The organism is Thioalbus denitrificans (genome assembly GCF_003337735.1).
Classification (GTDB): domain Bacteria; phylum Pseudomonadota; class Gammaproteobacteria; order DSM-26407; family DSM-26407; genus Thioalbus; species Thioalbus denitrificans.
On the sequence record NZ_QPJY01000011.1, the window covers coordinates 1 to 102,349 of the forward strand.

A 102,349-nucleotide genomic window follows, 5' to 3' on the forward strand; every position below is an offset into this window, starting at 1 on the left:
GGGGTGGGGGGGGGCGCGGGTCGCGCGGGGGCGGGGGGCCGGGGGGGGGGGGGGGGGGGGGCGGGGGGGGGGGGGGGGGGGGGGGGGGGGGGGGGGGGGGGGGGGGGCAGGTCACTGTTGCACGAACCCCACCAATGAGTGAGCCTAAATACAGACCGCCGGAGAGCTCGATGCGCAGCGGCCACGTCATCCCTCATTCACACCCCTGGCAGCTTGATTGCAAGACTTGACCCCGTCAGCTCGTTGTGACCCCGTCAGCTCGTTGACCCCGTCAGCTCGTGGCTTAAATATTCAACATCGAGAATTCTTACATATCCTCTTGTGTGTAGTGATCGTATTTACCTGACAGTTGGGCCCCCATAGAGGTGGTGGTCATTCCGTCTCCGGCTGGGCTATAGGTGGAGTTGTCGAAGCTTCACCTGGCACAGAGGAGAGCGGAAATGACCACCAAGCAGAAAGTAGCACGCCGCAAGCTCAGCCTTCTAGAACTGGCCCAGGAGCTGTCCAACGTCAGCAGGGCCTGCCGCATCATGGGTTACTCCCGGCAGCAGTTCTACGAGATCCGCCGCAACTACCAGACCTACGGCGCCGAGGGGCTCATCGACAAGTTGCCCGGGGCCAGGGGACCACACCCCAACCGGGTGGAGCCGGAGGTGGAGACGGCCATTCTGGAGCACAGCCTGGCCTTCCCCACCCACGGCCCGCTGCGCGTGGCCCAGGAACTCTCGCTCAAGGGCATCCAGGTCAGTTCCGGCGGGGTCCGCGGTGTTTGGGGCCGTCACAGCCTGGTGACCAAACAGGAACGGCTCCTGCGCCTGGAGCGCAGCGTTGCCGAGCAGCGCATCGAGTTATCCGATGAGCAGATCCGGCTGCTGGAGCGCTTCAGCCCCGAGTTCCGTGAGCGCCACATCGAGACGCACCACACCGGGGAGTTAGTCGCGGTGGATACTTTCTTCGTCGGTACCCTCAAGGGTGTAGGCAAGGTCTATCTGCAGTCAGCCATCGACTGTCACTCCCGCTACGCCTGGGGTCGGCTGTATCCCAACAAGCTCCCAGTCACGGCAGTTCATCTGCTCAATACCGATGTGCTGCCTACTTTCGAGGCCCACGGCGCCCGGGTGGCCACGGTACTGAGCGACAACGGTCGGGAGTTCTGTGGGCGTCCCGACACACACCCCTACGAGTTGTTCCTACAGCTGGAGGAGATCGAGCACCGTACCACGGCGGTCCGACGGCCCCAGAGCAATGGATTCGTCGAACGCCTGCACAAGACGTTGCTCGATGAGCACTTCCGCATCAAGGGCCGGACGAAGTGGTACGAGGGAATCGACGAGATGCAGAAGGACCTGGATGGGTTCATGAAGGACTACAACCAGACCCGGCCCCACCAGGGTCGCAACATGAACGGGAGGACACCTTACCAGGCATTCGTTGAGGGCCTGCCTGAGCCCGAAAAGCAGTCCGCGGCCAAGCGCAGGAACGCCGCCTAAACTTACTACCGGCCGGAGACGGCACTGTCAGGCGATTACCATCACTGTACACATAGAGATTAATTCCGAGCCATATCTACATCACTTCCGGCTCAAATAAAAGCCCCAACATATATGCTCCAGAATAACCTGCCAAGACTCCTAGCCGCCCATTGTCCGCAATTTCAGGCAGATACTTCTTGCAATGACCAACCAATCTATCAAGAAACCCTCCGATAACCTCCGATACTTCAGCTACTTTCAAACAAACATCATGCCGTCCACCATTAGACAGATCTGTTATACAAATAGAGAATGATTCACCTGTTATTGTTGCCGATAAATTTATTGAACCTATATTAACCACTTGAACCTTTCTTCTACCAAACAACAGAGAACCCAGTAAATAAACAAACGAATCCGCCACCTCCAATAAGCGAACATCTTCTGCCATGCACCGCACAGAGTCTATTTGCAACTCGAAACTACCTATCAGAATAGACTCTTGAATCACAAACCAGTCATGCTGCGAAACCATCCATTTAAAGTCTACGTATGGCTCCTTGAGCTTTCTCACATGGAAGCTGATCTCCACTCATACCTCCTACATTTTTTCAGCCGGAATTGGATATGCGTCCCACAACTTCCATACTCCCGGCGTTTCAGTCCTGCGAAGCATAAACATCACGCTCGATGTTGGTCTGTAACCTGGTGGAAAACCCAGCCCCATACCGGCGGGAACACCTTCGAAATCCGAATAATCGTCAATGCGTAAGGTGAACGGGGTCAGGTCTTGCAATCAAGCATCCCTGACGGGCTCAGTTCTTAACCGTCGCGCGCCTCTCTCCTGAGCGACTCCAGCGCCTTCACCGCACGGCTCACCGTCGAATAGTGGACGCCGAAGTGCTCGGCAATTTCCCGCATCGTGTAATGCCCAGAGAGGTAGGCTTCCGCCATTGCCATACGGCGGTCGCTCCGGCGCGCATAGTCGGCCAATGGCCTGGCCAGCGGACGCCTTTGCGCCCGCGGCACCTCGCGGAGGTCTCCCTCCGGCAGGGCTGCCTTCATCCTCTCGATGAAACCTTCCCCTCCCAGAAAGACCTGCCCGCGCAACGCCTCCCAGGGACTCGTCTCGCCGGCCCCGCTGCGCACAAAATCAACATAGCCCGGCACCGCCTCCGAACGGGTGGAACCGAACTGCCCAAGCAGCCAGTCTGTCTCCAGCCAATCAGGCGCGCTCCCCGGCTTGAGCATCGCCCGATAACTGCTCCACCCCCAGTCACCAGCGTCTTTCACCATGCCTGCCCGCACCGGGTTGAGCACCACGTAGCGCGCGAGTTCGAGCAAATAGGCATCCTTCTCCACCAGAATCGCCCTGTACCGCCCCTGGAACAGGTGACCCACACGCCGGTACGCCCGATTCACATACTGGGTATACACCCCGTTGAGCTGTCGCATGCCGCCCGAAAGGTTCGCCTCCGGCGTCTCCACCACCACGTGATAGTGATTGCTCATCTGGCACCACGCATGGCAGACCCAGTTGAACCGGCGACAGACCGCCCCGAACACCGACAGCCACGCCGCCCGGTCGGTATCCCGGAAATAGATCGCCTCCCGCCGATCACCCCGGGAGGTCACATGGTACAGACCACCGGAGAGCTCAATGCGCAGCGGCCGCGTCATTCCTCACCCGCACTCCTTGTTGCTTGATTGCAAGACTTGACCCCGTCAGCGCGCACCGTGTGCTTGCTGCTTGATTGCAAGACCTGACCGCGTCACCGCGTGTGACCCCGTCACTGCGTGGAGGGAGAGCTCGGGCTGCATGCCGGCCGTGCCCGGCGGGACCTGGAGCGGAATGGAGTAGGTGGCGGTTCCCTGCTCGTCCACCGCGAAGGCGCCCTGCGTCGCGCCGACGGCATCGGCATGGGCCGCCCCCGCGAGGGCCTGCAGCAGCGGAAGAACGAACCATAGGGCCAAGGCCCGCGGCGTTGGCGCTGGGCGGTGCGGGGAAGCAGAGGCAAAAAAGCGGCGGGCGGCGGCGGACGCGGATCCGAAACAGAGGTGAAGCATGTTCTCGTCCCTGAGATGAACCCCAAACCGATGGTGTGGGGTCGCAGGGAACACTCCCGTTCCCGCCATGCGCGCCGGCGCACGCCCCGATGACCCGTTGCATTTAACCTATCCGGGGGCGAAGGTCAACCTGCTTGCCGAACGCCGGCTCACAGCTGCCAGATCCCGGCAACCGACCACTGATCCGGCCATGCCCCTCAGCCCTGCCCCGCCTCCCCCTTCGCGTCCCGCTGGCGCAGGGCCTCGAACAGGCAGATGCCGGTGGCCACGGAGACGTTGAGGCTGCTGACGCTGCCGCGCAGGGGGATGGAGACCAGGAAGTCGCAGTGCACGCGGGTGAGGCGGCGCAGCCCCTTGCCCTCCGCCCCCAGGATCAGGACCAGGGGGCCGGTGAGATCGGCATGGTGGATGTCGCGCTCCGCCTCGCCGGCCGTACCCACCACCCACAGCCCCGCCTCCCGCAGGCCGCGCAGGGTGCGGGCCAGGTTGGTGACGGTGACGAAGGGCACCGTCTCGGCGGCCCCGCAGGCCACCTTGCGCACCACGGGCGTCAGCCCCGCGGCCTTGTCGCGGGGAGCCACCACGGCGGTCACGCCGGCGGCGTCGGCGGTGCGCAGGCAGGCGCCCAGGTTGTGGGGATCCTGGACGCCGTCGAGCACCAGCAGCAGGGGTTGCTCCACCCGCTGCAGAAGCTCCGCCAGGTCCTGTTCGCCCAGGGGGGCGGACTCCCGGCAGCGCGCCAGCGCCCCCTGGTGGTTCCACTCCGGCCAGGCCTCGTCCAACTCCTGGCGGGGTCGCCGGGTCACGGCCACCCCGGCCGCCGTGGCCCGTTCCACCAGCGCCTGGATGCGGGCATCCCCCCGACCCTCCTGGAGGATCACTTCGTGCACCCGGTCCCGGGCGCGCTCCAGCAGCGCCGCGACCGCGTGCAGGCCGTAGACCAGCGCCTCGCCGGCCGGTACGGCGCGTCCCTCCGGGCGCGCCTGGTCGCGGCCCCGCCCGCGGGCGGGGCGCCGGTGCTCGTTGGCCCTCGCCATGGCGGATCAGCGCTGCTTCGAGGAGGAGGAGGACCGGCGCCGGCTGCGACCGGATCTCGATTTCTTCTTCGGCGTGGCGGGCTCCGCCGCCGGTGGGGCGGATTCGGCCTTCGGTGCGACGGGCTCCGACTTCGCCTCGCCCCCGCCGCGCCGGCGCCGGCTGCGGCCGGATCGGGATTTCTTCTTCGGCTCGGCCGGCGCGGCGCCCGCCTCGACGGCCTCCGTCCCCGGCCCGGCGGACTCCGTCTGCACCGCCTCACCGGTACGCTTGCCCCGCCGGCCGCGCCCGGAACGCCGTCCCTTCTCCTCGCCGGGGCCGCCCTCCTCCCCTCCGGCGGCGGCCTTGCCCGGGCCCCGGCGGGCCCCGGTGGGCGGGGTGGAGAGGGGCTCGAAGTCGATTTTGCGATCGTCGAGGTTCACCCGCGCCACCTGCACCCGGATGGGATCGCCGAGGCGGTAGACACGCCCGAGGCGCTCGCCCTTGAGCCGGTGGTGGGCCGGGTCGAAATGGTAGTAGTCGTCGGCGAGGGAGGTGATGTGCACCAGCCCCTGGACGTAGATCTGCTCCAGCTCCACGAACACCCCGAAGCTGGTCACGCCGCTGATGATGCCGTTGAACTCGTCCCCCACGCGGTCCAGCATGAACTCGCACTTGAGCCAGTCCACCGCGTCGCGGGTCGCCTCGTCGGCGCGCCGCTCGGTGGTGGAGCAGTGCTCGCCGAAGCGGGTCATCCGGTCGTCGCTGTAGGGGTAGTCCTCGCGCGGCAGCTCCCGCAGCAGGTGGCGGATGGCCCGGTGCACCAGCAGGTCGGGGTAGCGGCGGATGGGCGAGGTGAAGTGGGTATAGGCCTTGAAGGCGAGGCCGAAGTGGCCGGTGTTCTGGGGCTGGTAGACCGCCTGGCTCAGGGAGCGCAGCAGCACCGTCTGGATCAGGTGGACATCGGGCCGCCCCTGCACCTGCTCCAGCAGGAGCGCGTAGTCGGCCGGCTGGGGCTTGTCCCCGCCGCGCAGCTGCAGGCCCAGTTCGCTCAGGAAGGTGCGCAGTTCCTCCAGCTTCTGGGCGCCGGGGCCGTCGTGGACCCGGTACAGGGTCGGGATCTTGCGCTTGCCGAGGAACTCCGCCGCGCTGACATTGGCCGCCAGCATGCACTCCTCGATGAGCATGTGGGCGTCGTTGCGCACCACCGGCACGATGCGCTCGATCTTCCGCTCCGGCCCGAACACGATGCGGGTCTCGGTGGTGTCGAAGTCGATGGCGCCGCGCTTCTCGCGCTGGGAGCGCAGGGCCTGGTAGAGGGCGTACAGGTTCTCCAGGTGCGGCAGCAGCCCGGTGTGGCGCTCCCGCAGCGCCTCGTCGCCCGCCACCAGCATGGCGGCCACGTCGTCGTAGATGAGCCGCGCATGGGAGCGCATCACGCCCTCGAAGAAGCGTGCCCCGGTCACCCGCCCGAGCCGGCTGACGGTCATCTCGCAGACCATGCACAACCGGTCCACCTCCGGGTTCAGGGAACAGAGGCCGTTGGAGAGCACCTCCGGCAGCATGGGAATCACCCGCTCGGGGAAGTAGACCGAGTTGCCGCGGTTCAGCGCCTCGTCATCCAGCGCCGTCTCCGGCGCCACGTAGTGGCTCACGTCGGCGATGGCCACCAGCAGGCGCCAGCCGCCGCCGCGGCGCTTCTCGCAGTAGACCGCGTCGTCGAAGTCGCGGGCGTCGGCCCCGTCGATGGTCACCAGCGGCAGGTGGCGGATGTCCTCGCGCCCGGCCTTGGCCGCTTCGGGCACCTCGGGGGTGAGCGCGGCGATCTCGCCCTCCACCGCCTCCGGCCAGGCATGGGGCAGGCCGTTGGCGCGCACCGCCACGTCGATCTCCATGCCCGGCGCCATGTGGTCGCCGAGCACCTCCACCACCTTGCCCACGGGCGGAGTCCGGGGGGTGGGCTGGGCCACCAGGGCCACCTGCACGATCTGCCCCTCCTGGGCCCCGCCGCGCAGCTCGTCGGGTACGATGATCTCCTGGCTGATGCGGGCGTTGTCCGGGCTCACGAAGCCCACCCCGGCCTCGTGCCGGTAGCGCCCCACCACTTCGCTGGTGCTGCGCTCCAGCACCTCCACCACCGAACCCTCGCGGCGGCCGCGGTGATCGATGCTGTCGATGCGCACCACCGCCCGGTCGCCATGGATGAGCCGGCGCATGGCGCGGGCGGAGAGAAAGACGTCCTCGCCGCCCTCGTCGGGGATGAGGAAACCGAAGCCGTCCCGGTGTCCCACCACCCGGCCGCGCACCAGGTCCATCTTCTGCACCGGACCGTAGCCGCCGCGGCGGTTGCGCAGCAGCTGCCCGTCACGCTCCATGGCGTTGAGCCGGCGGCGCAGCGCCTCGAAGGGCTCCTCCCCTTCCAGCCCCAGCTCCCGGGCCAGCTGTTCATGGTTCAGCGGCTTGCCGCAGCCGGCCAGGGTCTCGAGAATGAATTCACGGCTGGGGATGGGATTGTCGTACTTGCGCGCCTCGCGGGCGGCATGGGGATCGGACTGCGGTTTACGTTGGCGTCTGGCCATAAGCGCGGAGGAACTCCTTGAGCGGGATAGCGAACTCGACGCGCTGGAAACCCGGCGTCTGTTCCGTATCTGGGGTCTGGTTGTCATTCTGGTGGGCGTAGCTTAACCGATTAGACCCGTTGACAAACAGGGGCCGTGTGTATAAAGTGCGCGTCTCGCCGGCCAAGGCCGGCCGCCCGCAAGGGCAAGACCACCTGCCGAGGTGGCGAAATTGGTAGACGCGCTAGCTTCAGGTGCTAGTTGGGGAAACCCAGTGGAGGTTCGAGTCCTCTCCTCGGCACCAACTCCAAAAGCCCGCTCATCCGAGCGGGCTTTTGTTTTTCCGGTCCCGGCACCGGTGCCGCTGGTGGACCAGGACCAGCGCCCTGGCTCATATCCACCAGCCGCTCCCCGACCGCCGCCCCCGCCCCACGGCAGCCGTGCCCCGCGGACACGGCATACCCCTTGCAATGGCTTTCCCCGAGTTCGGTTCCAGCGCAACCCGAGGAGAGACACCATGCCCCAGAATCCCCTGCTCCAACTGCGAAGCCTGGGTCAGCGCATCTGGCTGGACCCGGGCTGGAGCCCGTCCATCACCGACGGCACCCTGCGCCGGCTGATCGAGGCGGACGACCTGGCCGGGTTGAATGCCGGTCCCGCCCTCCCGGCCCGGGCGTTCCCCGCTGAACCCGGCCAGGCCGGGGCCGCCGCCGGACAGGCGGGTCCGGCGGAGATCCACGAACAGCTGGCGGTGGCCGGGATCCGCGCCGCGGCGGAGCTGTTCCGCCCCGCGTTCGAGAGCAGCGGCGGGAGCGACGGGCTGGTGAACCTCGGGGTATCACCCCGCCTGGCCGGGGATGCCGATGCCACCGTGAACGAGGCCCTGCGCCTGTGGCGGCTGGTGGACCGGCCCAACGTCCTGATCAAGGTGCCGGCCACCGCGGCGGGCCTGCCCGCCATCGAGCGGCTGGTCGCCGCCGGCGTCAACGTCAACGTCACACTGCTGTTCGGACTGCGCCGGCAGCGGCAGGTGCTGGCGCGCATCCTGGCGGGTCTGCAGCAGCGCTGCCGCGCCGGCCGCCCCGTTGCCGGCGGCCTGTCCGTCACCAGCCTTCATCCCGGCCGTATCGACTCGCGGGTCGATGCCCTGCTCGACCGGCTGCTGGAGACCGGCAACACCACCGGTGGCCTGGCCCGGAGGTTGTGCGGCCACGCCGCCATCGCCATCGCCCGCCTGGCCTACCGCGACTGGCGGGCGCAGCTCTCCGACCCCCGCTGGACCGAGGTGACCGGGCGCGGCGCCCTGGCGCCGCGCCTGCACTGGGATACCACCTTCAGCGGGGATCCGGCCCGCTTCCAGGTGAGGTACGTGGAGGCACTCATCGGCCCCGACACCCTCTGCACCCTGCCATTGCCCACCCTCGAGGCATTCCGCGACCACGGCCGGGCCGCCGCCCGGCTCGCCGAGGGACTCGACGCGGCCGAGGAGGTCGTGGATGCGCTCGGTGTTCTCGGCATCGACCTCGACGAGGTGGCGCTGGAGCTGGAGCAGGAGGGTCTCGCGCGTTCCGCGGCCGACTACGAGCACGCCCTCGGCAGCCTGGCTCCCGAACGCCTGGTGGCCTATGGATGAGGAGATGATCGTGGACCACCCGCCCATCGGCCGCGACCCGCGCCCGCGCCATCCCGGGGAGCACCCCGTGGCGCCCGCGCGCCGGCAGGATCGGGAGTGGCCGCTGTGAACGGCGCGGCCAATCCGGCTGCACCGGTGCTGTTCGTGCTGTTCGGCGCTGCCGGCGACCTGAGCCGGCGGCTCATCGTGCCGGCCCTGTTCAACCTGCACCTGGACGGCCGGCTCCCGGCCGGCTTCCGGCTGCTCGGCATCGACCGCCGGGAACTGGGCGACGGGGCGCTCGCCGAGGACTATCGCGACGCCGTGACCCGCCACTCCCGCCGGGGAGCCCCGGAACCGGGCGCGTGGGAGGCGTTCGCCGCCGGCATCTCCTATCGGCGGGCGGACGTCAACAGCGGCGAGACCTACGCCAACCTTGCCGCAATGGTGCGGGCCCGCCCCCCGGGCGGGGGGCCCGAACCCGTGGTCGTCTTCTATCTCGCCGTCCCGCCCACGCTCATCGAGCCCATCGTCAACGGGCTGGGAGAGGCGGGGCTGACCCGCGACGCCGATCACGCCCGGGTGGTGGCGGAAAAGCCCCTCGGCCGCGACCTGGACTCCTTCCGCGCCATCAACAGCGCCCTCGGCCGCCATTTCATCGAGCAGCAGACCTATCGCATCGATCACTTCCTCGGCAAGGAGACGGTCCAGAACATCCTGGCCCTGCGCTTCGCCAACCCCATCTTCGAGCCCATCTGGGACCGGCGCTACGTGGATCACGTCGCCATCACCGTGGCCGAATCCCTGGGCGTGGAGCACCGCGGCGCCTACTACGAGCGCGCCGGGGCCCTGCGCGACATGGTCCAGAACCACCTTCTCCAGCTGCTCTGCCTGGTGGCCATGGAGCCCCCGGTGGCCTATGACGCCGAGGACATCCGCAACAAGAAGATGGACGTGCTGCGGGCCCTGCGCCCGATTACCCGCGCCGGGGTGCACGAGGTGGCCGCGCGCGGGCAGTACGGCCCCGGCTGGCTGCGCGGCGTGCGCCTGCCCGGCTACCGCGGGGAACCGGCGGTGGATCTCCGCTCCAACACCGAGACCTTCGCCGCGCTGAAGCTGCAGGTGGACAACTGGCGCTGGCAGGAGGTCCCCTTCTACCTGCGTACCGGCAAGCGGCTCATGGACCAGGTTTCGGAAATCTCCATCCGCTTCCGCGACGTCCCCCACCGGGCGTTCCCCGACGCGGTGGGGCTGAATGCCCAGCCCGCCCGGCTGGTCATCCGGATTCAGCCCGATGAGGGCATCGACCTGAAGTTCATGGCCAAGGAGCCGGGGTCGCCGCTGCGTCTGCGGCCGGTGGATATGCGTTTCAGCTACCGCGAGGCGTTCGCCCAGGCCAGCCCGAACGCCTACGAAACCCTGCTCCGGGACGTGCTGCTCGGCGACGCCACCCTGTTCATGCGCGCCGACCAGGTGGAGGCGGCCTGGCGGCTGCTGATGCCGGTGCTGGAGGTGTGGGAGGAGACGCCCGCGGCCGACTTTCCCAACTACGCCGCCGGTAGCTGGGGGCCGGAATCGGCCCAGGTCCTGATGGCCCGCGACGGGCGCAGCTGGCTCTCCCCCACCCTGTCCGCCGGCTCCCGGCGGCAACCGGATCAAACCCGGGAGATGACCCGTGACGAACCTGACCCCGCCCCCACCCCCCCGGCCGGGGACGGAGACACCGTCTAGCCCCCGGGCTGCCTCCCACCGCCCCGCCGCCGGGGCGCGCGGCTTCAGGCTTCGCGCGCTCCCGCGCCGGGCCCTGCCGGCCCTGTTCCCCGTTGCGCTGAGCATACGGGCGGTGGCGCTGTTGACCTTCTGCGCCGGCGCGGTGCTGCTGATCTCGGCCGCATTCCCGGGCGTCGCCGGCCGGCTTGCGCTCCTGCGAGAGTACCTGCCCCTGCCCGCGGTGGAAGGAGCGCACCTGCTGTCGGTCAGTGCCGGCGTCGCGCTCCTCGCCCTCGCCCGCGGCATCGCCGGGCGGGTGCGCGGCGCCTATCGGCTGGCTCTGCCGCTGCTGCTGGCCGGGGCACTGTTTACCTTCCTGAAGGGTCTCGACTACGAGGAAGCGCTGTTTCTGCTCGGTGTGGCGGCGCTGCTCCATCTCCAGCGCGGACGCTTCGATCGCCACAGCTACCCCCTGTTCAGCCGCCGCAGCCTGCTCTGGGGCGCAGCGGCCATCGCCGGGCTCACCGTCTATGCCGCATTGACGTTCCGGCTCAACGGCACCCACTTCCTGCGTCCGCTCGCCGCCGCCGTGATCGGCTTTCTCGGCCTGCTGGGCTGGGCCTGGTTCCGTCTGCCGCGCCCCCCGCTGTCGCCCCCCGCCGCGGATGAACTGGACGCTGCCCGGCGCCTCATCCGCGCCCACGGCGGCAACCGTTTCGCCCACATCCTGTTCAGCGGCGACAAGTACCTGTTCCACGGCGGTGACGGAGAGGCGCTGATCCAGTACGCCCCCGTCCGCGGCAGCCTGGTGGCCCTGGGCGACCCGCTCGGCGATGCGGAGGAGTTCCCCGGGCTCGTGCTGGAATTCCGCGACTTCGCCGACCGCTACGGCCTCAACAGCGTGTTCTACGAGGTTTCCGAACGACACCTGCACCTCTACCACGACGCCGGTCTCGCCCTGTTCAAGCTCGGCGAGGCGGCCCGGGTCCCGGTGGCCGGCTTCACCCTCGCCGGCCGGCGCCACGGCTCCCTGCGCAGCTCGGTCAACCGCGCCCGCGGCGAGGGCGCCCGGTTCGAGCTGTGGCAGCCCCCCTTCGCCGAATCCGCCTGGGCGGAGCTGGAGCGGGTTTCCCGCGCCTGGCTGGCGGGTCGGCATGGCCACGAGCAGGGCTTTTCGCTCGGCCGGTTCGAGCGCGGCTACCTGGAGCTCGGTCCGGTGGCGGTGGTCTCGGTGGCGGGCCGGATTGCGGCCTTCGCCTCCCTCGGCTGCGACTACGGCGGACGCGAGGCCCTGGCCTTCGACCTGATGCGCCTCTCACCGGACGCACCGCCCGGGGTCATGGAGCTACTGCTGGTGGAGCTCCTCGGCGTGGCCGGACAACGGGGCTACCGTTACCTGGATCTCGGCGTCGCCCCCCTGAGCGGGGTGGGACGCAACCGCTTCGCGCGCCGGGGCGAGCGCATGGCCCGGCTGCTCTACGAGTACGGCAACCAGTTCTACGCCTACCAGGGCCTGCGCCGCTTCAAGCAGAAGTTCGATCCGATCTGGGAGGGCGTCTACCTCGCCTACCCGCCACTGGCACCGCTGCCGGGCCTGCTGCTGGACGTCTCGGCGCTGATCGCCGGCGGCTACCGGCGGGTGTTGCTGCGCAGGTCGTGAGACGCGCCCCCCGGCCGCCGGGCGGGGACCGACACCCGCCGATTGCAGGCCACCGGAGGGGCGCGACAGGTGTGCTTTGGCAACGCTTCTTAGTAGGATGGGGGCAGAAAACCCGGAACCCGCGGAAACCGGCAATCAGAACCGGAACGAGCCCCCACCCGGCCTGTCGCACCACCGCGCCACGCTACCGTGGGCCGTCGGTGGACGGGCCCCCGCACCATGGCGCCGAAGCCAGATAGAGGAGAAGCAACCCATGGAGAAGACCTTCGTCTACGCCTTCGAGGAAGGCGACGGCAGGAACAAGATGCTGCTCGGGGGCAAGGGCGCCAACCTGTGCGAGATGACCCAGATCGGGCTCAACGTCCCGCCCGGATTCGTCATCTCCACCGAGGCCTGCCTCGCCTACCTGGCCGACCCCAACCGCGAGCTGCCGGCCGGCGTCATGGACCAGGTGCGGATGCATGTCACCGGTCTCGAGCGCAAGACCGGCAAGACCCTCGGCGGCGCCGACAATCCCCTGCTGGTCTCGGTGCGCTCCGGCTCCGCCATGTCCATGCCCGGGATGATGGACACCATCCTCAATCTCGGCCTCAACCGCGCCACCCTCGAGGGGCTCATCCGCCAGACCGGCAACGAGCGCTTCGCCTACGACGCCTACCGGCGCTTCATACAGCTGTTCGGCAAGGTGGCGCTGGGAGTGGCGGACGAACCCTTCGACGAGGTCTTCGAGGCGGCCAAGCAGAGCGCCGGGGTGAAGCTGGACGTGGGGCTCTCGGCGCGCGACCTGGAGGGAATCTGCGGCCAGTTCCTGGAGGTGGTGGAGCGGGCCACCGGCGCGCCCTTCCCCGACGACCCCCACGCACAGCTGGAAATCGCCATCAAGGCGGTGTTCAACTCCTGGATGGGCAAGCGGGCGGTGGACTACCGCCGCGAGTTCCACATCACGCCGGCCATGGCCAACGGCACGGCGGTGAACGTGGTGACCATGGTGTTCGGCAACATGGGGGAGGACTCCGCCACCGGCGTGGGATTCACCCGCTATCCGGACACCGGCGAGAACCGGATGTTCGGCGAGTACCTGGTCAACGCCCAGGGCGAGGACGTGGTGGCGGGCATCCGCACGCCCAGGCCCATCGACGCCCTGGCCGAGGAGATGCCCGAGCTCCACCGCCAGCTGGTGGAGCTGCGCGACAAGCTGGAGTCCCACTACCGGGAGGTGCAGGACTTCGAGTTCACCATCGAGAAGGGCGTCCTCTACTGCCTGCAGACCCGCAACGGCAAGATGAACGCCCAGGCGCTGGTGCGCACCTCGGTGGAGATGGCCAACGAGGGGCTCATCGACCGCCGCCAGGCGCTGCTGCGCATCCAGCCGCAGGCGCTCGAGCAGATGCTCTTTCCCCGCCTGGCGCCGATGGCCAGCCACCGCCCCATCGCCCGCGGCCTGCCGGCCTCGCCCGGTGCCGCGGCGGGCCGGGCGGTATTCGACGCCGACCGCGCCGAACAGCTCGGGCGCGGCGGCCAGCCGGTCATCCTGGTGCGCGAGGAGACCAAGCCGGAGGACATCCACGGCTTCTTCGCCTCCCGGGGCATCCTCACCTCCCGCGGCGGCAAGACCTCCCACGCCGCCGTGGTGGCCCGGGGCATGGGCAAGCCGTGCGTGGCCGGTGCCGAGGGCATCCACGTGGATGTGCGCATGCGCCAGGCCTTCGTCGGCGAGCACACCATCCGCGAGGGGGATCTCATCACCCTCGACGGCACCACCGGCGAGGTCTACCTGGGCGAGGTGCCCATGATCGAGGCGGAGTTCTCCCCCGAGCTGGATACGCTGCTGGGCTGGGCCGACGCGGCGGCCGGGCTGCGGGTGATGGCCAACGCCGACACCCCGGAGGACGCCGAGCGGGCGCTGCGCTACGGCGCCATGGGCATCGGACTGTGTCGCACCGAGCGCATGTTCAACGCCACCGAACGCCTGCCGACGGTGATCGAGATGATCGTCGCCGAAAGCCCCGCCGATCGCCAGCACGCCCTGGACAAGCTGCTGCCCATGCAGCGGGAGGATTTCCGCGGCCTGTTCCGGGCCATGGCCCCGCGCCCGGTCACCATCCGCCTGCTCGACCCGCCCATCCACGAGTTCCTGCCCTCGGAGCAGCAGCTGGTGGAGGAGATCGACCGCCTCCGGCACCTGCGCGATACGGTGCAGGGCATGAACATCCTCTCCGATGCCGTGGAGTTCATCTACCGCGGCGGTACGGACCACCCCAGTGTCGCCCGCCTGGCCGACCCGCGCCTGGTGGAGGAGGCCATCGACAAGAAGGAGACCATGCTGCGCAAGGTCCGCGCCCTGCACGAGGTGAACCCCATGCTGGGCCACCGCGGCGTGCGCCTGGGACTCACCTTCCCGGAGATCTACACCATGCAGATCCGCGCCATCCTCGAGGCCGCCGCCGAGTGCCTGCAGGAGGGGCTGGAGGTGCACCCCGAGATCATGGTGCCGCAGGTGTGCACTGTGCAGGAGCTCAAGCGGGTCAAGGATCTGGTGAGCTTCATCCGCACGGACGTGGAGGAGCGCTACGGGGTACGGCTGGCGTTCAGGTTCGGCTCCATGCTGGAGGTGGTGCGGGCCTGCATGCGCGCCGGCAGCCTGGCGGAGGAGGCGGAGTTCTTCTCCTTCGGCACCAACGACCTGACCCAGGCCGCCTTCTCCTTCTCCCGCGAGGATGCCGAGAACAAGTTCCTGCCCATGTACAACGAACACGGCATCCTGCAGGACAACCCCTTCGAGGTGCTGGACGTGAAGGGGGTGGGTCGGCTGATGGAGCTGGCCGTGGAGTGGGGCCGCGCCACCCGTCCCGACATGAAGGTGGGGATCTGCGGCGAGCACGGCGGCCACCCCGCATCCATCGCCTTCTGCCACCGGGTGGGGCTGACCTACGTCTCCTGCTCCGCCCCGCGGGTCCCCATCGCCCGCCTGGCGGCGGCCCAGGCGGCCCTCGATGCCGCCGGGGGAACCGGAACCCAGTCGCTGTAGTCACACACGATGGAATCCGGTTACCTCATCATCGAAACCAGCGAGCGCCATCCCGGACTGGTGCGGATCTACACCGCCACCGACCGGCCCCCGCGCCTGCCCGAGAGCGACAGCGAGGACCCCCGGATACGCTACCTGGCCAGCTTCAACGACGTGGATGCGGCCCTGATGCACGCCCACAACGCCCTGCGCCACCGGCTGGTGAACACCGACACCCGGCTCTACCGGGTCGAGTTGCCCCGGGCGATTGCCGCGGTGGAGTCCATCACCCTGTCCCACCGGCGCAATTATCTGGACCCCTGGCTCGATCCCGGCGTCAGGGAGACCATCGACACCATGGCCGCTGCGCGTGCGGCGCACCAGCAGCAGCAGGTCAGGATCTGGAATTGGGTGGGCTGGATCGCGCTCGCCCTGCTGGCGGCGCACGCCCTGACGGCGTTCCTGTAGACAGGAGGCCCGGCGGCCGCGATGGCCACCGGGCCGTTCCGGCAACCGCCTCAGGCGAAGGGGTTGCGCAGGACGATGGTCTCGTTGCGATCCGGACCGGTGGAGATGATGTCCACGGGCACACCCACCACCTCCTCCATGCGCTTGAGATAGGCGCGGGCATTGGCGGGCAGCTGGTCGTAGTCGCGGACGCCGACGGTGGACTCCGTCCAGCCGGGCATCTCCTCGTAGACCGGCGCGCAGCCCTCGTAGGCCTCGGCGCCCACGGGGGGGGCGTCGAGCAGGGTCTCGCCATGGCGGTAACCCACGCACAGCCGGATGGTGTCGAGGCCGTCGAGCACATCGAGCTTGGTGACGCACAGGCCGCTGACGCTGTTCACCCGCACGGAGCGGCGCAGGGCCACGGCGTCGAACCAGCCGCAGCGACGCGGCCGGCCGGTGGTGGAGCCGAACTCGTGACCGCGCTCGGCCATGTAGGCACCCACCGTGTCGAGCAGCTCCTTGCCGTCGTAGAGCTCGGTGGGGAACGGACCGGAGCCCACGCGGGTGGTGTAGGCCTTGACGATGCCGACCACGTAGTCGAGGTAACGGGGTCCGAAGCCGCTGCCGGTGGACGCGCCGCCGGCGGTGGTGTTGGAGGAGGTCACGAAGGGGTAGGTGCCCTGGTCGATATCCAGCAGCGTCCCCTGCGCGCCCTCGAACAGGATGTTGCCGCCCCGGTCGGCGATGTCGTAGAGGATGGCGGGAATGTCCGCCACCAGCGGGACGATGCGCTCGGCCATGGCCAGGGTCTCGTCCAGCACCTGCTGGAAGTCCACCGCATCGGCCTTGTAGTAGTGCTGCAGGGCGAAGTTGTGGTAGTCCAGCACCTCGCCCAGCTTGGCGGCGAAACGCTCCCGGTGCAGCAGGTCGCCCACCCGCAGTCCGCGGCGGGAGACCTTGTCCTCGTAGGCCGGGCCGATGCCGCGTCCGGTGGTGCCGATGGCGGCCTTCCCGCGGGCCCGCTCGCGGGCATGATCCAGCGCCACGTGGTAGGGCAGGATGAGGGGGCAGGCCTCGCTGATGCGCAGCCGCTCCTCGGCCGGGACGCCCCGGGCCTTGAGCATGTCCAGCTCCTCGATCAGCGCCGCGGGCGAGAGCACCACGCCGTTGCCGATCAGGCACTGCACGCCCTCGCGGAGTATGCCCGACGGAATCAGGTGCAGAACGGTCTTCTCACCGTTGATCACCAGCGTATGGCCGGCGTTGTGCCCGCCCTGGAAGCGCACCACGGCGGCGACGCCCTCGGTGAGCAGGTCCACTACCTTGCCCTTGCCCTCGTCACCCCACTGGGTGCCGATCACGACTACGTTCTTGCCCATTTGTCCGACTCGTTTGACGGTTTCACAGCCTGCTGTTCAGGACGCCACCGGCGTCACCGTCCAGCTCCCCCCCTGCAGTACCAGGACGCGGTCGCAACCGTGCGCCCCGGGTGTTCCCTCCGCGCCGGGCAGGGCGCAGATGACCCGCTCCCCCGCCGCGCGCAGTTCCGCTACCCGGCTTGCCTGCGCCGGGTCCTCCGTCCATGGCGCGTAAATACCCCCCGCCGGCTCCCGGGCTTCCGGCAGCAGGCTCACCAGCGCCCGCAGGTCGGCGCTGAACCCCGTGGCGGGGCGGGCACGTCCGAACACGCGCCCGATGTCGTCGTAGCGTCCGCCCTGCGCCACCGCCTGGCCACGGCCGGGCAGGTAGGCGGCGAACACCGGACCGGTATGGTAGTGGTATCCGCGCAGCTCGGCCAGATCGAAATAGAGCGGGACTCCCGGCATGCGCTGACCGAGCAGCCCGGCAATGCGCTCCAGGTCCGCCAGCGCGGCCTCCACTTCGGCGCCGGCATCCGCCAGGGCGGCACGCGCCTCGGCGAGCACCCCGGGGCCCCCGTTGAGCGCCGCCAGCCGGCCCAGCATGGCCCGGTCGCCCGGGTCCAGCGCCCAGCCGGCGAGGCTCGCCTCGATCTCGGCGCCGGCCTTGCGCTGCAGGGCCTCGAACAGGATACCCTCCTGCTCGGCCGACAGCCCGGCCCGGCGCGAGAGGCCGCGGAAAATCCCCACGTGCCCCAGGTCCACGTGGGCCTCGTCATGGCCGGTGACGCGCAGGGTCTCCAGCATCAGGCACAGCACCTCCACGTCGCTCTCCACCCCGGCGTGGCCATAGAGCTCGGCGCCCACCTGGAGCGGGCTGCGGGTCTCGCCGGCGGCGCCGGGGCGGGTGTGCAGCACCGTGCCCAGGTAGCAGAGCCGGGTCGGCAGGTCGCTGTGCAGGCGGCGGGCATCGATCCGCGCCACCTGCGGCGTCATGTCCGCGCGCACGCCCAGCAGCCGCCCGGAGAGCTGATCGGTCAGCTTGAAGGTCTTGAGCTCGAGGTCGTGCCCCACCCCGGTCAGCAGTGACTCGAGGTACTCGACGAAGGGGGGAATGACCAGATCGTAGCCCCAGCCGTCATAGAGGTCGATCAGCCGCCGCCGCAGCTGCTCGACGCGCCGCGCCTCCGGCGGCAGCAGCTCCTCGATCCCTTCCGGGAGCAGCCAGCGCCCGGAGTCGGTCAGTGTCTCTTCGTTCATTCCGGTATCCAAGGGACCCTCAGACGAACATCCGCACCAGCGTGAGCAGCGCCAGTCCCACGATGATGCTGCTCAGGCCGACGAAGCGCAGGGTGCGATCGTCCATCCGGGCCACCATCAGGACCATCCGGCGCCAGCCACCGGGATTGGCGAAGGGCAGCAGGCCCTCGATCACCAGCACCAGGGCGAGAGCGGCGAGCAGATCAGTCCATAGCATGGCTTGGGTTCACAAAAAAATGCCGGGCCCAGTGTACGGCGACACCTGCCCGGTCACGTGGTTTCCACCTGCCGGTGGGAGCGGGGCGTCAGCGCGCCACCCCCTGCTCGGGATTCTTGAAGTAGCGGAAAAACTCGCTGTCGGGCTGCATCAGAATCACATCGGAGCGATCGCGGAAGGTGTCCCGGTAGGCACGCAGCGAGCGATAGAAGGCATAGAACTCCGGATCCCGGGTGTAGGCCTTGGCGTAGATGTCGGTGGCGCGGGCATCGCCCTCACCGCGAATCACCTCCGCGTCGCGATAGGCCTCCGCCAGGATCACCGTGCGCTGCCGGTCGGCATCGGCACGGATGCGTTCGGCCGCCTCGGCACCGCGGGAGCGGAAGTCGCGGGCCACGCGGGCGCGCTCGGCTTCCATGCGCCGGTAGACCGAGCCGCTCACCTCGGCGGGGAGCTCGATCTGCTGGATGCGCACGTCCACCACGCTGATGCCCAGCTCGCTGACCTGCCGGTTGGCGTTCTCGGTGAGGATGTCCATGATCTGGGCCCGATCGCCCGAAACCACCTCCTGCACGGTACGCTTGGCGAACTCGCTGCGCAGGCCGTCCTTGAGGATCTGGGACAGGCGCATCGCGGCGGTCCGCTCGTCACCGCCGGTACGCTGGTAGAAGCGCCCCACGTCATCGATACGCCACTTCACGAACGAGTCCACCATCACGTTCTTCTTCTCGCTGGTGAGGAAACGCTCCGGCGCCTCGTCCAGGGTGAGAATGCGGCCGTCGAACTTGCCCACGTTGTAGATCAACGGGAACTTGAAGTGGATACCCGGCTCCAGGTCCGTGCGCACGATCTCGCCCAGGCGGAACAGGATCGCCTTCTGGCGCTCGTCCACGGTGTAGATGGAGAAGGCGCCCAGCACCAGCAGTGCCAGCAGCCCGATGACTCCCAGTTTCACGCTGTTCTGTCCCATTAGCGAACCCCCCGGCGGCTGCGCAGTTCTTCACGTCCGCGCGACTCCGCCTCCCGGCTGCCGATGGCCGCGCCGCCCGTGGGCGAGAGGGCGTCGCCCTCCTGGCGGGCCTGGGCCTCGGCGCCACGCTGCATCAGCTGGTCGAGGGGAAGGTACATGAGGTTGTTGCCCCCTTCCACGTCCACCATCACCTTGCTGCTGTTGGCCAGCACCGACTCCATGGTCTCCAGGTAGAGACGCTGGCGGGTCACCGCGGGTGACTTCCGGTATTCGGTCAGCAGCTGCTCGAAACGGCTCGCCTCACCCTCGGCCTGGGCGATGACCTGGGCCTTGTAGGCGTTGGCCTCCTCCAGCTGGCGCGCGGCATTGCCGCGGGCGACGGGAACGATCTCGTTGGCATAGGCCTCGGCCTCGTTCTTGAGCCGCTGCTCGTCCTCACGGGCCTTGATGGCGTCCTCGAAGGCGCCCTGCACCTGCTCCGGCGGCTGGGCGTCCTGGAGGTTGACGCTGGTGATCTGCAGGCCGGTGCCGTAGCGGTCGAGGATCTCCTGGATCAGCGTCTCGGTCCGGGTCATGATCTCGCTGCGCCCCTCGGTGAGGGCGAAGTCCAGCTTGCTCTTGCCGATCACCTCGCGCACGGCGCTCTCGGTGGCCTCGCGCAGGGTCAGGTCTGGGTCCCGCACCAGGAACACGTAGTCCTTGATGTCCTTGACCCGGTACTGCACCGCCAGGGCCACGGAGATGATGTTCTCGTCCTGGGTCAGCATGGAGGCCTGGCGCTGGATATTGCGGATCTGCTCCACGTTGACCTTCTCCACCGTCTGGATGAAGCGCGGCACCCAGTGCGGTCCGGGGCCGGTGGTCTTCACGTAGCGGCCGAACTGGAGCACCACGGCGCGCTCGGCCGGGGCAACGATATAGATGCCGCTGAAGACCCACACGGCCACCAGCGCGCCCAGCACCAGCCCGAGACCGATGCGGCTGGCGCCGCCACCGCCCCTGCCACCGCCAGAGCCGCTCTCGCCGCCGCCCTTGCCGCCGAACAGGCCACCCAGCTTCTGCTGGAACTTGCGTGCCAGTTCATCCAGATCGGGCGGCCCCTGGTCTCCCCCCTGGCTGCCCCAAGGGTCCTTGCCACTGCCTCCCGGTTCGTTCCAGGCCATGCGCTTCACTCCATTGCGGTCCATTCGCCGGCAGCAGCCGGCTCGGAATGTGGAATTCTATGGGTCAAGAGCGGGTGCCGCAAGGCACGGCTTCAGCGGGCGAGGCCGGCCAGCCGCTCCTGGTGCCCCTCGCGGGAGGCCAGCTGGTCGAGCTGGCGGCGCGGCAGCTGCACCTCGATGCGCCAGCCGCCGTCCTCGGCGTCGCTTTCCGCCAGCACCGCCCCCAGCTCGAACAACCGCGCGCGGAGACGTCCCGCGGTAGGCGGCAATTCGACCCAGCCGCGCACGACTTCGCCCGCCAGCAGCTCAGACAGCGCCTGGCGCAGGAGTTCCAGACCGGCGCCCGTGGCCGCCGAGATCCAGACCCGGCACGGACGCCCCTCCCCGTCCCGCTCCAGCCGCGGCTGCACGTCCGCAAGTGCGTCGATCTTGTTGTAAACCTCCAGCTGCGGGAGGGTATCGGCGCCGATCTCCGCCAGCACCTGGTTGACCTGGCGGATCGCCGCGTCGCGCTGGGGGTCGTGGGCATCCACCACCTGCAGCAGCAGCGTCGCCTCCAGGGTCTCCTCCAGGGTGGCGCGGAAGGCCGCCACGAGCTCGTGGGGCAGGTGGCGGATGAATCCCACCGTGTCGGCCAGCACCACGTCACCCACCTCGGCCAGCCGGATGCGGCGCAGGGTCGGGTCGAGGGTGGCGAAGAGCTGATCGGCGGCATAGACTTCCGCCCCCGTCAGGGTGTTGAACAGGGTGGATTTGCCGGCGTTGGTGTAACCCACCAGGGACACGGTGGGCACCGTGGCGCGGCGGCGGGCCCGGCGTCCCTGGTCACGCTGGCGGCGCACCTTTTCCAGCCGCCGGTGAATGGTGCGGATGCGCTCGCGCAGCAGCCGGCGGTCGGTCTCCAGCTGGGTCTCGCCGGGACCGCGCAGGCCGATACCGCCCTTCTGCCGCTCCAGGTGGGTCCAGCCCCGCACCAGCCGGGTGGCGAGGTGCTCCAGCTGGGCCAGCTCCACCTGCAGCTTGCCCTCGTGGGTACGGGCCCGCTGGGCGAAGATATCGAGGATCAGGCCGGTCCGGTCGAGCACGCGGCACTGGAAGGCCCGTTCCAGGTTGCGCTCCTGGGCCGGTGACAGCGCGTGGTTGAACAGCACCACCTCCGCCTCCCCGGCCTCCACCTGGAGCGCCACCTCTTCCACCTTGCCGGTGCCGATGTAGTACTTGGGATCGGGCTGGGTGCGCGAGCCGGTCACGATGGCGACCGGCTCGGCACCAGCGGATACTACGAGACGCTCGAACTCCTCCAGATCCTCGCTGACGGAATCGTTCGGAAGCTCGAGGTGGACGAGAACCGCCCGTTCGCCGCCGCGTGGACGCTCAAACAAGCGAACGACCCCGCTGCGACATGCGGGCCTCAGGCATTACCCGGTTCAGGGCTGTCGCCGCCGCCATTCGCCGGCGGGGCGATGCGGATGTTGCGCGCCGGGACGATGGTGGAGATGGCATGCTTGTAGACCATCTGGCTCACGGTATTCTTGAGCAGCACCACGAACTGATCGAAGGACTCGATCTGACCCTGGAGCTTGATGCCGTTGACGAGATAGATGGATACCGGCACCCGTTCCTTGCGGAGGGTGTTCAGGAAAGGGTCTTGTAGGGACTGCCCTTTTGACATTGCGTATTCTCCTTATTATGCACGGGTACGGCTGCATGGAGCCGGGCCGGTGCTGAAAACTGCGGCCTATTAAAAAAGCCTGTGCAGACCACAGGCGCTCACAAAAAAACGGCAAGGGAATAGAAGTATAACTTAATTCTATACCTCTCCCCTATATGGTGGAGCCGTTGAGGATTTTCAAGACCTGTTCGATTGGATTCGACCCCAGGCTGTCGACCCAGTTCACTCCGGGCCAGCCGCGCAGCCAGGTAATCTGGCGCTTGGCCAGCTGGCGGGTGGCCGCGATGCCCCGCTCCACCATCTCCCCATGGCCGATCCGCCCCTCCAGGTATGACCACACCTGGCGGTAACCCACCGAGCGCATGGAGGGCAGGCCGGGATGCAGATCCCCGCGCCGGCGCAGACGCTCCACCTCAGCCTCGAAACCGGCGGCGAGCATGGCGTGGAAGCGCTGCTCGATGCGCTCATGGAGCACGGCGCGCCGGGCCGGTGCCAGGGCGAGGGGCACGGCCTCCACCCCCGGCTGCGCGGTGGCGTGCTCGGCCCACAGGGCGGACAGGGGACGGCCGGTCAGCTCCCACACCTCCAGCGCCCGCTGGATGCGCTGGGGGTCGTTGGGGTGGATGCGGCGGGCCGCCTCCGGATCCACCCGCGCCAGCCGGGCATGGAGGGCGGCCAGCCCCTCGGCCGCCAGCTCCGCTTCCAGGCGGGCGCGCACCGCCGGGTCGGCCGCCGGCAGGTCGGAAAGACCGGCCGCCAGGGCGCGGAAATAGAGCATCGTCCCCCCGACCAGCAGTGGGATGCCGCCCCCGGCGCGGATGGCCTCCATCTCGCGCAGCGCATCGCTGCGGAACCGGGCCGCGGAGTAGGACTCGGCCGGATCGAGGATGTCGATGAGCCGGTGGGGCGCCTCCGCCAGCAGTTCCGGGCCCGGCTTGGCGGTTCCGATGTCCATCTCCCGGTAGACCAGGGCCGAGTCGACGCTGATGATGCTGCAGGGCAGACGGCGCACCAGCTCCACCGCCAGGTCGGTCTTGCCCGAGGCGGTGGGGCCCATCAGGAAGATGGCCGGCGGGGGACGGCGGGGGACGGTCACCGCTCAGCGGCCGCGCAGGAACAGGGCGTCGAGCTCGGCCAGCCCCAGCTCCACCCAGGTGGGACGGCCGTGGTTGCACTGGCCGCTGCGCTCGGTCCGCTCCATGTCCCGCAGCAGGGCGTTCATCTCCGGCAGGGTGAGCTGGCGATTGGCCCGCACCGAGCCATGGCAGGCCAGGGTGGCGAGACCCTCGTTGATGCGCTCCTCAACCCGGCGGCTGGTGCCGTGCTCGAGCAGGTCGGCCACCAGGTCGCGCACCAGCTGCCCGGCGTCGGCGTCCCGCAGCAGCGCCGGCACCTGGCGCACCACCACGCTCCCCGGCCCGCTGCGCTCCAGCCCGATCCCCACCCCCCGGAAGAAGTCGGCCTGGTCCTCGGCGCAGCCCGCCTCCCGCTCGCTGAGGCGCACCGTCACCGGCACCAGCAGCGGCTGGCTGCGGATTCCCTCCCCGCTCTCCAGCGCCGCCTTCATGCGCTCGTAGGTGATGCGCTCATGGGCGGCGTGCATGTCCACCAGCACCAGCCCGCGGGCGCTCTGGGCGAGGATGTAGATGCCGTGGATCTGGGCCACCGCGTAGCCGAGCGGCGGCATCTGCGGCTCCGCCTCCACGTCCGGCGGGGCGGCCGGCGCAACGGCGCTTCCCGCTAGCGGTGGTGGCGCCACGCTCGCCGCCCCGGCCCGGGCGAGTTCCCCATAGGGATCGCCCGCCGGCTCGCGGAGGTTCAGCGCCATGGTCCGCCGGGATACCGGCCAGGCCGCCGCCGGGGTCGGGCTCGCGGCGGGCTGGTGCTCCGGGCGGCCGGCGCGGGCGCCGGCCAGCGCCTCGTGCAGGGCGCGGAACAGGAAGTCGTGCACGCTGCGCCCGTCCCGGAACCGCACCTCGTGCTTGGTGGGGTGGACATTCACATCCACCCGCTCCGGGTCCAGGGTCAGGAACAGCACGAAGGCGGGGTGGCGGCCGCCGTAGAGGACGTCCTTGTAGGCCTGGCGCACGGCGTGCCCCACCAGCTTGTCGCGCACCATGCGGCCGTTGACGAAGAAGTACTGCAGATCCGCCTGGCTGCGGGAGAAGGCCGGCTCGGCCACCCAGCCGTCCAGATGCAGCCCGGCGGCCTCCACCGCCACCGGCAGGGCGTGCTCCAGGAACGCCTGGCCGCAGGCGGCCGCCACCCGCCGGTCCCGCTCCACGGAGCCGGACGCGGCGCCCAGCTCCAGCACCCGGCGCTGGTTGTGGCTGAGGTTGAAGGTGACATCGGGGCGCGCCAGGGCCAGGCGCCGGACCAGCTCCTCGATATGGCCGAACTCGGTCTTTTCGGTGCGCAGGAACTTGCGCCGCGCCGGGGTGTTGAAGAACAGGTCGCGCACCTCCACCGTGGTGCCGCGGGGGTGGGCCGCGGGGGCGGGCGGACGCTCGGCGCTGCCCTCCACCTCGATGCGCCAGCCCTGCGGCAGCGCCTCGGTCCGCGAGGTCAGGGTCAGCCGCGACACCGAGGCGATGCTGGCCAGCGCCTCGCCGCGGAACCCGAGGCTGGCCACATGGGCGAGATCGTCCACTTCGCTGATCTTGCTGGTGGCATGCCGGCTCAGGGCCAGGCCCAGGTCGTCGGGATGGATGCCCTGGCCGTCGTCGCGGACCCGGATGAGGCGTACCCCGCCCCCCTCCACCTCCACCTCCACGCGCCGGGCGCCGGCATCGAGGCTGTTCTCCAGCAACTCCTTGACCACGGAGGCCGGCCGCTCCACCACCTCGCCGGCGGCGATCTGGTTGGCGACCCGGGTGCTGAGCGGATGGATGCGCATGGCGGCGGAACGGACTTCGGCGGCGATTCAGGCGCTACAGGATAGCACGGGGCCGACCCGCGGGAGCAGGCAGCGGCTGCCCCCCGGCCCCGCGCCCGGCCACGGAGGATGCAACCCATCATCACGACATGAAGGCCACGGGGAAAAGCGAAAGGAAATCAACCGCAGATTACGTTGATTGACGCTGATTGCTTGGTGCCCGGAGCCTGGTCGCACTGCTGAATCACAGGTTGGTAAGGCCGGCGGCATCGGGGGGGCGCCCTTGAACACCCGCGTCGGAATGGTCGGGGGGCAATCCACCACATCGACGGCATAATCTGCGTAAATCAGCGTAATCTGCGGTAAAAAGTCCTTTCCTTTCGTGACCTTCGTGCCCTCGTGGTGAGAAACGGGCGCACTCCCGGCGGGTGAAGAGACAAGCAGGGCCGGATCAGCCGTCGCTGGCGGCGGGGATGGCGAGTTCCTGGCCGACCCGCAGCATGTCGCCGGTCAGGCCGTTGCGGCGGCGCAGGCTGTCCACGCTGACCCGGTACTGGGCGGCGATGCCCGAGAGGGTCTCGCCGCGGGCCACCGCGTGGCGGGTGGGCTGGGTCCGGGCGAGGAGGGTTCCGGGAGGCGGCTTGCGCTGGAAGTACTGGCGCACCCCGGTCAGGATGGCCTCGGCGAGCCGCCGCTGGTGGCCGCGTTCGCGCAGCTTGCGCTCCTCCTCGGGGTTGGAGATGAAGGCCGTCTCCACCAGGATGGAGGGCACGTCCGGGGACTTCAGCACCGCGAAACCGGCCTGCTCCACCCGGCGCTTGTGCAGCGGATGCAGCCGGCCGAGATTGCCCAGCACCGCGTCCCCCACCTCCAGGCTGCTCTCGATGGTGGCCGCCTGGGAGAGATCGAGCAGCACCGAGGCGAGCAGCTGATCCTTGTCGTCGAGGCTCACGCCCCCCACCAGGTCGGCTGAGTTCTCCCGCTCCGCCAGCCAGCGCGCCGCTTCGCTGCTCGCGCCCCGCTGGGAAAGGGCGAAGACCGAGGAGCCGCGGGCGCGGCGGTCGGTGAAGGCGTCGGCATGGATGGAGATGAAGATGTCGGCACGATGCTCGCGGGCCTTCTGCATGCGCTGGCGCAGTCCCACGTAGTAGTCGCCGTCGCGGATCAGCACCGGGCGCATGCCCGGCTCCTTCGCCACCAGCTGGGCCAGCTCCCGGGCCACCGCCAGGGTGACATCCTTCTCCCGGGTGCCGCGGCTGCCGATGGCGCCGGGATCCTCGCCGCCGTGACCGGCGTCGATGGCCACCACCAGCTCGCGGGGCTGCGCGGGGGACGGCTCGTCCGCCACCGTGACGGGGGGCCGGGTGGCGGCCGCGGCGGTCTCGTCGGCGTCGAAAAGATCCACCACCAGCCGGTGTCCGTACTGCTGATTGGGCTTGAGCAGGAACGACTTGGGCCGCACCGCCCCGTTCAGGTCCAGCACCACCCGCAGGTCGGAGCCGTTGCGCACGCCACTGCGGATGGCGCTGAAGAAGCGGCTTTTCGTACCGGACCCGATGGGCTCGGCGAGGCCGGCGCCGGCCAGATCGATGACCAGCCGGGCGGGATCCTCGAGACGGAAAATCCGGTGTTCCAGGGGACCGCTCAGGTCGAACACCAGGCGCACGTTGTCCGGGGCTTCCCATACCCGCAGCCCCTGGACCTGCACGGAACCGGCCTCGGCGAGCGCCGGAACGCACAGCAGCAGTAGTGCGACAGCTCTGAGAAATTTCATGAACTTCGGCCCGCGAACGGTTGCTTCCTTTGATTATTTAAACCCATGCCGCGGGATTTTCAAGTTTTCTCAGCGATTACCGGAAGATACATCACAAATTTCGAAGAATTGATGAGGTCCGGCGGCAGCCTGGCCCGCGGCGGCCTCAGGCCCCCAGGAGCCTGTCGGACTTGAGACTGATCTACTGCGCCGGCGGGACAGCGGTCCATATGAGGCCGATTTTTCGTTACATAGACCCACTATGCGCCTCAAAATCGGCCCCATCTGTCCTCGCTCTCCCACTCGACTCGCTACGATCGCTCAAGTCCGACAGGCTCCCAGGCGGGCGAGAAGCCGCTCGCCGCGGGGCGTGCCGGCCCGCAGCATAGCCCGGCGGGAGCGGTCGGCATAGGCCAGGTTGATCTCCAGGTCGGGAGCCGGGAGCGCCCCTTCGCCCCGTTCCGGCCACTCCACCAGGCACACCGCCTCCGCCCCCAGGTAGTCGCGCAGGCCGAGATAATCGAGCTCCTCGGGGTCCTGCAGGCGATAGAGATCGAAGTGGTAGACCCGCCGCCCCTCCACCTCGTAGGGCTCAACCAGGGTGTAGGTGGGGCTCTTCACCCGGCCGCCATGGCCGAGGCCCTGGAGGAAGCCGCGGGCCAGGGTGGTCTTGCCGGCGCCGAGGTTGCCGTGCAGGAAGATGATCGCCCCTTCCCGGCAGACCCGGGCCAGCGCCGCCCCCAGCGCCAGGGTGGCGGCCTCGTCGGGCAGGTGGCGGGTGAGCCCGGTCACGGGTTCACCCGCCGGCGCAGGTGGGGCAACAGGTCGGTGGCGAGCAGGCCGCGCTCGCCGCCGGCCGCGGCCGCGGCGTCCGCGGCCCGGGCGTGGAGACAGACCCCCAGCTCGGCGGCGACCCGGGCCGGGATTCCCTGGGCCAGCAGGGCGCCGATGATGCCGCCGAGCACGTCGCCCATGCCGCCGCTGGCCATCCCCGGATTGCCCGCGGGGCAGACGCCGGGGGTTTCCGCCGGCCCCTGCACCAGGGTGCCGGCTCCCTTCAGGACCAGTACGCCGCCGTAGCGGGCCTGCAGCGCGGCGGCGGCGGCGAAGCGGTCCGCCTGCACCGCGGCCGCCTCGCGGCCCAGCAGTCGGGCCGCCTCGCCCGGGTGGGGGGTGAGCACCCAGTCCGACCGCTCGCGGGGTGCCTCCACCAGCAGGCCGAGGGCGTCGGCATCGAGCAGCAGGGGCCGGCCGCTGTCGAGCACCGCCTCCAGCAGCGCCCACGCCCACGCCGAGCGGCCCAGCCCCGGCCCGGCCGCCACCACCGTGGCGCGTTCGAGGAGCGGGGCGAGCGCGGCCACGCCGTCCACCCCGTGGGCCATGATCTCGGGCCGCGCCTGGGCGACCAGCGCCGCGTGCTCCGGATGGGTGGCCAGGCTCACCAGGCCGGCGCCGGCGCGCAGCGCGGCCTCGGCGGCCATGCGCGCGGCGCCGGCCATGCCGGGCGCCCCGCCCACCACCAGCAGGTGGCCGAAATCGCCCTTGTGGGCGGTGCGGGGACGGGGCGCGAGCCAGGCGGCATGGTCGTCGGCATCCAGAAGGCGGGCGGAGGGCCCGAGGGCCGCCGGCACCGCGGCGGGAACGCCCAGGTCGTCGTAGACCAGCCGGCCGCAGCGCCCGGGCCCGGCGCCGGTCACCAGGCCCTGCTTGAGGCCGATGAAGGTGACGGTGACCCGGGCGGCCACGGCGCGGCCGAGCACCGCGCCCGTGTCGGCATGCAGCCCCGAGGGGATATCGAGCGCCAGCACCGGCCGGCCGCTGTCGTTCAGGGCGTCGATTGCCGCCGCCCACACCCCCTCCACCGGACCGTCGAGTCCCGTGCCCAGCAGTCCGTCCACCAGCAGGTCACAGTCAACCGGGGCGCCGGCCTCGAATCCCACCGGCTCCACCCCCGCCGCCCGCAGCCGCGCCAGGGCCGCGTCCGCATCGCCCCCGGCACGGGGACCGTTGCCCACCTGCCAGGCCGTGACCTCGAGTCCCGCCTCCCGGGCCAGCCGCGCCACCACGTAACCGTCGCCACCGTTGTTGCCGCTGCCGCACAGCACCCCCAGGCGGCGGCTCTCGGGCCAGCGTGCGCGCAGGACCCGGAAGGCCGCGGCGCCGGCCCGTTCCATCAGGGTGGCGCCGGGGATGCCATGGACCTCGATGGCCAGGCGATCAAGCTCCCGGACCTGGTCGGCGCGGTAGAGGGCTGTGGGCAGGCGGGTGGTGGGCATGGGGTTCGGTTTGCGTGCGCTCCGGCGCTCGGCGGTTCCTGCATTCCTGGTATGAGGGATGCCGACCCGGATCCCGGCCCGGGCCGCGAAAGGGTCAGGGTCAGTATACTAGTGTAGTGCGTCACTCTTGGAGGTACTTTCAGAGCCCCCCGAAAGTGCCAGGACAAGGCGCAGTGCGCAGGCAATGGTTGTTCCCTTGTCAAGCGCTGCAACGCCGTCATGGTGCTTTCGGGGGGCTCCCTGCGGGCGCGCCGCCGGCCGGCCATCTGCGGCGTTGCGCTTGCTTGAAAGGGGGCCTGCCCTTCCTGCGCAAGCGCGCCTTGCATCTGACCGGCCGGCGACTCGCTGAATGTGCCTCCAAGAGTGACGCACTACACTAGCCTACGGCGCCCCACCCCACGACCCGCACCGGAGACCCCGACCACCGTGCCCCCGCCCGCCCCCGACCAGCTTGCCGACCTGGCCCGCGCTATCCGGCGCTGGGGTGTCGATCTCGGCTTTCAGCAGGTGGGCATCGGCGGGGTGGATCTGGACCGGCACGAGGCCCGCTTCCTGCACTGGCTGGAGCGGGGCTTTCACGGCGAGATGGAGTACATGGCCCGCCACGGCACCCGCCGCAGCCGCCCGGCCGAGCTGGAACCCGGCACCGTGCGGGTCATCAGCGCACGCATGGACTACTGGCCGCCGGGCCGGGACGCGGTCGCCGTCCTGCGCGACCCGGCACGCGGCTATGTCTCCCGCTACGCCCTCGGGCGCGACTATCACAAGCTGCTGCGCAAGCGGCTGGCGCGGCTGGTGGAGCGGGTGAGGGAAGCGGCCGGCGGGTTCGGCGCGCGGGTGTTCGTGGACAGCGCTCCGGTCCTGGAGAAGGCCCTGGCCGAGCAGGCGGGACTGGGCTGGATCGGCAAGCACAGCAATCTCATCCACCCCCGGGCGGGCTCCTGGTTCTTCCTCGGGGAGATCTACACCGACCTGCCGCTGCCGGTGGACGACGCCCCCACGGGCAACCACTGCGGCACCTGCGCCGCCTGTATCGACGCCTGCCCCACCCGCGCCATCGTCGCGCCCTACCAGGTGGATGCCCGGCTGTGCATCTCCTACCTCACCATCGAGCTGCACGGGCCCATTCCGCCGGCGCTCCGCCCGCTGCTGGGCAACCGCATCTACGGCTGCGACGACTGCCAGCTGGTGTGCCCCTGGAACCGCTTCGCCCGCCTCACCGGCGAGGGCGACTTCGCCCCCCGCAACGACCTGGACGCGCCGGAGCTGACGGCGCTGCTGGGCTGGGAGGAGACGGAATTCCTGCGCCGCACCGAGGGCTCGCCCATCCGCCGCATCGGCCATGAGCGCTGGCTGCGCAACGTGGCGGTGGCCCTGGGCAACGGAGCGGCCACCCCGGCGGCGCTCGCCGCCCTGCGGGCGCGGCTCGCCCACCCCTCGGTGCTGGTGCGCGAGCATGTGCAGTGGGCGCTGGAGCGGCTCGACCGGGCCGCCGCCGCGGCGGGGCCCGCCGGGGGCGGCGGCCCGGGTCCATGACACCGCGACCGCGCCCGGCCGGCGCAACTCCCGGACCAGGGGCGTCCGGGGCTACTCCGCGTCCGCGGCGGCCCCGTCGCGAAACGCCGGCGGGGGCTCGGGGGCGCGGATGAAGTGCTCGCGGTAGTAGCGCAGCTCGGCGATGGATTCGCGGATGTCGTCCAGGGCGCGGTGGGTATTGGCCTTGCTGAACCCGTCCAGCAGCCAGGGCGACCAGCGCCGCACCAGCTCCTTGAAGGTGCTCACGTCCAGGTTGCGGTAGTGGAAGTACTGCTCCAGCTTCGGCATGTGGCGGGCCATGAAGCGGCGGTCCTGGCAGATGGAGTTCCCGCACATGGGGGACTTGCGCTGCGGCACGTGGCGCATCAGGAACTCCAGCGTCTGCTCCACCGCGTCGAGCTCGTCCAGGCGGCTGGCGCGGACCCGCTCCACCAGGCCGCTCACGGTGTGGGTGCGGGTGTTCCACTCGTCCATTCCCGCCAGCGCCGCGTCACTCTGGTGGATGGCCAGCACCGGGCCCTCGGCCACCACGTTCAGCTCCTTGTCGGTCACGATGGTGGCGATCTCGATCACCACGTCGCGATCGGGATCGAGCCCGGTCATCTCCATGTCGACCCAGACCAGGTTCTCGGGATTGGGCTTGATCATCCGGAAACTCCCACTGAAAGCCGTTGCGGAACATCCCCCCGACATCGGCGGGGGCGCCTGCGCCGATGGGCGCGCGACGCGGCGGCCGGGCACCGCTTGCGGGCGTCACGGCCCTGCGCCATGATGTGAACGATGAATGCATTTACGCTGCTGTTCATCCTGCTGGTGCTGCTGGAGGCCGCCATCCGGGCGTGGCTGGCGCGGCGCCAGGCCGGCTGTGTCGCCCGTCACCGCGCCGAAGTCCCGGCACCCTTCCGCGACCACATCCCGCTCCCGGCCCACCAGAAGGCGGCTGACTATACCATAGCCCGGATGCGCCTCGGGCTCATCGACCTGGCCGTGGGCAGCCTGCTGCTCGTGGCCTGGACCCTGGGCGGCGGACTGGAGCTGCTCGATCGCGGCTGGCGCGCCCTGGAGCTCGGCCCGGTCGCCACCGGCACCGGCTTCCTGCTCAGCGGGGTGCTGCTGATGGGGCTGCTGGAGCTGCCCCTGTCCGCCTGGCGCACCTTCGGCATCGAGCAGCGCTTCGGCTTCAACCGCACCACGCCGGCCCTGTTCCTGGCCGACGCCCTGAAGAGCGCCCTGCTGCTGCTCCTGCTGGGCGGACCGCTGGCCTGGCTGGTGATGGCCATCATGCACGGCGCCGGGGCGACCTGGTGGCTCTGGGTGTGGGGGGTATGGGTGGCCTTCAACCTGTTCCTGGCCTGGGCCTTCCCCACCTTCATCGCCCCGCTCTTCAACCGCTTCCGGCCGCTCGCGGACGAGGCGCTGCGCCGCCGCATCGAGGCGCTTCTGGAGCGCTGCGGCTTCGCCAGCCGGGGCATCTTCATCATGGACGGCTCACGCCGCTCCAGCCACGGCAACGCCTACTTCACCGGGCTCGGGCGCAGCAAGCGCGTGGTCTTCTTCGACACGCTCATCGAGTGCCTGGAGCCGGCCGAGGTGGAGGCGGTGCTGGCCCATGAGCTGGGCCATTTCCGCCGCCGGCACGTCCTCAAGCGCATGGTCTTCAGCAGCCTGCTGAGCCTGGCGGGGCTGGCGCTGCTGGGCTGGCTGACGCAACAGCCCGGCTTCTACACGGGGCTCGGGCTGACGCAACCCTCTCCCCACGCCGCCCTGATGCTGTTCCTGCTGGTGGCCCCGCTGCTCGGACTGGCAATCCAGCCGCTGGCCGCCGCGGTCATGCGCCGCCACGAATTCGAGGCCGACGACTTCGCCGCCCGGGAGGCGGGCCCCGAGCCCCTGATCCGGGCCCTGGTGAAGCTCTACCGCGACAACGCCAGCACCCTGACCCCCGATCCCCTCTACTCGGCCTTCCATGACAGCCATCCCCCCGCCCCCGTGCGCATCGCCCATTTGTCTAGTAAAATACTTGGTTAAAGCCTGTCGACGACCCGGAGGTCTCCCATGTTCCGTACCCCGATTGCCGCTCTTGCCCTGCTGCTGGCAGCCGCTCCGGCGCTGGCGGCCGACGGCCGGGCGCTGCACGACGAGAACTGCCTGAGCTGTCACGCCTCCCTCACCGGCGGCGACCCGAACACCCTCTACACCCGTCCGGACCACAAGGTCACCTCCCTGGACGGGCTGCGCAAGCAGGTCCACCGCTGCGAGCTGAGCCTGGGGCTGACCTGGTTCGACGACGAGGTGGACGCGGTGACCGAGTATCTCAACCGCAATTTCTACAAGTTCAACTGAACCCGACCCGACCACAACCACGTGAACCCGCCATGACCGAATTGACCCGCAAACGCTGCCTGCCCTGTGAAGGGGGCGTGGATCCGCTGACTCTCGACCAGTCCCGCGAGCTCCTCGCCCAGGTGCCGGGCTGGACCCTGAGCGAGGACGGCAGGGAGCTGAGCCACACCTACAAGTTCAGGAACTACTACGAGACCATGGCCTTCGTGAACGCCATCGCCTGGATGGCCCACCGCGAGGACCACCACCCCGACCTGGAGGTGGGCTACAACCGCTGCCGGGTGCGCTACAGCACCCACGCCATCGGCGGGCTGTCGGAGAACGACTTCATCTGCGCGGCCAAGGTGGAGGCCCTGCTGGCGGATCCCGAGACCGCCTCGCTCAACTGCGCGATCTGAGTGACGGGTGACGGGTGACGGGTGACGGGTGAGCCGGAGGTTGCCGTTGTCGCCTTCACCCATCACACTTCACCCGTCACCGCGGCTGCAGACCGCCACACCGCATCCTGCCTCCCTGTTATCCTTCCACCCGTCCCGGTGATCCACATTTGAGCGCAGCGAAATCCGCCCCATGGCCAAACGCAGGCTGACCCGGCGCCAGTCCTGGCGTATCGAGAAAATCCAGCAGGAGCGTCAGGCGCGGGCACAGCGCCGGGAGGCCCATGTGGAGACGCTGCTGGAGGATGAGCACCTGGGCCCGGAACAGGAGGGTCGGGTGATCGCCAGCTACGGCGCCAGCGTCGACGTGGAGGACCCCGCGGGCGGCCTGCACCGCTGCCATCTGCGCCAGCACCTGGGCACCCCGGTCTGCGGCGATCATGTCGCCTGGCAGGCGGGCAGCCGCGGCAACGGCGTGGTGGTCGCCATCCGGCCCCGCCGCAGCGCGCTGATCCGCGAAATGCCCGATGGCGGCGAACGCCCCATCGCCGCCAACCTCGACCGGCTCGGGGTGGTGATCGCCACCCGGCCGACAACGCCGATGGGGCTCATCGACCGCTACCTGGTGGCCGCCGAGCACCTCGGCATCCACCCCTTCCTGGTGCTCAACAAGATCGACCTGCTGGAGCCCGACGCGCTGACGGAGCTCGAGGAGAGCCTCGCCGTCTATCCCCGCATCGGCTACGAGCTGATTCCCGCCAGCACCGTGACCGCCCATGGGCTGGATGCCCTGCGCGCGGCCCTGGGCGGACACACCAGCGTACTGGTGGGGCAGTCGGGGGTGGGCAAGTCGTCCCTGATCAACTGCCTCATCCCCTCGGTGGAGGCGCCTACCGCCGCGCTGTCCGAGGCCACCGGCAAGGGCATGCACACCACCACCACCGCCCGCCTCTATCACCTCCCCGGCGACGGCAGCCTCATCGACTCCCCCGGGGTCCGCGAGTTCGCGCTCGGGCATATCCCCGCCGCGGAGGTGGGGCCGGCGTTCATCGAATTCCGGCCCTTTCTCGGCCACTGCCGCTTCCGCGACTGCGCCCACCGCGACGAACCCGGCTGCGCCCTGCGCGGCGCCGTGGACAGCGACGCCATCGATCCGCGGCGCCTGGCGAGCTATCACCGCATCGTCGCCTCCCTCGCCGGGTGAGAGCCGGGGCAGTGCAGATTGAGGCCGCACCGGGGGCAAAACACGGGTTTCTTACAACGGACCCCGATTTCCGATAAAATTGAATGTCTTTGTGTTCCCCTGGAGTCCTGGTGACTGACGCCCCCCTGCCCCCGCTCATCGAGCCCGAGGCACTGGAAGCCCTGCTCGGCCGCGACGATCTGCTCATCGTCGACCTGAGCCGCAGCGATGTCCACGCCCGCGCCCACGTGCCGGGCGCCGTCCACCTGGAGTACGGACGCCTCGTGCTGGGCGCGCCCCCCGCACCGGGGCGGCTGCCCAACCCCGGGCGCCTGCGGCAGGTGCTGGGTGAAATCGGCGTCTCCCCGGAACGACCGCTGGTGGTCTACGACGACGAGGGCGGCGGCAAGGCCTGCCGCCTGCTGTGGACCCTGTCGCTGTTCGGCCTCGGCGGCAGCCTGCTGAACGGCGGACTGCACGCCTGGGCCAACGAGGAGCACCCCCTGGAGCAGGCCCGCAACACGCCTGCGCCCACCACCATAGACACCCCGTTCGATCCGTCCCCGGCAGTGGAGGCCGATTACCTGCTGGCCCGCCTCGGCGACCCGGAGCTGGCGCTGCTCGATGCCCGCAGCGCCGAGGAATTCAGCGGCGAGCGGCGCTACGCCATGCGCGGCGGACACATCCCGGGGGCGGTGAACCTGGACTGGCAGGCCAGCCTCGACCCGGACCGCAACCTGCGGCTGCGGCCCGAGTCCGAGCTGCGCGCGTTGCTCACGGGGCGGCACATCACCCCGGAACGGGAAGTGGTCTGCTACTGCCAGACCCACCACCGCTCCTCCCACAGCTGGTACGTGCTCAAGCTGCTGGGCTACCCGCGGGTGAAGGGCTATCCCGGCTCCTGGGCCGAGTGGGGCAACCGCCTGGACACGCCGGTGGAGGAGTGAAGCCTGGTGCTTGATCGCCTGCTCTGCCTGCCGCAGCACCTGCTGCCCCAGCACGCCCTGTCCCGGCTCGTCGGCCGGCTGGCCGAGTCCCGCAATCCCTGGGTCAAGGACCGCTTCATCGGCTGGTTCGCGCGCCGCTACGGCGTCGATCTCGGCGAGGCGGCGCAACCGGATCCGCGCGCCTATCCCGATTTCAACAGCTTCTTCACCCGCGCGCTGCGTCCCGGCGCCCGGCCACTGCCGGAGCCGCCCGGGGCGGTGGCCTGCCCGGTGGACGGGGCGGTGAGCCAGGCCGGCGCGGCAACCGGCGGCCGGCTGCTGCAGGCCAAGGGGCACGACTACACCGTGGCGGCGCTGCTGGGCGGGGACCCGCGGCTGGCCGCGCCCTTCCTTGGCGGCAGCTTCGCCACCCTCTACCTGTCGCCGCGGGACTACCACCGCATCCACATGCCCCTGGACGGGCGCCTGGTCACCATGCTGCACATCCCCGGGCGCCTGTTCTCGGTGAATCCGCTGACCGCCCGCGGCGTGCCGCGGCTGTTCGCCCGCAACGAGCGGGTGGTCACCCTGTTCGACACCGCCGCCGGCCCCATGGCGGTGGTGCTGGTGGGGGCGGTCATCGTGGCGAGCATCGAGACAGTCTGGGCCGGGATCATCACCCCGCCCAGCAGGCGGGAAATCCGCCGCTGGGACTACCCGCCCGGCGAAGTGAAGCTCGCCCGCGGCGCCGAGCTGGGCCGTTTCCGCCTCGGTTCCACCGTGATTGTCCTGTTCGGTCCGGGCGCGGTGGCACTCGAATCCAACCTGGCCTCCGGCGCCGAGGTCCGCATGGGCCAGCCGCTGGGCTGGCTGTCCGGCGCTGGCGATGACGCCTGAGCCGCCCATTCTGTCTGTTCAATCCCGAGAGGTTCAGCACGTGATCAAGAGCCTGTTTCCCGAACTGTCCATCCGCGGCAAGCGCCTCCTGCCCGTTATCCAGGGCGGCATGGGCGTGGGTGTCTCCGCCCATCGGCTGGCCGGTACGGTGGCACGCGAGGGCGCGGTGGGCACCATCGCCAGCATCGACCTGCGCTGCCTGCATGCGGACCTGATGGAACGCACCCGCCGCTCCCGTGACGCGAAACTGATCGATGCGGCCAACCTGGAGGCCCTGGACCGGGAGATCCGCACCGCCCGCGCCATCGCCGGTCCCGAGGGCTTCATCGCCGTGAACGTGATGAAGGCCGTGGACAAGCACGCCGACCTGGTGCGCCAGGCCTGCGAGAGCGGTGCCGACGCCATCGTCATGGGCGCGGGCCTGCCCTTCGACCTGCCCGACCTGGTGGCCGGACACGAGGACGTGGCGCTGATTCCGATCCTCTCCGAGGAGCGCGGCGTGCGCGCGGTGCTGAAGAAGTGGATGCGCAAGGGCCTGCTGCCCGATGCCATCATCATCGAGCACCCCCGCTACGCCGGCGGCCACCTGGGCGCGACGCGCATCGACGAGGTGGCCAGTCCGCGCTTCGATTTCGGGCGGGTGTTCGACGAGGCGCGGAAGATGTTCACCGATCTGGGCCTGGCCATGGATCGCATCCCCCTCATCGCGGCCGGCGGCGTCAACTCCTTCGAGCGCATCCGCGAGATATTCAACTGGGGCGGCAGCGGCGTCCAGCTGGGCACCCCCTTCGCGGTCACCGAGGAGGGCGACGCCCACATCAACTTCAAGCGCATCCTGGCCGAGGCGCTGCCCCAGCAGGTCGTCACCTTCATGAGCGCCGCCGGCCTGCCGGCCCGTGCCGTGCTCACGCCGTGGCTGGAGAAGTACCTGAACCGCGAGGAGAAGGTGCGCGCCCGGGCGACGGCCGAGCGGGCCAGCTGCGCCGGCCATTTCGAGTGCCTGAGCCACTGCGGCCTCAAGGACGGCAACCCCAGGGCGGGACAGTTCTGCATCGAGCGGCAGCTGGCCGCGGCGGTGGAGGGCAACGTGGAGAAGGGGCTGTTCTTCCGCGGCTCCGAGCCGCTGCCCTTCGGCCCCGACATCCGCCCGGTGCGGGATCTGCTGGAGTACCTGCTGACGGGGCTGCGTCCCGCCGGGCACCACCCCGCGTAGAAAAATACCGCTGAAAAGACCTTCGGACCACGAAGGCACGAAGGTCACGAAGGTCACGAAGGTCACGAAGTGGAATTGGATGACGGGTGATGAGTGAGGGACAGGACGACGTCTTCCCCATCACCCATCACCCATCACCCATCACCCGTCACCCGTCACCCGTCACCACCCACAACTCTGGGAACCGGCAACTGCTGACCGCTACCTGCATCATCTGTTATCCGCTCCCCGCCCCGCGGGATTCCATCAGGCCCGCTCCACTGGGAACGCCAGGACCTCGTCGATGTGGCCGGCGCCGAGCGCCAGCATCACCAGCCGGTCGAAGCCCAGCGCCACCCCGGCGCAGGGCGGCAGGCCCGCCTCCAGCGCCTCCAGCAGGCGTCCGTCCAGGGGCACGGCGGGCAGGCCCATGGCCACCCGCCGCTCCAGGTCGGCCCGGAACCGCCCGGCCTGCTCCCGGCCGTCGGTGAGTTCGTGGTAGCCGTTGGCCAGCTCCACCCCCTCCACGAACACCTCGAAACGCTCCGCCAGCGGCGGCTCGCCCGGGCGGATCCGGGCCAGGGCCGCCTGGCTGGCCGGAAAATCGTGCAGGAAGGTGGGGCGCCCCCGGCCCAGCGCCGGCTGCACCCGGTGGGAGAGCAGCAGGCCCAGCCAGCCGTCGCGGTCCTCCGCCGCCAGGCCGCAGCCGGCGCCGAGCTCGCCCGCCGCCCGGCGCAGGGTGCTCACCTCGTCCCGGTGGGGGTCCACCCCGGCATGGCGGCCGAACGCCTCGGCATAGGTGAGCCGCTCCGCCGCCGGGGCTCCGAGCAGCGTCCGCAGCAGGGCGTCCACCTCGTCCATCAGCCCATGGTGGTCGAAGCCGGGGCGGTACCACTCCAGCAGGGTGAACTCGGGATTGTGGTGGCGCCCCACCTCGTCGTCGCGGAACACCCGCGCCAGCTGGTAGACGGGACCGCTGCCGGCCGCCAGCAGCCGCTTCATGGCGAACTCGGGCGAGGTCTGCAGGTAGAGGGTGCGGCCGTCGGGGGAGCCCGGACCGTGCAGCCGCGTGGCGAGGCTCGCCAGGTGGGGATCGGTGACCGGTGCGGCGGCCAGCGCCGGGGTCTCCACCTCCAGCACGCCGCGCGCCGCGAAAAAGGCGCGGGTGCGGGCGAGCAGCTCGGCGCGCCCGCGCAGGGCCTCGAGGCTGGCGCTGGGTCTCCAGTTCATGGGGCGGGCGCCCGGGGCGGGACTCGGTCCCGCCCCGGTTTGCCGGAGGCTCCTACTCTTCCTTGGCGCGCGAGACGTACTCGCCGGTGCGGGTGTCGATCCTGAGCAGCTCGCCGATCTGCACGAACAGCGGCACGCGGACCACGGCCCCGCTCTCCAGGGTCGCCGGCTTGCCGCCCCCGCCGGAGGTGTCGCCCTTGAGACCGGGATCGGTCTCGGTCACCTTCATCACCACGAAGTTGGGCGGGGTCACAGACAGGGGCGCGTCGTTGTAGAGGGTCACGGTGCAGACATCCTGCTCCTTGAGCCACTTGGCCGCATCGCCCACCGCATCGGGCGCGGCGGCATACTGCTCGAAGGTGTCGGGCACCATGAAGTGGTAGAACTCGCCGTCGTAGTAGAGGTACTGCATCTCCACGTCCACCACGTCGGCGCCCTCCAGGGTTTCGCCCGACTTGTAGGTGCGCTCCCAGATCCGCCCGGTCTTGAGGTTGCGCAGCTTGACGCGGGTGAAGGCCTGGCCCTTGCCCGGCTTCACGAACTCGCACTCGGCGATGGCGCAGGGTTCGCCGTCCACCATCAGCTTCAGGCCGTTCTTGAACTCGTTGGTGCTGTAAGTCGCCATAGTTCGGAGCTACTCGATAGGTTGTCGAATGAATGCGGGTGTCCGGCCGGACGCCGGCGGCAGGAAGTGAAAAGGCTGGGCGGAACCGCTAAGATTCGCCCACTTCCTCGCCACAGCCCGGCCCGGCCTGTCAAAAAATTCCGCCAATGATACCGCGAACCCGTCCCGCTTGGCAGACCGGCGGCTGGCAACAGCAGCTGGCGGAGGCCCTCGGCGACCCGGAGGAACTGATCCGGCGCCTCGCCCTCGACCCGGGGCTGCTGCCGGCGGCCAGGGCCGCCGCCACCGCCTTCGGACTCAAGGTGCCCGAAGCCTACCTGGGCCGCATCCGCCCGGGCGACCCCCATGACCCGCTGCTGCGCCAGGTGCTGCCCCTCGGCGCCGAGCTGGAACCGGCGGCCGGCTACGTGGCCGATCCGCTCGGGGAGAACAAGGCCATGCCCGTACCGGGGCTGCTGCACAAGTACCGGGGGCGGGCCCTGCTGGTGGTCACCGGCGCCTGCCCGATCCACTGCCGCTACTGCTTCCGCCGCCACTTTCCCTACGCCGAGGCCAACCCTTCACGCCAGGAATGGTCGACCGCCATCCACTGGCTCGGCATGAATCCGGAGGTACACGAGGTGCTGCTCAGCGGCGGCGATCCCCTCTCCCTGCCCGACCCGAAGCTCGCCATGCTGGCACGGCGGCTCGCCGCCATCCCCCACCTGCGGCGGCTGCGCATCCATACGCGCATGCCGGTGGTGGTCCCGGACCGGGTGACCGCCGAGCTGATCGCCTGGTTCACCGGAACCCGCCTGCAGCCGATCATGGTCCTGCACTGCAACCACCCGCGCGAGCTCGATGCCGGGGTGAGCGCGGCTCTCGGCCGGCTGCGCGAAGCCGGGGTCACGCTGCTCAACCAGGCGGTGCTCCTGCGGGGCGTGAACGACGCGACCGACACCCTGGCGGAGCTGAGCGAAGCCCTCTTTGCCGCCGGCGTCCTGCCCTACTACCTCCACCTGCTCGACCCGGTGGCGGGCGCGGCCCACTTCGAGGTGCCGGTGGACAGGGCCCGGCAACTGCACACCGGGATCCGTGATCGGCTGCCCGGTTACCTCGTGCCGCGCCTGGTGGTCGAGCGCCCGGACGCCCCCGCGAAGCTGCCGCTCTGAACCCCTCCCGCACGGGCACCGGACCCGGCGGGAGATGTTTCCTGTGCGTGCCTGATTCACAGAGTTGCGGCCACCGGCCGCTATAATCGGATGGATACGGTCAGGCAGGAGCGGGCATGGACGGCAGGAACGGACCCATCGGGCTGTGGACACCCGGGACCGACGGCGGGACCGGCGTCGACCTCGGGCGTCGCAGCCTTCAGACGTGGCTGGAGTCACTCCCGCTGAGCGACGCCGGCGCATCGGCAGGACCCCTGGTGGCGCGGCTCGCGGGCATCAACCGGCAACGGGCCGAGGCCCGGGAACGGTTCGACGCCCTCGAGCTGCTGCGGCCCGTTGCCCAGGAAATCGCCGCCACCCTGCAGGCGGACTCGCTGCGGCCTTCCGCCCGCGGCATACCCCTTCCCGAGGCCCAGGCGCTCCAGCGCGAGCTCAGCGACGGCTACAAGCTGGTGGCCGAAGCCCAGGCCGGCAGCCGTTCACTGTTCCAGGATCGGATCCTGGTGCCGACCGCCCTCCAACGCGCCCTGTATCACCTGAGCGAGCGGCTGACCTGCGCCTGGAGACGCTATGATCGCCTCCCCGCGCGAACCTGGCTCGATATCCACCGCATCTATGACTACGCCACCCGGGAAGGTCACGCGGCAACCAGGATCAAGGACGCAATGGTCCCCGGAACCGGCGAGACCAGCATCGAGGACACCTACAAGCGCATCCTGCTGCTGGCGCTCGCCAACCCCTATGCCCTGCGGCCCCAGACGCTGGAACGGCTCCAGCAACAGCTCTGGCTATGGTCTGACTCGGCCCGGATCCAGGGTCCCTACGGGCGCGACGGCCTGTTCCAGATCACGCTGGGGCTGGACCTGCCGCCCACCCACCGCTACACGGACCCCCAGCCCGGGGAGGACACCCGCATACTCGACACCACGGAGCTGGTGCAGCGGCTGGAGCGCCTGCTCTCCCAGGGCGAGCACACCGCCTCGCCCCAGCCCCTCTCCGGAACCACGCTGCGGCACCTCATCCATGCCTGGGGTGAACAGCCGGTGCGGAGATTCCCGCGGGCGGAACGGGTGCTGCGGCTGGAGGTGGTGCTCGGCCTGAGCACGACCCATGGTCTGCTGGAGCGCCAGGAGACGCAGGGACGCGGTCGCGGCGCGGGGACCGGTTCCGGGGGTGCGGGCAACCCGGTCCTGCGGCGCAGCGAAATCCCCGTCCGCAGCGGTGACGGCCAGCCCACCGGCACCGCGGGCCGTATCTGTTCCACCCTGGATGTCAGCCTCGGCGGCTACTGTCTGCGCTGGGAGGGTGATCGCCCACCCGGCCTGCAGGTAGGCGAAGTGGTCGCCCTGAGCCGCCCCGACAACCCGGTCCTGTCCCGGCGCTGGTACGTGGGCGTGGTGCGCTGGTTGCAGCAATCCCGGGACGGGGCGCTGGCGGTCGGGGTGGAACTCCTGGCCCCCGGCGCCCGTCCGCTCGAGCTCAGACGCCTGCGGCAGGGCGAGAATGCCGCCCTGCTCAAGGGGCTGCTGCTGCCCGAACTGCGCAACGTGGGCCAGCCCGCGAGCCTGCTGCTGCCGGGCAGCGGCTACCACGGCGGGGAGCCGATCGAGCTGCGCCGTGAAGGATTCACCATCCGGGTGCGGCTGCACGAAGGCATTGCCGGCAGCGACAGCTATCGACAGTTCACCTTCGAATTTGACGCGGGCCCCCCTGCCGAAGGTGATACCCTCCAGGCGTTCCGCTAACATTGCATTGTTACGGAGGTCCCGGACGTCCGGCCGGACGTGTTCGCCGTGCGGGCAGGCGAGGCAGCAACGCCGGAACGGGGCGTACCGCGTCCGGTTCCGGCATTTCCGGCCGGTCCGAACGATGTCACGAACTACGGCGCAGGGGGCGCAGGGATTGCAACCGATGGAGCCGCGAGCGTGAAGGACACCGAAATCATCCGCCTGCTGGTACTGGTGGACTCCTCCAACGAGGCCGAAGCCCAGGTGAGCGCACTGCGCAACGCCGGCATGGCGGTGCGCGCCACCCAGATTACCGATCGGGCGGGGCTGGTGGAGGCTCTCGAGCAGCAGCGCTGGGAGCTGGTTCTGGCCCGCGAGGCGGTGGGTGACACCGGTGTCGACGAAGTGCTCGAGCTGCTGGAGTCGCGCCAGAAGGACATCCCGCTGATATTGCTCGTGGACGACCCCAGCGAGCTGACCCTGGTCCAGTCGCTGCAGGCCGGGGCCGCCTATGCCCTGTCGCCGGCCCAGAACCAGCTGCTGGCCCTGGTGGTGGAGCGGGAGATGAACGCCCTGGACGAGCGCCGCGAACATCGCCGTTGCCGCGCGGCGCTGCGTGACAGCGAGAAGCGCTGCCGCAGCCTGCTGGAGAACTCCCGCGACGCCATCGCCTATATCCACGACGGCATCCATCTCTACGCCAACCCCGTCTATCGGCAGCTGTTCGGCTACGACGGCGGGGAGGACCTGGAAGGCATGCCGATGATGGACCTGGTGGCGGGGCAGGACCAGGCCCGGTTCAAGGAGTTTCTACGCGCCCACGCCCGCGAGGGGCGCCACGGCCAGCGCTTCGAGTACCGCGGCGCAGGCGCCGATGGTGCCGAGTTCGACGCCGTCATGGACTTTTCGGAAGCCGCCATCGACGGTGAACCCTGCACCCAGGTCATCGTCCGCCCGCGTGCGGAGCACGCCGGCGCCGATACCCATCTGCACGAGATACGGCGCCAGGATCTGGTTACCGGGCTGTTCAACCGCGACGCCTTCCTGGAACTGCTGAACGACGCCATCAGCGCCGCGGCGAAGGGCGCTGCGGATGACGGATTCGTGGTGCAATACCTCGAGGTCGACAATCTCGGCGAAATAGCCCGCAGCATCGGTCTGGCCGGTGTGGACGTCGTGCTCAACGACATCGCGGCACTGCTGCGGCAGACCCTCGACGCGGAGCGCACCGCCCTGGCCCGCTATGCCGACGGCGCCTTCACCTGCCTGCTGCGGGCGGTTCCCCTGGAGCGGGCCCGGGAACAGGCCGAGACACTGGCGCGCAGCATCGGGGAGCAGATCTTCGATGTCACCGGCCGTTCGGTACAGGTGAGCGTGAGCATCGGGCTCGCTCCCGTGGGCGACAACGTCTGCACCGCCCAGGAGGCCCTGGACCAGGCCCATAACGCCTGCGTGGCTGCCGCCGGCAGAAGCGGCGGCAGCCATGTGAACGTCTACCGGCAGCGGATGGAGGACGGTGCGGACGGGGTGGACGAAACGCTGGGCGCCCGGCTGCGGGAGGCCCTGGAACAGGATGCCTATGCCCTGGTGTTCCAGCCCATCGTCAACCTGCACGGCGAGGCGCGGGAGTACTACGAGGTACTGCTGCGCCTGAGCAGCGATGACGGCAACCTGATTCCGGCGGGCAAGTTCCTGCCGGTGGCCGAGCGCATCGGCCTGATGACCGATCTTGATCGCTGGGTCATGAGGCGCGCGATCCGGGTGCTTGCCGAGCAGCACCGCTCCGGTTTCAGGACGGCCTTTTTCATCATCCTCTCCCAGGCGACCATCCTGGACGAGACGTTCCCCGCCTGGCTGGGCCAGGCGCTCAAGGATGCCCACCTCGGCGGCGACGCGCTGGTGTTCCAGATCGGCACCGGGATCGCCGCCGATTACCTCAAGCCGGTGCTGCGACTCGCCGAACAGCTGCGGGAACTCCACTGCCGGATCACGCTCACCCAGTTCGGCACCGGCCTGAACCCCTTCGGACTGCTCAAGCACCTGGACGTCGAATTCCTCAAGCTCGCCCCCTCCTTCATCGCCAACCTCACCCGCTCCCGGGAAAACCAGCAAACCCTGGAGAGCCTGGTGGAAGAGGCCCATGGCCACGGCAAGCTGGTGATCGCGCCCCAGGTGGAGGAAGCCTCCAGCATCGCCATGTTGTGGCAGAACGGCATCGACTTCACCCAGGGCTACTTCCTGCAGGAACCGAGCCAGTGGCTCGCCTACGACTTTCACGGGGATAGCGGGTAATCAGTCGCCAGTCGCCGGTACGTAGGGCCGGATTCATCCGGCCAGGCAACAGACATTCCGACCGGCCTTGTTGTGCAGATTAATCTACACCTACGCGCTGGCTGCCGGCGACTGGCCACTGCCTCAGTCCAGCACGTGCGACACCAGGCCGTCGGCGAGCTTGGGCTCGAACCAGGTGGACTTGGGCGGCATGACCCGGCCGCTGTCGGCCACGGCCATCAGGTCCTCCATGGAGGTGGGATAGAGGGAGAAGGCGGCCGCCATCTCGCCGCTGTCCACCCGCGCCATGAGCCCCTCCAGCCCCCGGCTGCCGCCCACGAAGTCGATGCGCGGGTCCCGGCGCAGGTCCACGATCCCCAGCAGCGGCTCCAGCACCCGGTCGGTCAGCAGGCTCACGTCGAGGCGGCCCACCGGATCCGCGGCCGGGATGCAGGCGGGATCGAGGGTGAGACGGTACCAGCGCGCCGCCAGGTAGAGGCCGAACTCCCCCCGCGCGGACGGACGCACGGGTTCCGGCTCCTGCTCCACCCGGAACTCCGCCGCCAGGCTCTCCAGGAACGTCTCCGGGCGCATGCCGTTGAGATCGCGCACCACGCGGTTGTAGTCGAGGATGCACATCTGGTCATGGGGGAAGAGCACGGCCAGGAAATAGTTGTAGCTCTCCTCTCCCGCGTGGGCGGGATTCGCCGCCTTCCGGTTCGCGGCCACCCGCGCGGCGGCGGCCGAACGGTGGTGGCCGTCGGCGATGTAGAGCGACTGCATGGCCTCGAAGGCGGAGCTCAGGGCGGCGGTCACCTCCGGGTCGCGGATCACCCACAGGGTGTGCACCACGCTGTCGTCGGCCGTTACCCCGAATTCGGGCGCCTCGGCGGTCACCCCCGCCAGCAGCTCGGCCACCGCCGCGTCCTGGCGGTAGGTGAGCAGGACCGGTCCGGTCTGGGCGTGCAGCGCCTCGATCTGGCGCACCCGGTCATCCTCCTTGTCCGGGCGGGTGAACTCGTGCCGGCGGATGCGGCCCGATTCGTAGGCCGCCACCGAGGCCACCGCCACCAGGCCGGTCTGCGTCTGCGCGCCCCGGGTCAGCCGGTAGGCGCAGTAGCGGGGCTGGGTATCACGGTGCAGGATCCCCTCGGCGACCATGCGCTCCAGGTTCTCCGCCGCCTTGGCGTAGACTTCGGGGGCGTGGGGATCGGTACCCTCCGGCAGATCGATCTCGGCCCGGGAGATATGCAGGAAGCTCCATGGCCGCCCGGCGGCGCGGGCCCGCGCCTCCACCGCGGTCACCACGTCATAGGGAGGAGCGATGACCGCGGCGGCCTGCTCGGGCAGGGGGCGCAGTCCGGTGAAGGGGCGAATCAAAGCCATCGTTGTCTCATCCATGTCAGCAGGGGTAATGACCGCGTCACTCGGTGGCGTCGGATTCCAGGCGGTCGACCCGCTGGAATCCGCGGGGCAGCTTGTTGCCGCGACGCCCCCGTTCGCCCCGGTAGTGCTCCAGGTCGGCGGGTTTCAGGGTGAGGTGGCGCTTGCCGGCGTGGATGGTGAGGCGTCCACCCGGCGGGATCACCGCCAGTCCCACCACGTACTCCTCCCGCGCCGCCACCCTGGCGCCCGGGATGCTCATGATCCTGTTGCCCTTGCCCCGGGCCAGCCGCGGCAGATCCTCCACCGGGAAGACCAGCAGCCGGCCGTTGTTGGAGACAGCCGCCAGCAGGTCCTGCGCCGGGTCAGCGACCTGCCGCGGCGGCAGCACGCGGGCGCCCTTGGGCAGGTTGAGGATGGCCTTGCCGGCCTTGTTCTTGGCGATCAGCTCACCCAGCTCGGTGACGAAGCCGTAGCCGGCGTCGGAAGCCATGAGGTAGAGATCCTTCGGCTCGCCCATGTAGACGCCGACGAAGGCGGCCCCGTCCGGCGGGCTTAGACGGCCGGTGAGCGGCTCGCCCTGCCCCCGCGCCGAGGGCAGGGTGTGGGCCGGCAGGGAGTAGCTGCGACCGCTGGCGTCCAGGAACACCGCCGGCTGGTTGCTGCGGCCGCAGGCGGCGGCCAGGAAGCTGTCGCCGGCCTTGTAGCTGAGCCCCGCCGGATCCAGGTCGTGGCCCTTGCCCGCGCGCACCCAGCCCTTCTCCGAGAGCACCACCGTGACCGGCTCGGCCCCCACCAGGGTGGTCTCGTCGATGGCCTGGGCCGCGGCCCGGGCCACGATGGGCGAACGGCGCCCGTCGCCGTACTTCTCCGCGTCGGCCAGCAGCTCGTCGCGGATGAGCGCCTTGAGCAGGTCATGGGAGCCGAGCGTCTGCTCCAGGGACTGGCGCTCGCTGTCGAGCGCCTCCTGCTCGCCGCGGATCTTCATCTCCTCGAGCCGGGCCAGGTGGCGCAGCTTCAGCTCCAGGATCGCCTCGGCCTGGATGTCGGTGAGGCCGAACCGCTCCATCAGCACCGGCTTCGGCTCCTCCTCGTGGCGGATGATGGCGATCACCTCGTCGATGTTCAGATAGGCCGCCAGCAGGCCGTCGAGGATGTGCAGCCGGGCCAGCACCTTCTCCAGCCGGTGCTGGAGGCGCCGGGTGACGGTCTGGATGCGGAATTCCAGCCACTCGCCCAGCAGGTCGCGCAGGTTCTTCACCTGGGGCCGGCCGTTCAGCCCGATGACATTGAGGTTGACCCGGTAGCTGCGCTCGAGATCGGTGGTGGCGAACAGGTGCCCCATGAGCGCCTCGACGTCGATGCGGTTGGAGCGCGGGATGATCACCAGCCGGGTGGGATTCTCGTGGTCCGACTCGTCGCGCAGATCCGCCACCATGGGCAGCTTCTTGGCGTTCATCTGCTGGGCGATCTGCTCCAGCACCCGGGCCCCGGAGACCTGGTGCGGCAGCGCGGTGATGAGGATGTCGCCGTTCTCCCGCTCCCAGCGGGCGCGCATGCGCAGGCTGCCGCTGCCGGTCTCGTAGATCTTCTGCAACTCCTCGCGGGGGGTGATGATCTCCGCCTCCACCGGGTAGTCGGGCCCCTGGATGTGCTCGCAGAGGTCCCACACCGAGGCGCCCGGATCCTCGAGCAGGCGGATGCAGGCGGCGACCACCTCGCGCAGGTTGTGGGGCGGGATGTCGGTGGCCATGCCCACGGCGATGCCGGTGGTGCCGTTGAGCAGCAGGTGGGGAACCCGGGCGGGAAGCACCAGCGGCTCCTCCAGGGTGCCGTCGAAATTGGGCCCCCAGTCCACGGTCCCCTGCCCCGCCTCGGCCAGCAGCAGATCGGCGAACGGGGCCAGCCGCGCCTCGGTATAGCGCATGGCGGCGAAGGACTTGGGATCGTCCTGGGAGCCCCAGTTGCCCTGGCCGTCCACCAGCGGGTAGCGGAAGCTGAAGGGCTGGGCCATGAGCACCATGGCCTCGTAGCAGGCCGAGTCACCGTGGGGATGGTACTTGCCCAGCACGTCACCCACGGTGCGGGCGGATTTCTTGTGCTTGGCCCCGCTCCGGAGCCCCAGCTCCGACATGGCGTAGACGATGCGGCGCTGGACCGGTTTCAGGCCGTCCCCGATGTGCGGCAGGGCGCGGTCGAGGATGACGTACATGGAGTAGTCGAGGTAGGCCTTCTCGGTGAAGGCCTTGAGGGGGAGGTGCTCCACGCCCTCGTGGTTGATCTGGATGGAATCGGCCATGGGTGTTGCGTTCCGTCCTCAGCGTGATTGCCGGTCTCCGGCCCGGCCGGGATTCGGCCAGGCCGGACGACCCTTCCCGGCGCGCATCGGCACCGGCGAAAGCGGGCCCAAGTTTACTACGTTGCCGGCGGCGATGCGTGGATCGCTCAAGGGGTGTCCAGGGTGACGCTGACGCGGCGGTTGTTGCGCCCCTTGTTCTCCACCCGGGTCACCGTCACCGGCCCGATCTCGCCGGTGCGGGCCACGTGGGTGCCGCCGCAGGGCTGCAGATCGACCCCGGCCACCTCCACCAGCCGCACCCGCCCCCGGCCCCGCGGCGGCTGCACCGACAGTGTCCGCACCAGTTCGGGCCGGGCATCGAGCTCGGCTGCGTCGATCCAGCGGCTGGTGACCGGGTGATCCGCCGCCACGATGCGGTTCAGTGCCGTGGTGAGCGCCTCCCGGTCCAGCGACTGACCGGGCAGGTCGAAATCGAGCCGCCCGCTGCCGTCGCGGATGGCCCCGCCGGTGACGCCGGCGGGGATGAGGCTGCAGAGCAGGTGCAGGCAGGTATGCATGCGCATGTGCCGGTGGCGGCGCTCCCAGTCGAGCACCGCGGTGACCCGTTCACCGGTGCCCGGCAGCGGAACGCCCGCCTCCGGCAGATGGAGGATGCCGCTCTCGCCGCGGCGGGTATCGGTCACGGCCAGCCGGCTGCCGTCCGCGCGGATCAGCCAGCCCGCATCCCCGGGCTGGCCCCCGCCGCGGGGGTAGAACACCGTGCGGTCGAGCACGATGCCCTCCGTGCCGGCGGCGAGCACGGTCGCCCCGCACTCGCGCAGATAGGCATCCTCCCGGAACAGCTCGATGGTCATGGCCTTCTCCCGGCGTCCCCCGCCGCCCCGTTGGCGGTTCCGGTCACAGCACTTCGGCCAGGTCGCCTTTCTGCTCCAGCCACGCGCGCCGGTCGGAGGAACGGCGCTTGGCCAGCAGCATGTCCATCAGCTCGTCGCTGGCGTCATCGGGCGCCACCGTGAGCTGCACCAGGCGCCGGGTGTCGGGGGAGAGGGTCGTCTCACGCAGTTGCAGGGGGTTCATCTCGCCCAGCCCCTTGAAGCGGGTGACGGCGATCTTCGCATTCCTGCGCTCGGCGCGGATGCGGTCGATCACCCCCTCCTTCTCCGCCTCGTCCAGCGCGTAGTAGACCTCCTTGGCCACGTCGATGCGGTACAGCGGGGGCATGGCGATGTAGACGTGCCCGGCCTCCACCAGCGGCCGGAAGTGGCGCAGGAACAGGGCGCAGAGCAGGGTGGCGATGTGGGCCCCGTCGGAGTCGGCGTCGGCCAGCACGCAGACCTTGCCGTAGCGCAGTCCCTGCAGATCGCCGGAGCCGGGATCCACCCCGATGGCCACGGCGATGTCATGCACCTCCTGGGAGCCGAGCACCTCCTCGGGGTTCACCTCCCAGGTGTTCAGGATCTTGCCCCGCAGCGGCATGATGGCCTGGAACTCGCGGTCCCGGGCCTGCTTGGCCGATCCGCCCGCCGAGTCGCCCTCCACCAGGAACAGCTCGGCCCGCCCCGGGTCCTGGGCCGTGCAATCGGCCAGCTTGCCCGGCAGCGCCGGCCCCTGGGTGACCTTCTTACGCACCACCTTGCGCCCCGCGCGGCTGCGGCGCTGGGCATTGCCGATGGCCAGCTCCGCGATGCGCTCGCCCATCTCGGTGTGCTGGTTGAGCCACAGACTGAAGGCGTCGCGCACCACGCCGGAGACGAACGCGGCGCACTCCCGCGAGGAGAGCCGCTCCTTGGTCTGGCCGGAGAACTGCGGGTCCGCCAGCTTCACCGAGAGGATGTAGGAGACCGAGTCCCAGACGTCCTCCGGCGCGAGCTTGAGCCCCCGCGGCAGCAGGTTGCGGAACTCGCAGAACTCGCGCAGGGCCTCGGTGAGCCCCGTGCGCAGGCCGTTGACGTGGGTTCCGCCCTGGGCGGTGGGGATGAGGTTGACGTAGCTCTCGGTGACCGCCTCGCCGCCCTCGGGCAGCCAGACGACGGCCCAGTCGACCGCCTCGCGCTCGCCCGCCAGGCTGCCCATGAACGGCGCCTCCGGCAGCCGCTCGGACGCCCCGATCTCATCCTCCAGGTAGGCCCGCAGGCCATCCTCGTAGCACCACTCCTCGCGCTCTCCCGCCGCCTCGTCGCGGAAGGTCACGGTCAGTCCCGGGCACAGCACCGCCTTGGCCCGCAGCACGTGCTTGAGCCGGGGCACCGAGAACCTGGGCGAGTCGAAGAACTTCGCATCGGGCCAGAAGCGCACCGTGGTGCCGGTCTGGCGCCGGGGCACCTCGCCGATGGCCTCGAGGTCGGAGACCTTCTCGCCGTTGGCGAAGGCCATGTTGTACTCCTGGCCGCCCCGGCGCACCCACACCTCCAGGTGCCGGGACAGCGCGTTCACCACCGACACGCCCACCCCGTGCAGGCCGCCGGAGAAGCGGTAGGACTTGTTGGAGAACTTGCCGCCCGCGTGCAGCCGGGTGAGGATCACCTCCACGCCCGGCACCCCCTCCTCCGCGTGCAGGTCCACCGGCATGCCGCGGCCGTCGTCCACCACCTCCAGCGAACCGTCCTGGTAGAGGGTCACGTCGATGCGCCGGGCGTGGCCGGCCACCGCCTCGTCCACGCTGTTGTCGATGACCTCCTGGGCCATGTGGTTGGGACGGCTGGTGTCGGTGTACATGCCCGGGCGCTTGCGCACCGGGTCGAGTCCGCTCAGAACCTCGATGTCGTTGGCGTTGTAGGCTTCGCGAGTCATGTCGATGGCAGGTTGTCCGGCGGTTGGGACACGGGGTGGGCGCGCTGCCCGCGGGCGTTACCGCGCGGCATTATACAGCCCTCGCGGGAGGCGGGTCACAGTCCATTGGGCGGCACGCCGCAGAAGCGCAGCACCCGTTCCGCCACGGCCTCGAAATTCTCGAACCCGTGCGATCCGCCGGCCATCAGGATCCGGGGGGAATCCGGATACTTGCGCAACGCCTGGCGGAAGTCGAGGGTCTCGTCGCCGCTCTGCAGCAGCAGCAGGAAACGCCCCGGGTGGCTGACCCGCTCCACGTCCAGGGCGCGCAGGGCCGTGATGTGCTCCGCCACCAGCTCGTAGCGCTCGCCGGTGTAGAGGTTCTGCTGCGGCCCCAGGTAATCGGCCAGCAGCTCGTAGGGCCGCACAGCCGGGTTGACCAGTACGGCCCGCAGGCCATGGCGCTCCGCCAGCCAGGTGGCATAGTAGCCCCCCAGCGAGCTGCCCACCAGCGCCAGCCCGCCGGGCAGGAGCCGTTCCACCTCCGCCTCCAGCTGGAGGGCGGCCCGCTCCGGGCGGTCGGAGAGCGCCGGCACCCGGATCCGGTCCCCCAGCCCCAGCGCCTCCATGCGCGCCACCAGGATGCGCGCCTTGTGGGACTCGGGCGAGGAGTTGAAACCGTGGATGTAGAGGATGGCGGGTGTGGGAGTGGACACAGCGCGGAATTCGAAGACGGAACGGAATGGACAGGATTAACGGGATTTTTCGGGATTGACACGATTGCCATCAGGACGAGGGACTGGGGCATTGTAGGTGCAGATTCATCTGCACAACAGAACCGCTGTTCAATACCCCACCGCGCCCTTGTCGGGAATGTAGACGAACTCGCGCAGGCGCACCACGCCGGTGTCGAAGCGGCCGTCGTCGTGCAGTTCCAGCCAGCGGAAGCCGGGGTGGGCCTCGTCGATGGAGAAATCGCGGCTGCCGGGACGGAACTGCAGGCAGGTGGAGGGCGAGGAGATCAGCTCCAGTCCGCCGCGCCGGTCCCGGTACTCCTGGTGCACGTGGCCCCACAGCAGCACGCGCACGTTGGCGTGACGGTCCAGCACCCCGAACAGCGCCTCGGCATTGTCGAGTCCGAGCGCATCGAGCCAGCGACTGCCCACCGGAACGGGCTGGTGATGGAGCGTGACCAGGGCATGGTGCCCGGGATGCGCCGCCAGGCAGCGCTCCAGCCGCTCCAGCTCCCGCTCGGAGACCCGTCCGCCCACGTGACCCGGCACGGCGGAGTCGAGCAGCACCACCTGCCAGCGCCCCAGGAGGAAGCTCCGCTCGGGGCGGAAGAAGGGATCGGAGAGGGCGGCTGCGGCGACGGACTGATCGTCGTGGTTGCCGGGTATCCAGTAGACCGGCGCGCCGATCCGCTCCAGCCCCGCGGCCAGGTCCCGGTAGGCGGGGAGCGAGGCGTCCTGGGCCAGGTCGCCGGTGGCGAGCACGGCGTCGGGAGCGGGGAATTCGCGACAGGCCAGATCCACCACCGACTGGAAGCTGGCCCCCGTATCCAGCCCCAACAGCGTCTCGCCACCATTCGAAAACAGGTGCGTGTCGGTGATCTGCAGCAGTCGCATACCCATGAGGATTGTCTTGCCCTTCCCCGCGTGGTGCCTTCGCCCCTGTACGAACGCGTCGGCCTGGTCAGACTTTAAGCGTTTTCAGGCGCTAATCTGTGACCAGTTCCTCATGCTGGAACCGGTAACCCCGCGCCAGGCAGAGCCGCAGCCACTCGCCCAGCAGACGATTGAGCTGGAGCTTCTCGTCACGCCGGATCATGCCGCGGTTCGGGTAGGGGTGGGGATACCGGGGTCCGAACCGGGTCTCGCCCTGGTAGCTGACCACCTCCGCCACCCGCGCGTCGTGGCTGACACGAATCCGCATCCGCGGTCCCGGCAGCCAGGCAACCGGCCCCGACTCGCTGAGTTCGACCAGCGTGGTGTAGGGACCGCGCTCCAGGACCCGGAGACTCACCATCCCGGCCACCCCCCGGACGGACCGCGCCGGTGCCGGCGCCGCGACCTGCGCCAGCCCGGGCGCAAGCTGCGCCAGGCGCTGGTAGTTGCGCTCGCACTCACCGAGCAGTTGCTCCAGGTTGTCGGCTTTCGGCGTCACTCTCATGGAATCGTCGTTGAACGCATCTGCGTGCGCTGGGGAATCTCTCAACCCAACCCGTGTGGCCGCGCGAACCGGGTTGCCGCGCAGGCCTCACGACCCATGCCCTGAATGACTCTCCGCCATTCGAGCGGGTGAAAGAACCGCGCCGGGCTCTCACAGCATAGCGTTTCCTGGACCGGGCGGCACCTAGTGTACTGCCATCACTCCTGGAGGTACTTTCAGAGCGCGCCGGAGACGACGGCGACCGTGGGGGGGTTACACCGGATCCGACCCGCTCCAGCGCCGCAACAACTCCTCGCGATGGAGTTCCAGCCACTGCAGAGCGATGAGCGTGGAGGCGTTGTCGATGAGGCCCTCTGCCATCCAGCCGAGCGCGCGGGTCCGCGGGACCGCCACCACGCGGATGTCCTCGCCCTCGTGGGGCAGGCCGTGGATGCCCCCGGCGCCGGCGGCTTCCACCCGACCGCAGAACAGGGTGATCCGCTCGGAGGTCCCGCCCGGACTGACCAGGTAGTTGCAGATGGGGACCAGGTCGGTCACGACACAATCGGCCTCCTCCCGCGCCTCGCGCCGGACCACCTCCTCCGGCGTTTCGCCCGGCTCCACGATCCCGGCCACCACCTCCAGCAGCCAGGGTCCGCGGCGGTCGTGGATGGCGCCGATGCGGAACTGCTCCACCAGGACCACCCGGTCCAGGGCGGGGTCGAAGAGCAGGACGGCCGCGGCGGTGCCGCGTTCGAACAGCTCACGGGTCAGCAACGGGCTCCAGCCGCCCCGGAACAGCGCATGCCGCAGCCGGTAGCGCTCCATGCGGAAAAAACCCCGGTAGACCACCTCCCGGCGCACCACCTCCAGTCCTTCCGGGCCGGGTGGCGGCTGCCTCTCTTCCGGGGCCTTGTTCATCGCCGGGCCTCCCCGCCGAACAGCCGTCGCCACCAGCGCCGACGCCCCTCGGGAAGAATTTCGGGGGTTTCCAGCGCCTCCGGCGGAGTCCGGCTGAGAATCCAGCGGGGCAGGATCTTCAGGCCGCTCGAACCACAGGAGGCACCGAGGTTGTGGGGATCGTAGATCTTGACGAGCCCGGGCGAATCCGCATCGTCGGTGTAGACGATGCCGCAGTAGTCGTGTTCGTGCTCCCGCCGCAGCAGGGCATCGATCTCGGTGATAAAGCGCTCCAGCGACGCGGGGCTCTCCGCGCGCTCCGGCGGTGGCTCCCCGACCAGGTAGACGTACCACTCGCCGCCGTCCCGGACCCGGGCCCACAGGGCGTCCAGCTGCGACCAGCGCAGCACGCCCCTGAAGGAGCCGTTGAGAATGCGTTGGGAAAAGGTATTCATTCGGTACCGGGAATCGTTCAACCCGTGGTATCAGCCGGATTGCCGGGCCGGCTGCGACGTGGTGCGGGCCCTTCCAGCCGCGCGATGGTCAGCGCCTCGATGAGCAGAGCCTCCAGGGTGCGCGGGGGGGCTGTCCCGGCGGCCGGGTAGAGGCGGCCGAGCTGCTGATGCCGGCGCATCACGGCAAGGTATTCCTGCGCGCTCAGCCACGGACGGGCCAGGCGGAACCCGGCCTCGAGGTGCGCCAGGGCGCCGGGACGCTTGCGGGCGACCAGCAGCTGGCCGTAGACCAGCTCGACGAGTGCGCGGGCGCGGTCGTCCCGGGCCCCGGCCAGCAAAACCTCGTAATCGGCGGCCACCGGTCGGCCCAGCCAGTAGCGGCCGATCATGCCATTGAGCGCCCGGGGCAGGCAGCCGTCGCCGGGAACCGGACCCGGCGCCGACGCCCGGGGGTCGGCCAGGCGTGCCGCCGGTTCCCCTGCCAGGGGATTGGCGTACCAGGCACCCAGCGAAGCCTCTACCGGTCCGCCTCCGCTGTCCGGACCGGCAGAGGCGACCTGCGGCTTTCCGCGAAGGCGCCCGGAGGACACGGTCAGTAACGCTGCGGACGTCCCTGGCGCTGGGCCGAGCGCGAGAAGTACTGGCGATAGTAGACCAGTGCGCTCTGGCCGTTGGCCTTGACGTCGAACACCTTCCAACCCTGCGGACTGCGGTAGAGGCGGAAATCGAGCTGGGTCATGAGGCCGTTGGGCTGGTAGGCCTGGATGCCGAGCACCACCTCGCCGGAACGGGGATCCCGGCGCTGGGGCAGGTAGCGCACGTGTCCGTAGGGATAACCGGAGAGCTTTTCGGCCATGGCGCCCAGGAACATGCCCACCAGGGCCTTCTCCATCTGCTTGCGCTCCTCGGCGCTCATGTAACGGTAGCGCGGGCCGGCCACGAAGCGGGCCATGTAGGCGAAGTCGAAGTAGGGGGCCACCTCGCTGCGGACGAAGGCCTCCACGGCGTCCGGATCCCGGCTGCCGCCCTGGGAGAGGAACGCCGTGACCTTGCCGATTCCCTCCGAGAGTATGGCGGCCGGACCTTCGGCCTGCTGACGCGCGGGGGGCGGACCATAGTAGCCCGGGGGCTGCGCCTGCAGCGTGGGGGCCACCAGGCCCAGGGCCAATCCAATGACGGCGACTCTAGCGGTGCTTCTCATCATGGCAGTTCCATCCTCCTTCTGGTTTATGGGTGCTAGTGTACTGTTTCACTCTTGGAGGCCCATTCAGCGAGTCGCCGGTCGGTCAGATGCAAGGCGCGCTTGCGCAGGAATGGCAGGCCCCCTTTCAAGCAAGCGCAACGCCGCAGATAGCCGGCCGGCGGCTCGCCCGCAGGGAGCCCCCCGAAAGCACCTCCAAGAGTGAAACAGTACACTAGACCTTGCGATAGATCTCCCCGCCGGTCGCGCGGAACTCCTCGGATTTCTCCTGCAGTCCCTGCTCCACCGCCGAGCGCACATCCTCCAGTCCCTGCTCGCGGGCGAACTCGCGCACGTCCTGGGAGATTTTCATGGAGCAGAACTTCGGTCCGCACATGGAGCAGAAATGGGCCACCTTGGCCGACTCCTTGGGGAGCGTCTCGTCGTGGTACTCCCGGGCACGCTCCGGGTCAAGCCCGAGATTGAACTGGTCCTCCCAGCGGAACTCGAACCGCGCCTTGGACATGGCGTTGTCGCGGATCTGGGCGCCGGGGTGGCCCTTGGCGAGATCGGCGGCGTGGGCGGCGATCTTGTAGGTGATGATGCCCTCGCGCACGTCCTCCCGGTTGGGCAGCCCCAGGTGCTCCTTGGGCGTGACGTAGCAGAGCATGGCGCAGCCGTACCAGCCGATCATGGCCGCGCCGATGGCCGAGGTGATGTGGTCGTAGCCGGGCGCGATGTCGGTGGTCAGCGGCCCCAGGGTATAGAAGGGCGCCTCGTAGCAGTCGCGCAGCTCCTTGTCCATGTTCTCCTTGATCATCTGCATGGGAACGTGGCCGGGGCCCTCGATCATCACCTGGACATCATGCTCCCAGGCCTTTTTCGTCAGCTCCCCGAGCGTCTCCAGCTCGGCGAACTGGGCCGCGTCGTTGGCATCGGCGATGGAGCCGGGTCGCAGGCCGTCGCCGAGGCTGAAGGAGACGTCGTAGGCCTGCATGATTTCGCAGATTTCCTCGAAATGGGTATAGAGGAAACTCTCCTGGTGGTGGGCCAGGCACCACTTGGCCATGATCGACCCGCCGCGGGAGACGATCCCGGTGACGCGCCCGGCGGTGAGCGGTACGTAGCGCAGCAGCACCCCGGCATGGATGGTGAAGTAGTCCACGCCCTGCTCGGCCTGTTCCACCAGGGTGTCGCGGAACACCTCCCAGTCGAGGTCCTCGGCCACCCCGCCCACCTTCTCCAGGGCCTGGTAGATGGGCACGGTGCCGATGGGCACGGGGCTGTTGCGGATGATCCACTCCCGGGTCTCGTGGATGTTCCTGCCGGTGGACAGGTCCATGATGGTGTCGGCACCCCAGCGGATGCCCCAGACCATCTTGTCCACCTCCTCCTCGATGCTGGAGGAGAGGGCCGAGTTGCCGAGGTTGCCGTTGATCTTCACCAGGAAGTTGCGGCCGATGATCATCGGCTCGAGCTCGGTGTGGTTGATGTTGGCCGGAATGATGGCCCGGCCCGCCGCCACCTCCGCGCGCACGAAATCGGGGGTGATGGTCTCGGGTATGGCCGCGCCCCAGGCGAAGCCCTTGTGCTGGCGGGCCAGCTGGTCGCGGTAGAGCTCGCGGCGCAGGTTCTCCCGGATGGCGATGAACTCCATCTCCGGCGTGACGATGCCGCGCCGGGCGTAGTGCATCTGGGTGACATTGCGGCCCGGCAGGGCCCGGCGCGGCGCGCGCCGGTGCTCGAAACGCAGCCCGGCGAGCGCCGGATCGGCGGCGCGCTGGCGGCCGTACTCGGAGGTGACCCCCTCGAGCTGCTCGGTGTCGCCACGCTCCTCCACCCAGCCGCGGCGGATTTCGGGCAGCCCCCGGCGCAGATCGATGCGCTGTTGCGGATCGGTGTAGGGACCGGAGGTGTCGTAGACGGTGACGGGGGGGTTCGACTCGGCCCCGAAACTGGCGTGGGTGTCCTCGAGCCGAATCTCCCGCATCGGCACCCGGACGTCGGGACGGGAGCCGGTGACATAGATCCGGGTGGAGTTGGGATAGGCGGGAATGGCGGCGTCGTCGACCCGGACGGACTCCGGATGGATGCGGTCTTGCGTCACACTCATCGCGTATGAATACCCTGCTGAAGAACCAAACCGGCGGCGGGAAGAGTGCCCGGACCGGGTGCCGCGGACAGCGGCGGGACGATGCGGTCAGCCGCACCGCCGGGCCGGGTGATGACTGCTGATACTGCCACACCCCGGCGCCCTGGAATACCTGCGGCTGCGGCAGCGGCGCTTGGCGCTGCCGCCCCGGCGACTCGGTATCGGGAAACTATACGGGAGTGCCGTGAGGGGCGCAAATAAGCCTAGCAATACCCTAGGTAATTCGCCGGGACCCGTGCAATCGCCGCTATCCTGCCCCGGCGTGCCGATGCTGGCATTGTCCGGCCCGGGGGCGGTAAACTGCGACTGACCGCCCGGTCGGTCTTGCCTGACGGGAGCAAACTTCTTACCCTTTACCGGTTGACGAAGCACGGCATCAATCCCGTTGCGGCGCCGCTCGCCGGTGCCCGCGCCCACGGGAACCGGCACGGGCACCGGGGGGACGGCATTCCCAGCCCGGCTGGAAAGGAACCGAGGCAACACCGAATACTCCGCGGACACAACGGGTTGGCACGCACATACGGATTGAGCCGGCAGTTCCGTGCCCCCCTCCGACAATGAAGGTGAAGACACGATGGATATGGAGCGCGCCCGTTTCAACATGGTGGAGCAGCAGGTACGTCCCTGGGAGGTCCTGGATCAGCGGGTGCTGGACCTGCTCGGCAGCGTCCCCAGGGAGGCGTTCGTACCGGATACCTACCGGGAACTGGCGTTCGCCGACCTGGAGCTTCCCATCGGCCACGACCAGGTCATGCTGCCGCCCCGAACCCAGGCCCGCGCCCTGCAGAGCCTGGATGTCCGGGCGGCGGACCGGGTGCTGGAGGTGGGCACCGGCAGCGGCTACCTGACCGCCCTGCTCGCCCGGCTGGCCCATCATGTCTACAGCGTGGAAATCCTGCCGGAGCTGGCCGAGCTGGCCAGCCACAACCTGGCCGCCATCGGCGTGGGCAATGTCACGGTGGAGAGCGGGGATGCCGCCGCCGGCTGGCCGCGCCACGCCCCCTACGACGCCATCCTGATCGGCGGCGCCCTGGCATCCGTGCCCGACAGCCTGCGCGAACAGCTGCGCCCGGGGGGCCGGATGTTCGTGGTGGTGGGCAGCGAGCCGGTCATGGAAGCCCGTCTCATCACCCGGGTGGGTGAGAACCAGTGGACCGATGAGGTACTGTTCGAGACCCTCGTACCACCGCTGGCGAACGCCCCCGAACCGTCCCGTTTCGTCTTCTGAGAGGCGGGGGCCGCCCCCGCTTCCGCATCGAACCCGGCCGCGCCGGGAAAGGACTATGGACCCCATGAAAATCCGCACCCTCGCCATCGCCACCGGGCTTGCACTGGGCCTGGCCCTGCACTCCGCCGCCGCCAGCGACCTGCTGGAGGTCTACCAGCTGGCGCTGGAGAACGATCCGGGACTCAAGGCCGCCGAGGCCCAGCGCCTGGCCACCCGTGAGGGCATCCCCCAGAGCCGGGCGGTGCTGCTGCCCAAGATCGATCTGGGCGCCGAGGTCGCGGCGAACCACCTCGACACCGACAGCGGCAACGACGACTACGGCGATCGGGGCTACAGCCTCAGCCTGAGCCAGGTGGTCTACGACCGCGGCCTGCTGGTGGCCCGCGGCCAGGCCGACGAACAGGCCAACCAGGCCGATGCCACCTACGAGGCGGTGGTCCAGTCCCTGGTTCTGGACGTGGCCAGCCGCTATTTCGACGTGCTGGCGGCCATCGATGACCTCGGCTTCGCCCGCGCCGAGAAAGCCGCCATCGCCCGCCAGCTGGAACAGACCAAGCAGCGCTTCGAGGTGGGCCTCATCGCCATCACCGACGTGCACGAGGCCCAGGCCCGCTACGATCTCTCCGTGTCCCAGGAGATCGCCGCCCAGAACCGCCTCGACAGCAGCCAGGAGGCGCTGCGCGAGCTCACCAGCATCCTGCCCGAGAGCCTCGCCCCGCTGGGTGAGTCGCTGCCCCTCATCCGACCCGAGCCCGAGGACATGGAAGCCTGGGTCGCCGCCGCCGAGCAGCAGAACCTGCAGCTGCTGGCCGCTCGTTACGGCCTCAACGTGGCCCGCGAGGAGATCAAGCGCCAGTCCGCCGGCCACTACCCGAGCCTGGCCGTGGTGGGCAGCCACAGCTACAGCGACAGCGACGCCGCCGGCATGAGCGGCGGTGAGAGGGATCTCAGCACCATCGGCCTGCAGCTCAACGTGCCCCTCTACCAGGGCGGACTGGTGACCTCCCGCACCCGCCAGGCCCAGTACCAGTTCCAGCAGGCCAGCGAGACCCTGGAGCAGTCGCGGCGCAACACCCTGCGCCAGACCCGCGACGCCTATCGCGGCGTCATCGCCGGCATCAGCCAGGTGAAGGCGCTGGAGCAGGCGGTCATCTCCAACCAGAGCGCACTGGAGGCCACCCAGGCCGGGTTCGAGGTGGGCACCCGCACCATCGTCGACGTGCTCGACGCCCAGCGGGCCCTCTATGGCGCCCAGCGCGACTACTCCCAGGCCCGCTACAGCTACCTCGTATCGACCCTGTCCCTGAAGCAGGCGGCCGGTTCCCTGAGCGTGGAGGACATCAAGCTGGTCAACGGCTGGCTGACCCACTGAGCGCACCAGAACCGACCATGTCCGAGCCGACCCTGAACCAGCAGACGGATCCCGTCGTCTTCCTGCGCCAGACCCACCAGGCGCTCGTGGAGCGCTGCGCCGAGCTGGAGGCCCTCGCGACCCGAGAGAGTCCCGACCCCGGTGCGGCCCGCGCGCTGGGCCGGCAGCTCGGGACACTGCTGGAGCAGCACCTGCGGGACGAGGAGACGGAGCTGTTCACCCGGCTGGTGCGGGTATCGCTGAAGCTGGCGGACCAGATCCATGTCCTGCGCCAGGATCATGAGCGGCTGCGCGCGGCCTGGGCGGACCTGCAGCCGCTGCTGGCCAATCCCGCCGGCGCGCGGGGCGCCGCGGGTTTCGCGGAGCAGGCCGCGGCCTTCGTCCAGCTCAAGCGCGGTCACATCGCCCGGGAAGAGCAGCTGCTGAACCAGGCCCGGCACCTGCTCAGCAGCGCCGCACTGCGGGAGATGCGCAACGCCATGCTGGAGCGCCGCGGCCGGCACGCCTGAGTTCCGCTCCGCCGGTCACCCCCCCGCAATCCCATTTCACCGCGGTGAGTCGTCAGGCATTGCCGCCGGCGACGCTGTCGAGGCAGCTGAGGACGAGCTGCAGCTGGGCGTCCACCGCGCCGCGGTTGTCCGCCACCACGCCACGGGCCCGCTCGCCGGCCGCGTGGCGTTCGTTGGGGTCCCGCAGCCAGCCGCTCACCACCGAGGCCAGGGCCGCGGCATCGCGGACATGGCGCGCCGCGCCCGCCTCCAGCAGCAGCAGGCTGATGCGCTCGAAGTTGAAGACGTGGGGACCGAACACCACCGGTATGCCCCGCGCCGCCGGTTCGAGCATGTTGTGCCCGCCCACCGCCACCAGGCTGCCGCCGACGAAGGCCACGTCCGAGGCGGCATAGAGCAGATTGAGCTCGCCCATGGTGTCGCCCAGGTAGATCTCCACGTCCGGCTCCACGGGCTCGCCCAGGCTGCGCCGGGCGGTGACCAGGTCGAGCCGCTCGCACAGGGCGGCGACGCGCTCGAAACGCTCCGGGTGCCGGGGCACCAGCACCAGCAGCGCCCTGGGCACCTCGGCATGCACGGCGCGGGCGGCCTCCAGGACCAGCGCATCCTCGCCCTCGTGGGTGCTGGCGGCAATCCACACCGGCCGCTCCACCCCCCATTCGCGCCGCAGCGCCTCGCCCGCCTCCAGCAGGCTGGCCGGGAGCCGCACGTCGAACTTGACGCTGCCGGTGACCTTCACCCGCGCCGGGTCGGCGCCCAGCGCAACGAAGCGCCCGGCGTCGGCCGGCGCCTGGGCGGCGATCCAGGCGACCTCCCCGAGCATGGTCCGGGTGAGCGGCCCCAGCCGCCGGTAGCCGGCGGCCGAGCGGGCCGAGAGCCGGGCATTGGCCACCACCAGGGGTATGCCGCGGTCGTGGCAGATGCGGGTGAGGTTGGGCCACAGCTCCGTTTCCATCACCACCACCACCCGCGGCCGGGCGGCATCGAGGAAGCGGCGGACCGCGAAGGGGAGATCATAGGGGGCGTAGGCGTGCCAGACCGACTCCCCGAACAGGCGCCGGACCTGCTCCGATCCGGTGGGGGTGGCGGTGGTGATGAGCAGCGGCGTGCCGGGGCTCACCAGCCGCAGCCGCTCGATGAGCAGGGCCGCGGCCTGCACCTCGCCCACCGACACGGCGTGGATCCACAGCCCCCCCGGCGGCGGGTCCGCGGCCGGGGCGCCGAACCGCTCGCCCAGGCGCGACCAGTAGCCGGGCGCGCGGAAGCCGCGCCACAGCAGCCGCAGGAGCACCAGCGGCGCGAGCAGGTAGAGCAGCAGCGTGTAGAGTCGCAGCAGCACGTCAGGCCGCGGGGGCACCACCCGGGGCCGCGTTGAGCCGGTCGAGGTACTCCCGCACACCCTCCTCCACCGTCCGGAACGGGGCCTCGTAGCCGGCCTCGCGCAGGGTCGAGATATCCGCCTCGGTAAAGCTCTGGTAGCGCCCGCGCAGGTGCTCCGGGAAGGGGATGTACTCGATCTCGCCGCGGCCGTGCCAGGCGATGACCGCCCGCGCCACGTCGTTGAAGGACTGCGAGCGCCCGGTGCCCAGGTTGAAGATCCCGGACACCTCCGGGTGCTCCAGGAACCAGAGGTTCACCGCCACCGCGTCGCCCACGTAGACGAAGTCGCGGCGCTGCTCGCCGTCGGCGTAGCCGTCGCAGCCCTCGAACAGGCGCACCCGGCCCTGCTCGCGGATCTGGTCGTTGAAGTGGTAGGCGACGCTGGCCATGGTCCCCTTGTGCTGCTCGCGGGGACCGTAGACGTTGAAGTAGCGGAACCCGGCCACCGGGCTGCGGACGCCGGGCAGCAGCCGCCGCACGTACTGATCGAAGAGGAACTTCGAATAGCCGTAAACGTTGAGCGGCTCCTCGTGGTCGCGCTGTTCGCGGAACACCCGGCCGCCGCCGTAGACCGAGGCGCTGGAGGCGTAGTAGTAGGGCACGCGCCGCTCGAGGCACCAGTGCAGGAGCGCCTTGGAGTAGTCGTAGTTGTTGCCCATCATGTAGCGGCCGTCCCACTCGGTGGTGGAGGAGCAGGCGCCCTCGTGGAACAGCCCCTCCACCCGCCGGCCGAAGTCCCCGCCCGCCCCGATGCGCGCCAGGAACGCCTCCTTGTCCATGTAGTCGGCGATCTCGCAGTCGGCCAGGTTCTTGAACTTGACCCCGTTGGCGAGGTTGTCCACCACCAGGATGTCGTCGACCCCGCGATCGTTGAGGGCCTTGACGATGTTGCTGCCGATGAAGCCGGCGCCGCCGGTGACGATGATCACTGCTCGTTCTCTCCCTGGCTCGCGCGCCCCGGGGCGCGGATGGAATGGATGATGTCGGTGGTGGAGCAGCCGGGCAGGAAGGGCAGGATGGTTACCCGCCCGCCGGCGCTCTCCACGCACTCGCGCCCGGCCACCTGGTCGGGCCGGTAGTCGCCGCCCTTGACCAGCACGTGCGGGCGCAGGGCGCAGATGAGCCGCTCGGGGGTGTCCTCGGCGAAGGGCACCACCCAGTCCACCGCGGCGAGCGCCGCCAGCACCGCCATGCGCCGCTCCGCCGGGTTGACCGGACGCCCCGCGCCCTTCAGCCGCCGCACGGAGTCGTCGTCGTTCACCGCCACGACGAGCCGGTCGCCCAGGGCCCGCGCCTGCTCCAGGTAGGCCACATGGCCGGCGTGCAGGATGTCGAAGCAGCCATTGGTCATCACCACCCGCTCGCCGGCGGCGCGCGCCGCCTCCATGGCGATGGCCAGCTGCGCCTCGCTCATCATCCCGCGCCCCGGCTCCCACTGCGCCTCCAGCGCGTAGACCAGCTCCGGCACGCTCACCGTGGCGGTGCCGAGCTTGCCCACCACGATCCCCGCGGCCAGGTTCGCCAGCGCCACCGCCGCCGGCAGGTCCTCGCCCGCCGCCAGCGCCGCGGCCACCGTGGAGACCACCGTGTCGCCGGCGCCGGTCACGTCGTAGACCTCCCGCGCCCGGGCCGGCAGGTGCAGCTCGGGCTCGTCCCGGCGCAGCAGGGTCATGCCGTGCTCGCCGCGGGTCACCAGCAGCGCCGCCAGGTCATGGGTCCGCATCAGGTTGGCGCCCCGCTCAACCAGCGCCCGCTCGTCGGGGCAGTGGCCCACCACCGCCTCGAACTCCTTCAGGTTCGGGGTAATCAGGGTGGCGCCGTGGTAGGCGGAGAAGTCCAGGCTCTTGGGATCCACCAGCACCGGCCGGCCGGCGGCGCGGGCGGCGTCGATGAGCTCGCGGCTGCCGGCCAGCGCCCCCTTGCCGTAGTCGGACAGGATCACCGCGCCCGCCGCCGGCAGCTCCGCGACGAACGCCCGCAGCAGGGCCGCGGCGTCGAAACCCGGGAAGCCCTGCTCGAAATCGAGCCGGATGAGCTGCTGGTGGCGGGAGAGCACCCGCAGCTTGGTGACCGTGGGCACGCCCGCCACCCGCTGGAAGCGGCAGGTCACCCCCGCGCCGGCAAGCCGGGCCTGCAGGGTGTCGGCGGCGGCATCGTCGCCGGTGGCCCCCAGCAGGGTGGCGCCGGCGCCCAGCGCGGAGACGTTCAGGGCCACGTTGCCCGCGCCCCCGGGCCGATCCTCCTCGTGCTCAACCCGCACCACCGGCACCGGCGCTTCGGGCGAGATGCGCGCGGCCGGACCCTGCCAGTAGCGATCGAGCATCACGTCGCCCACCACCAGGACTCGGGCGGGCGCGAAATCGGGCACGTTGACCTTCATGGGCGGAACGGATTCCTCGGGCGGGAAAACAGGGCGGAATGATAGCACAGCGGCCCGGGACGGAACGCCGGCCGGCGGCCGCCCGGCGCCGGCCGGGCACCGCCTCCGGGACCCTTCCCTTGTCCCCCCGCAGGGGTCGGGGGTAAAATCCGGCCTCTGTTTACGCCCCACCGGCTTCATCCCGCGACAGGAAATCGACGCCCTTGTCCCCGACTGGGAAACCGCCCCGCCCGCCCGCGCCCTCGCCCCAGGGCATGGACAGCAGGACCCTCTACCTGCGGCTGCTGCAGTACGTGCGCCCATACTGGCGCAGCTTCGCCGCCTCGCTGCTCGCCACCGCGGTGCTCGCGGCCACCGAGCCGGCGCTGGCGGCCCTGCTCAAGCCACTGCTGGACGGCAGCTTCGTGGACAAGGATCCCACCATGATCCGGCTCATGCCGCTGCTGCTGCTGGGAGTCTTCGCCCTGCGCGGCGTATCGGGCTTCATCAGCGCCGTCGCCCTCAACTGGGTGGCGAACAAGGTGGTGATGGATCTGCGCGGCCTGATGTTCGACCGGCTGCTGAACCTCCCCACCCGCTTCTACGACAACCACCCCACCGGCGTCGTGCTCTCCAAGGTGACCTACAACGTCAACCAGGTCACCGACGCCGCCACCAAGGTCCTGGTGGTGCTGGTGCGCGACTCCATCATCATCCTCGGCCTGCTCGGCTGGATGCTCTACCTGAGTTGGCAGCTCTCCCTCATCGCACTGGTGCTGGCGCCCCTGGTGGCCCTGGCGGTGAAGCTCATCAGCGGGCGGCTGCGGCGCCTCAACCGCGAGCTGCAGCAGAGCATGGGCGACATGGCCCACAACCTCGAGGAGATCATCAACGGCCACAAGGTGGTGAAGCTCTTCGGCGGCCAGCCGCCCGAGGCGCGCCGCTTCAACCGGATCAACAACTGGGTGCGCCGCTACACCATGAAGCAGGTGGTGACCTCCGAGACCAACGTCCCGATCGTGCAGATGCTCGCGGTGATCGGCCTGGTGGTGATGATCTACTTCGCCGCCCTGCAGTCGGCCGCGAACGCCATCACCATCGGCGGCTTCGTCTCCTTCTTCGGCGCCATGGCGCTGCTGCTGGCGCCCCTCAAGCGCCTGACCAGCATCAACACGCCCCTGCAGCGCGGCCTGGCGGCCGCCGAGAGCGTGTTCGCGCTGGTGGACGAGGAGCCCGAGGCGGATACCGGTTCCCGCAGCCTGGCGCGGGTGCAGGGCCGGGTGGAGTTCCGGGACGTCTCCTTCAGCTACGAGGCGGACGGCCGCAGGGCGCTGGAGGGCATCACGCTCGCCATCGAGCCGGGCGAGAACGTGGCCCTGGTGGGGATGTCCGGCAGCGGCAAGTCCACCCTGGTCCAGCTGCTGCCGCGCTTCTACCACCCGGACACCGGCGCCATCCTCATCGACGGGGTCGACATCCGCGAGCTGCGGCTGGCGGACCTGCGCCGCCACATCGCCCTGGTCTCCCAGGACGTGGTGCTGTTCAACGACAGCGTGCGCGGCAATATCGCCTATGGCGCCATGGACGGGGCGGACGAGGCCGCCGTCATCCGCGCCGCCGAGGCCGCCCACGCCATGGAGTTCATCCGCGCCATGCCCGAGGGACTCGACACCCTGGTGGGCGACAACGGCGTGCGGCTCTCCGGCGGCCAGCGCCAGCGGGTCGCCATCGCCCGCGCCATTCTCAAGGACGCCCCCATCCTGATCCTGGACGAGGCCACCTCGGCCCTCGACACCCAGTCGGAGCGCTACATCCAGCAGGCGCTGGAGGTCCTGAAACAGGGCCGCACCACCATCACCATCGCCCACCGCCTCTCCACCATCGAGAAGGCCGACCGCATCGTGGTGCTGGACGGCGGGCGCATCGCCGAGACCGGCACCCACGCCGAGCTGCTGGCGCGCGGGGGCATCTACAGCCGCCTGCACCAACTGCAGTTCACCCGGCCGGAGGCCGCGGCAGACGCGGTGGAGGCCCCGGACCCGCCGTGACCCGTCCCGCGCGCTTCCCGCCACACCACTCCGGCGGCATCCATGGCCAGGCGTAGACGCCGCGAGCCCGCACCCTACGCACCGACCTACTGGCCCACCTGGCTGGGTCTCGGGCTGCTGCGGCTGCTGAACCTGCTGCCCTGGTCCTGGCAGCTGGCGCTGGGCCGTTTCCTGGGCGACGCCACCCGCCACCTGGCCCGCTCCCGGGCCCGGGTGGCGCGGACCAATCTCCGGCTCTGCTTCCCGGAGCTGGAGACCGCGGCGCGCGAGCGGCTGCTGCGCGATCATTTCCGGGCGCTCGGCATGGGGGTGGTGGAGCTCGCCATGAGCTGGTGGGGCAGCAACGAGCGCCTGCGCAGCCTGGGCAGCGTCGAGGGGCTGGAGCACTTCGACGCCGCGCTGGCCGCGGGTCACGGCATCATCCTGCTGACCGGGCACTTCACGCCCATGGAGCTGTGCGCCCACCGCCTCTCACTGGAGCGCCCCTTCGACGCCATGTACCGGCCCGCCAGCAACGTGGTGGTGGACCGGCTCACCAAGCGCGCCCGCGACCGCCGCCGCAATACCCGCATCTTCGCCCGCGACGACATCCGCGCCATGCTCCGCAGCCTGCGCGACAACCGCGCCGTGTGGTACGGACCGGACCAGGACTACGGCCGTGAGCTCAGCGTCTTCGCCCCCTTCTTCGGCGTGGACGCGGCCACCATCACCACCACCGCCCGCTTCGCCCGCATGAGCCGCGCCCGGGTGGTACCCTATTTCCCGGTGCGCCGCGCCGACGGCCGCTACGTCATCCGGGTGCTGCCGCCGCTGGCCGGCTACCCGACCGGCGACGCCGAGGCGGACGCCCGGACCATCAACGCCCTGGTGGAGGCGGCGGTGCGGGCGTGCCCGGAGCAGTACCTGTGGATCCACCGGCGCTTCAAGACGCGCCCCCAAGGGGAGCCGCGGCTCTACTGAGCCAGGGATACGCATGCAACGGGCCCTGTTCATCACCCTGAGCAACATCGGCGACGCCGTGCTCACCACGCCGGCGCTGGAGTACCTGCACGCCCGGCACCCGGACCTGCGCTTCGACATCGTCGCCGACGCCCGCTCCGCGGAGCTGTTCACCCACTGCCCCTACCGCGGCGAGATCCTGCTCAAGCACAAGCGCGCCGGCTGGCGGGGACTGCTGCGGCTGATCCGGACCCTGCGCCGCACCCGCTACGTCCTGGCGGCCGACCTGCGCACCGACGGACTGGCCTACCTGCTGCGCGCCGAGCGGCGCATGACCAAGCTGCGGCGCGGTCCGGCCGGCCCCCACAGCGTGGAGGAGCACATGGCGGTGGTGGCGCCCGGCGTGCGCCGCGCGGAGATACCGCCCACCCGCATCTGGCTGACCGACGCGCTGCGCGAGCAGGCCCGCGAGCGCCTCGCCGCCCTGCCCCCGGGGCCCCTGCTGGCCATCGGTCCGGGCGCCAACTGGCTGCCCAAGATCTGGCCCCTGGAGTCCTTCGCCGAGCTGCTGCGCCGGCTCGAGGGGCGGGTGGCGGCGGCGGTCCTGCTGGGCGGCCCCAAGGACCGCGAGCGCGCCGAGGGCCTGGTGCGGGAAGCAGCGCTGCCGATGCTCGATCTATGCGGCACCACCGGGCTGCTGGAGGCGACCGCGGTGCTGGAGCGGGCCGACCTGTTCGTGGGCAACGACTCCGGACTGGGACACCTGGCCAGCGCGGTCGCCACGCCGACCCTCACCCTGTTCGGGCCGGGCGAGCCGGAGCGCTACCACCCCTGGGGTCCCCGCGCCGCCTGGCTAGTGGCGCCCGATCGCGACCTGGCCCGGCTCACCCCCGAGGTGGTGGCGGAGCGGCTCCTGAGGCACCTGGAACGATGGCGCTGATCCCCTCCCTGCATATCATCGGCAGTCGCAGGGGCGGCGGCGCCGAGCGCTTCTTCACCCGCCTGGTGGCGGCGCTGAACCGGGCCGGCCACCCGGCCACCGCGGTGTGCCGGCCCGGCAGCTGGGTGGCGGAGAACCTGGCGGAGGAGATCCCCCGCATCCTCCTACCCATGCCCGGCGCCTGGGATCCCGTCGCCCGCTGGCGCCTGGGCCGCCTCATCCGCCGCTCCGGCGCGGCCGTGGTGCAGACCTACATGGGCCGGGCCACGCGCCTGGTGCGGCTGCCGACGGGCCGGAAACCGGTGCACGTGGCACGCCTGGGCGGGTTCTACGATCTGCGCCAGTACCGCCACGCCCACGCCTGGGTGGGCAACACCGGCGAGCTGGAGCGCCACCTGCGCGAGGGCGGGCTGGCGCCGGCGCGGATCTTCCGCATCGGCAACTTCGCCGAGCCCGCCACACCCGACCCGGAGGCCGCCGCCCGGCTGCGCGGGCAGCTGGGGCTGCCGGCGGAGTGCCGGGTGGCCCTGTGCGTGGCCCGGCTGCATCCCAACAAGGGCATCGACACCCTGCTGGAGGCCTGGGCCCGGCTCCCGGAAGCGCCGGGCGGCGCACCGGCGCGGCTGGTCATCGTCGGCGACGGCCCCCTGCGCGAGGCACTGCACGGACAGGCCCGCGCCCTCGGCCTGGAGCGGCGGGTGGTGTGGGCGGGCTGGCAGAACGACCCCGCTCCCTGGTACGAGCTCGCCGACCTGTTCGTCTGCCCCTCCCGCCACGAACCGCTGGGCAACGTGGTGCTGGAGGCCTGGGCCCACCGCCGGGCGGTGGTGGCCACCCGCAGCGACGGCCCGCTGGAGCTCATCGAGCCGGAGCGTGACGGCGTCCTGGTGCCGGTGGACGATGCCGCGGCGCTGGCCGCCGCCCTGGAGCGGTCGCTGGCCCAGTCCGGGGAGGCGCGCGCGGCGCTGGGCGCCGCGGGCTACCGCAAGCTGCTGGCCGGGCACAGCCCGGAGGCCGTGGTGGAGGCCTACCTGGCGCTCTACCGAAGCCTGCTGGCGGAGGCCCGGGCGTGAGCGCGGGGCGCACGGTTGCGCGGATCCTGGTGCTGCGCCTGAGCGCGCTGGGCGACCTGGTCCAGCTCACCCGCACCGTGAACGTGCTCCACGCCCACTGGCCGGCGGCGCGCATTGATCTCCTCACCTCGCCCCTGGGGGAGAGCCTGTTCCGCGGCAGCGGCCTGTTCGACGCCTTCCGGGTCTGGCCCCACCGCTCGCTGCTGCACCACCCGCTGGAGAGCCTGCGCTTCGTGCGACACCTGCGCCGGGAGCGCTACGACCTGGTGGTGGACATGCACTGCAAGCGGATCACCGGCTACCTGGCGCTCCTGGCGCACGGGAAGCGGCTCATCCGCAACGGCACCCCGCCGCTGCACCGCACCTTCCTCGGCAAGCACCGCAAGCCCGCCCTGCGCATCGACGCGATGCTGCGCGGCCTGGGGGAGCCGGAGGCGGCCGTGGCCCGGAGCATGGCGGCCTACCGGGTGGCGCTGCCGATCCCAGCGGCCAACCGCGAGCGCATGCAGCGGCGGCTCACGGAGGCCGGCCGGGACCCCGCGCGGCCGCTGGTGGCCCTGTCGCCGGGCTCCAGCCCCGGCTGGCCCTCCAAGCGCTGGCCCGCGGAACGCTTCCGGGCCCTGGCCGCGGAGCTGGGCCGGCGCGGCATCGCGGTGGCGGTGACCGGGGCGCCCGAGGAGGCCGGACTGGCGCGGGAGGTGGCGGCGGGACTGGAGGGGGTCTACTGCCTGGCGGGGGAGACCACCCTGCCGGAGCTGGCGGCGCTGATGTCCCTGGCCCGGGTGGCGGTGACCAACGACAGCGGCCCCATGCACCTGGCCGCGGCGGCGGGCACGCCGGCCGTCGCCCTGTTCGGCCCCACGGCCGCGGCGCGCTACGGACCCGACACCCTCTACGGGGCGCCGCACCTGTCGCTGGAGGTGCCGCCGCCCTGCGCACCCTGCTACCGGGGCCACTGCGACAAGGAGCGGCTGCTGTGCCTGGAGGGCATCGCCCTGGAGCGGGTCCTGGCGGCGGTGCTCGAGCGGCTGGGCCCGACTGCGGACCGGGTCCCCGCCGCCGGGCGGTGAACGGGAGCCCGCGGCCTCAGTCGGACCAGTAGCTGTAGCCGAGGGTGTAGCGGGCGTTCTCCTCGAGCGTCGCGGTGAAGAAGCGGATGTCCTCTTCGCCGAACCAGGTCAGGGGATCGCGCTCGTCCATGCGCACCACGCCCTGGTGCCAGTGGTCCTGCTTCACCTTTTTGGCCATCTTTTCCTTCGACGACTCGGCCACCGCGGCGGCGATGATCCCATCGGGCATGTCGATGCCGAAATGCCGGAACACCTCGCGCAGCCCCGCCTCGGTGTCGCGGCGCAGCTCCTCGTACCGCACCACCAGCACCTCTCCGGGAAGGGCGGCCTGCACCGCGCCCCAGCGGTTCATGAAATGCAGATACCACCAGATGTCCACCTGGAAGCGCTTGCCGCTGGGGTCCCCGCGCAGGTACTCGGAGAACGGAATGCCGTACTTCTCCTTGCGCTTCTCGTAGTGGGAGACCAGCGCGGCGCGGATGTCGCGCACCAGCACCACGTAGCGGGGAAACCGGAGCCAGCGGTGCAGCAGCGGCGAGCCGAGCAGGATGTGCGGGATCGAGTGGCTGCTGGCGATGCGCGGCAGGTGCGGATGGATGCGCTTGTGCTTCGGATGCCCGATGAGCTCGTTGCTGAGCTCGTTCTGCACGTATTTCGGCGGCGGCACATCGTATTTCAGCGCCAGGGCGTTGCTCATCATGTGCTTCAGCCACTGGGTGCCCGAGTTCTGCATGCTGACCATGAAGCCCTGGTAGTCGCGGTACTTGAGCATGGCGAAGTTGGAGACATCGCGGCGCCAGCAGTGGTAGGCGAATTTCGAATCCATCTTTTCGGTCGACCTCGAACAATCCGGAAAATGTCATCCCCGCGCCAGCGTGCGCCGGGGTCTCAGGGGCCCGCCACCTCGGCGTAGACCCGCAGCGTCTCATCCAGCATCCGCGCCCGGGTGAAGCGGTGCCCGGCGGGCACCGCGGGCGGGGAGGCGTGCCAGCCGGCGAGCAGATCCACCGCCGCCTCCACGTCGCCGGGCGGAATCCGGCCCGCCGGGAGCACCTCCCGCAGCTGCTCGCCGACCCCGCCGTGATCGTAGCCCGCCACCGGCACCCCCAGGCTGAGAGCCTCGATGGTGGTGCGGCCGAACGCCTCCGGCTCCCGGGACAGCGACAGCACCACGTTGGAGACGGCCATCACCTCGCGCAGGTCCGAGCGGTGGCCGAGGAAGGTGACGTCGTGCTCCAGGCCGAGCCGCGCGGCCTCGGCCCTGAGCTCGGCGAGGAACTCCTCCCGCCGCGGCTCGCAGCCGCCCGCCACCAGGCCGTGCACCGGCACGCCCCGCTGCTTGAGCAGGGCGACGATCCGCAGCAGGTCCTCCTGCCCCTTCCAGCGCGTGACGCGCGCCGGCAGGGTGATCACGAAGCGGCCGGCGAGAGCGGGGTGATCGCCCGCCCAGGCGGCCAGCCAGGCCGGCGGGGGCCGGTAGCCGTAGGGGAATTCGCCGCGATCGACCCCCCGGTGGATCACCCGCACCCGCCCCATGTCCACCCGGGGATAGTTGGCGCGGATATAGTCGCGGATGGTTTCGGAGACGGCGATGATGCGCGCCCCCCGGACCATCACCACGCTGTACCAGGGCTTGGAGTAGGGGCCGTGGACGGTGGTGACCAGGGCCGGCCGCGACTCCGGCGCCATGCCCTGCAGCGCCCGCCAGACGATCCAGCCGGGAACGCGCGAGCGCACGTGGACGATATCCACCCGCTCCTGCGCCAGCAGCCGGCGCAGGGGGCGGACCAGCCCCAGGGTGCGCAGGGACTTCCTGCCGATGGGCCACTGCAGGTGGCGGGAGCCGGCCCGCTCCAGCGGCTCCACCAGCCGGCCGCCGCCCGACATGACCAGGGAGCGGTGGCCGCGGCGCACCAGCTCCGCGGCCACCTCCAGGGTGCCCCGTTCCACCCCGCCGCTCTCCAGCGCGGGCAGCACCTGCAGGACGGTCAGGCGGCGGGCATCCATCGGTCGCAGATCCAGCCCGCGCAGCGGGCCGCCTCGTCAAAGGGTTCGGTGGGGGGCGCCAGCGGGGCGCCAGCGCTCCAGGCTGCGTAGGGGGTCACCAGCCGCGCCTCGATCAGCGCCTCCACGCCCCGGGTGACGCGTCCGGGCCGGCGCGCCCCGAGCTGCAGCAGGCCGACGGCGGCGCCGGAGGTCAGCGCCTCGTAGATCATCGAGACCGAGTCCCCGGTGACCCAGACCCGGCCGCTCTCGGCGAGATGCCCGGCCACCCAGCCCGGCTCCGTCCGTTCCACTGGAACCACCCGCAGGGAGGAGAGCCCGCGCCCGGCGAGAAGCCGCAGAAAGGAGGCCGGCGTGCGCCGCGAGGTGGTGAGGGTGAAGCGGACCGCCGGCGTCGCGGTCACGATCCGCTCCACCTGCGCCACCACCCGCGCGTCTTTCCAGGTGTAGTGGGCCGATTCCCCGCCGATCAGGAACAGCCCGCGATCGTCACGGTGGCCGGTGGTCGGACGCACGGCGTTGAGCACTCCCCGCGTGACCAGGGTGTTGGCCCCGGCCGGCACGCCGTCGTGGGCGGGGACGATGCAGAGATCGAACCAGCGCCGGGGCAGACTCGGGCGCATCAGCACCACGCTCCGGCCACCCCGGGCCCGGCACGCCGCCAGCAGCGCGGGATGGGTGGCATGGCCGGCGCCGATGACGAGCGCGGGGTCGGGAAGTCCGGCGCCGGCCGGAAAGCGTCCGGCCAGCCAGTCCGCCAGGCAGCGCAGCCGCGTGGGAGCGGGAAGGTCGTGGAGCTGAATCCGCCGCCGCTCGTCCAGTGCCCGCACCAGCCCCAGGCTCTGGTTCTCGTGCCCCGGCTTGCCGTCCAGCAGGCGCCAGACGACCAGCGGTGCGGGTTCGCCCCTCACGTCCGCGCGGCTACTCGTCCCGCAGGACGTACTCGGTGCCGCAGTAGGGGCAGACGGCGCGGCCGGTCGTTTCGATGGGCAGGAACACGCGCGGATGGGAATTCCACAGGCTCGTTCCCGGCAGCGGGCAGTGCAGGGGCAGGTCCTTGCGGGCGACCTCGCAGCGGGTCGGGGCCTGGGCGGTGGCGGTACTGTTCTCGGCCATGATTCTCCTCGCGACTCAGACGTAGGCGAGCCAGTCGGCATGGGCATCGAGGCGCCCATGCACCAGGTCGAAGTAGAGCGACTGCAGGCGTTCGGTCATCGGGCCGCGGCTGCCGCTGCCGATGAGCCGGCCATCCACCTCGCGGATCGGGGTCACCTCGGCGGCGGTGCCGGTGAAGAAGGCCTCGTCGGCCACGTAGACCTCGTCACGGGTGATGCGCTTCTCCACCACCGGAATGCCGAGTTCCCGGGCCAGGTCGATGACCGTGGAGCGGGTGATGCCGTCCAGCGCCGAGGTGAGATCCGGGGTGTAGATGGTGCCGTTGCGGACGAGGAAGATGTTCTCGCCGCTGCCTTCCATCACGAACCCCTCGTTGTCCAGCAGCAGGGCCTCGTCGTAGCCGCACTCCAGCGCCTCCTTCAGCGCCAGCATGGAGTTCATGTAGTTGCCGTTGGCCTTCGCCTTGCACATGGTGATGTTCACGTGATGGCGGGTGAAGGAGGAGACCTTGACCCGGATCCCCTTCTCCATGTTCTCCGCGCCCAGGTAGGAACCCCAGTCCCAGGCGGCCACCATGGTGTGCACGCGCAGGTTGTCGGCGCGCAGGCCCATGCCCTCGGAGCCGTAGAAGCACATGGGGCGGATGTAGGCGCTCTGCAGCCCGTTCTCGCGCACCACGGCGCGCTGGGCCGCGTTCACCGCCTCCTTGTCGAACTGCATGCGCATGCCGAGGATGTGGGCGGAGCTGAACAGCCGGTCGGTGTGATCCTCGAGCCGGAAGATCGCCGTGCCCTGTTCGGCCCTGTAGGCGCGCACGCCCTCGAACACGCCCATGCCGTAGTGCAGGGTGTGGGTCAGCACATGCACCCGGGCCTCGCGCCACGGCACCAGCTCGCCGTCCAGCCAGATGACGCCGTCACGGTCATCCATACTCATTCCACTGTTCTCCTCGTAGGTGCAGATTCATCTGCGCAGCGCTGCCGCCCCGGGCAGCCGCCGACCCATGCGCCCTTCACGTCTCCAGCTGCGCGGCCCAGATCCGGCGCACGGCCTGGCGGTAGTCGTTGAAAGCGCCCTCTTCCACCCGGGCGGGCTCCTGCTGCAGCGCGCAGCGGTGCACCACCTCGCGGTACGCCCGATAGGCGTCGGCCAGCAGTTCGGCGTCGGCGGGATCCATGAGGCCCGCCGCGGCGAGTCCCTCGAGGATGCGGATATTGTCGGGGTAACGCAGGAGTTCCGGGTGTTCGCTCGACCAGAGCAAGACCCCATATTGGACCATAAATTCAATGTCCGCGATACCACCCGGATCCTGCTTGAGGTCGAACCAGCCCGCCTCGCGGCTGCCCAGCGCCTCGCGCATGCGCTGGCGCATCTCCCGCACCTCGCGGGCCAGCGCCCCGCGCTCGCGCCGCCGACCCAGCACCGCGCGCCGGATCCCATCGAAGCGGGCGCCGAGGGCGGCGTCGCCGGCCACCGGCCGGGCCCGCACCAGCGCCTGGTGCTCCCAGGTCCAGGCGTCCTCGCGCTGGTACTCCGCGAACGCATCCAGCGAGCTCACCAGCAGGCCCGAGGCGCCGGAGGGCCGCAGGCGCATGTCCACCTCGTAGAGCACGCCCGCCGGGGTGAGGGTGTTGAGCACGTGGATGATGCGCTGGCCCAGGCGGGCGAAGAACACCCCGTTGGCCACCGTCCGCGGCCCGCCGGCGGTGTTGCCGTCGGGATCCCCCCCGTGCAGGAACACCAGGTCCAGGTCCGAGCCGTAGCCGAGCTCGATGCCGCCGAGCTTGCCGTAGGCGATGATGAGGAAGCCCGATTCGAGCGGCTGTCCATCGCTGCCGGTGGGCCGGCCATAGCGGAGCGCCATCTGGGACCAGGCCAGATCCAGCACCTGGCGCAACACCACCTCGGCAATCTCGGTCAGGTGATCGCTCACCTTCATCAGCGGCAGCGCACCCATCATGTCGGCGGCGGCCACCCGCAGCACCTGGGCCTGGCGGAAGTGGCGCAGGTGCTCCATCTGCTGCTCCAGGTCCTCCTCGGGGACCCGCAGCATCTGCTGGCGCAGCTCGTCCTCCAGCGCCGCGCCGCGGGGCGGGGCATACAGGGAGCGGGGGTCGAGCAGCTCGTCCAGCAGCAGCGGGTGGCGGGCCAGCTCGGTGGCGATCCAGGGGGAGGCGGCGCACAGGCGCACCAACTGCGACAGGGCCATGGGGTTTTCCACCAGCAGCGCCAGGTAGGCGCTGCGCCCGGCGACGGCCTCGAGGATGTCCAGCACGCGGAAAAAGGCCCGCGCCGGCGCCTCCAGCCCGCCCACCGCGCCGAGCAGCAGGGGCATGAGCCGATCCAGGCGCTCCCGGCCCTGGCGACCGAGCACGCGTGCCGTGGTGCCGCCGCGCAGCTGCTCCAGGCGCCGGTGCACCTCGGCGACGTCGTCCAGCCCCGCCCGGGCGAGAATCTCCTGGGCCTGCCCCGCATCGAAACGCCCCCGCCACACCGACTCCAGCTCGGCATGCCCTCCCGACTCCGCGGCCGGGGCCTCGGCCTGGGGCGCGGCGATGACCTGGTCGAAATGGGCGTGCACCGTCTCCATGTGCCCGTGCAGCGCCTCCAGGAATCCCTTCCAGTCGGCGTAGCCCATGCCGTGGGCAAGGCGCAGCCGACCGAGGTCGTCGTCGGGCAGACGCTGGGTCTGCTGGTCCTCCACCGCCTGCAGACGGTGCTCGACCCGGCGCAGGAAGACGTAGGCCGCGGCGAGTTCGCGGCTGACGAACTCCGGCAGGTAGCGGCGCTCGGCGAGCACCCGCAGGACCTGCAGGATGCGCCGCTCCTGCAGCCGGGTGTCGCGGCCGCCGCGGATCAGCTGGAAGGCCTGGCCGATGAACTCCACCTCGCGGATGCCGCCGGGCCCGGTCTTGACGTTGTCCTCGATCCCCTTGCGGCGCACCTCGCGGGCGATCATCTCCTTCATCTCGCGCAGGGACTCGAAGGCGCCGAAATCCAGGTAGCGGCGGTAGACGAAGGGCCGCAGGGCCGCCAGCAGCTCCCCGCCCCGGGCGCGGTCGCCGCCCACCACCCGGGCCTTGATCATGGCGTAGCGCTCCCACTCGCGCCCCTGTTCCTGGTAGTACTCCTCCAGGGCGTCGAAGCTCATGGCGAGCGGGCCGCTGCCGCCGAAGGGGCGCAGGCGCATGTCCACCCGGAACACGAAGCCGTCCCGGGTCTGGGCATCGAGCACTGCGATGAGGCGCCGGCCGAGGCGGATGAAGTACTCCTCGTTGGCCACGCGCGGACGCCGGCCCCGCGTCTCGCCATCCTCCGGGTAGGCGAAGATGAGATCCACGTCCGAGGAGAGGTTGAGCTCGCCGGCCCCGAGCTTGCCCATGCCGATGACCACCAGGGACTGGGGCGTTCCGTCCGCCCCGGCGGGCGTTCCGTACTCCTTGCGCTGCCAGGTGTCGAGCAACCCGAGCGCCCGGTCGATGCAGTGCTCCGCCAGCCGGCTCAGGTCGGTCATGGTCTCGTCGAGGCCGGACCAGCCGGCGAGATCGCGCCAGATGATGCGCATCATCTCGCGGCGGCGGAAGGTGCGCAGCAGCTGGGCGAGGTGGTCGTCGTTGAGCACTTTGCCGAGGTGACGGTCGAGGCGCGATAGCAGCTCCCCCGGCGCATCCGCGGCGAACAGGTCGCCGCTGGCCTGGAGCCCGGCCAGCAGGGCCGGCTCGCGCGCGCACCACTGGGCCACGTACTCGCTCCCGGCCCAGACCCGGCACAGCCCGCGGAGGAATTCCGGATGCCCCGCCACCGGCACCTGCTCGCGCTCCGCCGACTCCACATAGCGGGACCAGTGCCGTTCCACGGCGGGGCGCAGCGGTTCGGGCAGCTGCGCAAGCGCGCGCAGGAATGGGGGATGGGGCGCGTCGGTGGGCATGGGAGAGTCCTGTGTTTCCTTTTCGGGGACAGTTTACTTATTTCAGAACACCGTCAACTTGCCGACTTTCGGAGCGAACGCCTCGCTCGATGCGCACCGCCACACCTATCGGCGTGCCTCCCGCATCATACAGCGATAGACTCGACTTGCAGTCACGGACGACAGGAGGTCAACGATGGCCAGGATGGCCCGCTTGGTGGTTCCCCATTATCCACACCATGTCACCCAACGCGGCAACCGGCGGCAGCAAGTCTTCTTCAGCACGGCCGACTACAGACTTTACCTGGAGTTGCTGGCCAAGGCCTGCCGCGAGCAGCAGACCCGGGTCCTGGCATACTGCCTCATGCCCAACCATGTGCATCTGGTCATGGTACCTGATCGCGAGGATGGACTTCGCGCCGTGCTCGGGGAGGTCCACCGCCGCTATTCCCGCCACGTGAACCGGCGCGAGGACTGGCGCGGCCATCTCTGGCAGGAGCGCTTCTACTCATCGGTGATGGACGAGTGGCACCTCCTGGCAGCGATACGCTACGTCGAGCTGAACCCGGTTCGGGCCGGGCTGTGCGGGCAGGCGTGCGAGTGGCCCTGGTCGAGCGCTGCCGCCCACCTGGATGGGCGGGACGACGACCTGGTGAGCGTCGCCCCCATGCGAGAACGCATCTCCGACTGGGAGGGCTATCTGCAGGTGGACGTGGATACAACGGAAGGGGAAAGAATCCGGCGCCACGCCCGAAGCGGGCGCCCGCTGGGCAGCGACGAGTTCGTGGCCCAACTGGAGCGCCTGACCCGGCGGCGCCTCAGGCCGGCCCGGCGCGGACGGAAAGGGAGCGGGCTGGAACGTCGGGAGAGGGAGTTGAAATAAGTATACTGTCCCCGATAAACGACGCGCAAAAAACGGAGCCCCGCACAGGGCGGGGCTCCGGGTACTGCGGGCCGGTCGGTAAGGCGCCGGGCTTACATCATGCCCATGCCGCCCATGCCACCCATGCCGCCCATGCCGCCCATGTCGCCCATGTCGCCACCGCCGGCCTTCTCATCCTTCGGATGCTCGGCCACCATGCACTCGGTGGTGATCAGCAGGCCGGCCACGGAGGCGGCGTTCTGCAGCGCGGAACGGGTCACCTTGGCGGGATCCAGGATACCCATCTCCACCATGTCGCCGTACTCGCCGGTCTGGGCGTTGTAGCCGTAGTTGCCCTCGCCCTCGCGGACCTTGTTCATGACCACGGAACCCTCGGAGCCGGCGTTGGCCACGATCTGGCGCAGCGGCTCCTCCATGGCGCGGCGGGCGATGCTGATGCCCATGTCCTGGTCGTGGTTGTCACCCTGCAGGGCGCTGATGGCGGCCTGCACGCGGACCAGCGCCACGCCACCGCCGGGGACGACGCCCTCTTCCACCGCGGCACGGGTGGCATGCAGGGCGTCCTCGACGCGGGCCTTCTTCTCCTTCATTTCCATCTCGGTGGCGGCGCCCACCTTGATGACGGCCACACCGCCGGCCAGCTTCGCCACGCGCTCCTGGAGCTTCTCGCGGTCGTAGTCGGAGGAGGTCTCCTCGATCTGCTTGCGGATCTGCTCCACCCGGGCCTTGATGTCATCGGGGGAACCGGCGCCATCGATGATGGTGGTGTTCTCCTTGGTCACCTCGACCTTCTTGGCATGGCCCAGATCGTCCAGGGTCACCTTGTCCAGCGCCAGACCCACCTCCTCGGAGATGACGGTGCCGCCGGTGAGGATGGCGATATCCTGGAGCATGGCCTTGCGGCGATCGCCGAAGCCGGGGGCCTTGACGGCGCAGACCTTCACGATGCCGCGGATGGTGTTCACCACCAGGGTGGCCAGGGCCTCGCCCTCCACGTCCTCGGCGATGATCAGCAGCGGCTTGCCGGCCTTGGCCACGCCCTCGAGCACCGGCAGCAGTTCGCGGATGTTGGAGATCTTCTTGTCGTGCAGGAGGATGTAGCAGTCGTCCAGGATGGCGGCCATCTTCTCCTGGTTGTTGATGAAGTAGGGGGAGAGGTAGCCGCGGTCGAACTGCATGCCCTCCACCACGTCGAGCTCGTTCTCCAGACCGGAGCCGTCCTCGACGGTGATGACGCCTTCCTTGCCCACCTTCGCCATGGCGTCGGCGATGATGCGGCCCACCAGCTCGTCGGAGTTGGCGGAGATGGTGCCCACCTGGGCGATGGCCTTGTCGTCGGTGCAGGGCTTGGAGAGGTTCTTCAGCTCCGCCACGGCGCCGGCCACGGCCTTGTCGATGCCGCGCTTCAGATCCATCGGGTTCATGCCGGCGGCCACCGCCTTCATGCCCTCGCGCATGATGGCCTGGGCCAGCACGGTGGCGGTGGTGGTGCCGTCACCGGCCACGTCGGAGGTCTGGGACGCGACCTCCTTCACCATCTGCGCGCCCATGTTCTCGAACTTGTCCTTCAGCTCGATCTCCTTGGCGACGGAGACACCGTCCTTGGTGACGGTGGGGGCGCCGAAGGCCTTCTCCAGCACCACGTTGCGGCCCTTGGGGCCCAGGGTCACCTTCACGGCGTTGGCCAGGATGTTGACACCGGCAACCATGCGGTGGCGGGCGTCGTCACCGAACTTAACGTCTTTCGCAGCCATGCTATCGATACCTCTTTATCCGGAGTTCTCAGAAACAATCGGGGATTCGGTCGGGGCGGGGCTCAGCCCTCGATGACGCCCATGATGTCCTCTTCGCGCAACACGAGGACCTCATCGCCACCGATCTTGACCTCGGTGCCGGAATACTTGCCGAACAGGACCTTGTCGCCCACCTTCACATCCATGGGACGCACCTCGCCGCTGTCCAGGATGCGCCCCTTGCCCACCGCCAGCACCTCGCCCTGGATGGGCTTCTCGGTGGCGGAGTCGGGGATCACGATGCCGCCGGGGGTGGTGCGCTCCTCGGCCTGACGGCGGACGATCACGCGGTCATGCAACGGACGGATGTTCATTCAGTCTCTCCTAGTCTCAAGATGACAGCAGTTGTGACTGCCGCTTCCGACCCGGCGGGCCGGGGAACGGCGTTCATCAGTGGAATTGTTAGCACTCGCCTCAAGTGAGTGCTAATAATAGTCAGCGACCCGCCCGAGTCAAGCACTGGCGACGGGCTTTTCGCGGAAAGCGTCCACCGGCCGCCGGACAGGCCCGCGAACCTTCACTCGTCCTCGCGCCGGTACTCGCCCTCGATGGTGCGGGAGCCGTCTTCCGGGGCGCCGCCCTCCGCCCCCCCGCCGCCCGGCCGGCCATGCCCGGCCTGGAGCAGGATGCCCCGGCGCAGGACCCAGGCCGCCAGCAGGCGGCGCAGCGCGGGCACCAGCAGGGCGAAACCGAGGGCATCGGTGAAGAAGCCCGGGGTCAGCAGAAAGGCGCCGGCCAGGAGCAGCCCCACCCCCTCCACCATCTCCAGGGCGGGCAGCCGGCCGGCGTCCACGCTCTGCTGCACCCGCTGCAGGGTGGCCAGCCCCTGGCGCCGCAACAGCGCCACGCCGATGACCGCCGTGAGCACCACCAGGGCCACCGTGGGCAGGGCGCCGATGACGCCGCCGACACGGATCAGCAGCATCACCTCGAGCAGGGGAATGGCGAGGAAAAGCAACAGCAGCAGTGGAAAGGGTCGCATGGAGGTGTGGTCTGCTCCTGGTCAGCCGCGGGATGGTCCGAAGTGGACGTTGCGGACCGTGCCGGCCCGCTTCGGGTCTCCTAGCAGATGGGGGCGCCTTGGCCCGGAGACAAGGGTTGGGGTATCTTTCGCTTTCGCCGCCCGCCCGTGCGGAGGCCCGCCGGCGACCGGAGATGCCCGCGATGACCACACCCTACCGGATCGTGCTGTGTACCTGGCCCGCCGACCGCTCCCCCCTGGAACTGGCCGGCCGCCTGGTGGAGTCCGGCCTGGCCGCCTGCGTGAACGTGGTTCCGGGCATCACTTCGGTCTACCGCTGGCAGGATCGGGTGGCACAGGATGGTGAGCAGCTGCTGCTGATCAAGACCCGGGAAGACGCCATTCCGGGGCTTGAGAAGGCGATCCTCCACGCCCACCCCTACGAACTTCCGGAGCTTGTCGCGGTCGCTATCGAGAGTGGTCTCGAAGACTACCTGGACTGGATGGAGAAGAATATAAAGTGAGCATCAGGACTCTCATGCACCTGCTCGCGGCCCTGCTGCTGCCGGTCGCGCTGCCCGTGCACGCCCAGGGCGGGGGGGAGCCCCTGCAGCCGGAGGAGGCCTTCGCCCTGCAGGCGGACGCCGAGGACGCCGACACCCTGCGCCTGGACTGGACCGTCGCCGAGGACTACTACCTCTACCGGGACAAGTTCCGCATCCAGAGCGACACCCCCGGCATCACCCTGGGCCAGCCGGAGATCCCGGCGGGCAAGATCAAGCGCGACGAGTTCTTCGGCGACATCGCCATCCTGCGCGGCGCGGTCAGCGTGCGGGTGCCGCTGCTGCGCGCGGCCGACGCCCCCCGGACCCTGGCCCTCAAGGCCACTGCCCAGGGCTGCTGGGACGGCGGCATCTGCTACCCCCCCTATACCCATACCGTCAGCCTCGACCTGCCGCCCGCCACGCCGGCCGCGGCGGCGGAACCGTCCGCGCCCCCGCTGCAGAAGCTCGGCGAGCTGACCCGGAGCCTGGGCCTGGAGGCCGGCGGCGACGACGAGTTCCTCGATCCGGACGACGCCTTCATTCTCGACACCCGCGTCGAGGCCGACGGAACGGTGGTGGCCGACTGGGCCATCGCTCCCGGCTACTACCTCTACCGGGACAAGTTCAGCGCCGCGGTGAAGGGCGGCGAGGGCATCCGCGCCGGCGTCCTGGAGCTGCCGCCGGGCGAGGAGAAGGAGGACGAATTCTTCGGCCGCATCCGGGTCTTCCACGACCGGGTCGAGGCGCGCCTGCCACTCAGCCGGGCCGAAGGCGGCGCCGGCACGGTGGAACTCGCCCTCGGCTACCAGGGCTGCGCCGAGGCCGGCCTCTGCTACCCGCCCATCGTCAAGACCGTGAGCCTCGCGCTGCCCGAGGGCACGCCGAGCGCGGCGGCAGCGGCCACGGCGCCACCGGCCGCGGCGGCGGCGCAGCCGGTCTCCGAGCAGGACCGGCTGGCCCAGTCCATCGCCAGCGGCGGCTACCTGGTGACCATCGCCCTGTTCTTCGGAGCCGGGCTGCTGCTCTCCCTGACCCCGTGCGTATTCCCGATGATCCCCATCCTCTCCAGCATCATCGTGGGGCACGGACACAAGCTCACCACCCGCAAGGCCTTCACCCTGTCCCTGGTCTACGTGCTGGCCATGGCGGTGACCTATACCGTCGCCGGGGTCGTCGCCGCGCTGCTGGGCGAAAACCTGCAGGCGGCGTTCCAGAACCCGTGGGTGCTCGGCACCTTCAGCGTGGTGTTCGTCCTGCTGGCCCTGTCCATGTTCGGCTTCTACGAGCTGCAGCTGCCCTCCGCCCTGCAGAGCCGCATCACCGAGGTCAGCAACAAGCAGCAGGGGGGATCGCTGACCGGCGTGGCGGTGATGGGCTTCCTCTCGGCGCTCATCGTGGGGCCCTGCGTGGCCCCGCCGCTGATGGGCGCGCTCATCTATATCGGCCAGACCGGCGACGCCCTGCTCGGCGGCACGGCGCTGTTCGCCCTCAGCATGGGCATGGGCATGCCGCTGCTGGCCATCGGCACCTCCGCGGGCAAGATCCTGCCCCGGGCCGGCGCCTGGATGGATACGGTCAAGGCCGTGTTCGGCGTGCTGCTGCTGGCCGTGGCGGTGTGGATGCTGGAACGCATCCTCCCGGGCCAGGTGACCATGCTGCTGTGGGCGGGCCTGGCCATCGTCTCCGCCGTCTACATGGGCGTGCTGGAGCCGGTCCCCACCGAGTCGAGCGGCTGGCGCCGGCTGTGGAAGGGGCTCGGCGCGGTCCTCGCCGCCTGGGGCATCCTGCTGCTGGTGGGCGCATCCACCGGCAACACCGACCCGCTGGAGCCGCTGGCCAACCTCGGCCGGGGCGGCGGCTTCGCCCAGGCCGGAACGGCCGCCCCCGCCCACGGCCTCGAGTTCCGCCGCGTCAAGACGGTGACGGATCTCGACGCCCAGGTGGCGGCGGCGGCGGGCCGCGGCCAGCCGGTGATGCTCGACTTCTATGCCGACTGGTGCATCTCCTGCAAGGAGATGGAGAAATACACCTTCTCCGACGCCGGCGTGCAGCAGGCCCTCGCCGGGACCCTGCTGCTGCAGGCGGACGTGACGGCCAACGACGGGGAGGACAAGGCCCTGCTGAAGCGCTTCAGCCTGCTCGGGCCGCCCTCGATCCTGTTCTGGGGCCCCGACGGCGTGGAGCGGCCCGGCTACCGCGTGGTAGGCTACCTGCCCGCGGAGGAGTTCCGCCTCCACGTTGCAAACGCCATCGCCCCCTGATCCGGTAACCCAGCCTCATGATCCGCGCCTCCCGCCGCCTCTCCGCCCTGCTCCTGCTGACCGCCGTGCTGGCGCTGCCCGCCTGCGACAGCGGAACCTCCACCGTTCCGCAGCCCCGCGCCGGGACGGCCCCGGAGCTGCGGCCGGACTTCTCCCTGCCCGATGCCGACGGCACGCTGCACGCCGCCTCGGAATGGGACGGCCAGGTGCTGGTGGTGAACTTCTGGGCCACCTGGTGCCCGCCCTGCCGGCGCGAGATCCCCACCTTCATCGAACTGCAGCAGGAGTACGGCGCGCGCGGGCTGCAGTTCGTGGGCCTCGCCATGGACGAGGCCGGCCGGGTGCGGGATTTCGCCACCACCCTGGGCATCAACTACCCCCTCCTGGTGGGCGAACAGGCGGTGGTGGACGCCGCCCGCGCCTACGGCAACGAGGCCGGCCTGCTGCCCTACTCCGCCGTGGTGGACAGGGAGGGAAAGATAGTCTTCACCTGGGCCGGCGAGCTGACCCGCGAACAGGCCGAGGAGGTCATCCTGCCCCTGCTCTGAAGGGCGGCCGCCCGGCACCCCGGGCGGGCCCGCCGCCGTCCCGGGAGCCTGTCGCGCCACCCGCCCGACGCTGCACCGCAGCATCACACTGGCGCAAATCGACAGCTATCGGTCGCGAACCTGCGCGAACTCACACCGAACAGCTCTAATCTGGACAATCCCCCACCGGTCGTGCACAATTCGGGCCCGAACTCCCGTGCTGTGCCGAGGCCCCGGATCGCATCCGGCGCAACCGCATGGCACCGTTGAGGCCGTTCCACCGCACTCCGGGGTCCCGAGCGCATGGCGTACATCCTGGTTCTCCATGGACCGAATCTGAATCTCCTGGGCGACCGGGAACCCGGACACTACGGCCAGACCACCCTCGCGGAGATCGACGCGCGGCTGCACCGGCAGGCGGAGGCCGCCGGACACCGGATCGAGACCCTGCAGAGCAATGCCGAGCACGAACTGGTGGCGGCCATCCACAGGGCCGGACGCGACGGCGTCGACTTCATCCTGATCAATCCGGCCGCCTTCACCCACACCAGCGTCGCCCTGCGCGATGCGCTGCTCGGTGTCGGCATCCCCTTCGTCGAGGTGCACCTCTCCAACGTCCATGCACGCGAGGAGTTCCGTCGCCACTCCTACCTCTCGGACGTGGCCGTGGGCGTCATCAGCGGACTGGGTGCACATGGCTATGAACTCGCCCTGGAGGCCGCGCTGCGGCGCCTGGCCTGAGGGCTTCGAATCCAACCTGAACTCCGGGCGTACCCCAAACATGGATATACGCAAGATCAAGAAACTCATCGAACTGGTCGAGGAATCGGGAGTCTCCGAGCTGGAGATCCACGAGGGCGAAGAGTCGGTGCGCATCAGCCGCCATGCCCCGCAGGGCGTGTACCAGACCGTCCAGCAGGTGCCGGCCCCGGCACCCGTCCCGGCGGCGGCGCCCGCACCCGCCGCCGAACCGGCGATCCCCTCGGGGCACATCGTGAAATCCCCCATGGTGGGAACCTTCTACCGGGCCCCGAACCCGGGAGCGAAGCCCTTCGTGGAGATAGGCCAGACGGTCAAGGTGGGAGAGACCCTCTGCATCGTCGAGGCCATGAAGATGATGAACCAGATCGAGGCCGATCGTGCCGGTGCGATCAAGGCCATCCTGGTGGAGAACGGCGAGCCGGTGGAGTACGGCGAGCCTCTCTACGTCATCGAGTGACGCCCTCCGCGGGTTCCCAGGGTCGGGCGCACACCCGCGCCCCCAGCCAGCGCCACGAGTCGACACCATGCTGACAAAGGTTCTCATTGCCAATCGCGGCGAGATCGCCCTGCGCATCCTGCGCGCCTGCCGCGAACTCGGAATTAAGACGGTAGCCGTCCACTCCACCGTGGATCGGGATCTCAAACACGTGCGCCTGGCCGACGAATCGGTCTGCATCGGCCCGCCGCCATCCACCGAGAGCTACCTCAACATCCCCGCGCTCATCAGCGCCGCGGAAGTCACCGACTCGGTGGCCATCCATCCCGGCTACGGATTCCTCTCCGAGAACGCCGATTTCGCCGAGCAGGTGGAGCGCAGCGGCTTCGTCTTCATCGGCCCGCGGCCCGACACCATCCGCCTGATGGGCGACAAGGTTTCCGCCATTCGCGCCATGAAGGCCGCCGACGTGCCCTGCGTGCCGGGCTCCGACGGGCCGCTGGGCGAGGAGCCGGAGGAGAACCTGCGCCTGGCCCGCGTGATCGGCTACCCGGTCATCATCAAGGCCGCCGGCGGCGGCGGCGGGCGCGGCATGCGCGTGGTGCACTCCGACGCCACGCTGCTCAACGCCATATCGCTTACCCGCACCGAGGCGGGCGCGGCGTTCGGCAACAGCACCGTCTACATGGAGAAGTACCTGGATCACCCGCGGCACGTGGAGTTCCAGGTGCTCGCCGACGAGCACGGCAACGCCATCCACCTCGGTGAGCGCGACTGCTCCATGCAGCGCCGCCACCAGAAGGTCATCGAGGAGGCGCCGGCGCCGGGCATCACCGACGAGCAGCGTCACACCATCGGCGAGCGCTGCGCCGAGGCCTGCCGCCGCATCGGCTACCGCGGCGCCGGCACCTTCGAATTCCTGTTCCAGGACGGCGAGTTCTACTTCATCGAGATGAACACCCGCGTGCAGGTGGAGCATCCCGTCACCGAGATGATCACGGGCATCGACATCGTCAAGGAGCAGTTGCGCATCGCCGCCGGCGAGACGCTGCGTTTCCGCCAGGAGGAGGTGCGCTGGGACGGGCACGCGCTGGAGTGCCGCATCAACGCCGAGGATCCCGTCTCCTTCATGCCCTCCCCCGGCACCATCTCCATGTTCCATCCGCCCGGCGGCCCCGGCATCCGGCTCGACTCGCACATCTACGCCAGCTACATGGTGCCGCCCAACTACGACTCCATGATCGGCAAGCTGATTGCCCATGGCGAGACCCGGGAGGTGGCCATCGGGCGCATGCGCAACGCCCTGGACGAGATCATCATCGAGGGCATCAAGACCAACATCCCCCTGCACCAGGACCTGATGCGTGACGCCAACTTCGTCAAGGGCGGCACCGACATCCACTACCTGGAAAAGAAACTGGGTCTGTAGGAAGGCACAGGGGACGGATAGCGGGGAACAGGGGACAGGAACCCGCCCGTTATCCTTTATCCGTTATCCTTTATCCACCTATTTTTCATGCCCTGGCTGCAGCTGAAAATCGACACCGATTCCGAGCAGGCCGATCGCCTGAGCGCCCTGCTGGAAGCTGCCGGCGCGGAAGCCGTCACCCTCGAGGACGCCCGCGACCAGCCGCTCTACGAACCGCCCCCCGGCGCCACCCCGCTCTGGGCCGACACCCGGGTCGTGGGCCTGTTCCCCGCCGATGCGGACCGCGAGGCGATACTGGCGCTGCTGCGCGAGTCCCTCGGGGAGCTGCCGCCGCACCGTTTCCAGGCCCTGGAGGACCAGGACTGGACCCGCGCCTGGATGGACCGGTTCCAGCCCATGCGCTTCGGTGAGCGGCTCTGGATCTGCCCCAGCTGGTGCCCGCCGCCGGAGCCGGACGCGGTCAACATCCTCCTCGATCCCGGTCTGGCCTTCGGCACCGGCACCCACCCCACCACGGCCCTGTGCCTGGAATGGCTCGATGGCCATCCCCCCGCCGGCCAGCTGGTGGTGGACTACGGCTGCGGCTCGGGCATCCTGGCCATCGCCGCGGCGCTGCTCGGGGCGCGCCACCTGTGGGCGGTGGACAACGACCCCCAGGCCCTGGAGTCCTCCGCGGCGAACGCCGAGCGCAACGAGATCCCGGTGCGCAACTTCTACACGGCGCTGCCCGAGGACCTGCCGCCCCTGCAGGCCGATCTGCTGCTGGCCAACATCCTGGCCGAACCGCTCATCGGGCTGGCATCCCGGTTCGCCGGGATCGTGCGGCCGGGGGGGCGCGTCGTGCTCTCCGGCATCCTCCGCGAACAGGCCGACGCGGTCGGCGCCGCCTATGCCGCCTGGTTCGACATGGAGCCGCCCGTTGCGCGCGAGGAGTGGGTCCGCCTGGCCGGAACGCGGCGCGCCTGACTCCCGTCCCGGGCCCGGCAGGGGCTTTCCTGCCGGTGGCTGTGGCATTTATTGACAGATTCCCGCGCGGTTTTGGTCTTTACTATTCTGTAAAACCGCCCTGCCGTGCCCGGGGCGGCCGGCGTCATCCGGGCCCCATGCTGGACCATTGAATCGCCATGCTCACCCGCTGCCCACAATGCGAAACCGTCTTCCGCCTCCGCCCCGAACAGCTGGAGCCGGCCGGGGGGCTGGTCCGCTGCGGCAACTGCCGGAACGTCTTCGATGCCGCCGCCGAACTGATTGCTGAACCCGATGCGCCCACTGCGTCCGATGCCTCCATAGCGGACGCCGGCATGCCGCCGGAGAGCGGGCCCGGGTCCCTGCCCGCGCCGGAGGCCGGGCCGGACGCGGGCGAGGATGTCTGGCAGGCGCCCCGCACCCGCTCCGCATCGCTGGCACCGCTGGCCTGGGCTGCGGGCACCCTGGTCCTGCTGCTGGTCCTGCTGCTGCAGTACGCCCACTTCCGCCCCGAGGCGTTCAACGCCTATCCCGAGATCCGTCCCCTGCTGGTGCGCCTGTGCGCCACCACGGGCTGCACCGTGCCGCCCCTGCGCGCCCCCGACCGCATCCGGCTGCAGGCGCGCGATGTGCGCACTGACCCCGGGCAGCCGGGGCGACTGCTGGCCAACGCGATCCTGGTCAACGAGGCCGGCTACTCCCAACCGTATCCCGAACTGGAGCTCACCCTGACCACGACCGAGGGCGCGGTGAAGGGCATGCGCGTCTTCACGCCGGCGGAGTACCTGCCCGACGTCCGGGACGTGAAGCGGCTGATGCCGCCCGACACACCGGTGCACGCCCGCCTCGAACTGGCCGACCCGGGAAATGTGACGGGTTATACGTTCCGGTTCCGCTGAGCGGCGCAGTCTTATGGGCGACGGTCGCAACCGCACTTTAACCCGCACCGGCGAGCGGTTAACATGAGCGGCCTGTCTTCCCGAAACTGGACTGGTGGTGAAGAATCCCGGAGCGCAGAGTCCGCCACCACCGCCAACGGCACCGTGACCATGAACATCGGCCCCTACCGGCTCCCGAACAACCTCGTGCTCGCCCCCATGGCGGGCGTGACCGACCGGCCGTTCCGGCAGCTGTGCCGGCGCCACGGCGCGGGCCTGGCCGTATCGGAGATGGTCAGCTCGAACGCCCTGCTCTGGGGCAGCGAGAAGACCCGCCGCCGGACCGACCATGCGGGCGAGGCCGAACCGCGCTCGGTACAGATCATGGGCGCCGATCCAGCCATGATGGCCGAGGCGGCCCGCTACAACGCCGACCAGGGCGCCCAGATCATCGACATCAACATGGGCTGTCCGGCCAAGAAGGTCTGCAACGTGGCGGCCGGCTCCGCGCTGCTGCGCGACGAGCCCCTGGTGGCCCGCATCCTGGAGGCGGTGGTGACGGCGGTGGCGGTCCCGGTCACCCTCAAGATCCGCACCGGCTGGGACCATGACCACCGCAACGGGGTGCGCATCGCCCGCCTCGCGCAGGCCTGCGGTATCCAGGCCCTGGCGGTACACGGGCGGACCCGGGCCGACGGCTACCGCGGCGAGGCGGAGTACGACACCATCCGCGCCATCAAGGCCGAGGTCTCCATACCCGTCATCGCCAACGGGGACATCCGCACTCCGCGGCGGGCCCGCGAGGTACTGGAGCATACGGGTGCCGACGCCATCATGATCGGACGCGCGGCCCAGGGCCGGCCGTGGATTTTCCGGGAAGTGGCCCATTACCTGGCCACCGGGCAGGAACTGCCGGCGCCCCCCGCCGCCGAGGTTCACGCCCTGGTGCGGGAGCACCTGGAGGCGATCTACGCCTTCTATGGCGAGCGCACTGGCCTGCTCATGGCCCGCAAGCACGTATCCTGGTATACCAGGGGCCTGGCCGGCGGCGCGGCGTTCCGGGAGTGGTTCAACCGGCTTGCGGGCATCGAAGAGCAGCGGACCCACATCGAGTCATTCTTCGGGGAACTGGAACTGAAACGGACGAGGTCGATGGCGGCATGAACGCAGTGGTGGACGCCGGCAAGGCGACAGTGACCAAGCTGAAGGTGGAAAGGGAAAGCCGCGGGGAACCGCTCGGTGACTGCGTGCGCGAGGCACTCGAGAATTTCTTCGCCCACCTCGACGGACATCCCGCGAGCGATCTCTACCGCATGGTGATAGGCGAGGTGGAGAAGCCGCTGCTGGAAACCGTCATGCGCCACGCCGGCGGCAACCAGACCCGCGCCGCCGAAATGCTCGGCCTGAACCGCGGCACCCTGCGCAAGAAGCTCAAGCAGTACGACATCGAGTGAGGCGTGAGGTGTAAGGAGTGAGGCGTGGGCGCGGGGTTGCTTGCGCCGTTGCCCGTCACCCACACCATTCCTGACACCTCCCGTCGCCTGTCACCTATTACCTGTCGCCCGTAGTCCCTCACGCTTCACCCCTCACGCTTCACCCCTCACGCTTCACCCCTCACCCCTCACCCCTCACCCCTCACCCCTCACCCCTCACCCCTCACTTAATGGGGTATAATCCGCGCTCGTCACCTGTCCCTGGCCACCTATTCGACAACGGTTCGCCCTATGCCCACCCAGACTGATTCAACTCCCATCCGCCGCGCGCTCATCAGTGTCTCCGACAAGACCGGCGTGGTCGATTTCGCCCGCCGCCTGCAGGAGCGCGGCGTGGAGATTCTCTCCACCGGCGGCACCGCCCGGCTGCTGGCCGAGAACGGCATTCCCGTGGTGGAGGTCTCCGACCACACCGGCTTCCCGGAGATGATGGACGGCCGGGTGAAAACCCTGCATCCGAAGGTCCACGGCGGCATTCTCGGCCGTCGCGGCGTGGACGAGGCGGTGATGGAGCAGCACGGCATCCCCCCCATCGACCTGGTGGCGGTCAACCTCTACCCGTTCGAGCAGACGGTGGCCAGGCCCGGCTGCGATCTGCCCACCGCCATCGAGAACATCGACATCGGCGGGCCCACCATGCTGCGCGCAGCGGCCAAGAACCACGCGGCGGTGACCGTGGTGGTGGATGCCGCCGACTACGATCGCGTGCTGGAGGAGATGGGCGCGAACGACGGCGCGGTCAGCTCCGCCACCCGCTTCGACCTGGCGGTGAAGACCTTCGAGCACACCGCCGCCTACGACGGGGCCATCGCCAACTACCTGGGGACAATCGGGGCCGACGGTGGCAGGAGCGCCTTCCCGCGGACCTTCAACCTGCAGGTGCGGCAGGTGCAGACCATGCGCTACGGCGAGAACCCCCATCAGCAGGCCGCCTTCTTCGTGGAGCGCGATGCGCCGGGCGGCTCCATCGCCCGCGCCCGCCAGCTGCAGGGCAAGGAGCTCAGCTACAACAACATCGCCGACACCGACGCGGCCCTGGAGTGCGTCAAGCAGTTCGACGGGGACCCGGCCTGCGTCATCGTCAAGCACGCCAATCCCTGCGGCGTGGCCCTGGGCGGCAGCCTGCTCGAGGCCTACGACCGCGCCTACGCCACCGACCCGGAGTCGGCCTTCGGCGGCATCATCGCCTTCAACGGGGAGCTGGACGCCGCCACCGCGCAGACCATCGTGGAGCGCCAGTTCGTCGAGGTCATCATCGCCCCCCGCGTCTCGGCCGAGGCCGTGGCGGCAGTGGCGGCGAAGAAGAACGTGCGCCTGCTGGAGTGCGGCGACTGGAGCGCCGCCACCGGGCGCCGGCTCGACTTCAAGCGGGTCAACGGCGGGCTGCTGGTGCAGGACGCCGATGCCGGGCTCCACAACGAGCTGCGGGTGGTGAGCGAGCGCCAGCCGAGCGAGGCGGAGTTGCGCGACCTGCTCTTCAGCTGGCGGGTGGCCAAGTACGTCAAGTCCAACGCCATCGTCTACGGGCGCGACAGCCGGACCATCGGTGTCGGCGCCGGGCAGATGAGCCGGGTCAACTCCGCCCGCATCGCCGCCATCAAGGCCGAGCACGCGGGGCTCGAGGTGAAGGGTTCGGTCATGGCCTCCGACGCCTTCTTCCCCTTCCGCGACGGCATCGACAGCGCCGCCGCGGCCGGCATCGCCGCGGTCATCCAGCCCGGCGGCTCCATGCGCGACGAGGAGGTCATCGCCGCCGCCGACGAGCACGGCATGGCCATGGTCTTCACCGGCATGCGCCACTTCCGGCACTGAGGCAACAGCTGCGGGAACCATTCAACGCGAAGACGCAAAGACGCGAAGGAACGGGGAAGGCGAAGGCAATTTGGCGTGGCGCCCCCACCAGGCATAAGACATGGGCCGCGCCCCCTTACCTCGCATCCCCTTGGCGTCTTGGCGTCTTGGCGTTCAATCCCTGTAATCAGGAGATACTCTGATGAAGGTACTGATTATCGGCGGCGGCGGGCGCGAGCATGCGCTGGCCTGGAAGGTGGCCCAGTCGGAGCGGGTGGAGCAGGTGCTGGTGGCGCCGGGCAACGCCGGCACGGCGCGGGAAGCCAAGACGGAGAACGTGCCGGTCGCGGTGGATGACATCGCGGGACTGGTGAGCCTGGCCCGCAACCGCGGCGTGGAGCTGACCATCGTCGGCCCCGAGGCGCCGCTGGTGCTGGGGGTGGTGGACGCCTTCCGCGCCGCTGGCCTGGCCATCTACGGACCCGGCCAGGCGGCGGCCGAGCTGGAGGGATCCAAGGCCTTCACCAAGGACTTCCTGGCCCGCCACCGGATCCCCACCGCCGCCTACGGCAACTTCACCGACGTGGACGAGGCCGTCGCCTACATCCGCGCCCGGGGCGCACCCATCGTGGTGAAGGCCGACGGCCTCGCCGCGGGCAAGGGGGTCATCCTGGCCCAGACCGAGGCCGAAGCCGAGGCGGCGGTGCGGGACATGCTCGCGGGCAACGCCTTCGGCGAAGCCGGTCACCGGGTGGTGGTGGAGGAGTTCCTCACCGGCGAGGAGGCGAGCTTCATCGTCATGGTGGACGGCGAACACATCCTGCCCATGGCCACCTCCCAGGACCACAAGGCCCGCGACGACGGCGACCGCGGGCCCAACACCGGCGGGATGGGTGCCTACTCTCCCGCCCCGGTGGTCACCGCGGAGATCTGGGAACGGGCCATGCGCGAGGTCATCGAGCCCACCGTCCGCGGCATGGCCGCCGAGGGCCGGCCCTACACGGGCTTCCTCTACGCCGGGCTGATGATTGCGGCCGACGGCACCCCCAGGGTGCTGGAGTACAACTGCCGCTTCGGCGATCCGGAGACCCAGCCCATCATGATGCGCCTGCGCTCGGACCTGGTCAGCCTGGTGGAGGCCGCGGTGGCCGGCCGGCTGCACGAGGTGGAGGCGGCCTGGGATCCCCGCGCCGCCCTGGGCGTGGTCATGGCCGCCGGCGGCTACCCCGCCGAGTACCGCAAGGGCGATGTCATCCACGGCATCGAGGCGGCCGACAGCGCCGACACCAAGGTCTTCCACGCCGGTACTGCGCTGCACAACGAGGCGGTGGTCACCCACGGGGGCCGGGTGCTGTGCGTCACGGCGCTGGGCGACACGGTGCGGGCGGCACAGCAGCGCGCCTACGCCGGGGTCGCCGCCATCCACTGGGAGGACGCCTACTACCGCCGCGATATCGGCTACCGGGCGGTGGCGCGGGAAACCGCCGCGGGTTGAGGCACGGTTCACACACTGAAAGCTGCAGGCCGCGACGGGGCGGACTATGCTTTTCTGCAGCCCCTGGCAATTCAGGTTCGGCGGCAGATGGTTGGCCCCCAACAACGACAACAGGCCCGACGCGATGACAACTCCAGAACGGAGTCGCCTATTTCCCGATGCCCCCGTCATCCGCTTCCGCGATCCCTTCGCCGCTCTCCTGGGTATCGGCGAGGACGACGGAATCCTGACCTTTACCTTCGATGACGTGGTCAAGCTCGCCGGCCACTACGGCCCCACCGTGGCGGGGGCGTTCCTGGTGGTCAAGCGCGCCGTCGAACTGCTCTACGGCGCAACCGTGCCCGAGCGTGGGCAGCTGCGCATCACCATCGCCGGCACCGAGGATCAGGGCATCAACGGACCCATGAGCCAGATCTTCACCCTGATCACCGGCTCCGCCGGCGACAACGGCTTCCAGGGACTGCACGGCCGCTACATCCGCCGCGGCCTGCTCAGCTTCGACGGCGTGGCCATCTTCGGTCCGGGCTCGTTCACCTTCGAGCGGCTGGACACGGGGCAGACGGTCACCCTGAGCTACGATCCCACTCCCATTCCCGCGGATCCGGCTACCGGCGAGGATTTGCTCTCCCTGCTCTACGGCGACGAGAACGAGGAGGTGCTCGCCCGCTTCCGCCACAACTGGCACGAGCGCATCCGCAGACTCCTCACCGACGGCGGCGAGATGACGGTCCGGGAACTGGATCGTCCTTCCGCATGAGCCGGCCCGGCAGCATCGATCGAGCGCCGCGGCCGACGCGCAGGCTGTTCACCGACCTGGCCCGGTGGATGGTGGGGCTGGGCCTCCTGGCGGGGATCGCCTTTCCCTTCCTGGCCACCCTCCTCGGCCTGCCTCCGGAAGAGGTCTACACCCCCCGCTTCTTCGGCGCCACCCTGCTGGCCGGCCTGGCGGTCGGCCTGGCCAACTACGGCCTGGCCCGGGGAGTGGTGCGCCCCCGGCTGCGGCTCCTCTCCGGGCGCATGCACCAGGTGGCCGAGTCCATCGGTTCGGCCACCTACAGTGACGACTGGAGCCGCTGCCGCCCCGAGACCTGCAGCGTTCCGGTGGACTCCCAGGACGAACTCGGTGAAAGCGCGGCCGCGTTCAACCGCCTGGTGGGGGCGCTCATGAATGCCCACGAGGTGGAGGACGCGGTGCGGGACTTCTCCCGGGAGCTCTCCGGCCAGCTCGAGCTCGCTCCCCTGGCGGCGCGGGCCCTGACCCAGCTGCTGAACCATACCGGCGCCCAGGCCGGCGCGGTGCTGGTGGAACAGGGCGGCGAGCTCAATGTCATCGCCGGCCACGGGCTGGAGGATCGCGAGCGGCTGCGCCACAGCGATCATGTCCGCGAGGCGCTGCGCAGCCAGGCGCTGCGGCGCCTGGAGCTGCCCGAGGACATCGTCATCGAGGCGTTGGTGGGCAATCTGCGTCCCCGTGAAGTGGTGGTCGTACCCATCGTCTACCAGTCGGTCAACCTCGGCGTGGTGGTCCTGGCCAGCACCCGTCCCCTGACGGGCGAACGCCTGCGGCTGCTGGAACTGTTCCAGCGCAGCTTCGGCCTGGCCCTGCACAATGCCGTCACCTACGATCACCTGGAGCGACTGGCGGCCCTGGATCCCCTCACCGGCGCCTACAACCGCCGCTTCGGGCTGGGGCGCCTGCACGAGGAGTACCAGCGGTCCGCGCGCACCCGCGCGCCGCTGGGCGTGCTGATGCTGGACATCGATCACTTCAAGGCGGTCAACGACACCTACGGCCACCTGGTGGGCGATCGGGTCATCGCCAGCACCGCGAACGCCATCCGCCGCTGTCTGCGCGAAGGCGACGTGCTGGTGCGCTACGGCGGCGAGGAGTTCCTGGTGCTGCTGCCGGGCGCCGGCTGCGTCGATGCCCAGCGGGTGGCCGAGCGCATCCGCCACGCGTGCACGGAAACCCCGGTACGCGACGGCGAACAGACCATTCAGGTCACCATCAGCGGCGGCTATACCGCCTTCCCGGAGCAGGATGCCGGGGACGAGGATGCCCTCATCCGCAGCGCCGACACCGCCCTCTACGCCGCCAAGGCGGGCGGGCGCAACCGGATTGCCGCGGGCGAATGCCCCCCATCGCAGTCCCGTGAACCTCTCGCGCAAGGACGATCCGGCGCCTGATCCCGAGACTCACGGCGTAGCCGGGCGCGGGCCCGCACCCACCCTTCCGGGCCGGCGCGGCCGTGACAACGACATCCGGGACTGGCAGCATGGCATCCTTACCACCCCGCACCCGCACCCGCCATGTCGCTCGAACTCCCCGCCACCCTCGCCCTCGCCGCCCTGCTGCTGGCCGGGGTGCTGCTCGTCGCGGCGCTGCACAGCTGGCGCCGCCGCCGCTGGCTGCAGGGCGGACGCCGCGGCATGGGCGGTCTGCTCCTGCTGGGGTTGGCGCTGCTGACCGGTTCGGTGGCGGCCAACCTGCACACCTACAGCCGCCTCACCGCCGAGCGGCCGGTGGCTACCCTCGCCTTCGCCGCCACCGGACCGGCACGCTTCGAGGCCCTGCTCACACTTCCAGGAGGCGACAGCGCCGTCTACCCCCTGGAAGGCGACGAGTGGCAGCTGGACGCCCGGGTATTGACCTGGCGCGGGCCCGCACGGCTGTTCGGCCTGGACAACCTCTACCGCCTGGAGCGCCTCAGCGGCCGCTGGCGGGACCCGGACCGGGAACGCACCGGTCCCCGCAGCGTCCACTCCCTCGCCGAGGCCGCCGGGCTCGATCTCTGGGCCCTGGCCCGGGAGCACGGACGCTGGCTGCCCTGGGTGGATGCGGTCTACGGCAGCGCCGCCTACCTGCCCCTCAGCGACGGCGCCCGCTACGCGGTGGTCCTCGGCCCCAGCGGCCTCCTCGCCCGCCCCCTCGACCCCGCCGCCGAGACGGCCGTGCGGGGCTGGCGCTCCGACTGAACCTGTTGGTTTTATCCGCAGATTACGCCGATTACACGGATTGATTCCGCTCTGGTCAGAGTCGGTGCAAGGGCCTTATCTCGTTCACTCTCCGCCGTCCGGATTCTGTGCCGTCAAGGATGACGGCTGAGTGCGCAACAGATGCACCAATACATTCTGCGTAATCTGCGTAATCTGCGGATAAATAAAAGCCGAACGATCCGGGCAGAGCAACAGCGGTGGTATGATCGGCGCCTCTCCCGGAACGACGGTCGCCGTCCATGTCCTCCACTCCGATGCGTGACATTCCCCGCGTGGGCTTCGTCAGCCTGGGCTGTCCCAAGGCCCTGGTGGACTCCGAGCACATCCTGACCCGGCTGCGGGCCGAGGGTTACCACGTGGCGCCCGACTACCACAGCGCGGATCTCGTGGTGGTGAATACCTGCGGATTCATCGACGCGGCGGTGGAGGAGTCCCTGGACGCCATCGGCGAGGCCCTGGCCGAGAACGGCCGGGTCATCGTCACCGGCTGCCTGGGCGCGAAGGGCGACACGGTGCTGGCGCACCATCCCCAGGTGCTGGCGGTGACCGGGCCGCACGCCGCGGCCGAGGTGATGGAACACATCCACGATCACCTGCCGCCGCCGGCGGATCCCTACACCAGCCTGATACCGCCCCAGGGGCTGAAGCTCACGCCGCGCCACTACGCCTACCTGAAGATCTCCGAGGGCTGCAACCACCGCTGCACCTTCTGCATCATCCCCGGGCTGCGCGGCGACCTGGTGAGCCGACCCGCGGGCGAGGTCCTCGGCGAGGCGGAGCACCTGGTGGCCGCCGGGGTGCGGGAGCTCAATGTCATCTCCCAGGACACCAGCGCCTACGGCCTCGACCTGAAGTACCGCACCAGCTTCTGGAACGGCCGCCCGGTGAAGACCCGGATCACCGAGCTGGCCCGCGCGCTGGGCGGTCTCGGCGCCTGGGTCCGGCTGCTCTACGTCTATCCCTACCCCCACGTGGACGAGCTCATCCCGCTGATGGCCGAGGGGCATATCCTCCCCTACCTGGACATGCCCCTGCAGCATGCCAGCCCGTGCATCCTGCGGCTGATGAAGCGCCCGGCCCACGCCGAGAACGCCCTGGCGCGGATCCGGGCCTGGCGGGAAACCTGCCCCGGGCTGACCCTGCGCAGCACCTTCATCGCCGGCTTCCCCGGCGAGACGGAGGAGGACTTTCGGCAACTGCTCGAATTCCTCGAAGCCGCGGAGCTCGACCGGGTGGGCTGCTTCACCTACTCGCCGGTGGAGGGGGCGGCGGCGAACGCCCTGCCCGATCCCGTCCCCGAGGAGGTGAAGGCCGAGCGCCGCGATCGGCTCATGGAGCTGCAGGCCGGGATCAGCGCCCGGCGCCTGGCGCGCCGCCTCGGCCAGCGCATCGAGGTGCTGGTGGACGCGGTCACCGAGGATGGCGCCGTGGCCCGCAACGCCGCCGACGCGCCCGAAATCGACGGCGTGGTCCTGGTGGAGGACGGCCACGGACTGGAGCCCGGCGCCCGGGTGGAGGTGACCGTCACCGACACCGGCGAATACGACCTCTGGGCGCGGCTCGACCCCGACGCCGCGTGAACCGAGACCGGCAGGGATTCACCACGAAGGCGCGAAGGACACGAAGAAAGACAAAGACGAATAAACCGCAGATTACGTGGATTTACGCAGATTGACCCTGCCAAGAGGAGGGGCCCGTTGACCATCCCGGCGTAAGGCCAAACCTGCAGGGACGAACCCGCCGGGCGCCGGAGTGCAAATGGGTTACAGGAAGTAATCAGCGTCAATCAACGTAATCTGCGGTTAAACAGTCTTTAAAGTCTTTTCTTCGTGTCCTTCGCGCCTTCGTGGTGAAAATTCTGGAACCCCGCACCCGCGGGCCATAAGCAAAGACTATCGCTCCGCCCGGAGATTTATTGGCAATCCACCGGGGCGGGCGGCATACTGATTTCCACCTAAAATCGTGGCGTCATCGTAACCTGTTGATGACAAAGAATTTTAACAGACATTGAGGGAGGGGGAGATGTCCGAGAAGCACCCCATTATCGCGATTACCGGTTCTTCCGGCGCCGGCACCAGTACGGTCAAGACCGCATTCGAGCACATGTTCTTCCGCGCGAACCTGAAATCCGCGGTGGTGGAGGGCGACTCCTATCACCGCTTCAACCGCGCGGAGATGAAGGCGGCCGTGGCCAAGGCCGAAGCGGAGGGCGGCAGCCTCAGCCACTTCGGCCCGGAGGCCAATGTCTTCGACAAGCTCGAGGAGCTGTTCCAGACCTATGGCGAAACCGGTACCGGCCAGCGTCGCTACTACCTCCACAACGAGGACGAGGCCGATCAGCACAACGCCCGCCTCGGCACCAGCTGCAAGTCCGGCGAGTTCACCCCCTGGGAGGACATCGAGCCGAATACCGATCTCCTCTTCTACGAGGGACTGCACGGCCTGGTGAAGGATGGCGACGTGGACGTCTCCCGCCACGTGGACCTGGGCGTGGGCGTGGTGCCCATCGTCAACCTGGAGTGGATCCAGAAGATTCACCGCGACGCCAAGGAGCGGGGCTACTCCGCCGAGGCCATCGTGGACACCATCCTGCGGCGCATGCCCGACTACGTGAACTACATCACCCCGCAGTTCTCGCGCACCCACGTGAACTTCCAGCGCGTGCCCACGGTGGACACCTCCAACCCGTTCATCGCCCGCGACATTCCCACGCCGGACGAGAGCTTCGTGATCATCCGCTTCCGGGACCCCAAGGGCGTGGACTTCCCCTACTTCCTGAGCATGGTCCACGACTCCTTCATGTCCCGCCGCAACACCCTGGTGGTGCCGGGCGGCAAGATGGGGTTCGCCATGGAGGTCATCCTCGAGCCCATCGTCCACGACCTCGTGGAGAAGAGCCAGAAGGCCCGCGGCTGATGCCGGTACCGGTCCCCGGCCACCCCGGCCGGGGATCTTCCCTCCCGGGACGACAGGATTTCAAAGACTGTTTTAACCGCAGATTACGCCGATTTGCGCAGATTATCCGGTGCTCCGTCTACAGGCCGATGAACAGCCAGGCTCCAGCGTAGAGGCATAGATCCTCCGATAACAGCGTCTCGGTAAACATGGATACATGACAACGGGCCATGAAAGCCACGCCAGTCATGTTCCTTGTCCCAATCTGCGTAAATCAGCGTAATCTGCGGTTAATAGCGCTTTTCGCCTTTCATCATCCAGTCCCAATCCACCGAGGCTTTTTCCAACCGGTTCACAATGCCCACGCGGCGGGTAGAATGGGCGGCTGGTTCCCCTGACAGGCTACGGAGCACGCCCCATGGATTGCATCTTCTGCAAGATCGCCGCCGGAGAGATCCCCGCCGAGAAGGTCTACGAGGACGACCACGTCCTGGCCTTCCACGACATCAACCCCCAGGCCCCGCTGCACGTGGTGATCATCCCCAGGCGCCACATCGCCACCATCAACGACATCGGCGAGGCGGACACCGACCTGATGGGCCGGCTGCTCCAGGCCGCGAAGGCCATCGCCGCCCGGGAAGGGGTGGCCGGGGACGGCTACCGGCTGGTGGTGAACGTCAACCGCGGCGGCGGCCAGGTGGTGTTCCACATCCACATGCACCTGATGGCCAAGCGCCCCTTCGGCTGGCCCGCCGGCTGAGCGATTCAACCCACGGAAGAGAAAAGACAGTTAATAGACAGGATTCACAGGATTCACAGGATATGGAGAGCCAGCCTCTCGACCGGTCCGACATCTATTGCGCGGTGCGTCGAGTGCAGGACTGTCCGCGTGAAGGCAATCACCGGAAAATCCCGTCAATCCTGTAAATCCTGTCTATTCAAGCCGAACTTGGTCACAAGGTCTTGATGAAGACCTTGGAGTTGCGCTTGTAGTTGTAGAGCGCCTGGCGGCTCATGGGCAGATCGCCGAGGGAACTCGGCTCGAAGCCGCGCTCCTGGAACCAGTGCGCTGTGCGGGTGGTGAGCACGAACAGCCGCCGTACGCCCTGGGCCCGGGCCTGGCGCTCGGTGCTGTGGAGCAGTTCGTCGCCACGGCCGCCCCCACGGTAGTCGGGATGCACGGCGAGGCAGGCCAGTTCCCCCAGCCCCTCCTCCGGAAAGGCGTAGAGGGCCGCGCAGCCCACCACCATCCCGTCGCGCTCGGCGACGGTGAAGTGATCGATCTCCATCTCCAGCAGCTCGCGCGAGCGCCGCACCAGCACACCGCTCTCCTCCAGCGGCCGCAGCAGCTCGATGAGTCCGCCCACGTCGTCGATGTTCGCCCGCCGCAGGGCGTCGTAGGAGTCGGAGTTGATGAGGGTCCCCACACCGTCGCGGGTGAACAGCTCCCGCAGCAGGGCCCCGTCGATGCGCCGGCTGATGAGGTGGCTGCGGCGCACGCCCGAGCGGCAGGCGTAGATGCCCCCCACCACCGCCCGGGCCACATCCTCGGGCAGTTCGCGGCCGCTCTCCAGCACCCGCTCCGCCTGGGCGGGAGAGAGCTCCCGCACCACCGCGCCCGCCTGGTCCAGCAGCCCCTCGCTCTCCACCAGGCACAGCAGCTTGTCCGCCTTCAGCTCCACCGCCACCGCCGTGGCCACATCCTCGGCGCTCAGGTTGAACACCTCGCCGGTGGGCGAATAGCCGAGCGGCGAAAGCAGCGCGATGGCGTTCTCGGCAAGAATGCGTTCGATGGCGCGCACGTCCACCCGGCGCACCTCGCCGGTGTGGGCATAGTCGACGCCGTTGCGCACGCCCAGCGGCCGCGCGGTGACAAAATTGCCCGATGCGACCCGGATGCCGGCCCCGGCCATGGGCGAGTTGGCCAGCCCCATGGAGAGCAGCGCCTCGATCTCCACCCGCACGGTCCCCGCCGCTTCCTTCACCCCCACCAGGGCCTCGGCGCTGGTGACCCGCAGCCCGTCCCGGTACTGGATCTCGGTGCCGCGGGCGCGCAGGCGCTCCTCGATCTGGGGCCGCGCCCCGTGCACCAGCACCAGGCGCACGCCGAGGGAGTTGAGCAGGGCGATATCGTGGATGAGGGCGGGAAAGTTGGGATCGGCCACCGCCTCACCGCCGAACAGCACCACGAAGGTCCGGCCGCGGTGGGCGTGGATATAGGGAGCCGAGCTCCTGAAGCTCTCCACGAAGGAGTTGCCGGACTGCCGGTCGTTCAAGGTGGGTCCTCGCTGGTTCCGCTGAATGGCCTGTGGGGATTCTAACGCATCAGGGGAGGCCGTGAGGAAATGCGGTGGTTCCGTGTTCCGTGTTCCGTGTTCCGTGTTCCGTGTTCCGTGTTCCGTGTTCCGTGTTCCGTGTTCCGTGTTCCGTGTTCCGTGTTCCGTGTTCCGT

The 102,349-nt window shown here is 69.8% G+C and carries 89 protein-coding genes and 1 tRNA gene; 46 read left to right on the forward strand and 44 right to left on the reverse strand.

Going from position 1 to position 102,349, the window contains the following annotated elements:
• Positions 1–440: 440 nt before the first annotated feature.
• Positions 441–1,490: an IS481 family transposase gene (locus tag DFQ59_RS16410; protein ID WP_114280812.1), complete on the forward strand. Its 1,050-nt coding sequence runs from the start codon at positions 441–443 to the stop codon at positions 1,488–1,490.
• A 76-nt stretch (positions 1,491–1,566) separates the two neighbouring features.
• On the opposite strand, the gene DFQ59_RS19645 is transcribed toward DFQ59_RS16410, so the two are convergent.
• Together DFQ59_RS19645 and DFQ59_RS16415 are read right to left on the reverse strand one after the other, a co-directional pair.
• Complete coding sequence (locus DFQ59_RS19645; protein ID WP_147275278.1) at positions 1,567–2,064, reverse strand: hypothetical protein; 498 nt, start codon at positions 2,062–2,064, stop codon at positions 1,567–1,569.
• A gap of 230 nt (positions 2,065–2,294) precedes the next feature.
• Positions 2,295–3,152, reverse strand: a complete 858-nt coding sequence (locus tag DFQ59_RS16415) for a transposase (RefSeq protein ID WP_114280813.1) — start codon at positions 3,150–3,152, stop codon at positions 2,295–2,297.
• Between the two features lie 117 nt (positions 3,153–3,269).
• Between DFQ59_RS16415 and DFQ59_RS19950 the strand changes: the two genes are divergently transcribed.
• Positions 3,270–3,440 (forward strand): hypothetical protein, encoded by a 171-nt coding sequence (locus tag DFQ59_RS19950; protein WP_170142203.1) that lies wholly within the window; start codon positions 3,270–3,272, stop codon positions 3,438–3,440.
• A 296-nt stretch (positions 3,441–3,736) separates the two neighbouring features.
• Here the strand turns inward: DFQ59_RS19950 and rlmB are convergent, their stop codons facing one another.
• Together rlmB and rnr are read right to left on the reverse strand one after the other, a co-directional pair.
• Positions 3,737–4,576 carry a 23S rRNA (guanosine(2251)-2'-O)-methyltransferase RlmB gene (gene rlmB / locus DFQ59_RS16425; protein WP_114280815.1) on the reverse strand — a complete coding sequence of 280 codons (840 nt, stop codon included), beginning with the start codon at positions 4,574–4,576 and terminating at the stop codon, positions 3,737–3,739.
• 6 nt (positions 4,577–4,582) lie between these two features.
• Positions 4,583–7,132, reverse strand: a complete 2,550-nt coding sequence (gene rnr / locus DFQ59_RS16430; RefSeq protein WP_114280816.1) for a ribonuclease R — start codon at positions 7,130–7,132, stop codon at positions 4,583–4,585.
• A gap of 196 nt (positions 7,133–7,328) precedes the next feature.
• Between rnr and DFQ59_RS16435 the strand changes: the two genes are divergently transcribed.
• The 6 genes from DFQ59_RS16435 to DFQ59_RS16460 all read left to right on the forward strand — a co-directional run bounded on the left by DFQ59_RS16435 (position 7,329) and on the right by DFQ59_RS16460 (position 15,568).
• Positions 7,329–7,415, forward strand: a tRNA-Leu gene (locus DFQ59_RS16435).
• Positions 7,416–7,628: 213 nt separating this feature from the next.
• Positions 7,629–8,744, forward strand: coding sequence for a transaldolase family protein (locus DFQ59_RS16440; RefSeq protein ID WP_114280817.1), 1,116 nt, complete (start codon positions 7,629–7,631; stop codon positions 8,742–8,744).
• A 96-nt stretch (positions 8,745–8,840) separates the two neighbouring features.
• Entirely contained in the window at positions 8,841–10,454 is a 1,614-nt protein-coding gene (gene zwf / locus DFQ59_RS16445) for a glucose-6-phosphate dehydrogenase (protein ID WP_245937298.1), read from the forward strand.
• Complete coding sequence (locus DFQ59_RS16450) at positions 10,399–12,093, forward strand: phosphatidylglycerol lysyltransferase domain-containing protein (protein ID WP_114280819.1); 1,695 nt, start codon at positions 10,399–10,401, stop codon at positions 12,091–12,093. Before zwf ends, DFQ59_RS16450 begins: the two co-directional genes overlap by 56 nt.
• A gap of 253 nt (positions 12,094–12,346) precedes the next feature.
• Positions 12,347–15,121 (forward strand): pyruvate, phosphate dikinase, encoded by a 2,775-nt coding sequence (ppdK, locus tag DFQ59_RS16455; protein WP_114280820.1) that lies wholly within the window; start codon positions 12,347–12,349, stop codon positions 15,119–15,121.
• A gap of 9 nt (positions 15,122–15,130) precedes the next feature.
• The gene (locus DFQ59_RS16460; RefSeq protein ID WP_114280821.1) at positions 15,131–15,568 is read left to right on the forward strand and encodes a hypothetical protein; all 438 of its coding nucleotides are present in this window, start codon (positions 15,131–15,133) and stop codon (positions 15,566–15,568) included.
• 50 nt (positions 15,569–15,618) lie between these two features.
• Here the strand turns inward: DFQ59_RS16460 and DFQ59_RS16465 are convergent, their stop codons facing one another.
• The 12 genes from DFQ59_RS16465 to DFQ59_RS16520 all read right to left on the reverse strand — a co-directional run bounded on the left by DFQ59_RS16465 (position 15,619) and on the right by DFQ59_RS16520 (position 29,094).
• Entirely contained in the window at positions 15,619–16,929 is a 1,311-nt protein-coding gene (locus tag DFQ59_RS16465; protein ID WP_114280822.1) for an adenylosuccinate synthase, read from the reverse strand.
• Positions 16,930–16,965: 36 nt separating this feature from the next.
• Positions 16,966–18,153, reverse strand: a complete 1,188-nt coding sequence (locus tag DFQ59_RS16470; protein WP_114280894.1) for an ATP phosphoribosyltransferase regulatory subunit — start codon at positions 18,151–18,153, stop codon at positions 16,966–16,968.
• Positions 18,154–18,187: 34 nt separating this feature from the next.
• Positions 18,188–18,385: a DUF2065 domain-containing protein gene (locus DFQ59_RS16475; protein WP_114280823.1), complete on the reverse strand. Its 198-nt coding sequence runs from the start codon at positions 18,383–18,385 to the stop codon at positions 18,188–18,190.
• Between the two features lie 88 nt (positions 18,386–18,473).
• Positions 18,474–19,355 (reverse strand): protease modulator HflC, encoded by an 882-nt coding sequence (hflC, locus tag DFQ59_RS16480; RefSeq protein ID WP_114280824.1) that lies wholly within the window; start codon positions 19,353–19,355, stop codon positions 18,474–18,476.
• Complete coding sequence (hflK, locus tag DFQ59_RS16485) at positions 19,355–20,518, reverse strand: FtsH protease activity modulator HflK (RefSeq protein WP_114280825.1); 1,164 nt, start codon at positions 20,516–20,518, stop codon at positions 19,355–19,357. Before hflK ends, hflC begins: the two co-directional genes overlap by 1 nt.
• A gap of 92 nt (positions 20,519–20,610) precedes the next feature.
• Complete coding sequence (gene hflX, locus DFQ59_RS16490; RefSeq protein ID WP_114280826.1) at positions 20,611–21,900, reverse strand: ribosome rescue GTPase HflX; 1,290 nt, start codon at positions 21,898–21,900, stop codon at positions 20,611–20,613.
• 29 nt (positions 21,901–21,929) lie between these two features.
• Positions 21,930–22,190 carry an RNA chaperone Hfq gene (gene hfq, locus DFQ59_RS16495; RefSeq protein ID WP_114280827.1) on the reverse strand — a complete coding sequence of 87 codons (261 nt, stop codon included), beginning with the start codon at positions 22,188–22,190 and terminating at the stop codon, positions 21,930–21,932.
• Positions 22,191–22,341: 151 nt separating this feature from the next.
• Positions 22,342–23,247, reverse strand: coding sequence for a tRNA (adenosine(37)-N6)-dimethylallyltransferase MiaA (gene miaA, locus DFQ59_RS16500; RefSeq protein WP_114280895.1), 906 nt, complete (start codon positions 23,245–23,247; stop codon positions 22,342–22,344).
• Between the two features lie 42 nt (positions 23,248–23,289).
• A complete protein-coding gene (gene mutL, locus DFQ59_RS16505; RefSeq protein WP_114280828.1) occupies positions 23,290–25,086 on the reverse strand; it encodes a DNA mismatch repair endonuclease MutL in 1,797 nt (598 codons plus the stop codon).
• Positions 25,087–25,516: 430 nt separating this feature from the next.
• Positions 25,517–26,839, reverse strand: a complete 1,323-nt coding sequence (locus DFQ59_RS16510; protein WP_114280829.1) for an N-acetylmuramoyl-L-alanine amidase — start codon at positions 26,837–26,839, stop codon at positions 25,517–25,519.
• Positions 26,840–27,139: 300 nt separating this feature from the next.
• Positions 27,140–27,610 (reverse strand): tRNA (adenosine(37)-N6)-threonylcarbamoyltransferase complex ATPase subunit type 1 TsaE, encoded by a 471-nt coding sequence (gene tsaE, locus DFQ59_RS16515; RefSeq protein WP_114280830.1) that lies wholly within the window; start codon positions 27,608–27,610, stop codon positions 27,140–27,142.
• A complete protein-coding gene (locus DFQ59_RS16520; protein ID WP_114280831.1) occupies positions 27,607–29,094 on the reverse strand; it encodes an NAD(P)H-hydrate dehydratase in 1,488 nt (495 codons plus the stop codon). The genes tsaE and DFQ59_RS16520 overlap by 4 nt, the downstream gene beginning before the upstream one ends.
• Before the next feature lie 426 nt (positions 29,095–29,520).
• Here DFQ59_RS16520 and queG point away from each other — a divergent pair, with 426 nt between their 5' ends.
• Positions 29,521–30,630 (forward strand): tRNA epoxyqueuosine(34) reductase QueG, encoded by a 1,110-nt coding sequence (queG, locus tag DFQ59_RS16530; protein WP_114280833.1) that lies wholly within the window; start codon positions 29,521–29,523, stop codon positions 30,628–30,630.
• 51 nt (positions 30,631–30,681) lie between these two features.
• On the opposite strand, the gene orn is transcribed toward queG, so the two are convergent.
• Positions 30,682–31,275, reverse strand: coding sequence for an oligoribonuclease (orn, locus tag DFQ59_RS16535; RefSeq protein WP_245937302.1), 594 nt, complete (start codon positions 31,273–31,275; stop codon positions 30,682–30,684).
• 135 nt (positions 31,276–31,410) lie between these two features.
• Here orn and DFQ59_RS16540 point away from each other — a divergent pair, with 135 nt between their 5' ends.
• The 7 genes from DFQ59_RS16540 to DFQ59_RS16570 all read left to right on the forward strand — a co-directional run bounded on the left by DFQ59_RS16540 (position 31,411) and on the right by DFQ59_RS16570 (position 37,569).
• A complete protein-coding gene (locus DFQ59_RS16540; RefSeq protein WP_114280835.1) occupies positions 31,411–32,658 on the forward strand; it encodes a M48 family metallopeptidase in 1,248 nt (415 codons plus the stop codon).
• A gap of 27 nt (positions 32,659–32,685) precedes the next feature.
• Entirely contained in the window at positions 32,686–32,973 is a 288-nt protein-coding gene (locus DFQ59_RS16545; protein ID WP_114280836.1) for a c-type cytochrome, read from the forward strand.
• A 32-nt stretch (positions 32,974–33,005) separates the two neighbouring features.
• On the forward strand, positions 33,006–33,371 hold the full coding sequence (locus DFQ59_RS16550) for a 4a-hydroxytetrahydrobiopterin dehydratase (protein WP_114280837.1): 366 nt from the start codon (positions 33,006–33,008) through the stop codon (positions 33,369–33,371).
• Positions 33,372–33,543: 172 nt separating this feature from the next.
• Positions 33,544–34,554, forward strand: a complete 1,011-nt coding sequence (gene rsgA / locus DFQ59_RS16555; protein WP_114280838.1) for a small ribosomal subunit biogenesis GTPase RsgA — start codon at positions 33,544–33,546, stop codon at positions 34,552–34,554.
• Positions 34,555–34,664: 110 nt separating this feature from the next.
• The gene (locus DFQ59_RS16560; RefSeq protein WP_211314979.1) at positions 34,665–35,480 is read left to right on the forward strand and encodes a sulfurtransferase; all 816 of its coding nucleotides are present in this window, start codon (positions 34,665–34,667) and stop codon (positions 35,478–35,480) included.
• 6 nt (positions 35,481–35,486) lie between these two features.
• The gene (gene asd, locus DFQ59_RS16565) at positions 35,487–36,356 is read left to right on the forward strand and encodes an archaetidylserine decarboxylase (RefSeq protein WP_114280840.1); all 870 of its coding nucleotides are present in this window, start codon (positions 35,487–35,489) and stop codon (positions 36,354–36,356) included.
• Positions 36,357–36,396: 40 nt separating this feature from the next.
• Positions 36,397–37,569 (forward strand): NAD(P)H-dependent flavin oxidoreductase, encoded by a 1,173-nt coding sequence (locus DFQ59_RS16570; RefSeq protein WP_211314980.1) that lies wholly within the window; start codon positions 36,397–36,399, stop codon positions 37,567–37,569.
• Positions 37,570–37,815: 246 nt separating this feature from the next.
• Here the strand turns inward: DFQ59_RS16570 and epmA are convergent, their stop codons facing one another.
• Together epmA and efp are read right to left on the reverse strand one after the other, a co-directional pair.
• Positions 37,816–38,778, reverse strand: coding sequence for an EF-P lysine aminoacylase EpmA (gene epmA / locus DFQ59_RS16575; RefSeq protein ID WP_114280842.1), 963 nt, complete (start codon positions 38,776–38,778; stop codon positions 37,816–37,818).
• A gap of 52 nt (positions 38,779–38,830) precedes the next feature.
• Entirely contained in the window at positions 38,831–39,403 is a 573-nt protein-coding gene (efp, locus tag DFQ59_RS16580) for an elongation factor P (protein WP_114280843.1), read from the reverse strand.
• A gap of 146 nt (positions 39,404–39,549) precedes the next feature.
• Between efp and epmB the strand changes: the two genes are divergently transcribed.
• The 3 genes from epmB (at position 39,550) to DFQ59_RS16595 (ending at position 44,573) form a co-directional block, all read left to right on the forward strand.
• A complete protein-coding gene (gene epmB, locus DFQ59_RS16585) occupies positions 39,550–40,554 on the forward strand; it encodes an EF-P beta-lysylation protein EpmB (protein ID WP_114280844.1) in 1,005 nt (334 codons plus the stop codon).
• A 116-nt stretch (positions 40,555–40,670) separates the two neighbouring features.
• Positions 40,671–42,299 (forward strand): hypothetical protein, encoded by a 1,629-nt coding sequence (locus DFQ59_RS16590; protein WP_114280845.1) that lies wholly within the window; start codon positions 40,671–40,673, stop codon positions 42,297–42,299.
• A 180-nt stretch (positions 42,300–42,479) separates the two neighbouring features.
• The gene (locus DFQ59_RS16595) at positions 42,480–44,573 is read left to right on the forward strand and encodes an EAL domain-containing response regulator (protein ID WP_114280846.1); all 2,094 of its coding nucleotides are present in this window, start codon (positions 42,480–42,482) and stop codon (positions 44,571–44,573) included.
• Between the two features lie 123 nt (positions 44,574–44,696).
• On the opposite strand, the gene DFQ59_RS16600 is transcribed toward DFQ59_RS16595, so the two are convergent.
• The 12 genes from DFQ59_RS16600 to thiC all read right to left on the reverse strand — a co-directional run bounded on the left by DFQ59_RS16600 (position 44,697) and on the right by thiC (position 57,802).
• A complete protein-coding gene (locus tag DFQ59_RS16600; protein WP_114280847.1) occupies positions 44,697–45,938 on the reverse strand; it encodes a DUF1015 domain-containing protein in 1,242 nt (413 codons plus the stop codon).
• Between the two features lie 37 nt (positions 45,939–45,975).
• The gene (gene parC / locus DFQ59_RS16605) at positions 45,976–48,234 is read right to left on the reverse strand and encodes a DNA topoisomerase IV subunit A (protein ID WP_114280848.1); all 2,259 of its coding nucleotides are present in this window, start codon (positions 48,232–48,234) and stop codon (positions 45,976–45,978) included.
• A 146-nt stretch (positions 48,235–48,380) separates the two neighbouring features.
• Positions 48,381–49,088: an alanyl-tRNA editing protein gene (locus DFQ59_RS16610; RefSeq protein ID WP_114280849.1), complete on the reverse strand. Its 708-nt coding sequence runs from the start codon at positions 49,086–49,088 to the stop codon at positions 48,381–48,383.
• A 43-nt stretch (positions 49,089–49,131) separates the two neighbouring features.
• Positions 49,132–51,024 carry a DNA topoisomerase IV subunit B gene (parE, locus tag DFQ59_RS16615; RefSeq protein ID WP_114280850.1) on the reverse strand — a complete coding sequence of 631 codons (1,893 nt, stop codon included), beginning with the start codon at positions 51,022–51,024 and terminating at the stop codon, positions 49,132–49,134.
• A gap of 95 nt (positions 51,025–51,119) precedes the next feature.
• On the reverse strand, positions 51,120–51,719 hold the full coding sequence (locus tag DFQ59_RS16620; RefSeq protein ID WP_114280851.1) for a YqiA/YcfP family alpha/beta fold hydrolase: 600 nt from the start codon (positions 51,717–51,719) through the stop codon (positions 51,120–51,122).
• A gap of 129 nt (positions 51,720–51,848) precedes the next feature.
• Positions 51,849–52,637 carry a 3',5'-cyclic-AMP phosphodiesterase gene (gene cpdA, locus DFQ59_RS16625; RefSeq protein ID WP_114280852.1) on the reverse strand — a complete coding sequence of 263 codons (789 nt, stop codon included), beginning with the start codon at positions 52,635–52,637 and terminating at the stop codon, positions 51,849–51,851.
• 85 nt (positions 52,638–52,722) lie between these two features.
• A complete protein-coding gene (locus tag DFQ59_RS16630) occupies positions 52,723–53,169 on the reverse strand; it encodes a DUF1249 domain-containing protein (RefSeq protein WP_211314981.1) in 447 nt (148 codons plus the stop codon).
• Positions 53,170–53,427: 258 nt separating this feature from the next.
• Positions 53,428–54,075 (reverse strand): ADP-ribose diphosphatase, encoded by a 648-nt coding sequence (gene nudF, locus DFQ59_RS16635; RefSeq protein WP_114280854.1) that lies wholly within the window; start codon positions 54,073–54,075, stop codon positions 53,428–53,430.
• Positions 54,072–54,509, reverse strand: coding sequence for a hypothetical protein (locus DFQ59_RS16640; protein ID WP_114280855.1), 438 nt, complete (start codon positions 54,507–54,509; stop codon positions 54,072–54,074). Before DFQ59_RS16640 ends, nudF begins: the two co-directional genes overlap by 4 nt.
• 17 nt (positions 54,510–54,526) lie before the next feature.
• Positions 54,527–54,868, reverse strand: coding sequence for a hypothetical protein (locus DFQ59_RS16645; protein ID WP_147275279.1), 342 nt, complete (start codon positions 54,866–54,868; stop codon positions 54,527–54,529).
• Positions 54,869–55,101: 233 nt separating this feature from the next.
• Positions 55,102–55,713 carry an MlaC/ttg2D family ABC transporter substrate-binding protein gene (locus DFQ59_RS16650; protein WP_114280857.1) on the reverse strand — a complete coding sequence of 204 codons (612 nt, stop codon included), beginning with the start codon at positions 55,711–55,713 and terminating at the stop codon, positions 55,102–55,104.
• A 211-nt stretch (positions 55,714–55,924) separates the two neighbouring features.
• On the reverse strand, positions 55,925–57,802 hold the full coding sequence (gene thiC / locus DFQ59_RS16655; RefSeq protein ID WP_114280858.1) for a phosphomethylpyrimidine synthase ThiC: 1,878 nt from the start codon (positions 57,800–57,802) through the stop codon (positions 55,925–55,927).
• Positions 57,803–58,415: 613 nt separating this feature from the next.
• Between thiC and DFQ59_RS16660 the strand changes: the two genes are divergently transcribed.
• Genes DFQ59_RS16660 through DFQ59_RS16670 form a run of 3 tightly spaced genes read left to right on the forward strand, consistent with a single transcriptional unit; the run spans position 58,416 to position 60,950 of the window.
• Positions 58,416–59,069 (forward strand): protein-L-isoaspartate O-methyltransferase family protein, encoded by a 654-nt coding sequence (locus DFQ59_RS16660; RefSeq protein WP_114280859.1) that lies wholly within the window; start codon positions 58,416–58,418, stop codon positions 59,067–59,069.
• A gap of 55 nt (positions 59,070–59,124) precedes the next feature.
• Entirely contained in the window at positions 59,125–60,441 is a 1,317-nt protein-coding gene (locus DFQ59_RS16665; protein ID WP_245937299.1) for a TolC family outer membrane protein, read from the forward strand.
• A 17-nt stretch (positions 60,442–60,458) separates the two neighbouring features.
• Positions 60,459–60,950, forward strand: a complete 492-nt coding sequence (locus DFQ59_RS16670) for a hemerythrin domain-containing protein (RefSeq protein ID WP_114280860.1) — start codon at positions 60,459–60,461, stop codon at positions 60,948–60,950.
• Between the two features lie 52 nt (positions 60,951–61,002).
• Here DFQ59_RS16670 and waaA read toward each other — a convergent pair whose 3' ends face one another.
• The 3 genes from waaA to hldE are packed head-to-tail and all read right to left on the reverse strand — an operon-like array spanning position 61,003 to position 64,710.
• Entirely contained in the window at positions 61,003–62,289 is a 1,287-nt protein-coding gene (gene waaA, locus DFQ59_RS16675; protein WP_245937300.1) for a lipid IV(A) 3-deoxy-D-manno-octulosonic acid transferase, read from the reverse strand.
• Between the two features lies 1 nt (position 62,290).
• Positions 62,291–63,259, reverse strand: coding sequence for an ADP-glyceromanno-heptose 6-epimerase (gene rfaD / locus DFQ59_RS16680; protein WP_114280861.1), 969 nt, complete (start codon positions 63,257–63,259; stop codon positions 62,291–62,293).
• Entirely contained in the window at positions 63,256–64,710 is a 1,455-nt protein-coding gene (hldE, locus tag DFQ59_RS16685) for a bifunctional D-glycero-beta-D-manno-heptose-7-phosphate kinase/D-glycero-beta-D-manno-heptose 1-phosphate adenylyltransferase HldE (protein ID WP_114280862.1), read from the reverse strand. Before hldE ends, rfaD begins: the two co-directional genes overlap by 4 nt.
• Positions 64,711–64,964: 254 nt before the next feature.
• On the opposite strand from hldE, the gene msbA reads away from it, so the two are divergent.
• The 5 genes from msbA to DFQ59_RS16710 are packed head-to-tail and all read left to right on the forward strand — an operon-like array spanning position 64,965 to position 70,759.
• Positions 64,965–66,737 carry a lipid A export permease/ATP-binding protein MsbA gene (gene msbA, locus DFQ59_RS16690; protein WP_114280863.1) on the forward strand — a complete coding sequence of 591 codons (1,773 nt, stop codon included), beginning with the start codon at positions 64,965–64,967 and terminating at the stop codon, positions 66,735–66,737.
• Between the two features lie 42 nt (positions 66,738–66,779).
• Positions 66,780–67,697, forward strand: a complete 918-nt coding sequence (lpxL, locus tag DFQ59_RS16695; RefSeq protein ID WP_114280864.1) for an LpxL/LpxP family Kdo(2)-lipid IV(A) lauroyl/palmitoleoyl acyltransferase — start codon at positions 66,780–66,782, stop codon at positions 67,695–67,697.
• A gap of 13 nt (positions 67,698–67,710) precedes the next feature.
• Positions 67,711–68,616 (forward strand): glycosyltransferase family 9 protein, encoded by a 906-nt coding sequence (locus DFQ59_RS16700; RefSeq protein ID WP_114280865.1) that lies wholly within the window; start codon positions 67,711–67,713, stop codon positions 68,614–68,616.
• The gene (locus tag DFQ59_RS16705) at positions 68,607–69,689 is read left to right on the forward strand and encodes a glycosyltransferase (RefSeq protein WP_114280866.1); all 1,083 of its coding nucleotides are present in this window, start codon (positions 68,607–68,609) and stop codon (positions 69,687–69,689) included. Before DFQ59_RS16700 ends, DFQ59_RS16705 begins: the two co-directional genes overlap by 10 nt.
• Positions 69,686–70,759: a glycosyltransferase family 9 protein gene (locus tag DFQ59_RS16710; protein WP_114280867.1), complete on the forward strand. Its 1,074-nt coding sequence runs from the start codon at positions 69,686–69,688 to the stop codon at positions 70,757–70,759. The genes DFQ59_RS16705 and DFQ59_RS16710 overlap by 4 nt, the downstream gene beginning before the upstream one ends.
• Before the next feature lie 16 nt (positions 70,760–70,775).
• Here the strand turns inward: DFQ59_RS16710 and DFQ59_RS16715 are convergent, their stop codons facing one another.
• The 6 genes from DFQ59_RS16715 to glnE all read right to left on the reverse strand — a co-directional run bounded on the left by DFQ59_RS16715 (position 70,776) and on the right by glnE (position 77,807).
• Positions 70,776–71,585, reverse strand: coding sequence for a sulfotransferase domain-containing protein (locus tag DFQ59_RS16715; protein WP_114280868.1), 810 nt, complete (start codon positions 71,583–71,585; stop codon positions 70,776–70,778).
• A 62-nt stretch (positions 71,586–71,647) separates the two neighbouring features.
• The gene (locus tag DFQ59_RS16720) at positions 71,648–72,766 is read right to left on the reverse strand and encodes a glycosyltransferase family 4 protein (RefSeq protein ID WP_211314982.1); all 1,119 of its coding nucleotides are present in this window, start codon (positions 72,764–72,766) and stop codon (positions 71,648–71,650) included.
• Complete coding sequence (locus DFQ59_RS16725) at positions 72,748–73,674, reverse strand: mitochondrial fission ELM1 family protein (RefSeq protein ID WP_114280869.1); 927 nt, start codon at positions 73,672–73,674, stop codon at positions 72,748–72,750. Before DFQ59_RS16725 ends, DFQ59_RS16720 begins: the two co-directional genes overlap by 19 nt.
• Before the next feature lie 10 nt (positions 73,675–73,684).
• A complete protein-coding gene (locus tag DFQ59_RS16730; protein WP_114280870.1) occupies positions 73,685–73,879 on the reverse strand; it encodes a zinc-finger domain-containing protein in 195 nt (64 codons plus the stop codon).
• A gap of 15 nt (positions 73,880–73,894) precedes the next feature.
• Positions 73,895–74,815: a branched-chain amino acid transaminase gene (locus tag DFQ59_RS16735; RefSeq protein ID WP_114280871.1), complete on the reverse strand. Its 921-nt coding sequence runs from the start codon at positions 74,813–74,815 to the stop codon at positions 73,895–73,897.
• A gap of 76 nt (positions 74,816–74,891) precedes the next feature.
• Positions 74,892–77,807 carry a bifunctional [glutamate--ammonia ligase]-adenylyl-L-tyrosine phosphorylase/[glutamate--ammonia-ligase] adenylyltransferase gene (glnE, locus tag DFQ59_RS16740; protein ID WP_114280872.1) on the reverse strand — a complete coding sequence of 972 codons (2,916 nt, stop codon included), beginning with the start codon at positions 77,805–77,807 and terminating at the stop codon, positions 74,892–74,894.
• 175 nt (positions 77,808–77,982) lie between these two features.
• On the opposite strand from glnE, the gene DFQ59_RS16745 reads away from it, so the two are divergent.
• Complete coding sequence (locus tag DFQ59_RS16745) at positions 77,983–78,669, forward strand: REP-associated tyrosine transposase (RefSeq protein ID WP_114280873.1); 687 nt, start codon at positions 77,983–77,985, stop codon at positions 78,667–78,669.
• 92 nt (positions 78,670–78,761) lie between these two features.
• On the opposite strand, the gene groL is transcribed toward DFQ59_RS16745, so the two are convergent.
• From groL to DFQ59_RS16760, 3 genes are all read right to left on the reverse strand, one after another.
• Positions 78,762–80,423 carry a chaperonin GroEL gene (gene groL, locus DFQ59_RS16750; RefSeq protein ID WP_114280874.1) on the reverse strand — a complete coding sequence of 554 codons (1,662 nt, stop codon included), beginning with the start codon at positions 80,421–80,423 and terminating at the stop codon, positions 78,762–78,764.
• A 62-nt stretch (positions 80,424–80,485) separates the two neighbouring features.
• Positions 80,486–80,776, reverse strand: coding sequence for a co-chaperone GroES (locus DFQ59_RS16755; RefSeq protein ID WP_114280875.1), 291 nt, complete (start codon positions 80,774–80,776; stop codon positions 80,486–80,488).
• A 203-nt stretch (positions 80,777–80,979) separates the two neighbouring features.
• A complete protein-coding gene (locus DFQ59_RS16760) occupies positions 80,980–81,444 on the reverse strand; it encodes an FxsA family protein (RefSeq protein WP_114280876.1) in 465 nt (154 codons plus the stop codon).
• Positions 81,445–81,626: 182 nt separating this feature from the next.
• Here DFQ59_RS16760 and cutA point away from each other — a divergent pair, with 182 nt between their 5' ends.
• The 18 genes from cutA (at position 81,627) to DFQ59_RS16850 (ending at position 100,658) form a co-directional block, all read left to right on the forward strand.
• Positions 81,627–81,947: a divalent-cation tolerance protein CutA gene (gene cutA / locus DFQ59_RS16765; RefSeq protein ID WP_114280877.1), complete on the forward strand. Its 321-nt coding sequence runs from the start codon at positions 81,627–81,629 to the stop codon at positions 81,945–81,947.
• On the forward strand, positions 81,944–84,229 hold the full coding sequence (dsbD, locus tag DFQ59_RS16770; RefSeq protein ID WP_245937301.1) for a protein-disulfide reductase DsbD: 2,286 nt from the start codon (positions 81,944–81,946) through the stop codon (positions 84,227–84,229). Before cutA ends, dsbD begins: the two co-directional genes overlap by 4 nt.
• A gap of 17 nt (positions 84,230–84,246) precedes the next feature.
• Positions 84,247–84,777 (forward strand): TlpA family protein disulfide reductase, encoded by a 531-nt coding sequence (locus tag DFQ59_RS16775; protein ID WP_114280879.1) that lies wholly within the window; start codon positions 84,247–84,249, stop codon positions 84,775–84,777.
• A 282-nt stretch (positions 84,778–85,059) separates the two neighbouring features.
• A complete protein-coding gene (gene aroQ / locus DFQ59_RS16780) occupies positions 85,060–85,497 on the forward strand; it encodes a type II 3-dehydroquinate dehydratase (protein WP_114280880.1) in 438 nt (145 codons plus the stop codon).
• Between the two features lie 40 nt (positions 85,498–85,537).
• Positions 85,538–85,975: an acetyl-CoA carboxylase biotin carboxyl carrier protein gene (gene accB, locus DFQ59_RS16785; RefSeq protein ID WP_114280881.1), complete on the forward strand. Its 438-nt coding sequence runs from the start codon at positions 85,538–85,540 to the stop codon at positions 85,973–85,975.
• A 67-nt stretch (positions 85,976–86,042) separates the two neighbouring features.
• Complete coding sequence (accC, locus tag DFQ59_RS16790; RefSeq protein WP_114280882.1) at positions 86,043–87,383, forward strand: acetyl-CoA carboxylase biotin carboxylase subunit; 1,341 nt, start codon at positions 86,043–86,045, stop codon at positions 87,381–87,383.
• Between the two features lie 87 nt (positions 87,384–87,470).
• The gene (gene prmA / locus DFQ59_RS16795; RefSeq protein WP_114280883.1) at positions 87,471–88,349 is read left to right on the forward strand and encodes a 50S ribosomal protein L11 methyltransferase; all 879 of its coding nucleotides are present in this window, start codon (positions 87,471–87,473) and stop codon (positions 88,347–88,349) included.
• A 158-nt stretch (positions 88,350–88,507) separates the two neighbouring features.
• On the forward strand, positions 88,508–89,248 hold the full coding sequence (locus DFQ59_RS16800) for a DUF3426 domain-containing protein (protein WP_114280899.1): 741 nt from the start codon (positions 88,508–88,510) through the stop codon (positions 89,246–89,248).
• Between the two features lie 150 nt (positions 89,249–89,398).
• Positions 89,399–90,391, forward strand: a complete 993-nt coding sequence (gene dusB / locus DFQ59_RS16805) for a tRNA dihydrouridine synthase DusB (protein ID WP_114280900.1) — start codon at positions 89,399–89,401, stop codon at positions 90,389–90,391.
• Complete coding sequence (gene fis, locus DFQ59_RS16810; protein WP_114280884.1) at positions 90,388–90,681, forward strand: DNA-binding transcriptional regulator Fis; 294 nt, start codon at positions 90,388–90,390, stop codon at positions 90,679–90,681. Before dusB ends, fis begins: the two co-directional genes overlap by 4 nt.
• Positions 90,682–90,951: 270 nt before the next feature.
• Positions 90,952–92,532 carry a bifunctional phosphoribosylaminoimidazolecarboxamide formyltransferase/IMP cyclohydrolase gene (gene purH, locus DFQ59_RS16815; protein WP_114280885.1) on the forward strand — a complete coding sequence of 527 codons (1,581 nt, stop codon included), beginning with the start codon at positions 90,952–90,954 and terminating at the stop codon, positions 92,530–92,532.
• 181 nt (positions 92,533–92,713) lie between these two features.
• A complete protein-coding gene (gene purD, locus DFQ59_RS16820) occupies positions 92,714–94,006 on the forward strand; it encodes a phosphoribosylamine--glycine ligase (RefSeq protein WP_114280886.1) in 1,293 nt (430 codons plus the stop codon).
• 124 nt (positions 94,007–94,130) lie between these two features.
• Positions 94,131–94,763, forward strand: a complete 633-nt coding sequence (locus DFQ59_RS16825; protein ID WP_114280887.1) for a hypothetical protein — start codon at positions 94,131–94,133, stop codon at positions 94,761–94,763.
• Positions 94,760–96,193 (forward strand): GGDEF domain-containing protein, encoded by a 1,434-nt coding sequence (locus DFQ59_RS16830; protein ID WP_114280888.1) that lies wholly within the window; start codon positions 94,760–94,762, stop codon positions 96,191–96,193. Before DFQ59_RS16825 ends, DFQ59_RS16830 begins: the two co-directional genes overlap by 4 nt.
• Before the next feature lie 123 nt (positions 96,194–96,316).
• On the forward strand, positions 96,317–96,982 hold the full coding sequence (locus tag DFQ59_RS16835; RefSeq protein WP_114280889.1) for a hypothetical protein: 666 nt from the start codon (positions 96,317–96,319) through the stop codon (positions 96,980–96,982).
• 260 nt (positions 96,983–97,242) lie between these two features.
• A complete protein-coding gene (gene rimO / locus DFQ59_RS16840; RefSeq protein ID WP_114280890.1) occupies positions 97,243–98,583 on the forward strand; it encodes a 30S ribosomal protein S12 methylthiotransferase RimO in 1,341 nt (446 codons plus the stop codon).
• Positions 98,584–99,025: 442 nt separating this feature from the next.
• Entirely contained in the window at positions 99,026–99,919 is an 894-nt protein-coding gene (locus DFQ59_RS16845) for a phosphoribulokinase (protein WP_114280891.1), read from the forward strand.
• Between the two features lie 397 nt (positions 99,920–100,316).
• Positions 100,317–100,658 (forward strand): histidine triad nucleotide-binding protein, encoded by a 342-nt coding sequence (locus DFQ59_RS16850; RefSeq protein ID WP_114280892.1) that lies wholly within the window; start codon positions 100,317–100,319, stop codon positions 100,656–100,658.
• 193 nt (positions 100,659–100,851) lie between these two features.
• Here the strand turns inward: DFQ59_RS16850 and argA are convergent, their stop codons facing one another.
• On the reverse strand, positions 100,852–102,174 hold the full coding sequence (gene argA, locus DFQ59_RS16855; protein WP_114280893.1) for an amino-acid N-acetyltransferase: 1,323 nt from the start codon (positions 102,172–102,174) through the stop codon (positions 100,852–100,854).
• Between the last annotated feature and the right edge of the window lie 175 nt (positions 102,175–102,349).

What these genes read in the sequence shown, in the direction of transcription:
- DFQ59_RS16410 (WP_114280812.1), top strand. Translation starts at nt 441, where the DNA reads ATGACCACCAAGCAGAAAGTAGCACGCCGCAAGCTCAGCCTTCTAGAA.
- DFQ59_RS16415 (WP_114280813.1), bottom strand. Translation starts at nt 3,152, where the DNA reads ATGACGCGGCCGCTGCGCATTGAGCTCTCCGGTGGTCTGTACCATGTG.
- rlmB (WP_114280815.1), bottom strand. Translation starts at nt 4,576, where the DNA reads ATGGCGAGGGCCAACGAGCACCGGCGCCCCGCCCGCGGGCGGGGCCGC.
- rnr (WP_114280816.1), bottom strand. Translation starts at nt 7,132, where the DNA reads ATGGCCAGACGCCAACGTAAACCGCAGTCCGATCCCCATGCCGCCCGC.
- DFQ59_RS16440 (WP_114280817.1), top strand. Translation starts at nt 7,629, where the DNA reads ATGCCCCAGAATCCCCTGCTCCAACTGCGAAGCCTGGGTCAGCGCATC.
- ppdK (WP_114280820.1), top strand. Translation starts at nt 12,347, where the DNA reads ATGGAGAAGACCTTCGTCTACGCCTTCGAGGAAGGCGACGGCAGGAAC.
- DFQ59_RS16460 (WP_114280821.1), top strand. Translation starts at nt 15,131, where the DNA reads ATGGAATCCGGTTACCTCATCATCGAAACCAGCGAGCGCCATCCCGGA.
- DFQ59_RS16465 (WP_114280822.1), bottom strand. Translation starts at nt 16,929, where the DNA reads ATGGGCAAGAACGTAGTCGTGATCGGCACCCAGTGGGGTGACGAGGGC.
- DFQ59_RS16475 (WP_114280823.1), bottom strand. Translation starts at nt 18,385, where the DNA reads ATGCTATGGACTGATCTGCTCGCCGCTCTCGCCCTGGTGCTGGTGATC.
- hflC (WP_114280824.1), bottom strand. Translation starts at nt 19,355, where the DNA reads ATGGGACAGAACAGCGTGAAACTGGGAGTCATCGGGCTGCTGGCACTG.
- hflK (WP_114280825.1), bottom strand. Translation starts at nt 20,518, where the DNA reads ATGGCCTGGAACGAACCGGGAGGCAGTGGCAAGGACCCTTGGGGCAGC.
- hfq (WP_114280827.1), bottom strand. Translation starts at nt 22,190, where the DNA reads ATGTCAAAAGGGCAGTCCCTACAAGACCCTTTCCTGAACACCCTCCGC.
- miaA (WP_114280895.1), bottom strand. Translation starts at nt 23,247, where the DNA reads ATGGGCCCCACCGCCTCGGGCAAGACCGACCTGGCGGTGGAGCTGGTG.
- mutL (WP_114280828.1), bottom strand. Translation starts at nt 25,086, where the DNA reads ATGCGCATCCATCCGCTCAGCACCCGGGTCGCCAACCAGATCGCCGCC.
- DFQ59_RS16510 (WP_114280829.1), bottom strand. Translation starts at nt 26,839, where the DNA reads ATGAAATTTCTCAGAGCTGTCGCACTACTGCTGCTGTGCGTTCCGGCG.
- DFQ59_RS16520 (WP_114280831.1), bottom strand. Translation starts at nt 29,094, where the DNA reads ATGCCCACCACCCGCCTGCCCACAGCCCTCTACCGCGCCGACCAGGTC.
- DFQ59_RS16540 (WP_114280835.1), top strand. Translation starts at nt 31,411, where the DNA reads ATGAATGCATTTACGCTGCTGTTCATCCTGCTGGTGCTGCTGGAGGCC.
- DFQ59_RS16545 (WP_114280836.1), top strand. Translation starts at nt 32,686, where the DNA reads ATGTTCCGTACCCCGATTGCCGCTCTTGCCCTGCTGCTGGCAGCCGCT.
- DFQ59_RS16550 (WP_114280837.1), top strand. Translation starts at nt 33,006, where the DNA reads ATGACCGAATTGACCCGCAAACGCTGCCTGCCCTGTGAAGGGGGCGTG.
- rsgA (WP_114280838.1), top strand. Translation starts at nt 33,544, where the DNA reads ATGGCCAAACGCAGGCTGACCCGGCGCCAGTCCTGGCGTATCGAGAAA.
- epmA (WP_114280842.1), bottom strand. Translation starts at nt 38,778, where the DNA reads ATGAACTGGAGACCCAGCGCCAGCCTCGAGGCCCTGCGCGGGCGCGCC.
- efp (WP_114280843.1), bottom strand. Translation starts at nt 39,403, where the DNA reads ATGGCGACTTACAGCACCAACGAGTTCAAGAACGGCCTGAAGCTGATG.
- epmB (WP_114280844.1), top strand. Translation starts at nt 39,550, where the DNA reads ATGATACCGCGAACCCGTCCCGCTTGGCAGACCGGCGGCTGGCAACAG.
- DFQ59_RS16590 (WP_114280845.1), top strand. Translation starts at nt 40,671, where the DNA reads ATGGACGGCAGGAACGGACCCATCGGGCTGTGGACACCCGGGACCGAC.
- DFQ59_RS16600 (WP_114280847.1), bottom strand. Translation starts at nt 45,938, where the DNA reads ATGGCTTTGATTCGCCCCTTCACCGGACTGCGCCCCCTGCCCGAGCAG.
- parC (WP_114280848.1), bottom strand. Translation starts at nt 48,234, where the DNA reads ATGGCCGATTCCATCCAGATCAACCACGAGGGCGTGGAGCACCTCCCC.
- DFQ59_RS16610 (WP_114280849.1), bottom strand. Translation starts at nt 49,088, where the DNA reads ATGACCATCGAGCTGTTCCGGGAGGATGCCTATCTGCGCGAGTGCGGG.
- parE (WP_114280850.1), bottom strand. Translation starts at nt 51,024, where the DNA reads ATGACTCGCGAAGCCTACAACGCCAACGACATCGAGGTTCTGAGCGGA.
- cpdA (WP_114280852.1), bottom strand. Translation starts at nt 52,637, where the DNA reads ATGGGTATGCGACTGCTGCAGATCACCGACACGCACCTGTTTTCGAAT.
- nudF (WP_114280854.1), bottom strand. Translation starts at nt 54,075, where the DNA reads ATGAACAAGGCCCCGGAAGAGAGGCAGCCGCCACCCGGCCCGGAAGGA.
- DFQ59_RS16640 (WP_114280855.1), bottom strand. Translation starts at nt 54,509, where the DNA reads ATGAATACCTTTTCCCAACGCATTCTCAACGGCTCCTTCAGGGGCGTG.
- DFQ59_RS16650 (WP_114280857.1), bottom strand. Translation starts at nt 55,713, where the DNA reads ATGATGAGAAGCACCGCTAGAGTCGCCGTCATTGGATTGGCCCTGGGC.
- thiC (WP_114280858.1), bottom strand. Translation starts at nt 57,802, where the DNA reads ATGAGTGTGACGCAAGACCGCATCCATCCGGAGTCCGTCCGGGTCGAC.
- DFQ59_RS16660 (WP_114280859.1), top strand. Translation starts at nt 58,416, where the DNA reads ATGGATATGGAGCGCGCCCGTTTCAACATGGTGGAGCAGCAGGTACGT.
- DFQ59_RS16665 (WP_245937299.1), top strand. Translation starts at nt 59,125, where the DNA reads ATGGACCCCATGAAAATCCGCACCCTCGCCATCGCCACCGGGCTTGCA.
- DFQ59_RS16670 (WP_114280860.1), top strand. Translation starts at nt 60,459, where the DNA reads ATGTCCGAGCCGACCCTGAACCAGCAGACGGATCCCGTCGTCTTCCTG.
- hldE (WP_114280862.1), bottom strand. Translation starts at nt 64,710, where the DNA reads ATGAAGGTCAACGTGCCCGATTTCGCGCCCGCCCGAGTCCTGGTGGTG.
- msbA (WP_114280863.1), top strand. Translation starts at nt 64,965, where the DNA reads ATGGACAGCAGGACCCTCTACCTGCGGCTGCTGCAGTACGTGCGCCCA.
- lpxL (WP_114280864.1), top strand. Translation starts at nt 66,780, where the DNA reads ATGGCCAGGCGTAGACGCCGCGAGCCCGCACCCTACGCACCGACCTAC.
- DFQ59_RS16700 (WP_114280865.1), top strand. Translation starts at nt 67,711, where the DNA reads ATGCAACGGGCCCTGTTCATCACCCTGAGCAACATCGGCGACGCCGTG.
- DFQ59_RS16705 (WP_114280866.1), top strand. Translation starts at nt 68,607, where the DNA reads ATGGCGCTGATCCCCTCCCTGCATATCATCGGCAGTCGCAGGGGCGGC.
- DFQ59_RS16715 (WP_114280868.1), bottom strand. Translation starts at nt 71,585, where the DNA reads ATGGATTCGAAATTCGCCTACCACTGCTGGCGCCGCGATGTCTCCAAC.
- DFQ59_RS16720 (WP_211314982.1), bottom strand. Translation starts at nt 72,766, where the DNA reads ATGGATGCCCGCCGCCTGACCGTCCTGCAGGTGCTGCCCGCGCTGGAG.
- DFQ59_RS16730 (WP_114280870.1), bottom strand. Translation starts at nt 73,879, where the DNA reads ATGGCCGAGAACAGTACCGCCACCGCCCAGGCCCCGACCCGCTGCGAG.
- DFQ59_RS16735 (WP_114280871.1), bottom strand. Translation starts at nt 74,815, where the DNA reads ATGAGTATGGATGACCGTGACGGCGTCATCTGGCTGGACGGCGAGCTG.
- glnE (WP_114280872.1), bottom strand. Translation starts at nt 77,807, where the DNA reads ATGCCCACCGACGCGCCCCATCCCCCATTCCTGCGCGCGCTTGCGCAG.
- DFQ59_RS16745 (WP_114280873.1), top strand. Translation starts at nt 77,983, where the DNA reads ATGGCCAGGATGGCCCGCTTGGTGGTTCCCCATTATCCACACCATGTC.
- groL (WP_114280874.1), bottom strand. Translation starts at nt 80,423, where the DNA reads ATGGCTGCGAAAGACGTTAAGTTCGGTGACGACGCCCGCCACCGCATG.
- DFQ59_RS16755 (WP_114280875.1), bottom strand. Translation starts at nt 80,776, where the DNA reads ATGAACATCCGTCCGTTGCATGACCGCGTGATCGTCCGCCGTCAGGCC.
- DFQ59_RS16760 (WP_114280876.1), bottom strand. Translation starts at nt 81,444, where the DNA reads ATGCGACCCTTTCCACTGCTGCTGTTGCTTTTCCTCGCCATTCCCCTG.
- cutA (WP_114280877.1), top strand. Translation starts at nt 81,627, where the DNA reads ATGACCACACCCTACCGGATCGTGCTGTGTACCTGGCCCGCCGACCGC.
- DFQ59_RS16775 (WP_114280879.1), top strand. Translation starts at nt 84,247, where the DNA reads ATGATCCGCGCCTCCCGCCGCCTCTCCGCCCTGCTCCTGCTGACCGCC.
- aroQ (WP_114280880.1), top strand. Translation starts at nt 85,060, where the DNA reads ATGGCGTACATCCTGGTTCTCCATGGACCGAATCTGAATCTCCTGGGC.
- accB (WP_114280881.1), top strand. Translation starts at nt 85,538, where the DNA reads ATGGATATACGCAAGATCAAGAAACTCATCGAACTGGTCGAGGAATCG.
- accC (WP_114280882.1), top strand. Translation starts at nt 86,043, where the DNA reads ATGCTGACAAAGGTTCTCATTGCCAATCGCGGCGAGATCGCCCTGCGC.
- prmA (WP_114280883.1), top strand. Translation starts at nt 87,471, where the DNA reads ATGCCCTGGCTGCAGCTGAAAATCGACACCGATTCCGAGCAGGCCGAT.
- DFQ59_RS16800 (WP_114280899.1), top strand. Translation starts at nt 88,508, where the DNA reads ATGCTCACCCGCTGCCCACAATGCGAAACCGTCTTCCGCCTCCGCCCC.
- dusB (WP_114280900.1), top strand. Translation starts at nt 89,399, where the DNA reads ATGAACATCGGCCCCTACCGGCTCCCGAACAACCTCGTGCTCGCCCCC.
- fis (WP_114280884.1), top strand. Translation starts at nt 90,388, where the DNA reads ATGAACGCAGTGGTGGACGCCGGCAAGGCGACAGTGACCAAGCTGAAG.
- purH (WP_114280885.1), top strand. Translation starts at nt 90,952, where the DNA reads ATGCCCACCCAGACTGATTCAACTCCCATCCGCCGCGCGCTCATCAGT.
- purD (WP_114280886.1), top strand. Translation starts at nt 92,714, where the DNA reads ATGAAGGTACTGATTATCGGCGGCGGCGGGCGCGAGCATGCGCTGGCC.
- DFQ59_RS16825 (WP_114280887.1), top strand. Translation starts at nt 94,131, where the DNA reads ATGACAACTCCAGAACGGAGTCGCCTATTTCCCGATGCCCCCGTCATC.
- DFQ59_RS16830 (WP_114280888.1), top strand. Translation starts at nt 94,760, where the DNA reads ATGAGCCGGCCCGGCAGCATCGATCGAGCGCCGCGGCCGACGCGCAGG.
- DFQ59_RS16835 (WP_114280889.1), top strand. Translation starts at nt 96,317, where the DNA reads ATGTCGCTCGAACTCCCCGCCACCCTCGCCCTCGCCGCCCTGCTGCTG.
- rimO (WP_114280890.1), top strand. Translation starts at nt 97,243, where the DNA reads ATGTCCTCCACTCCGATGCGTGACATTCCCCGCGTGGGCTTCGTCAGC.
- DFQ59_RS16845 (WP_114280891.1), top strand. Translation starts at nt 99,026, where the DNA reads ATGTCCGAGAAGCACCCCATTATCGCGATTACCGGTTCTTCCGGCGCC.
- DFQ59_RS16850 (WP_114280892.1), top strand. Translation starts at nt 100,317, where the DNA reads ATGGATTGCATCTTCTGCAAGATCGCCGCCGGAGAGATCCCCGCCGAG.